This window comes from Aureimonas jatrophae, assembly GCF_900104035.1.
GTDB lineage: Bacteria > Pseudomonadota > Alphaproteobacteria > Rhizobiales > Rhizobiaceae > Aureimonas > Aureimonas jatrophae.
On record NZ_FNIT01000003.1, the window covers coordinates 338944 to 454286 of the forward strand.

General features: G+C 60.9%; 111 protein-coding genes, 4 tRNA genes and 1 pseudogene (2 of these 116 only partly in view). 65 read left to right on the top strand and 51 right to left on the bottom strand.

Going from position 1 to position 115343, the window contains the following annotated elements:
• A protein-coding gene (gene nusB, locus BLQ76_RS09305; RefSeq protein ID WP_090672270.1) for a transcription antitermination factor NusB crosses the window boundary here: on the top strand, positions 1-363 show its 3' portion. It extends 138 nt beyond the left edge of the window; 363 of the gene's 501 nt are visible here — the last part of the coding sequence; its start codon lies beyond the left edge, outside the window; its stop codon occupies positions 361-363.
• Between the two features lie 53 nt (positions 364-416).
• On the opposite strand, the gene BLQ76_RS09310 is transcribed toward nusB, so the two are convergent.
• On the bottom strand, positions 417-917 hold the full coding sequence (locus BLQ76_RS09310) for an outer membrane protein assembly factor BamE (protein WP_090672273.1): 501 nt from the start codon (positions 915-917) through the stop codon (positions 417-419).
• A 160-nt stretch (positions 918-1077) separates the two neighbouring features.
• Between BLQ76_RS09310 and BLQ76_RS09315 the strand changes: the two genes are divergently transcribed.
• The 6 genes from BLQ76_RS09315 (at position 1078) to BLQ76_RS09340 (ending at position 5286) form a co-directional block, all read left to right on the top strand.
• Positions 1078-1620, top strand: coding sequence for a ubiquinol-cytochrome C chaperone family protein (locus BLQ76_RS09315; RefSeq protein WP_170842535.1), 543 nt, complete (start codon positions 1078-1080; stop codon positions 1618-1620).
• Entirely contained in the window at positions 1617-2189 is a 573-nt protein-coding gene (locus tag BLQ76_RS09320; protein WP_090672279.1) for a YceD family protein, read from the top strand. The genes BLQ76_RS09315 and BLQ76_RS09320 overlap by 4 nt, the downstream gene beginning before the upstream one ends.
• A gap of 63 nt (positions 2190-2252) precedes the next feature.
• Positions 2253-3338 carry a phosphate acyltransferase PlsX gene (gene plsX, locus BLQ76_RS09325; RefSeq protein WP_090672282.1) on the top strand — a complete coding sequence of 362 codons (1086 nt, stop codon included), beginning with the start codon at positions 2253-2255 and terminating at the stop codon, positions 3336-3338.
• A gap of 8 nt (positions 3339-3346) precedes the next feature.
• The gene (locus BLQ76_RS09330; protein WP_090672720.1) at positions 3347-4312 is read left to right on the top strand and encodes a beta-ketoacyl-ACP synthase III; all 966 of its coding nucleotides are present in this window, start codon (positions 3347-3349) and stop codon (positions 4310-4312) included.
• Positions 4313-4407: 95 nt separating this feature from the next.
• A complete protein-coding gene (locus BLQ76_RS09335) occupies positions 4408-4752 on the top strand; it encodes an integration host factor subunit alpha (protein WP_090672285.1) in 345 nt (114 codons plus the stop codon).
• 3 nt (positions 4753-4755) lie between these two features.
• Positions 4756-5286, top strand: a complete 531-nt coding sequence (locus tag BLQ76_RS09340; protein WP_090672288.1) for a MerR family transcriptional regulator — start codon at positions 4756-4758, stop codon at positions 5284-5286.
• Positions 5287-5365: 79 nt separating this feature from the next.
• On the opposite strand, the gene BLQ76_RS09345 is transcribed toward BLQ76_RS09340, so the two are convergent.
• Positions 5366-5442: transfer RNA gene (locus BLQ76_RS09345), tRNA-Pro, on the bottom strand.
• 142 nt (positions 5443-5584) lie between these two features.
• Between BLQ76_RS09345 and BLQ76_RS09350 the strand changes: the two genes are divergently transcribed.
• Entirely contained in the window at positions 5585-5929 is a 345-nt protein-coding gene (locus BLQ76_RS09350) for a RidA family protein (protein ID WP_090672291.1), read from the top strand.
• Between the two features lie 48 nt (positions 5930-5977).
• On the opposite strand, the gene BLQ76_RS09355 is transcribed toward BLQ76_RS09350, so the two are convergent.
• The gene (locus tag BLQ76_RS09355; RefSeq protein WP_090672293.1) at positions 5978-7504 is read right to left on the bottom strand and encodes an undecaprenyl-phosphate glucose phosphotransferase; all 1527 of its coding nucleotides are present in this window, start codon (positions 7502-7504) and stop codon (positions 5978-5980) included.
• Positions 7505-7643: 139 nt separating this feature from the next.
• Positions 7644-8207 carry a polysaccharide biosynthesis/export family protein gene (locus BLQ76_RS09360; protein WP_090672297.1) on the bottom strand — a complete coding sequence of 188 codons (564 nt, stop codon included), beginning with the start codon at positions 8205-8207 and terminating at the stop codon, positions 7644-7646.
• Between the two features lie 164 nt (positions 8208-8371).
• On the opposite strand from BLQ76_RS09360, the gene BLQ76_RS21685 reads away from it, so the two are divergent.
• Entirely contained in the window at positions 8372-10312 is a 1941-nt protein-coding gene (locus BLQ76_RS21685; RefSeq protein ID WP_139183972.1) for a GumC domain-containing protein, read from the top strand.
• Positions 10313-10317: 5 nt separating this feature from the next.
• Here BLQ76_RS21685 and BLQ76_RS09370 read toward each other — a convergent pair whose 3' ends face one another.
• Positions 10318-10530, bottom strand: coding sequence for a DUF2842 domain-containing protein (locus BLQ76_RS09370; protein WP_090672303.1), 213 nt, complete (start codon positions 10528-10530; stop codon positions 10318-10320).
• Between the two features lie 196 nt (positions 10531-10726).
• Here BLQ76_RS09370 and BLQ76_RS09375 point away from each other — a divergent pair, with 196 nt between their 5' ends.
• A complete protein-coding gene (locus BLQ76_RS09375) occupies positions 10727-11818 on the top strand; it encodes a COX15/CtaA family protein (protein ID WP_090672306.1) in 1092 nt (363 codons plus the stop codon).
• A 3-nt stretch (positions 11819-11821) separates the two neighbouring features.
• On the opposite strand, the gene argC is transcribed toward BLQ76_RS09375, so the two are convergent.
• The 4 genes from argC to rplM all read right to left on the bottom strand — a co-directional run bounded on the left by argC (position 11822) and on the right by rplM (position 14797).
• Complete coding sequence (gene argC / locus BLQ76_RS09380; RefSeq protein WP_090672309.1) at positions 11822-12757, bottom strand: N-acetyl-gamma-glutamyl-phosphate reductase; 936 nt, start codon at positions 12755-12757, stop codon at positions 11822-11824.
• Positions 12754-13746, bottom strand: a complete 993-nt coding sequence (speB, locus tag BLQ76_RS09385; protein WP_090672312.1) for an agmatinase — start codon at positions 13744-13746, stop codon at positions 12754-12756. Before speB ends, argC begins: the two co-directional genes overlap by 4 nt.
• Before the next feature lie 116 nt (positions 13747-13862).
• Positions 13863-14333: a 30S ribosomal protein S9 gene (gene rpsI / locus BLQ76_RS09390; protein ID WP_090672316.1), complete on the bottom strand. Its 471-nt coding sequence runs from the start codon at positions 14331-14333 to the stop codon at positions 13863-13865.
• Complete coding sequence (gene rplM / locus BLQ76_RS09395) at positions 14333-14797, bottom strand: 50S ribosomal protein L13 (protein ID WP_090672319.1); 465 nt, start codon at positions 14795-14797, stop codon at positions 14333-14335. Before rplM ends, rpsI begins: the two co-directional genes overlap by 1 nt.
• A 259-nt stretch (positions 14798-15056) precedes the next feature.
• On the opposite strand from rplM, the gene BLQ76_RS09400 reads away from it, so the two are divergent.
• Entirely contained in the window at positions 15057-15407 is a 351-nt protein-coding gene (locus BLQ76_RS09400; protein ID WP_090672322.1) for a cupin domain-containing protein, read from the top strand.
• Here BLQ76_RS09400 and BLQ76_RS09405 read toward each other — a convergent pair.
• The 3 genes from BLQ76_RS09405 to BLQ76_RS09415 form a co-directional block, all read right to left on the bottom strand.
• Positions 15394-16623, bottom strand: a complete 1230-nt coding sequence (locus BLQ76_RS09405; RefSeq protein ID WP_170842536.1) for a cytochrome P450 — start codon at positions 16621-16623, stop codon at positions 15394-15396. The genes BLQ76_RS09400 and BLQ76_RS09405 overlap by 14 nt on opposite strands.
• Positions 16624-16706: 83 nt before the next feature.
• A complete protein-coding gene (locus tag BLQ76_RS09410) occupies positions 16707-17723 on the bottom strand; it encodes an SOUL family heme-binding protein (RefSeq protein ID WP_090672331.1) in 1017 nt (338 codons plus the stop codon).
• Between the two features lie 262 nt (positions 17724-17985).
• Entirely contained in the window at positions 17986-21273 is a 3288-nt protein-coding gene (locus BLQ76_RS09415) for a transcription-repair coupling factor (RefSeq protein ID WP_090672334.1), read from the bottom strand.
• A 181-nt stretch (positions 21274-21454) separates the two neighbouring features.
• On the opposite strand from BLQ76_RS09415, the gene BLQ76_RS09420 reads away from it, so the two are divergent.
• Positions 21455-22270, top strand: a complete 816-nt coding sequence (locus BLQ76_RS09420) for a polyphosphate kinase 2 family protein (RefSeq protein ID WP_090672336.1) — start codon at positions 21455-21457, stop codon at positions 22268-22270.
• Here BLQ76_RS09420 and BLQ76_RS09425 read toward each other — a convergent pair.
• Positions 22267-22704: a DUF4174 domain-containing protein gene (locus BLQ76_RS09425; protein ID WP_139183973.1), complete on the bottom strand. Its 438-nt coding sequence runs from the start codon at positions 22702-22704 to the stop codon at positions 22267-22269. The genes BLQ76_RS09420 and BLQ76_RS09425 overlap by 4 nt on opposite strands.
• Positions 22705-22778: 74 nt before the next feature.
• On the opposite strand from BLQ76_RS09425, the gene pncA reads away from it, so the two are divergent.
• Positions 22779-23405, top strand: a complete 627-nt coding sequence (gene pncA / locus BLQ76_RS09430) for a bifunctional nicotinamidase/pyrazinamidase (protein ID WP_210184159.1) — start codon at positions 22779-22781, stop codon at positions 23403-23405.
• Between the two features lie 6 nt (positions 23406-23411).
• Here the strand turns inward: pncA and BLQ76_RS09435 are convergent, their stop codons facing one another.
• On the bottom strand, positions 23412-23990 hold the full coding sequence (locus tag BLQ76_RS09435) for an NADPH-dependent FMN reductase (RefSeq protein ID WP_090672342.1): 579 nt from the start codon (positions 23988-23990) through the stop codon (positions 23412-23414).
• Positions 23991-24093: 103 nt separating this feature from the next.
• A complete protein-coding gene (locus BLQ76_RS09440; protein WP_090672345.1) occupies positions 24094-25725 on the bottom strand; it encodes a peptide chain release factor 3 in 1632 nt (543 codons plus the stop codon).
• A gap of 129 nt (positions 25726-25854) precedes the next feature.
• Between BLQ76_RS09440 and BLQ76_RS22525 the strand changes: the two are divergent.
• Positions 25855-26057, top strand: a pseudogene (locus tag BLQ76_RS22525) (TOBE domain-containing protein).
• A 455-nt stretch (positions 26058-26512) separates the two neighbouring features.
• On the opposite strand, the gene BLQ76_RS09450 reads toward BLQ76_RS22525, so the two are convergent.
• The 3 genes from BLQ76_RS09450 to BLQ76_RS09460 form a co-directional block, all read right to left on the bottom strand.
• The gene (locus tag BLQ76_RS09450; RefSeq protein WP_090672348.1) at positions 26513-30325 is read right to left on the bottom strand and encodes a vitamin B12-dependent ribonucleotide reductase; all 3813 of its coding nucleotides are present in this window, start codon (positions 30323-30325) and stop codon (positions 26513-26515) included.
• A 378-nt stretch (positions 30326-30703) separates the two neighbouring features.
• Positions 30704-31201: a xanthine phosphoribosyltransferase gene (gene gpt / locus BLQ76_RS09455; RefSeq protein WP_090672351.1), complete on the bottom strand. Its 498-nt coding sequence runs from the start codon at positions 31199-31201 to the stop codon at positions 30704-30706.
• A 110-nt stretch (positions 31202-31311) separates the two neighbouring features.
• Positions 31312-32073: a competence/damage-inducible protein A gene (locus tag BLQ76_RS09460; RefSeq protein ID WP_244519552.1), complete on the bottom strand. Its 762-nt coding sequence runs from the start codon at positions 32071-32073 to the stop codon at positions 31312-31314.
• 173 nt (positions 32074-32246) lie between these two features.
• On the opposite strand from BLQ76_RS09460, the gene wrbA reads away from it, so the two are divergent.
• On the top strand, positions 32247-32846 hold the full coding sequence (wrbA, locus tag BLQ76_RS09465; RefSeq protein ID WP_090672354.1) for an NAD(P)H:quinone oxidoreductase: 600 nt from the start codon (positions 32247-32249) through the stop codon (positions 32844-32846).
• Between the two features lie 77 nt (positions 32847-32923).
• Here the strand turns inward: wrbA and BLQ76_RS09470 are convergent, their stop codons facing one another.
• On the bottom strand, positions 32924-33121 hold the full coding sequence (locus BLQ76_RS09470) for a hypothetical protein (protein ID WP_139183974.1): 198 nt from the start codon (positions 33119-33121) through the stop codon (positions 32924-32926).
• A gap of 220 nt (positions 33122-33341) precedes the next feature.
• Positions 33342-33426: transfer RNA gene (locus BLQ76_RS09475), tRNA-Leu, on the bottom strand.
• A 148-nt stretch (positions 33427-33574) separates the two neighbouring features.
• Between BLQ76_RS09475 and ade the strand changes: the two genes are divergently transcribed.
• Together ade and ilvA are read left to right on the top strand one after the other, a co-directional pair.
• Complete coding sequence (gene ade, locus BLQ76_RS09480; RefSeq protein WP_090672359.1) at positions 33575-35362, top strand: adenine deaminase; 1788 nt, start codon at positions 33575-33577, stop codon at positions 35360-35362.
• Between the two features lie 272 nt (positions 35363-35634).
• Positions 35635-36888 carry a threonine ammonia-lyase IlvA gene (ilvA, locus tag BLQ76_RS09485; protein ID WP_090672361.1) on the top strand — a complete coding sequence of 418 codons (1254 nt, stop codon included), beginning with the start codon at positions 35635-35637 and terminating at the stop codon, positions 36886-36888.
• Between the two features lie 12 nt (positions 36889-36900).
• On the opposite strand, the gene BLQ76_RS09490 is transcribed toward ilvA, so the two are convergent.
• The 10 genes from BLQ76_RS09490 to BLQ76_RS22345 form a co-directional block, all read right to left on the bottom strand.
• Entirely contained in the window at positions 36901-37917 is a 1017-nt protein-coding gene (locus BLQ76_RS09490; RefSeq protein ID WP_244519553.1) for an alpha/beta hydrolase, read from the bottom strand.
• 18 nt (positions 37918-37935) lie between these two features.
• Entirely contained in the window at positions 37936-39903 is a 1968-nt protein-coding gene (locus BLQ76_RS09495; RefSeq protein ID WP_090672364.1) for a bifunctional 2',3'-cyclic-nucleotide 2'-phosphodiesterase/3'-nucleotidase, read from the bottom strand.
• A gap of 23 nt (positions 39904-39926) precedes the next feature.
• Complete coding sequence (locus BLQ76_RS09500) at positions 39927-40448, bottom strand: GNAT family N-acetyltransferase (RefSeq protein WP_090672732.1); 522 nt, start codon at positions 40446-40448, stop codon at positions 39927-39929.
• A 17-nt stretch (positions 40449-40465) separates the two neighbouring features.
• Positions 40466-41356, bottom strand: coding sequence for a 3-mercaptopyruvate sulfurtransferase (gene sseA, locus BLQ76_RS09505; protein ID WP_090672367.1), 891 nt, complete (start codon positions 41354-41356; stop codon positions 40466-40468).
• Positions 41357-41396: 40 nt separating this feature from the next.
• On the bottom strand, positions 41397-42134 hold the full coding sequence (locus BLQ76_RS09510; protein ID WP_090672370.1) for an alanyl-tRNA editing protein: 738 nt from the start codon (positions 42132-42134) through the stop codon (positions 41397-41399).
• Complete coding sequence (locus BLQ76_RS09515; RefSeq protein ID WP_090672373.1) at positions 42131-43174, bottom strand: cysteine synthase A; 1044 nt, start codon at positions 43172-43174, stop codon at positions 42131-42133. The genes BLQ76_RS09510 and BLQ76_RS09515 overlap by 4 nt, the downstream gene beginning before the upstream one ends.
• A 74-nt stretch (positions 43175-43248) precedes the next feature.
• Positions 43249-44718 carry a cryptochrome/photolyase family protein gene (locus BLQ76_RS09520; protein WP_090672376.1) on the bottom strand — a complete coding sequence of 490 codons (1470 nt, stop codon included), beginning with the start codon at positions 44716-44718 and terminating at the stop codon, positions 43249-43251.
• Between the two features lie 78 nt (positions 44719-44796).
• Positions 44797-45114: a hypothetical protein gene (locus BLQ76_RS09525; protein ID WP_090672378.1), complete on the bottom strand. Its 318-nt coding sequence runs from the start codon at positions 45112-45114 to the stop codon at positions 44797-44799.
• Between the two features lie 119 nt (positions 45115-45233).
• Positions 45234-45307, bottom strand: a tRNA-Cys gene (locus BLQ76_RS09530).
• Between the two features lie 153 nt (positions 45308-45460).
• Positions 45461-45808, bottom strand: a complete 348-nt coding sequence (locus tag BLQ76_RS22345; RefSeq protein WP_210184160.1) for a hypothetical protein — start codon at positions 45806-45808, stop codon at positions 45461-45463.
• Between the two features lie 187 nt (positions 45809-45995).
• Here BLQ76_RS22345 and BLQ76_RS09540 point away from each other — a divergent pair.
• From BLQ76_RS09540 to BLQ76_RS09550, 3 genes are all read left to right on the top strand, one after another.
• Positions 45996-46070: transfer RNA gene (locus BLQ76_RS09540), tRNA-Asn, on the top strand.
• Positions 46071-46204: 134 nt separating this feature from the next.
• Positions 46205-47593 carry a magnesium transporter gene (gene mgtE, locus BLQ76_RS09545; RefSeq protein WP_090672381.1) on the top strand — a complete coding sequence of 463 codons (1389 nt, stop codon included), beginning with the start codon at positions 46205-46207 and terminating at the stop codon, positions 47591-47593.
• Between the two features lie 73 nt (positions 47594-47666).
• A complete protein-coding gene (locus BLQ76_RS09550) occupies positions 47667-48059 on the top strand; it encodes a MerR family transcriptional regulator (RefSeq protein ID WP_090672383.1) in 393 nt (130 codons plus the stop codon).
• Positions 48060-48071: 12 nt separating this feature from the next.
• Here the strand turns inward: BLQ76_RS09550 and BLQ76_RS09555 are convergent, their stop codons facing one another.
• The gene (locus BLQ76_RS09555) at positions 48072-48980 is read right to left on the bottom strand and encodes an acetyltransferase domain-containing protein (protein ID WP_244519555.1); all 909 of its coding nucleotides are present in this window, start codon (positions 48978-48980) and stop codon (positions 48072-48074) included.
• 145 nt (positions 48981-49125) lie between these two features.
• On the opposite strand from BLQ76_RS09555, the gene BLQ76_RS09560 reads away from it, so the two are divergent.
• Entirely contained in the window at positions 49126-49956 is an 831-nt protein-coding gene (locus BLQ76_RS09560; protein WP_090672388.1) for an aldo/keto reductase, read from the top strand.
• 162 nt (positions 49957-50118) lie between these two features.
• Positions 50119-50775: a YdcF family protein gene (locus tag BLQ76_RS09565; protein ID WP_244519556.1), complete on the top strand. Its 657-nt coding sequence runs from the start codon at positions 50119-50121 to the stop codon at positions 50773-50775.
• On the opposite strand, the gene BLQ76_RS22790 is transcribed toward BLQ76_RS09565, so the two are convergent.
• Positions 50706-50999, bottom strand: a complete 294-nt coding sequence (locus BLQ76_RS22790) for a DUF3253 domain-containing protein (protein ID WP_090672394.1) — start codon at positions 50997-50999, stop codon at positions 50706-50708. The genes BLQ76_RS09565 and BLQ76_RS22790 overlap by 70 nt on opposite strands.
• On the bottom strand, positions 50996-51709 hold the full coding sequence (locus BLQ76_RS09575) for a DUF599 domain-containing protein (protein ID WP_090672397.1): 714 nt from the start codon (positions 51707-51709) through the stop codon (positions 50996-50998). Before BLQ76_RS09575 ends, BLQ76_RS22790 begins: the two co-directional genes overlap by 4 nt.
• A gap of 81 nt (positions 51710-51790) precedes the next feature.
• On the opposite strand from BLQ76_RS09575, the gene BLQ76_RS09580 reads away from it, so the two are divergent.
• Complete coding sequence (locus BLQ76_RS09580) at positions 51791-52249, top strand: DUF1489 family protein (RefSeq protein ID WP_342028251.1); 459 nt, start codon at positions 51791-51793, stop codon at positions 52247-52249.
• 381 nt (positions 52250-52630) lie between these two features.
• Here the strand turns inward: BLQ76_RS09580 and BLQ76_RS09590 are convergent, their stop codons facing one another.
• Positions 52631-54136, bottom strand: coding sequence for a D-alanyl-D-alanine carboxypeptidase (locus BLQ76_RS09590; RefSeq protein ID WP_090672400.1), 1506 nt, complete (start codon positions 54134-54136; stop codon positions 52631-52633).
• Between the two features lie 319 nt (positions 54137-54455).
• Here BLQ76_RS09590 and BLQ76_RS09595 point away from each other — a divergent pair, with 319 nt between their 5' ends.
• From BLQ76_RS09595 to BLQ76_RS09615, 5 genes are all read left to right on the top strand, one after another.
• Entirely contained in the window at positions 54456-54836 is a 381-nt protein-coding gene (locus tag BLQ76_RS09595) for a phasin family protein (protein ID WP_090672403.1), read from the top strand.
• A gap of 247 nt (positions 54837-55083) precedes the next feature.
• Positions 55084-55413 (top strand): ATP-dependent Clp protease adapter ClpS, encoded by a 330-nt coding sequence (gene clpS, locus BLQ76_RS09600; RefSeq protein WP_090672406.1) that lies wholly within the window; start codon positions 55084-55086, stop codon positions 55411-55413.
• A gap of 8 nt (positions 55414-55421) precedes the next feature.
• Positions 55422-57917 (top strand): ATP-dependent Clp protease ATP-binding subunit ClpA, encoded by a 2496-nt coding sequence (gene clpA, locus BLQ76_RS09605; RefSeq protein WP_090672409.1) that lies wholly within the window; start codon positions 55422-55424, stop codon positions 57915-57917.
• 77 nt (positions 57918-57994) lie between these two features.
• Positions 57995-58741: an AzlC family ABC transporter permease gene (locus BLQ76_RS09610; protein WP_090672412.1), complete on the top strand. Its 747-nt coding sequence runs from the start codon at positions 57995-57997 to the stop codon at positions 58739-58741.
• Positions 58738-59103 (top strand): AzlD domain-containing protein, encoded by a 366-nt coding sequence (locus BLQ76_RS09615; protein ID WP_090672415.1) that lies wholly within the window; start codon positions 58738-58740, stop codon positions 59101-59103. The genes BLQ76_RS09610 and BLQ76_RS09615 overlap by 4 nt, the downstream gene beginning before the upstream one ends.
• Here BLQ76_RS09615 and BLQ76_RS09620 read toward each other — a convergent pair.
• From BLQ76_RS09620 to BLQ76_RS09635, 4 genes are read right to left on the bottom strand one after another with little or no spacing between them, the layout of a single operon-like run.
• The gene (locus BLQ76_RS09620; protein ID WP_090672417.1) at positions 59100-59534 is read right to left on the bottom strand and encodes an HIT family protein; all 435 of its coding nucleotides are present in this window, start codon (positions 59532-59534) and stop codon (positions 59100-59102) included. The genes BLQ76_RS09615 and BLQ76_RS09620 overlap by 4 nt on opposite strands.
• Positions 59535-59565: 31 nt before the next feature.
• The gene (locus BLQ76_RS09625) at positions 59566-60768 is read right to left on the bottom strand and encodes a GNAT family N-acetyltransferase (protein WP_244519557.1); all 1203 of its coding nucleotides are present in this window, start codon (positions 60766-60768) and stop codon (positions 59566-59568) included.
• A gap of 25 nt (positions 60769-60793) precedes the next feature.
• Positions 60794-61522: a glycerophosphodiester phosphodiesterase family protein gene (locus tag BLQ76_RS09630; protein WP_244519558.1), complete on the bottom strand. Its 729-nt coding sequence runs from the start codon at positions 61520-61522 to the stop codon at positions 60794-60796.
• Entirely contained in the window at positions 61519-61986 is a 468-nt protein-coding gene (locus BLQ76_RS09635) for a RidA family protein (protein WP_090672747.1), read from the bottom strand. Before BLQ76_RS09635 ends, BLQ76_RS09630 begins: the two co-directional genes overlap by 4 nt.
• A gap of 117 nt (positions 61987-62103) precedes the next feature.
• On the opposite strand from BLQ76_RS09635, the gene BLQ76_RS09640 reads away from it, so the two are divergent.
• The 14 genes from BLQ76_RS09640 (at position 62104) to lpxB (ending at position 76219) form a co-directional block, all read left to right on the top strand.
• Positions 62104-62898 carry an EipB family protein gene (locus tag BLQ76_RS09640; protein ID WP_170842537.1) on the top strand — a complete coding sequence of 265 codons (795 nt, stop codon included), beginning with the start codon at positions 62104-62106 and terminating at the stop codon, positions 62896-62898.
• 195 nt (positions 62899-63093) lie between these two features.
• Positions 63094-63891: a 30S ribosomal protein S2 gene (gene rpsB, locus BLQ76_RS09645; RefSeq protein WP_090672425.1), complete on the top strand. Its 798-nt coding sequence runs from the start codon at positions 63094-63096 to the stop codon at positions 63889-63891.
• A gap of 107 nt (positions 63892-63998) precedes the next feature.
• The gene (tsf, locus tag BLQ76_RS09650) at positions 63999-64925 is read left to right on the top strand and encodes a translation elongation factor Ts (protein WP_090672428.1); all 927 of its coding nucleotides are present in this window, start codon (positions 63999-64001) and stop codon (positions 64923-64925) included.
• Between the two features lie 102 nt (positions 64926-65027).
• A complete protein-coding gene (pyrH, locus tag BLQ76_RS09655; protein ID WP_090672750.1) occupies positions 65028-65741 on the top strand; it encodes a UMP kinase in 714 nt (237 codons plus the stop codon).
• A gap of 59 nt (positions 65742-65800) precedes the next feature.
• Entirely contained in the window at positions 65801-66358 is a 558-nt protein-coding gene (frr, locus tag BLQ76_RS09660) for a ribosome recycling factor (RefSeq protein WP_090672431.1), read from the top strand.
• Positions 66359-66378: 20 nt separating this feature from the next.
• Positions 66379-67137 (top strand): isoprenyl transferase, encoded by a 759-nt coding sequence (locus tag BLQ76_RS09665; RefSeq protein ID WP_280140060.1) that lies wholly within the window; start codon positions 66379-66381, stop codon positions 67135-67137.
• Between the two features lie 2 nt (positions 67138-67139).
• The gene (locus BLQ76_RS09670) at positions 67140-67991 is read left to right on the top strand and encodes a phosphatidate cytidylyltransferase (RefSeq protein ID WP_090672434.1); all 852 of its coding nucleotides are present in this window, start codon (positions 67140-67142) and stop codon (positions 67989-67991) included.
• A 63-nt stretch (positions 67992-68054) separates the two neighbouring features.
• Positions 68055-69194, top strand: a complete 1140-nt coding sequence (gene rseP / locus BLQ76_RS09675) for an RIP metalloprotease RseP (RefSeq protein ID WP_090672437.1) — start codon at positions 68055-68057, stop codon at positions 69192-69194.
• 215 nt (positions 69195-69409) lie between these two features.
• Positions 69410-71824: an outer membrane protein assembly factor BamA gene (bamA, locus tag BLQ76_RS09680; protein ID WP_090672440.1), complete on the top strand. Its 2415-nt coding sequence runs from the start codon at positions 69410-69412 to the stop codon at positions 71822-71824.
• A gap of 26 nt (positions 71825-71850) precedes the next feature.
• Positions 71851-72918, top strand: coding sequence for a UDP-3-O-(3-hydroxymyristoyl)glucosamine N-acyltransferase (gene lpxD, locus BLQ76_RS09685; protein WP_090672443.1), 1068 nt, complete (start codon positions 71851-71853; stop codon positions 72916-72918).
• Positions 72890-73360, top strand: coding sequence for a 3-hydroxyacyl-ACP dehydratase FabZ (gene fabZ, locus BLQ76_RS09690; RefSeq protein ID WP_170842538.1), 471 nt, complete (start codon positions 72890-72892; stop codon positions 73358-73360). The genes lpxD and fabZ overlap by 29 nt, the downstream gene beginning before the upstream one ends.
• Before the next feature lie 4 nt (positions 73361-73364).
• A complete protein-coding gene (gene lpxA, locus BLQ76_RS09695) occupies positions 73365-74171 on the top strand; it encodes an acyl-ACP--UDP-N-acetylglucosamine O-acyltransferase (protein WP_090672755.1) in 807 nt (268 codons plus the stop codon).
• A 15-nt stretch (positions 74172-74186) separates the two neighbouring features.
• A complete protein-coding gene (locus BLQ76_RS09700; RefSeq protein WP_090672448.1) occupies positions 74187-75038 on the top strand; it encodes an LpxI family protein in 852 nt (283 codons plus the stop codon).
• Complete coding sequence (gene lpxB / locus BLQ76_RS09705) at positions 75035-76219, top strand: lipid-A-disaccharide synthase (protein WP_090672451.1); 1185 nt, start codon at positions 75035-75037, stop codon at positions 76217-76219. The genes BLQ76_RS09700 and lpxB overlap by 4 nt, the downstream gene beginning before the upstream one ends.
• Positions 76220-76237: 18 nt before the next feature.
• Here lpxB and gltA read toward each other — a convergent pair whose 3' ends face one another.
• Entirely contained in the window at positions 76238-77527 is a 1290-nt protein-coding gene (gene gltA, locus BLQ76_RS09710; protein WP_090672454.1) for a citrate synthase, read from the bottom strand.
• A gap of 145 nt (positions 77528-77672) precedes the next feature.
• A complete protein-coding gene (gene gltX / locus BLQ76_RS09715) occupies positions 77673-79094 on the bottom strand; it encodes a glutamate--tRNA ligase (protein WP_090672457.1) in 1422 nt (473 codons plus the stop codon).
• Between the two features lie 132 nt (positions 79095-79226).
• Here gltX and BLQ76_RS09720 point away from each other — a divergent pair, with 132 nt between their 5' ends.
• Positions 79227-81461: a ComEC/Rec2 family competence protein gene (locus BLQ76_RS09720; protein WP_139183975.1), complete on the top strand. Its 2235-nt coding sequence runs from the start codon at positions 79227-79229 to the stop codon at positions 81459-81461.
• Here the strand turns inward: BLQ76_RS09720 and lexA are convergent.
• From lexA to BLQ76_RS09750, 6 genes are all read right to left on the bottom strand, one after another.
• Positions 81415-82122: a transcriptional repressor LexA gene (gene lexA, locus BLQ76_RS09725; RefSeq protein ID WP_090672462.1), complete on the bottom strand. Its 708-nt coding sequence runs from the start codon at positions 82120-82122 to the stop codon at positions 81415-81417. The genes BLQ76_RS09720 and lexA overlap by 47 nt on opposite strands.
• A gap of 67 nt (positions 82123-82189) precedes the next feature.
• The gene (locus BLQ76_RS09730; RefSeq protein ID WP_090672465.1) at positions 82190-83386 is read right to left on the bottom strand and encodes a molybdopterin molybdotransferase MoeA; all 1197 of its coding nucleotides are present in this window, start codon (positions 83384-83386) and stop codon (positions 82190-82192) included.
• Entirely contained in the window at positions 83386-83865 is a 480-nt protein-coding gene (gene moaC / locus BLQ76_RS09735) for a cyclic pyranopterin monophosphate synthase MoaC (RefSeq protein ID WP_090672468.1), read from the bottom strand. The genes BLQ76_RS09730 and moaC overlap by 1 nt, the downstream gene beginning before the upstream one ends.
• A complete protein-coding gene (gene trpC / locus BLQ76_RS09740; protein WP_090672471.1) occupies positions 83862-84668 on the bottom strand; it encodes an indole-3-glycerol phosphate synthase TrpC in 807 nt (268 codons plus the stop codon). Before trpC ends, moaC begins: the two co-directional genes overlap by 4 nt.
• A complete protein-coding gene (gene trpD / locus BLQ76_RS09745) occupies positions 84665-85696 on the bottom strand; it encodes an anthranilate phosphoribosyltransferase (protein WP_090672473.1) in 1032 nt (343 codons plus the stop codon). Before trpD ends, trpC begins: the two co-directional genes overlap by 4 nt.
• Positions 85693-87579 carry a SurA N-terminal domain-containing protein gene (locus tag BLQ76_RS09750; RefSeq protein ID WP_170842539.1) on the bottom strand — a complete coding sequence of 629 codons (1887 nt, stop codon included), beginning with the start codon at positions 87577-87579 and terminating at the stop codon, positions 85693-85695. The genes trpD and BLQ76_RS09750 overlap by 4 nt, the downstream gene beginning before the upstream one ends.
• A gap of 150 nt (positions 87580-87729) precedes the next feature.
• On the opposite strand from BLQ76_RS09750, the gene tpiA reads away from it, so the two are divergent.
• The 15 genes from tpiA (at position 87730) to BLQ76_RS09825 (ending at position 102169) form a co-directional block, all read left to right on the top strand.
• A complete protein-coding gene (tpiA, locus tag BLQ76_RS09755; RefSeq protein ID WP_090672478.1) occupies positions 87730-88488 on the top strand; it encodes a triose-phosphate isomerase in 759 nt (252 codons plus the stop codon).
• A gap of 84 nt (positions 88489-88572) precedes the next feature.
• Positions 88573-89157: a preprotein translocase subunit SecG gene (gene secG, locus BLQ76_RS09760; RefSeq protein ID WP_090672480.1), complete on the top strand. Its 585-nt coding sequence runs from the start codon at positions 88573-88575 to the stop codon at positions 89155-89157.
• A 110-nt stretch (positions 89158-89267) separates the two neighbouring features.
• Positions 89268-90896, top strand: a complete 1629-nt coding sequence (locus BLQ76_RS09765; protein WP_090672483.1) for a CTP synthase — start codon at positions 89268-89270, stop codon at positions 90894-90896.
• Positions 90897-90901: 5 nt separating this feature from the next.
• Positions 90902-91735, top strand: coding sequence for a 3-deoxy-8-phosphooctulonate synthase (kdsA, locus tag BLQ76_RS09770; protein ID WP_090672486.1), 834 nt, complete (start codon positions 90902-90904; stop codon positions 91733-91735).
• Between the two features lie 54 nt (positions 91736-91789).
• Positions 91790-93067 carry a phosphopyruvate hydratase gene (eno, locus tag BLQ76_RS09775; RefSeq protein WP_090672489.1) on the top strand — a complete coding sequence of 426 codons (1278 nt, stop codon included), beginning with the start codon at positions 91790-91792 and terminating at the stop codon, positions 93065-93067.
• Positions 93068-93196: 129 nt separating this feature from the next.
• Entirely contained in the window at positions 93197-93529 is a 333-nt protein-coding gene (locus BLQ76_RS09780; RefSeq protein WP_170842540.1) for an FtsB family cell division protein, read from the top strand.
• Positions 93530-93672: 143 nt separating this feature from the next.
• On the top strand, positions 93673-94764 hold the full coding sequence (gene pdhA, locus BLQ76_RS09785) for a pyruvate dehydrogenase (acetyl-transferring) E1 component subunit alpha (RefSeq protein WP_090672495.1): 1092 nt from the start codon (positions 93673-93675) through the stop codon (positions 94762-94764).
• Between the two features lie 9 nt (positions 94765-94773).
• Positions 94774-96201 carry a pyruvate dehydrogenase complex E1 component subunit beta gene (locus tag BLQ76_RS09790; RefSeq protein WP_090672498.1) on the top strand — a complete coding sequence of 476 codons (1428 nt, stop codon included), beginning with the start codon at positions 94774-94776 and terminating at the stop codon, positions 96199-96201.
• Positions 96201-96683, top strand: coding sequence for an SRPBCC family protein (locus BLQ76_RS09795; protein WP_090672501.1), 483 nt, complete (start codon positions 96201-96203; stop codon positions 96681-96683). Before BLQ76_RS09790 ends, BLQ76_RS09795 begins: the two co-directional genes overlap by 1 nt.
• Positions 96684-96697: 14 nt before the next feature.
• The gene (locus tag BLQ76_RS09800) at positions 96698-98146 is read left to right on the top strand and encodes a pyruvate dehydrogenase complex dihydrolipoamide acetyltransferase (RefSeq protein WP_090672504.1); all 1449 of its coding nucleotides are present in this window, start codon (positions 96698-96700) and stop codon (positions 98144-98146) included.
• 19 nt (positions 98147-98165) lie between these two features.
• Positions 98166-98804 (top strand): SGNH/GDSL hydrolase family protein, encoded by a 639-nt coding sequence (locus BLQ76_RS09805; RefSeq protein WP_090672507.1) that lies wholly within the window; start codon positions 98166-98168, stop codon positions 98802-98804.
• A 50-nt stretch (positions 98805-98854) separates the two neighbouring features.
• The gene (gene lpdA, locus BLQ76_RS09810; RefSeq protein WP_090672510.1) at positions 98855-100306 is read left to right on the top strand and encodes a dihydrolipoyl dehydrogenase; all 1452 of its coding nucleotides are present in this window, start codon (positions 98855-98857) and stop codon (positions 100304-100306) included.
• Between the two features lie 120 nt (positions 100307-100426).
• Positions 100427-100681, top strand: coding sequence for a GlsB/YeaQ/YmgE family stress response membrane protein (locus BLQ76_RS09815; protein ID WP_062010863.1), 255 nt, complete (start codon positions 100427-100429; stop codon positions 100679-100681).
• A gap of 42 nt (positions 100682-100723) precedes the next feature.
• The gene (gene lipA / locus BLQ76_RS09820) at positions 100724-101692 is read left to right on the top strand and encodes a lipoyl synthase (RefSeq protein WP_090672513.1); all 969 of its coding nucleotides are present in this window, start codon (positions 100724-100726) and stop codon (positions 101690-101692) included.
• Between the two features lie 6 nt (positions 101693-101698).
• On the top strand, positions 101699-102169 hold the full coding sequence (locus BLQ76_RS09825) for a type II toxin-antitoxin system RatA family toxin (protein ID WP_090672516.1): 471 nt from the start codon (positions 101699-101701) through the stop codon (positions 102167-102169).
• Here BLQ76_RS09825 and BLQ76_RS09830 read toward each other — a convergent pair.
• Positions 102166-102663 (bottom strand): CinA family protein, encoded by a 498-nt coding sequence (locus BLQ76_RS09830; RefSeq protein WP_090672519.1) that lies wholly within the window; start codon positions 102661-102663, stop codon positions 102166-102168. The genes BLQ76_RS09825 and BLQ76_RS09830 overlap by 4 nt on opposite strands.
• Positions 102656-103825: a bifunctional 2-C-methyl-D-erythritol 4-phosphate cytidylyltransferase/2-C-methyl-D-erythritol 2,4-cyclodiphosphate synthase gene (locus tag BLQ76_RS09835; RefSeq protein WP_090672522.1), complete on the bottom strand. Its 1170-nt coding sequence runs from the start codon at positions 103823-103825 to the stop codon at positions 102656-102658. The genes BLQ76_RS09830 and BLQ76_RS09835 overlap by 8 nt, the downstream gene beginning before the upstream one ends.
• A gap of 150 nt (positions 103826-103975) precedes the next feature.
• On the opposite strand from BLQ76_RS09835, the gene BLQ76_RS09840 reads away from it, so the two are divergent.
• The 7 genes from BLQ76_RS09840 to hflX all read left to right on the top strand — a co-directional run bounded on the left by BLQ76_RS09840 (position 103976) and on the right by hflX (position 113053).
• Positions 103976-105034: a tRNA dihydrouridine synthase gene (locus BLQ76_RS09840; RefSeq protein WP_170842541.1), complete on the top strand. Its 1059-nt coding sequence runs from the start codon at positions 103976-103978 to the stop codon at positions 105032-105034.
• Between the two features lie 5 nt (positions 105035-105039).
• Positions 105040-106170: a two-component system sensor histidine kinase NtrB gene (locus BLQ76_RS09845; RefSeq protein WP_090672528.1), complete on the top strand. Its 1131-nt coding sequence runs from the start codon at positions 105040-105042 to the stop codon at positions 106168-106170.
• Positions 106170-107618 (top strand): nitrogen regulation protein NR(I), encoded by a 1449-nt coding sequence (ntrC, locus tag BLQ76_RS09850; protein WP_090672532.1) that lies wholly within the window; start codon positions 106170-106172, stop codon positions 107616-107618. Before BLQ76_RS09845 ends, ntrC begins: the two co-directional genes overlap by 1 nt.
• A gap of 74 nt (positions 107619-107692) precedes the next feature.
• A complete protein-coding gene (locus BLQ76_RS09855; RefSeq protein ID WP_090672756.1) occupies positions 107693-109927 on the top strand; it encodes a sensor histidine kinase NtrY-like in 2235 nt (744 codons plus the stop codon).
• A complete protein-coding gene (gene ntrX, locus BLQ76_RS09860) occupies positions 109927-111288 on the top strand; it encodes a nitrogen assimilation response regulator NtrX (protein WP_090672535.1) in 1362 nt (453 codons plus the stop codon). Before BLQ76_RS09855 ends, ntrX begins: the two co-directional genes overlap by 1 nt.
• Before the next feature lie 140 nt (positions 111289-111428).
• Entirely contained in the window at positions 111429-111683 is a 255-nt protein-coding gene (hfq, locus tag BLQ76_RS09865; protein WP_090672538.1) for an RNA chaperone Hfq, read from the top strand.
• Between the two features lie 35 nt (positions 111684-111718).
• A complete protein-coding gene (gene hflX, locus BLQ76_RS09870) occupies positions 111719-113053 on the top strand; it encodes a GTPase HflX (protein WP_425285157.1) in 1335 nt (444 codons plus the stop codon).
• Here hflX and mazG read toward each other — a convergent pair.
• The 3 genes from mazG to BLQ76_RS09885 all read right to left on the bottom strand — a co-directional run.
• Entirely contained in the window at positions 113046-113921 is an 876-nt protein-coding gene (gene mazG / locus BLQ76_RS09875) for a nucleoside triphosphate pyrophosphohydrolase (protein WP_090672544.1), read from the bottom strand. The two genes, hflX and mazG, sit on opposite strands and share 8 nt — an antisense overlap.
• Positions 113922-114245: 324 nt before the next feature.
• A complete protein-coding gene (locus tag BLQ76_RS09880; protein WP_090672546.1) occupies positions 114246-115073 on the bottom strand; it encodes an MBL fold metallo-hydrolase in 828 nt (275 codons plus the stop codon).
• Positions 115070-115343, bottom strand: partial view of a TatD family hydrolase gene (locus tag BLQ76_RS09885; protein ID WP_090672549.1) — the end only. Its footprint extends 536 nt past the window's final position; only the last 274 of its 810 coding nucleotides appear in the window; its start codon lies off the right edge, out of view — the gene reads right to left on this strand; it ends in the stop codon at positions 115070-115072. Before BLQ76_RS09885 ends, BLQ76_RS09880 begins: the two co-directional genes overlap by 4 nt.

A 115343-nucleotide genomic window follows, 5' to 3' on the forward strand; every position in this document is an offset into this window, starting at 1 on the left:
CGCCTTGGCCAGGAAGTCGATGGATTGGTGTACCGCGAAGCGGATGCCGCTTGGTTTCGAGATATCGTCTCAGGCGTCGTTCGCGGGCAGACCTTCATCGATCCGATGATCCATTCGTCGCTTTCGGCGGATTGGCCGCTCTCGCGCCTCGATACGACGCTGCGTGCGATTTTGCGTGCGGGAACCTACGAAGTGACGGGACGAAAGGATGTCCCCATCGCCGTGATCGTCAGCGAGTACGTCGACATCGCGAAAGCATTCTATGGCGACGATGAGACGCGCCTCGTCAACGCTGTCCTGGATCGGGTGGCACGGCGTTCGCGCGGCGAGGGGCGGGGCCAGGACGTTCCTTCAAACGCCTAAGAGGCGTGTTCGAACAGAAGGCGTCGCCGGTGCGGCGCCTTCCGTTCAAGCTATCACCGGCCAGGAGAGACGCCACCTCCACCACGCGCGCCGCGGCTCACTGCATCAACGATGCTCTGCCCATCCGGTGCGGTCGCAGCGAGAATCGAGCCAAGGAAGCTTTGGTCACGCCCGCCGGTCGGTGTCGTGCGGGAAATGAAGTCGAAGACGCGACCGTTCTGCAGGCCGTAGTTCGCGATCCGCTCGACGGTATTGTTGGAGCCGAAGTAGACAGCCAAAACGCGTTGATCGACGAGACGGGGCTGCATGAAGGCGACCGGACGCACGCGCTTCTGCGAGATATAGTAGAAAACCTCGTTGCCGAACGTAGCCTTCGTGGACGGCGAACCGAGCGCCAAGAGAACCTGCTCCCGGCTCGAGCCAACCGGCACGAGCGACAGCGACTGCTCGTCGATAATGTACCCTTGATTGTAGACCTGAGCCGTCTGGCAACCGGACAGCACGACGAGCGCGCCGAGGCCGGCAGCGAGAGACAGATTGGATCGCAACTTCATGGACACGCGGCTTCATTCCCTTGGAACGAAGCGGGACATAAAGAACCGGGCCGGGTCTTCGCTTCCCGCAGGGTTGCGACTTGGTAAAGCAGTCGGCAAAACGTTGCAATCAGCCAGCGCACATGCGAACCCCACGCGGAAGTTGGGCACAGGAACAGATATGCTCGAGGCCTTTCGCAGGCGGCGGCGAAATCGTGAAGTCGTGGAACGGCTCTGGGACGACATCGTCCTCCGTGCGCGGCAGCCGGAGCGGTTCGAACAGGGCGGTCTGCCCGACACGGTTCTGGGGCGGTTTGAGTCACTCGGCTTGGAAACGTTCCTGTTTCTGCGACGCTGCTCCAACGATCCCCGCCTCACAGAGCTTTCACAGGATGTCGTCGACCGCTTCATGACGGATCTCGATCACTCGATGCGTGAGCTCGGGGTAGGCTACCTCGCGGTGCCCAAGCGGATGCGGAAGTTGGCGGGTCGCTTCTACGCCCGCGTTCAAGCGCTCGAGGCTCCTCTCGCCCTGCGAGATAGAAACGCGCTGGCTCATGCGCTTTGCGATACGGTTTTCCGCGACGCGGAAGGTGGCGATCCCAGCAAAGCGCCGCAATTGGCCGATCAGCTGGTAGCCGGATCGGACTGGTTCGACCGCCTTCCGGTCGACAGCATTCTTACAGGTCAAATTTCCCCATCAACCAAAGGTTTTGGTCGATGACGACCTCTGCTCCCGCGGCCGATGTGATGCCGATCTCGTTCGACGTCAGCGTCACCAAGCTTCCACAAAATGGTATGCCGGTTCGCTTCGCTCCGGATGCAACCGAACGAGAGGCATTGGCTCGTTTCCTCGGCATTGTCGACGTGCCCAATCTGACTGCCGAACTCGTCGTGAAGAAGTGGAAGCGTGATGGCGTCGAGGTGACCGGCCATCTTCGTGGTCGTATCGTCCAAGAAAGTGTGGTGACGCTCGAACCGGTCGAGCAAGACATCGACGAGGCCGTCGACGCCATCTTCGTACCGGAGGGTTCAAAGCTGGCGCGAATCTCTCCCACGAGCGACGGTGAACTGCATCTCGATCCCAACGGTGACGACATACCGGAGACGTTTCGCGGTGACCGCATCGACCTCGGCGCCTATCTCTGCGAGGCTGTCGCCTTGGCGCTAGAACCGTATCCGCGCGAAAGCGACGCAGCCTTCGAGGAATACGATACGGATCCAAACCCCGAAGACGGTAAGGTGTCGCCCTTCGCTGCTCTCGCAAAACTCAAGGGAGCGTCCTCGTCATAGCGAGGTTCACGATCCTATCTGACGACCAGCACCTCGTCCTTCCCGTATGAAAGTGAGCATGTCTTGGACTCGAAGACAGCGATCAGAATAGCCCTCGACGTGATGGGGGGCGATCATGGCCCCGACGTCATTCTCGCAGGCGCCGACATCGCCCTTGAGCGCCATCCCGACATACAGTTCTCGCTCTTCGGCCGCGAAGCGGATGTTCGCCCCATACTGGAGCGCTTTCCACGTGTCGCGGAGCGCTCGACCTTCCGTCACTGCGATGTCGCGATCCGGATGGACGACAAGCCGTCGCAAGCTTTGCGCCAAGGTCGCAACAAGTCTTCGATGTGGCTGGCTATTGAAGCGGTGAAGACCGGCGAAGCCCAAGTTGCGGTTTCGGCGGGAAATACCGGTGCGCTGATGGCGATGGCGAAGTTCTGCCTGAGGACGATGGCCAATATCGAGCGCCCGGCTATCGCTGCGATATGGCCGACGATCCGAGGTGAGAGCATCGTCCTCGACGTCGGTGCAACGATCGGAGCCGACGCACAACAGCTCCTCGATCTGTCCGTCATGGGCGCTGCCATGGCGCGCGCCCTCTTCCACATCGAACGTCCAACTGTTGGTCTACTGAATATCGGCGTCGAGGAAATCAAAGGGCAGGACGAGATTCGCGAAGCTGGCCGCCTCCTCAAGGAGGGCGAGATCCCAAATCTCGACTACCGAGGATTCGTGGAAGGTACAGACCTCGGCAAGGGAACCGTCGACGTCGTTGTGACCGAAGGGTTCACCGGAAACATCGCTTTGAAGACGGCAGAGGGAACCGCACGACAGATCGCATCCTACCTCCGAGCGGCGATGACACGGACCTGGCTCGCGCGTCTGGGTTACATCCTTGCGAAGAGCGCTTTCGACAGGCTTCGCGACAAGATGGATCCGCGGAAAGTGAATGGTGGCGTGTTTCTTGGCCTCAATGGTGTCGTGATCAAAAGTCACGGAAGTTCCGATGCAGAAGGGACCGCCGCTGCAATCGACGTTGCCTACGCAATGGCGGCCAATGGACTGCTAACGAAGATCGAGACCGATCTGAGCGAAGTCTACGCGCGAATGGCGGTCTCGTCCGCGAATGTGCCCCCCCAGGCGCAAGATGAGGCCGTGTCGTGACCGGAAATCTGCGCTCGGTCGTTCGGGGGACCGGATCCTGCCTACCGGAGCAGGTGCTGACAAATCTGGATCTCGAAAGCCGCGTCGAGACATCCGACGAATGGATCCAGCAGCGAACCGGCATTCGCCAGCGGCACATCGCCGGAGAAGGCGAGACGACCGTCACATTGGGCGTGATGGCGGCCCGCAACGCACTCACGCAAGCCGGTCTGACGCCAGATGACATCGACCTGATCATCGTTGCGACTGCGACGCCCGACAAAACCTTCCCGGCATCTGCCGTTCATATCCAGCAACGCCTGGGCATCACCCGCGGCTTCGCATTCGACATGCAGGCGGTCTGCAGCGGTTTCGTCTACGCGTTGACGACCGCCGACCTCTACCTACGCTCCGGAATGGCTCGTCGCGCCCTCGTCATCGGTGCTGAAACCTTTAGCCGTCTCGTCGACTGGTCGGATCGGACAACGTGCGTTCTCTTCGGTGACGGGGCTGGCGCGCTGGTGTTGGAGGCGCAGTCCGACGGGGACGCGACGGGTAGGGGCGTGCTCGTGTCGAAATTGCGCTCGGACGGCGTTCACAGCGAGAAGCTCTACGTCGACGGCGGCCCGTCATCGACAGGGACGGTCGGTCACTTGAGGATGGAAGGTCGCGAGGTTTTCAAGCATGCGGTGGGTATGATCACGGACGTGGTCTATGACTCGCTGGACGCCCTGTCTCTGACGTCAAACGACATCGACTGGTTCGTCCCCCATCAAGCGAATCGCCGCATCATCGATGCGTCAGCGAAGAAGCTTGGTATCGAGCCAGAGAAAGTCGTTATCACCGTCGATCGGCATGGCAATACCTCGGCCGCATCCATCCCCCTGGCCTTGGACTTTGCCGTCCGGGACGGGCGCATCAAGGCCGGCGACCTCGTTCTGCTGGAGGCGATGGGTGGCGGCTTCACGTGGGGTGCCGTCATCGTGCGTTGGTAAGGCGCGCGGTTGATCTGACAGACCTTTTCGGTATTTTCAGCGAACCGTTCGCGTCGGCCGAGCGGATGGCACCCAAGTGGCAGCAGGGGAATCACATGGGAGACAGAACGGTGACGCGGGCCGATCTGGCCGAGGCGGTGTTCCGCAAGATCGGCCTCTCGCGGACCGAGTCGGCGGAACTGGTGGAATCGATCCTTGAAGAGATCTGCATGACGATCGCCCGCGGTGAGGCCGTGAAGATTTCGTCCTTCGGCTCCTTCCTGGTGCGTGAAAAGAATGAGCGTGTCGGGCGCAACCCTAAAACAGGCGAGGAGGTACCGATCTCGCCGCGACGTGTGACGGTGTTCAAGCCGTCCAACGTCATGAAGGATCGGATCCTCGCCGCTCACGGCATCCTGCCCGGACGCGAGGATGTTACGGCGCTCAAGGCCGCGGAATAAGACATGGCAACGGAGAAGGCGGCGGACGCTTTTCGGACGATTAGCGAGGTCGCAGAAGAACTCGACCTGCCGCAGCATGTCTTGCGTTTTTGGGAGACCAGATTCCCCCAGATCAAACCGATGAAACGCGGCGGGGGACGACGCTACTATCGGCCGGATGACGTCGAGCTTCTGCGCGGAGTTCGTTACCTCCTCTACGTTCGCGGCTTCACGATCCGCGGCGTTCAGCGCATCCTAAAAGAAAGCGGCAACAAGGCCGTGATGGCGATCGGCGGCGGCGACCTGCGGAGCCTCGATACACTCGCAGTCAGCCAAGCTGTGATGAGTTCAAATGGAACGCCTCAGGTCGACGCTGACCATGGGGTAGATGGCACTGGCGCCACCTCCCGTGCCGGGTTGTCGAACCTGTTGAGGCGCGAGAGGGGTGAGTTCGGTCGTCCCGGTTCGAACATGGATTCCGGTGACGCCGCGAGCCTCAACAGCGTCATTCTCGAGCTGCTTGAATTGAAGCGGCTTCTCGATCAGGTCCGGTAAACGGCGAACGCACGAGCGAAAGTCGAGTGGCCCAGCTCGATGCTATGGGTGCAAGCTGCGATGCGAGACCTTGTCGTATTGGTCGGAGCGAGAGGATTCGAACCTCCGACCCCCTGAACCCCATTCAGGTGCGCTACCAGGCTGCGCTACGCTCCGATGCGTTCCCCTTTAGAAGAGTCGGTAGCGAAGCGCAAGTCATGGGTCGCCTCGTTAGGCGACATGGCAGCACGGAAGGGTACACACGGGACGGCAAACGAGTTACGAGCGATGTCGTTTTCGGATATCCAAGGGTACCAGCATGAGCATTCAACGCCTCGAGGCCGGCCGTCGCATGAGCGGCGCCGTGGTGCATGGCGACACCGTCTATTTGTCGGGTCAGGTAGGCAACGCGGGGGACGACGTCACGCAGCAGACCGTAACGGTGCTGGAGCGTGTCGATGCCCTTCTTGCCGCTGCCGGAACGGACAAGTCCAAGCTTCTGCAGGCGACCATCTGGCTTGCGGACATGAACGACTTTGGCGCGATGAATGCCGTGTGGGATGCGTGGGTCGATCCGGCGAATACGCCGGCTCGCGCAACGGGGGAATCGAAGCTCGCGGCTCCGGATTATCTTGTGGAGATCATCGTCGTCGCGGCACGCTAGGCGCTCGCAACATCGGCTTGCCTGCGTCACCGTGGGCAAGCTTTCGGATCAGTAGGCACCTTGGGGACGAACAAGGCTGATCGGGGTGACGGCCAGAATGTAGACGTCGAGCAGAAGCGACCAGTTCTCGATGTAGTACAAGTCGTGCTCGAAGCGCCTCTGCAGCTTTTCCCCCCGATCGATCTCGCCGCGCCATCCTTTCACCTGCGCCCAGCCGGTGACCCCTGGCTTGACCTTGTGACGCCCGAGATAGCCGTCCACGATTTCCAAGAACGTTTCGTTCTCGCTGGAAACGGCGTGGACTGCATGCGGACGAGGTCCGACCAACGATAGCTCGCCCGTCAGCACGTTGAAGAGCTGCGGCAACTCGTCGATCGAGCTGCGGCGTATGAAACGACCGACACGTGTCACGCGCGGATCATTGCGGGTCACGAGTTTCTTAGCGGTCGGATCCGCCATGTCATGACGCAACGACCGAAACTTCCAGACGTTGATGGTTTCGTTATTGAAACCATGCCGCTTCTGGCGAAAGAACACTGGACCGGGCGTGTCGAGTTTGATCGCGATAGCCGTGCCGACGAGGATGGGCGACAAGACGACAAGGGCGACGGACCCTACAACCACGTCGAAGAGGCGCTTCACGATCGCGTCCCAGTCCGTCATCGGACGGTCGACGACATCCAGCATCTCGACGCCGCCAACCCGGGAGCGCCGCGCACGGAAATTCATCGTGGCGGACGATGCGGCCAGCCGTATGTCGATGGGAAGGATCCACAGCGTCTTCAAGATCGACAGGATTCGGCGCTCTGCTTTCAGCGGTAGCGTCACGACCAACATATCAATCTTGGCGAGTTGCACGAACTCGGCCAACTCTCCGATACTACCGAGTTTCGGGTAACCGGCGACGATCGGTGGCGAGCGTCGATCGTCACGGTCATCGAAGATACCGCAGATACGGATGTCGCTGTCGGGCTCCCGCTCCAACTGACGAATGAACGTCTCGGCTGCTCCGCCGCCGCCAACCAAAACCACACGGCGTTCGATGACTCCGTTTCGAGTCCATCGGCGGATGGATGCGCCAACGAGCGCCCGGAAGGGAAGCGCTGTTGAAAGAGCGAGGGGAAGGTAGGACGCCACCCAGAACCATGGATCTACAAACCCGAGTACGCTCCACACCAACGCCAGCAAGCAGGTCGAGAGAACGATCGCTGTGCCGATCCGGCCGAGCTGCTGCCACCTCGAGCGAAGCTTCGGCGGATCGTAGGAATGGAGAATGTCGGCTACTGCAACCGTCAGGAATGCTAATGCCGCCAGCCCTAACACAAGGCTGACTGGGGTTCTGGGAAGTCCAGTCCAGGCAATGGCGAACCCACCGATGAGCAGGAATTGAACGAACTCTGCGCCGCGATACAAACCGCCCACAAGGCGTGACGACAGGATCGGTTTGCCGAACTGTCGCAAGGCACGGCGAGCTGATGGGCTCAGACTTGTCGGGTTTTGGACGCGGATTTCGGCTTGGAACGTCCGGATCGTCTCGCGATCAAATATCCGCACGTCAGCAGGATCAACCGTCACGTTACCATTCCCGACGCCAGGAGCTTCAAGACAGATCAGGCCATGGAAGACCGATCTTCGTGAGCCGGGATGGTACGGACGAAGGGCTAAATCTTCCTCACGACGTCAGCCGTCATTTGAAGGAATGCCCATGATGGCGTCAAAACAGGCGTTCCCGGACGGTCACGGTATCGCCCGGAAGCACCGGATCGGAAACTAGAACCCGACCCGTCACGACCTGTCCGTTGACCTGGCGCGTGATGTCGACGGTGCGGTGATCGGCTCGCGGCGAGAAGCCGCCGGCTATGGCGACGGCATTCTGCGCCGTCATACCTGGCACGTAGGAGTATTGTCCGCCTGTCGTTACCTCACCCATAACGAAGAACGGGCGGTACTGGTCGACCTGCACGGAGACGTCAGGATTGCGCAGAAAGCCGTTGGCAAGCGCTGTCGTGATCGCATTCTGCACGTCACTTGTCGTGCGACCCCGTGCAGCGACCGATCCGACTAGCGGCAACGCAAGGTAACCCGCCTTATCGACAGCATAGGTATTCGTGAGGCTTTCTTGCTCGAAGACCGTCACCCGGACTCGATCTCCAGCGTCAAGGCGATATGGCTGATTGAGAACGGCATGGAAGGCAGGAGAGGGTGGTTTGGCCGTCGTGCAACCGCCAAGGATTAGCGCCAGAAGCCCGATCGCCAACGCATATCCCGACCGGACCATTTCTATCTCCACACAGCCAGGGACTTTCCGGTCAGAGACCGTTGCGTCACATTTACGGCGGTTAGGGTTAATGCTTGGTAAAACAATCGCCGCCTTGTGGTGATACCCGCCGATCCTATCCTGCGGCAGACATTCTCGGCCGAGTCTTATCGAATGGAACAAGGGTGACGAAGCAGCCGAACGATCTTGACGGGAGTGTCGAGCGACATGGTCCAGCCGAAGTGGCCCGGCGGTCGATGATTGTTTTGGGATCCACCGCAGCCTTCGGCTTGGCCGGTTATCTGGCCACTCTGCTTGTGCCGATCGGCTACACCGCGAAATTAGGTCTCGATAGTTCCAAACCTTTGCTATCGCGTGATCATCTGGCGCAAGCCATCGCAACTGAACCTCTGGCCGCCGTGTCGGGTGACGGGACGCAACTTCGCGTAGCGGCGAGTGCTGCGACCGAAGCGGAAGCTAGGTCGATCGCCGAGCAGGCGGCCGCACGGATTGAAGCGCGTTTGGCGGAAGTCTCACGGGCGTCTGCCATAGCCACTAGGCAACCGACCATCGAACTGCCGACCGTACCCCAGGAAACCGCAAGCGCGACCGGAAAGGAAGAGATCGCCAACGCATCGGCTTCGTCGAAAAGCGCCGCGGATTTACGGGCATCTGCGAAGTCCGCTCGCGAGGAAGCCGCGGGCTTGGAAAAACGCATCGCAACGCTGGAAGTCGACCTCGGACCAAACGCGGATCAACTCGCGTCTGCCATAGCCGCGGAAACGAAGGCGCGAGCCGCCCAATCGAGTATCGATCGCCTGCGTGCAGCCATATCATCGTCGCGGGCCGGGCAGACCCTAGCAGCAGTCAGCCCACCTCCGAACGGTTGGGCAGAGTGGGTCCGATTGTCGGATGATCGCGCCAGATTGCAAAACCAGGTGTCAGTCCTGTCAAAGACGCTACTGGATGGGCATCCTCGAATGGCGATGGCACGACTGCGACTTGCAGACCTCGATACCCAGGTCCGCACGAAACAGCAGGAGGTGATGCGATCGCTCGACATCCAGCAACGCAACGCCCAGGCCCGCGTTGCGGAAGCCGGTCGCCGCTTGGATGCACTACGAGCAGCCGCGCTAGACGCGGAGAAAGCCCAGCAGAAGCGACGCGAGTATCAACAACAACGCGACGTGGCTCTTCGCTTGGCAGAGCGTTTGGAAGCGTCGGCGGATGCCATCCAAGCTGCGCTTACACAGCCGGCGGGTGCCCCTCCGACCGCTGAAGCCAAAGCTACACGAACCGCACCTTCTGCACCGTTGGCACCAAACCCGCCTGCGTCCCTACCGCCAGAGTTCACTCGCACGTGGATGCCGTCTACGCCGCAGCATGCCGATCCCATTCCAGTCTCGGCCGCGTCGGCGCTGTTTGGCTTCCTCTTCTCCGCCGTCGGTCTGTTCCTGATCGGCAACCGGCGACATGGCGGGAAACAGTCCGCTGTCTTGCCGACAATGCCGCACGTCGCTCCGAATGCATTCGTGCCCGACGCACCGCGATCGAAGCCGTTCGACGTGACTCCTATCGACGACGTGATCGATGCGGCCATATCGAGCAACGTCTCGAGGATTATGCTGGCCGGAGAGACGGGCACGACATCGACTCCGCCGCTAGCGGTGAACATCGCTCGTAGATTATCGCTACGTGGCCAGTCAGTCGCACTTGTCGACATGTCTGATAGCCAAGCCGCTGCGCGGACGATGGGCGTTGGCGCGAACGCTCCGACCATCACCGATCTCATAGAAGGTCGTGCCAGCTTCGCGTCCGTGGCAGCGAGAGATTTTGCAACCCAAGCCGAGATCGTTCCCGGCGGAACGTCGGCGAATGGATCACCGCTCGATGCGTCATTTGAGCGCCGCAACGTGCTCGACTTCGTCGAGAAAAGTTATGAGGCGATCATAGTCGACTGCACCGGTATTACGCCGGACCGGCTCGCTTCCATGATGGATGCCGATGCCGCCCTACTCGTCGCGGTCGATGCGTCCTCTGTCGAACGTGTTCAACAGCGTATCGATGCCCTCAAGCAAGTCGGCCTAGGCGACATGATCCTCGTCAGCGAGAACAAAAACGGCTGACCGTGCTACCGACGGCGCGGTTCCCGCTCCATCCAACGGATCAAGAAGATGGCGGGTACGATCCACAATAGGCCGGTCACGAGGAAATATAAAAGGTGAACGTAACCAGGCGCCTCGCCCAGGTATAGAGATGCGTACGCCGTTGCGAATACGGCATAGATAATGACGAGAGCGAGAAGCACGAACGTGCCGATCAGTTTCTTGAGACGTACGGGCATACGCCGTTCCTGCCTTCTAGTCGGTCATGGGTCCATGCGACCCATTCGCGCTTGCCAAACGGAACCGTATGGTTTGAAACCCGGATCCGAGAGGGGGAGCGGATCGCCTACGGCATAGCGATCCGTAGGCGCGATTGCTGGCGAAAGAAAGGGTAGGGCCAAGAAGCGCACGCAAGTGTCGCAAGGTCCGTCTACGATGAGCACACTCGCACTCCCTGCATTCGATCACCGAACCCTTGCAGATCCGCGGATCGCGAGAAACCGGCAACATGTCCGCCGTTGGCTCTATGCCGTCGCGCTTCTGATTGTGGCGCTGGTCGTAGTGGGTGGAGCGACGCGTCTCACAGAATCCGGGTTGTCCATCACGGAATGGAAGCCGATTCACGGCGTCGTTCCGCCGCTCTCGGCCGCGGAATGGCAGGAGGAGTTCGACCTTTACAAACAGATCCCGCAATACCAGGTGATCAACCGAGGCATGAGCCTCGGCGAGTTCAAGACGATCTACTGGTGGGAGTGGGCGCACCGCTTCCTTGCCCGAAGCGTTGGCTTCGCGTTCGCGGTTCCGTTGGCGTTATTCTGGCTCACCGGTCGATTGGAGAGGTGGCTGAAGCCGCGCCTCGTCTTTCTCCTGGCGCTGGGCGGGATCCAGGGAGGCATCGGCTGGTGGATGGTCGCGTCCGGCCTCGTCAACCGGACGGATGTCAGCCAATACCGACTGGCCGTTCACCTCACGATGGCCTGCATCATCTTCGCATCGACCCTTTGGATCGCGCGAGGTTTGCAAGCGAAACCCTTGGCGTCACCGGCGCCGCCAAGCTCCCTGTACGTCGGTATCCTGCTCACGCTTCTAGCTCTGACCCAGATCTATCTCGGCGGCCTGGTCGCCGGACTGAATGCCGGGCTCAGCTTCAACACTTGGCCGCTGATGGATGGACAACTCATCCCAGCGAACCTGTTCGTGATGTCGCCAGCTTGGCGGAACATGTTCGAGAACGTGATGACGGTGCAATTCGTCCATCGCGCGGGCGCCTATCTCCTGTTCATGGTCGCCGCCATTCATGCCGTCGCCGCGTGGATGCGCATGCGTGGATCGCATCATGCCAAGGGAGCTGCTCACTTGGCGGGTCTCGTGACGATCCAGGCAAGCTTGGGGATCACGACGCTTCTTCTGCACGTGCCGATCGGCTGGGCGCTCCTGCATCAAGCAGGTGCGCTGGCGGTCCTAGCAGCTGCCGTTTTCCACGCACGGGACATGCGCGGCGCTTATCCGGTACGCGCAATGCCTTGATAGCTAGCGAGCGGCAAGCATCAGATCCATGTTCTGAACCGCGGCGCCGCTGGCTCCCTTACCGAGATTGTCCAGCAGGGCGACGAGATTGAATCTGGCGCCGTCCTTCGACGCGAACACATGCAGACGCATACGATCCGTTCCAGCCAACTCGGTCGGATCGAGACGTGATAAGGCGGCGGTTTGGGAGCGATCGGCCACTTCAACGAGGTTCGACCCGTCATAATGGGTCGTGAGTGCGTCACGGACGGTTTGCTCGCTCGCACCTGCCAGCCACTGGCTATGGAGCGGCACCTGGACGATCATTCCCTGCGCAAATCGCCCTACGGACGGCGCGAAGATCGGATCGGCGTCAAGTTTAGCAAAGACGCGCATCTCCGGAAGATGCTTGTGGTTGAGATCGAGGCCATAGAGGAAATGGGGCGCCACGATATGGTCGGCTCGGGTCGCGTCCTCCATCTGAGCGATGAGCTGTTTGCCACCGCCTGAATAACCCGAAACAGCATTCACCGTGACCGGGGTCTCCCCCGATAGCAGACCCGCATCACGGAGCGGCCTCAGCAATGCAATGGCGCCCGTCGGGTAACAGCCCGGGTTGCCGACATAGCGTGCGGCACGAATGCGTGCTGCTTGATCCCGATCGAGTTCGGCAAATCCATAAACCCAATTCGGATCGACACGATGGGCGGTACTCGTATCGATGATGCGAGTGGACGGTTCGTTTTCCAGCATTGCGACGGCTTCGCGCGCCGCATCGTCCGGTAGGCACAGGATAGCAATATCGGCCCGCCGCAGCATCTCCTCGCGTAGTGCCGGATTCCGCCGCTCGGCTTCGGGAACCGACAGCAACTCGACGTCCTGCCGCTGCGACATGCGCGCACGGATCTGCAGACCGGTCGTACCGTGCTCACCATCGATGAAAACGCGTGGGGTCGTCATGACGTCGCCTCCGCTGAACGGATTCCAGCTCGAAACCCCTGCGATGCAAGAATGCCGAGAATGTACATGGCGACGGCCGAGCCAGCCACCGCAGTGATGTCGGCGTGATCGTAGGCCGGTGCAACTTCGACGACATCGGCTCCTGCTAGAGGCAGGGCGCGAAGGCGGCTAAGAACCGAGAGCATTTTCGCGCTCGACGGTCCACCGGAAACGGGCGTTCCCGTACCCGGAGCGTACGCCGGATCGAGACAGTCGATGTCGAAGGTAAGATAGACTTTTCGACCGTTCGTTTTTTCGGCGATGCGCTGCGCGACGACGTTCGCAGACATATCCTCGAGTTCGAGTCCGAAAAGGATCTCGATGCCTTCGTCAGTCGGTGCGTGGGTTCGTATGCCGACCTGCAAGGACGCCGCTGGATCAATGAGACCATCCCCCACCGCTGCCGATACGAACGACCCGTGATCGACCCGCAGGCTGCCGTCCGGACCCATGGCCAATGGCCACGTATCTTGATGGGCATCGAAATGGACAAGAGCGAGAGGCCCGTGCCGGTCGGCATGCGCCTGAAGCAGAGGGTACGTGATGGAGTGATCGCCGCCAAGCGACAGCAGAAAGGCACCGGACGTCAGGATGTCCTTTGCTTGCTCCCGGATGCGGGCGTGAGCCATCTCAGGAAGTCGATAGTCGAGAAGGCAATCTCCGTAGTCGGTCACCGCCATCGCTTCGAACAGATCGCGCTCGAAAGGGTATTGCGGATCGTTGTCAAAGATAGCCGAAGCCCGTCTGAGCGCTTGCGGACCGAAGCGCGCGCCAGAACGGTTCGAAACCGCGGAATCAAATGGGACGCCCCAGACCACGACATCGGACGTGCCGAGATCCTTCGTGAAGCGCCGACGCAGGAATGACAGAGCCCCCGCATAGGTTGGATCGCCTGCGGGACCCAACGTCGACGTTGCGGTGAAGGCATGGTCAATCGAGCCGGACGGCATGGCATTCCCCAACAGCACGAAACGCTTCGACGACTTGCGAGATGGACCGATCGCGCGTCACAAAAAAGGGCCTCGGTTTCCCGAGGCCCCGATCAAATCCGAAAAGTTCGGATGGATTAACGCTTCGAGAACTGGAACGAACGACGGGCCTTCGCGCGGCCGTACTTCTTGCGCTCGACCGTACGGGAATCGCGCGTCAGGAAGCCACCCTTCTTCAGAACCGAGCGCAGACCCGGCTCATAGAACGTGAGGGCCCGGGAGATGCCATGACGCACGGCACCAGCCTGCCCGGAGAGACCGCCCCCGGCGACCGTGACGATGATGTCGAACTGACCGTCACGGCTCGCGGCGACGATCGGCTGACGCAGAACCATCTGCAGAACCGGCCGAGCGAAATAGGCCAGATAGTCCTTGTCGTTCACCGTGATCTTGCCGGTTCCCGGCTTGACCCATACACGAGCGACAGCGTCCTTACGCTTGCCGGTCGCATACGCGCGTCCATAGGCATCGAGCTTCTGGACATGGACGGGGGCCGCTTCCGCGACGTCTGCTTGGGCGAGGCCCTGGAGCGAGCTCAGATCGGCCATTATGCAGCCCTCGCGTTCTTGGAGTTCAGGGCCTTCACGTCGAGCGTCTCAGGCGACTGAGCGATATGGGGATGTTCGGCACCAGCGTAGACGCGCAAGTTGCCGAGCTGACGACGACCGAGCGGCCCGCGGGGGAGCATACGCTCCACCGCCTTCTCGAGCACGCGCTCCGGGAAACGGCCCTCGAGGATCTCTCGCGCCTTGCGCTCCTTGATGCCGCCCGCATACCCCGTGTGCCAGTAATAGGTCTTGTTCTGGCGCTTCTTGCCGGTGAACACGACCTTGTCGGCGTTGACGATGATGACGTTGTCTCCGTCGTCCACATGCGGTGTGAACGAAGGCTTGTGCTTGCCGCGAAGGCGAAGAGCGACGAGCGATGCGAGGCGGCCGACCACAAGGCCGTCAGCATCGATCACGATCCACTTCTTCTCCACCGTCTCGGTCTTCTGCGAGAAGGTCTTCATGAGGAACCTTTGGGTTGGTAGATCTCAGAGCCGCGGCACGCCGCAGCCGATTTTCGAGGTTAAGGCGAAGGCCTTGACCGATGCGCCTTCCATAACGAAGCGATCGCGGTATAGCAATACGATGCGGTGCCCATTTGAGACGGTAATTATGATGCCAAAACAACAGGTTGACCTTTGAGGTACCATGATACCTGTCAATGAGGGGCTGTTTGTATAACGGTTCTGAGTTTTCACAAACGGCGGCGAACGGGGACATGACATGAGCAACGTTTGGATGCTCGCCGTATCGAGCGACGACGTCTCACCGGAGCTCGGTTCACCAAGGCCGGAGCGTATCTTGGTTGGTGAACCGAAGCACCGCACATGGAACGTCGAGGATGACGGTGAGGGAACGTATGCGGGCCTCTGGGAGTCAACCCCGGGTGAGTGGCGTATCGAGTACGATGAGTGGGAGTTCTGTCACATCATTTCAGGCGAAGGGACCGTAACCCACGATGATGGGACGACATTGCGCTACGGACCAGGCGACGCCTTCGTGCTGAGGCCTGGTTTCCGTGGAACGTGGCGCGTCGATCTGACGACGCGCAAGCATTATGTCATCCGCACCTAACAGGCAGCCGCTCGACACCCCGGAAGTGGAAGCTGTCGCGAAAGAGCGGTGGCGCTGCGAGTCGGAGGCTCGGTACTTCCTCCCGGAGGACGCGGAAAGCGATTTGAAGTTCGAGCCGCGCTAATGGCGCCCCAATGCAAAAATGGGGACCGGCTCCGAACGACACGTGCGGCTTCTGCCGGCGTTGCGGATCAAACCGCTCGGGATCGTCGAAGACATTCGGATCGTGGTTCGCCGCCGCCAGCAGGAGCGCGATTTCCTGTCCCCGGCTGATGTGAACGCCATTTGCGATCTCGGCATCAACCAACGCGGTTCGCTTGAAAACATGAAGCGGCGTATCGTGCCGCAGCATCTCTTCAACGATCGCTTCGGCGTCGTGGGTGTCGTTCCATGCGTCCGCAAGCTGCGTTCCGTCGGATAGCAGGCTCGCCAAGCCGTTGCCGATTTGGTGGACGGTCGCCTCATGACCGGCATTCAAGAGCAGAACGACCAGCGATACGACCTCGTCTGAGGACAAAGGATCGTCACTTGATGCGGCAAGCGTCGCAAGAAGACCGGTGCGTTTGGTTGAGCGGGTCGCCGCGATCGCGTCATTGAGGAAGGTGGCGAACTCTCGGGACGACCGTTCCGCGGCCAGTTCCTCGACCTCGGTCCGGCCGAACCGGTACATCGCGACCATGTCATGGCTCCATTGCAGAAGGTCGGGAGCAGCCGCCCGTGGCACGCCAATGAGGTCCGCAATGATCGCAACGGGCAGGGGCTCCGCGAACAGTGTGACCAAGTCGCCGTCACCTTGCGAGCGAAGACGCCAAGCCAGGTCGCGTGCCGTATCTTCGATGGTCGGTGCCATGGACTCGATCGCCCGTGTGACGAAGGCTCGAGTCAGCCGCGAGCGCAGTCGGGCATGTCGCTCTCCGTCTAATTCGAGAAGAGAATGGCGTTCGAGCGAAGCGAAAGCCGGCATGTGTGGCGGGAAACGTTCGCTTTCCGGTCTGTCAGGCGCAACGCGGACGAAGCGGCGGTCCTTCAGAAGGGCCGACACGACAGGGTATGATGCGACGGCGACACAACCGGCGTCGTCCCAGAAGGCGATCGGAGCTCGGCGGTGGAGTTCCGCGTAAGTCGGGTACGGATTCTGAAAGAAGGTTGGGTCGCGTGGATCCAGCCGGAAGGATGACCGGTCGGCGGCGAGATGAAAAGTCGTGGGAAGGGCCATGCCCCTTGTGTGCGCAGGCATATGCCAGACGCAAGAAGGGCGACCCACTTGGGCCGCCCCACGCAGTGACGAATGTCAGACGCTCAGCGCTCGACTTCGATCAGGATCTCGTTGCGGCGCAGGAAGCCTGGCGTCCAAGGCGCATTATAGAAGGCGTAGATAGGATCGCCCTTCTGCTTCAGATTCTCGTCCGCAACGTAGTTGTAGAGCGACATCAGCTTCTTCGATGCGAGGGACGCGCTGAAGTTCCCGTTGAACCGTACGGCGACAAGGCGCCGGGCAGGAACGTCCTGTAGCGTGATGTCGTTCGCGTTCGGCGTAGGCAAGCTCGCCTTCGTGTATTTCTTCGGCATGACGAAACGAACGGCCCAACCCTTGGTGCGACCGGCGCTCTCGGAGAGCTGCTGCAGGACGGGCACAGTCATCGCGATCTTTTTGCCGGATCGATTATTGGCCGCGATGTAATCGTAGAGCGTCTCGAACCCCCGGCGCCGAGCCTTCTCATGATATCCGGTCTTCACCGTCTCCGCGACAACCATCGCATCGTAGTCCCGGATCTCGATGTCGCCGTCCTTTCGAACGACGTCGTAGTCCGGCTCTTCGGCATGATCGGCGATTTTCTTGGTCGCGTAAATGGCCGCACCGACCGCGAGGATAGCGCCACCAGCGATCAGAGCAGTCGAGACTTCCGAATGGTCGCGCAGGTAATCCTTGGACCGCTGGTAACCGCGCCCGGTGTTGAAACTCGCACGCTTCCCGAAGCTCGGCCAAAGTGACGTAGACGACGGGAGACTGTCACGAACATCCTTCACACCATCGCGGACCGAATGTTCGGCACCGTGCCAACGGGAGCGGAGGTCACCCGCCGTCGGAAACGCAATGCTGCCGAGGAAGCTGGGAAGATAACGGGCGTAACCACCTTCGGCATCGTGATGCAGGCGGTTCACCTCATGCTGTACCAGCCGACGCAGCCGTTCGGCCCGCGACGGCTTGGGATGGATTCTTTCGACGATCTGGGACTCCAGATCGGCGAGGCGCTCGCCGATATCGCCGATCGCGTCCGTCAGCCGGTCATAAGCCGAGGGCTTGTCGCGAAACATGTCGTTCTCCTTGTGTACAGGACGATCGACAACTCACGACCGCCACGCTCAACCCGCGACGAATGACCGCCGCCGCGGCGATAACGTGCGTTGGTGAGGTTGGTTGCCGGCTGCGAGAGGCCGAGAAGGGCACCACGTGAACGCAAGAATTCGCGTCGGGCCGGCAACCTTTCCATTGTGTTGCCGATTTACGAGCATCAGGTTTTTTATGGCCTGATACTCCAGCCAAACTTCGGGCGGCCCAAGGCCGCCCTTTTTTTGCCTAAGCGCAGGCTGCGTCGATCCGATCGAGCATCGCGACAACGGCTCTCAGCCGTTCGCTGGTGTTCTGGGTTGCGACGTTCAGCACAAGCTTCTGCCCCTTCAAGCTGAAGCCCTTCGGGTAATCGAACTCCCTTGCGACGTCAGCATCGGCCTTCGTACGGAAGATAGCGGCGATGCCCTTGGGACCCGCCGCAAGGCGCTGTATGCCGGCCTCGATGCAACGCAGGCGAATAGCCGCCATTTTCAAGAGGACGCTCGCGGCCTTCGGCAGCGGTCCGAAGCGGTCGTTCAGGTCATCGCGCAGCGCTTCGAGCGAGGCCGTGTCCTGTATGCGATCGATCTCCGCATAGAGATTGATCCGGGTCTCAGCTTCCGGAACGTAGTCGGGCGGAATGCGTCCAGCGATGCCGAGCGCCATTTCCGGCATCCAGTCGTCTCGAACATCACGTCCTTCGGCAACCGCCAACGCGCGCTCGAGCAGGTGCCGATACAGCGTGAGACCAACGAGTTGCAGATGACCAGCCTGCTCCTCGCCGACAAGGTCGCCTGCACCTCTAAGATCGAGATCGCGGGCGCTTACCTGGAAGCCGGCGCCCAATCGATTCATGGCCTCCAAAGTCTTCAAGCGCCGCTCCGTTTCCGGCGCGAGTGTCTTGCCGCTTTCCGTCATCAGATACGCCACGCCGCGTCGCGATCCTCGACCGACGCGCCCGCGGATCTGATGAAGCTGGGCCATGCCGAAGCGATCGGGATGCCAAACGATCATCGTATTGGCAGCCGGAACATCCAAGCCGCTCTCGATGATGTTGGTGGCAAGCAGTACGTCGCCATCCCCTTCGGTGAAACGCAGCATCGTCGCGTCGATTTCGTTTGCCGGTAATTTTCCGTGGGCGACCAGCACGCGCAGGTCCGGGACGATCTGTTGGAGGCGCTCCCGCATCGGCTCGATATCTTCCACCCGTGGGCAAACGACGAAGCTCTGACCTCCACGGCGCCGCTCCCTTTCCAAGGCATCGCGAACGCGTTCTTCGTCGAAAGGAAGGACGATCGTCTGGATCGGCTGGCGCAGGACGGGAGGCGTTGCAATCACGGACAGATCGTTGAGACCGACGAAACTGGCTTGGAGGGTCCTCGGGATCGGCGTTGCCGTCATCGAAAGGTAGTGCGCGTCCTGTGAAAGCTCGCGCAGCGCCTCCTTCTGGTTCGAGCCGAACCGCTGCTCTTCGTCAATGACAGCGAGACCAAGATCGTCGAAGCGGATATGTTTGCCGCAAAGCGCATGCGTGCCGACGACGACCTTGATCGTTCCATTCGCCAAGCCGTCGCGTATCTGTTTGACTTCGTTCGGCGACGTCAGCCGCGACAGGTGAGCGACTTCGACACCCAAGCCCGCAAAACGTTTCTCGAAGTTGCGCGCATGCTGCTGGGCCAAGACAGTGGTCGCAGCGATGATGGCAACCTGCCGACCAGCGAACACGGTTGCGGCAGCGGCACGCAGCGCAATCTCGGTTTTTCCGAAACCAACGTCACCGCAGATCAGTCTGTTCATCGGGTGCCCGCTGGCAAGATCCGAGAGCACGGCGTCCGTTGCGGATGCCTGATCGGGAGACAGCTCATACGGAAACCGCGCGCAAAAGCGTTCGTAGAGTTGCCGATCTGGCTTCAGGGGACGTGTGCGGATCGTCTTGCGACGACCAGCCAAATCGCTGAGCTTCACGGCTGTCTTCTGGACGTTGCCGAGGAGTTCGTTTCGGCGCTCGATCCAGCGTCCACCCTTAAGCTTGTCGAGGCTGATCCCGCTTGTTTCTCCGCTATAGCGCCACAACGCGCCGATCTCCTCGACCGGAACCATAAGCGTCGCGTCATCGGCATAACGCAGACGGAGAACTTCTCGCCGTCCCTTGTCGTGTTGAATCTCCTCAAGCGCTTCGAGGATACCGACTCCGTGCTCGATATGGACGACCGCGTCGCCAAGGGCGAACCCGTCAATCAAGCTCGTGAAAGCTGACGCTGCGGGCGATGCCGAACGTACGGCAGCCTGGCCGCCGATATCTTCCGCAGTGACGACCGTGATGGGTAGATCGCCGGTTCTGAAGCCCTGAGAACAGGGTAGAATAGAAGAGAAGCGACCGCCCGGCTTTGCATCGACGACGCTTTGCCATGTGTCGACCTTGGGAAAGGGCATTTTGAGGTGCCTTGCCGCCCGGCGAGCCCATTCCCGCCGCAAGCCTTCGGTCGGTGCTGCCAAGACCACGGTCCGATCTTGCTCGCTCGAAGCGAGGAAATCCGCTAATTCTTTCCAAGGATGGGCTTCCGCAGCGAAGCGCGGAACGAAGAAGTTCGTTTCCTCCGTCTGATCGACGCTGCCCTCCAGCCGCTGCCCAGCCAATCGCTCCCAATCATCCATCGGAAGGAATCCGGCATCTGGTTTCAAAGGACGTTTGCAGGGGCGCTGCGAGGCAAACTTGGCACCCTCTTCGATCGCGTCGCGGAACGCCTTCGCCCGACGTGTCACACCGTCCTCGATGATCATCGGGCAGTCGCCGAGATAGTCGAAGACGGACTCCAATGTCGGATAGAACGCCGCGAGCTGATGCTCGCGTCCATCGACGCCGGCCCGTCCGATGATCTCGTTTGCGGGATCGACGATCAGCATGTCGGACTCGGCGATCGTTCGTTGGGTCGCCGGGTCGTAGGATCGGATAGAGACGATACGGCTGCCGTCGTATTCCACACGGCAGGGGTTAGGTGCCGCGGCTGGGAAAAAGTCGATGACACGTCCTCGAATGGCGGCTTCGCCGGGCTCATCGACCCGGTCGTCGAACACGTACCCGATATGCCGGAGATGCGCTTCGAGCTCGGCAATCTTGATCTCGTCGCCGACCCGGAATTCGCGATGCAGCTGAGACCAAATCGATCGCGGCGGTACCAACCGGAGGAGAGCCTCGACGGTCGTGATGACGACATTCGGTCGGTTGTCGGCATTGGTCAGCCAACGCAGGACGCCCATACGTTGTCCCATAACGGCCCGGGACGGCGATGCACTGTCGAAGGGCAGGCAGTCCCATGGCGGGAAGTAGGCGACCGAACGCTCTGGATCGAAGGCGAGCAGCATATCGGCTAGATCTCGTGCTCGCCGTCCGGTCTGAGCGACGTACAGCAAGAGTTGCCCCTGACGTTTGGTCGCCTCGTTGTGGATGACGGCCGCTGTGGCGCCTATGGGCGATAGCGGGGCGAGTTTTTCCGCCTGGGCCGCTTGGGCCTCGACGGAGAGGGACTGCAACATGGATCGATCGTCTCCCGATTGCGCCGTCGCGCGGCGCTTGTCGTATCAACGTGCGTCGTAGGGCTTCGATCCGGCATTCGGCGCCCGCCCACAGGTTTCTCAGACGGTGCCTGCAAGGAGTGGAACGTTGCAATTTCTCGCCTAGGTGGCGTCGAGCAGATCACGGACGGAGCGAGTTCTCATGGCTCACAAGACGCATCAGCATGCCCCGCAAGGGCATCGTCCGCTCGACCGGCTCGATCTGTCAGCGAAAGCCGACCCGGACAGCTACGATCAGTCCCTCCAAGATCTGCAAACCCGCTTCATGGTCATCCAGCAAGCCTATCTGCACACCGGCAACAATGCGGTCATCGTGTTCGAGGGCTGGGATGCCGCGGGCAAGGGCGGCACGATACGTCGAATTGCGTCGGTTATGGACCCACGCGGGTTCAAGGTCTGGCCTATCGCGGCGCCGACACAGCAGGAGCAAGACCATCACTATCTGACCCGTTTCTGGCAACGCTTGCCGGGTCGCGGTGAGATCGCCGTCTTCGATCGCTCCTGGTATGGGCGACTTCTGGTGGAACGGGTCGAGGGTTTCGCCAAGCCGTCTCAGTGGGGCAGGGCCTTCGGGGAGATCAACGAGTTCGAACGTATGCTTGTGGACGACGGAACGCGTGTCATGAAGGTTTTCCTCTACATCACGCCTGACGAGCAGTTGAAACGCTTTCGCGATCGAATGGAGGATCCGCTCAAACGCTGGAAGCTTTCCTACGAGGACTTTCGCAATCGAGAGCGCTGGGATGACTATCAGGATGCCGCCAACGAAATGCTCGAGCGGACGTCGACCAGTGGCGCCCCGTGGCTTGTGCTCCCGGCGAACGACAAGAAGTATGCTCGGCTCGAAGCCATGAACGCGATTGCGGATACACTTTCCGATGGCGTCGACCTCCAGCCGCCGAAACCGGACGACAAACTCCGGGCACGCTTCGAGCGGCTGATCAAAGAAGAGAACTAGGGCTGCCGAGGTGGCTCGGACCCCGCCCGTCGCATCGGCATCGCGTCGATGACGGCGAAGATGGTCTCGGGCGCTGTGATCTCCGTCGATCTCCATTTCTCGCCGCCGTCGAGACCTACGAGAACGGCCGTATAGAAGCTATCCGCATCGACGCCGAACTGTCGGCGGAGGTCCGTTGCGGACGGCAGCATCGCCGGCGGTTGGCCGGCGAATGTCTCGACCGTCGCGTCGACCGATAACACCAGCAAGCGACGCTCGATCAGACCGTTCTCGTCGATCGCCAGCTTCCCCATCTGCTCCTGGATGGCCGGCTCACGTCCGAACAGCAGGAGGACACGCTGCTCCCAGCGAACGGCTGCAAGCGGATTGGCCATAGCGGATCCTCCCCAAATGCTCAGAATACCCAGAACAGCAATAAAAAGCGCTCTTCGCACGAACCAGTCTCCGGATGACAGCGACGGTCCTTCAGCGGTACCGTTTCCGAACCTGCCTTAGTAGAAGTAATCCGATGATGTTTGGTTCGAAGACTGCCCTGATCGTCGTCGACGTTCAAAAGGATTTCTGCCCTGGGGGCGCTCTAGCGGTTGCGGACGGCTCGGCTGTCATACCTGTCATCAACAGGCTGATGGGGCGGTTCGAGGTCGTCGTTGCGACGCAGGATTGGCATCCTGCCGACCACATCTCCTTCGCATCCCAACATGCCGCAAAACCTTTCACGACCATCGAGTTGCCATATGGCCATCAGGTCTTGTGGCCGGACCATTGCATACAAGGCACGACCGGTGCCGCGTTTCACGATGAACTCGACCTCAATCCCATCCAAGCCATCATCCGGAAAGGCTGGGGCCGGGGCATCGACAGCTATTCCGGCTTCCGCGAGGCGGATCGGCTGACGACGACCGGCCTCGCCGGATATCTACGCGAACGCAACGTTGGGTCGGTGGCCGTCTGCGGGTTGGCAACCGACTTCTGCGTGAGCTGGACGGCGCTGGACGCTCGCGATGTTGGTTTCGACGTCGCGGTCATCGACGAGGCGTGCCGCGCCATCGACCTTGAGGGTTCACTGACCCACGCGTGGGACCGAATGCAGAGCGTTGGTATCCAACGTCAAAGCATCGCAGACATTCTCGTCTGACGGCCGTCAACCGGCGTTGGCTTGCGCCTTGGTCTTGGGCTCCGATGTCCGCTCGATCCAGGCGACGAAGCGATCCGTCCAGCGTGTCAGCAACGCCTTCGCGGCATCGTCCTGAACCGACCCATCGGCCGCGAACTGGTCAGCCCGGTACGTGAAGTAGACTTCGGGCTGTCCCATGAGAACGACGTCAACCACATTCAGGACGCTCTTGAGGTGGTTCTGTCCGGCCGAGGTTCCGGTCGCGCCCGGACTCGTTCCGACGAGACCCCCCGGTTTCGCCGCGAACGAGTTCTGCCCGTAGGGACGGGTGCCCCAATCGATCGCATTCTTGAGAACGGCGGGAAAGGACCGGTTGTATTCGGGCGTGACGAATAGAACGGCGTCTGCGTCGGCGATGTCGCGCTTGAAGCGCAGGACCGACTCCGGCGGGTTCGGCCAGAGATCGTCGTTGTACATTGGGAGATCGCCGAGTTCGACGAAGCGAAACTCAAGCCGACCCGCTGCGAGTTTGGCGAGCGCTTCAGCGAACTTGCGGTTGATCGACTCGCGGCGCAGCGAGCCGACGAGAACGGCAACGGTCGGCATGTCGTGATTCCTAGGGCTCGTTAGAGACCGGACGGACATGGAACCGTTGCAGACGCAACGCAACCATCAAGACGCGGACGCACCGTCTCGCAACTGTGCCGTATCAGGTCGCGACGATCTCTCGTGTCTCTGCGAAGGTAAGGCCGGGATTGCGCTCGCGCGCGTATCGAAGTTCCCAGTCGTTCTTCGGTAGGAAGACCGGACGCTCGTCCCGGTCCATCGCGCAGCTCATCATGTTTTCCTGCATGAAGGTCTTCACGAAACGTTCTTCGTCGGCCGAGATCCAGCGTGCAGTTGCGTAGGGAACCGGCTCGAAGGTGATGTCGGTCTTGTACTCGTTGCGCACGCGCGAGGCGAGAACATCGAGCTGGAGCGGGCCCACGACGCCGACGATCCACTGCGATCCGATCGTCGGCTTGAAGACCTGCACGAGACCCTCCTCGGCCAAATCCTCGAGCGCACGGCGCAGTTGTTTCATCTTCATCGTGTCCTCGAGCCGGACGCGACGCATCACCTCAGGCGCGAACGATGGGAGGCCGGTGAAGCGGAAGGTCTCGCCCTCCGTCAGCGTATCGCCGACGCGTAGCGTTCCGTGATTCGGGATACCGATGACATCGCCCGCGAAGGCTTCCTCCGTCAGGGCACGCTCCTGCGCGAAGAAGTAGATGGGATTGTTGACGGCAAGCGGCTTTCCGCTGCGCACGTGGTTCAGCTTCATGCCGCGCTTGAAGTGGCCGGAGCAGAAGCGCACGAACGCGACGCGGTCGCGGTGGTTCGGGTCCATGTTGGCCTGCACCTTGAAGACGAAGGCGGAGACAGACTGCGTCAGCGGATCGACCGCACCCTTATCCGACGGCTGGGGCCGCGGCGGTGGCGCGAAGCGCGCGACGATCTTGAGAAGCTGATCCACCGAGAAGTCGCGCAGCGCGCTACCGAAGACGACGGGCGTGAGGTGCCCCTGCCGATAGGCTTCGGCATCGAAGGCGCTGTAGCCGGCCTGCGCGAGCTCGACCTCGCCCGCGAACTTCGCAGCGACATGTTCGGGCAGCACCGCGTGCAGGGCGGGATCGTCGGGGCCGTTGAATTGAGTCACGGAATTGAACGAACCGGCCGCCCGCGGACGCGAATGGAGAAACTCGTTCGTCTCCAGATCGAAGCAACCCTGGAAGTCGGAGCCCATTCCCACCGGCCAGACCTGGGGTGAGACCGACAGAGCAAGTCCCGCCTCAAGCTCGTCGAGGATCTCGAACGGATCGCGGCCCTCGCGGTCGACCTTGTTGACGAAGGTGATGATGGGGATGTCCCGCAGGCGGCAGATCTCGAAGAGCTTGCGCGTCTGCGACTCGATGCCCTTGGCGACGTCCACTACCATGATCGCGCTGTCGACGGCGGTCAGCGTCCGGTAGGTATCCTCCGAGAAGTCCGAGTGACCGGGCGTATCGAGAAGGTTGAACGTAATCCCCTCGCGCTCGAACGTCATGACCGAGGACGTGACCGAGATGCCACGCGACTGCTCGATCTCCATCCAGTCCGAACGGGCGCGACGGTTTTCGCCGCGCACCTTCACCGCGCCCGCCATGTTGATGGCGCCGCCGGCGAGCAGAAGCTTCTCCGTCAGCGTCGTCTTGCCGGCGTCGGGGTGGGAGATGATGGCAAAGGTGCGCCGCGACAGCGAGCCATCGGGTTTAGAGCGGACGGACGTGGGTGCGATCTGAGGTTCGGGCAGGGCGCTCATGGGCGGAACTCGACGGGCAAACGGTCGGGAAGACGGGATCGGATCCTTTTCGCGCCATCCATCCTTTGGCACAAGCACCTAATCCACCGGGCCAATCCGGTCCGGCGTCACCATTCGGGCGCGAACGGCCTGACGATCAGCGCGCGCAACACGCTCAAGGGCGAGAGCACGGAGATCCGCAAAGGCGCGACCACAGCCCATGTCCGCCTCGACGTGAACGGCACGACCGTTACCGCCATCACCAACGAGGCCGTGGGCGGGCTTGAGCTTGAGGTCGGCCAGGACGGTACGAGGTTGTGAAGGCGTCCGACGTGATGGTGACTGTGGATTAAAGCGCTGGGGCCGGTTGATTGTGACGAGCAACCGACCCCATTCTTACTCAGTCGAATCGATCCGGAGTTCGCTGTCCGTGATGCGGACTACCGTCTTCAAACGGTTCTAGCTGTGCCTGTCCATTCTCGTTACGCGAGCTGCGAAGTGGACGACCACTCGTATCGTAGAGAACAGGCTGCCTAGTTCGAGGCGAGCGCCACCAGCGGCGATCGGCATCTCGGAGGAGCCAGTTCTGGAACAGCCGTTCAGGGTTATGGTCTTCATATCCCATTGATATATCCCCTTTTCCCGGGTGGGTTTCATTGGGTTTGACGCCGCGTCGGTTGCAGCCGGCGCGGCGTTTTCCGTTCAACTTCACGGTCCTGCCGCGTTTCGTTTTCGCCATCCTGTCCTTGCATCGTGAATCAAAAAGGCCCCCGGAAGCTTTCGCCTCCGGGGGCCTTTCTCGTTGAGCTTAGCTGCAGCCGCTGGTGGAGCCGCAGGTGTCGCACTTCAGGCAGGTGCCGTTGCGCACCATGGTGAAGTTCGAGCACTCCGAGCAGCTGTCGCCCGTGTAGCCCTTCATCATCGCCTGCGCCCGGCGCTCGGCGCTGGTCGCCTTCGGCGCCGCCTCGACGCGGGCCATGTCCTTGTCGTTTGCGCCGAAGGCAAGTGGTGCCTCGAACAGGCCCTGAGCCGGGGAGACGTCGGCTGCACGCGAGCGCACGGCAAGCGGCTCGCTGTCCTCACGCAGCAGAGTCGCCGGCATCGACGCAACGGAGCGGGCCGCCGACCCGGCGGACGTCGCCATTGCCATGGGCCGCGGTGCGACCGGATTGGCGGAGGCGATCGTCTTGGTCGGCGACGCAGGTGCCGCGTCGGCCGACGAGACGAGGCGGAACTTCGCCGTCTGGCCACGCACCATACCGCTTGAGATCGGCAAGGGCGCCGGCTTGTCGCCCTCCACGCCGCGCCCGACGGTGGAGGCGTTGATCTCCTCCGGCTGGACGTGGGCGAGGTCGTGGCGACCGAGGTAGGAGACGGCCAACTCCCGGAACACGTAGTCGAGGATCGACGTCGCGTTCTTGATCGCCTCGTTGCCCTGCACCATGCCGGCCGGCTCGAAACGCGTGAAGGTGAAGGCCTCCACGTACTCGTCGAGCGGCACGCCGAACTGCAGGCCGAGCGAGATGGCGATGGCGAAGTTGTTCATCATCGCACGGAAGGCGGCGCCCTCCTTGTGCATGTCGATGAAGATCTCGCCCAGACGCCCGTCGTCGAACTCGCCGGTGCGCAGGTACACCTTGTGCCCGCCGACGATGGCCTTCTGCGTGTAGCCCTTGCGGCGGTTCGGCAGCTTCTCGCGGTCGCGCACGACCTTCTCGACCGTGCGCTCGACGATCCGCTCCACGATGCGCTCGGCGACCTCGGCCGCACGCGCCGGGATTGGCGCGGCGAGCAGCGCCTCGACCGCATCCTCCTCTTCGTCCTCGTCGGCAATCAGCGAGGCATTGAGGGGCTGGGAGAGCTTGGAGCCGTCGCGGTAAAGGGCGTTGGCCTTTAGCGCGAGCTTCCACGACAGCATGTAGGCCGCATTGCAGTCCTCGACGCTCGCGTCGTTCGGCATGTTGATGGTCTTGGAGATCGCGCCCGAGATGAAGGGCTGAGCAGCCGCCATCATGCGAATGTGGCTGTCGACCGAGAGCGAGCGCTTGCCAATACGGCCGCACGGCGTCGCGCAGTCGAACACCGGCAGATGCTCGTTCTTCAGGAAAGGCGCACCCTCGAGCGTCATCGCACCGCAGACGTGGACGTTCGCCGCCTCGATCTCCTTGCGGCTGAAGCCGAGGAAGGGAAGCATCTCGAACGACATGTCGTTCAGCTGCTCGTCCGAGATGCCGAGCGTCTCACGGCAGAAAGCCTCGCCGAGCGTCCACTTGTTGAAGGCGAACTTGATGTCGAAGGCGCTCTTGAGGCCAGCGTTCAGCGCCTCGATCTGCTCGTCGCCGAAGCCCTTCGAACGCAGCGAGCCGGGGTTGATGGCCGGGGCCTGGTTCATGTTGCCATGGCCGACGGCGTAGGCTTCGATCTCGGCGATCTGCGACTCCGAGTAGCCGAGCGTGCGAAGCGCTTCCGGCACCGCACGATTGATGATCTTGAAGTAGCCACCGCCGGCCAGCTTCTTGAACTTCACCAGCGCGAAGTCAGGCTCAATGCCGGTCGTGTCGCAGTCCATGACGAGGCCGATCGTGCCGGTCGGCGCGATGACGGTCGTCTGAGCGTTGCGATAGCCGTGCTTTTCACCGAGCTCCTGTGCCGTTGTCCAGGCCTGCTTGGCGCGCGCCGACAAGCGCTTGTCTTTCAGCGAGGCGTGGTCGAGCGGTACGGGATCGACCGCGAGGTCCTCGTAGCCGTTGGCAAGGCCATGGGCTGCGCGGGCATGGTTGCGGATGACGCGCTGCATGCCCTCGGCATTGCGGGCGTAGTCCGGGAAGGGTCCGAGCTCTCGCGCCATCTCGGCCGAGGTCGCGTAGCAGACGCCGGTCATGATCGCCGAGATCGCACCGCAGATCGCGCGGCCTTCGGCCGACGAGTACGGGATGCCGGCAGTCATCAGGAGGCCGCCGATGTTGGCGAACCCAAGACCGAGCGTGCGGTAGTCGTAGGAGCGCTGCGCAATCTCCTTGGACGGGAACTGCGCCATCAGGACGGAGATTTCGAGAACGACCGTCCACAGACGCGTCGCATGCTCGAAGGCATCGACGTCGAAGCGGCCCGACGGCTCACGGAACTGGAGGAGGTTCAACGACGCCAGGTTACAGGCCGTATCGTCGAGGAACATGTACTCTGAGCAGGGGTTCGACGCGTTGATCGCGCCGGCCGCCGCGCAGGTGTGCCAGTCGTTGATCGTCGTGTGGAACTGGATGCCGGGATCGGCCGACGCCCAAGCAGCGTAGCCGATCTTGTCCCAGAGCTCGCGCGCCTTGACGGTCTTGGTGATCTTGCCCGTTGTACGTCCGATCAGATTCCAGTCGCCATCATTCTCGACGAGGTGCAGGAACTCGTCGGTGACGCGTACCGAGTTGTTCGAGTTCTGGCCGGCGACCGTCAGGTAGGCCTCGGAGTCCCAGTCGGTGTCGTAGATCGGAAAATCGATCTGCGTGTAGCCCTGACGGGCGAACTGGATCACGCGTTTGACGTAGTTCTCGGGAACCTGTGCCTTCTTGGCGTCCCGCACCGCGCGCTTGAGCGCCGGGTTGATGTTCGGATCGAAGCACTCCTCGCCCGTGCCGCCCTCGCAGTTGACGCAGGCGGACAGGATCGCCTTGAGATGCTTCGAGACCGTCTTGGAACCGGTCACGAGCGCGGCGACCTTCTCCTCCTCGCGCACCTTCCAGTTGATGTACTGCTCGATGTCGGGATGGTCGATATCGACCACGACCATCTTGGCCGCGCGCCGCGTGGTGCCGCCCGACTTGATCGCGCCTGCCGCACGGTCGCCAATCTTCAGGAAACTCATGAGTCCGGACGAACGGCCGCCACCCGCCAGCTTCTCGCCTTCGCCGCGCAGTTGCGAGAAGTTGGAACCCGTGCCGGAACCGTACTTGAAGAGACGCGCTTCACGAACCCAAAGGTCCATGATGCCGCCCTCGTTCACGAGGTCGTCGGCGACGGACTGGATGAAGCAGGCGTGCGGCTGGGGATGCTCGTAAGACGAGGCGGAGCGCACGAGTTCGCCCGTCTTGTAGTCGACATAGAAGTGGCCCTGGCTCGGGCCGTCGATACCGTAGGCCCAATGCAGCCCGGTGTTGAACCACTGCGGCGAGTTCGGCGCGACCTTCTGCGTCGCAAGCATGAACGCTAGCTCGTCACGGAAGGCGAGGGCGTCGTCCTCGGACGCGAAGTAGCCGCCCTTCCAGCCCCAATAGGTCCACGTGCCGGCCAAGCGATCGAAGACCTGACGCGCATCGGTTTCCGATCCGCTCCGTTCGTTCTCCGGCAGGCTCGAGAGCGCTTCGTCGTCCGCAACCGAGCGCCAGAGCCAGGAGGGAACATCGTTCTCCTCGATGCGCTTCAACACCTTCGGCACGCCCGCCTTGCGGAAATACTTCTGCGCAAGGATGTCGGCTGCGACCTGGCTGAACTGTGCCGGAACGTCGATGTCCGCAAGCCGGAACACGACCGAACCATCCGGGTTACGGATCTCGCTGGTCGCCCTTCGGAACTCCACGGCGCGGTAAGCGTCTTGGCCCGGCCGCGTGTAGCGGCGCTCGATCTTCATGCCCATGGACAGTCTCCGAACGGCGATGCGAGTTCGCACGACAAGGCTTCGCCACCCGATATATAGGGGTGCGCGGGCTCATTCGCCGCAACTAATTCGCTGATTGGCGGAACGCAGACACCATATTTAGTGGCTACGTGGGTGCTCCATCACATCATCTAGATGGGGCAGCTGAGTGTCAAGGTAAGGCTGTGTGGTTATCCGCTGGTTAAGTGACACACGACAGTCACGAGGCAGAGACTCCCCGGACCCGAGCCGGGTTCCGCGAGAATCCGGTTCTCCACAACGAGTATTTAGCAGTTGATAATGGGGCGCTCATCTTGACCGAAGGGTCGGGGGAGAGTCCTGCAGACTCCAGCCCGATTCGGAGTTACTTACACATCGTTAACCGATAGAGCCTTTGCCGATCGGTGCCTGGAACGTTAAACCCAGATCCCATGGGAAGTAGATCCACGTATCCTGGCTGACCTCCGTGATGAACGTGTCCACCAGCGGACGCCCCTTCGGTTTGGCGTAGACAGTTGCGAAGTGTGCCTTCGGCAGCATCGCGCGGACGAGCGCAGCGGTCTTACCCGTATCGGTCAGATCGTCGACAATCAGGATCCCGTCGCCGTCGTCATCGCGGAGGTTGGGTGCAATGTCCTTGAGGACCTGCAACTCACCCTGCCGGTCGTAGTCATGATAGGAGGCGATGCAGACGGTCTCGATGAGACGCGTGCCCAGCTCTCGCGCAATGATCGCCGCAGGCACCAGTCCACCGCGCGTGATGCAGACGATCGCCTTCCAGTCATCCCGTTGACCGGCCAGCCGCCATGCAAGAGCGCGTGCATCGCGATGAAACTGTTCCCAGGAGACGGGGAAGGACTTCTCGGCGGTCGACATGGCGTAGCTCCTACACAATGAGGTCGCGATAGCCGGTCGTCCCGAAACCGACAAGGCCGACGATCGGGAGCGCTACTCTCGATCGATCGGGCCGTGACGGTTCGACCTCGCTATGAATGCGAGCCGGCGCCTTCCCGTACACCGATCATCTTTCGGATCGCGACGACCGCCTCATCGAGCGATGCACGGTCTCGTGCGCGTGCGACCAGATCGGTCGAGTATCGCTGACCGTCAGACTTCGGATACGATCCGATTGCGACGTTGGGGTGAGCCTTCTGCAGGGCGGCCAGCGCATCGCCGATGTCACCCTCGCCAAAATGGCAGGGCACGGTCTCGCTCAGGATAACGGCTCCGGTGCGCAGAGTGGGCAACACGTTGTCGACCATCGCGGCGAAGATGGACGGCACGCCTGCCATGACCATGACGTTCTCGACCCGAAAGCCTGGGGCTACCGAGATGGGGTTCGCAATCAGTTCCGAGCCCTCAGGCATGCGCGTCATGCGGCGCCGGGCGGGGGTGAACTCAAGCTCGCGAGTCGCATAGTACCGACCGAGTAGATCCAAGGCGCGCTCGTCCTCGTGAACAGGACGACCGAACGCAGCGCCGATGGCGTCGGCTGTGATGTCATCGTGCGTCGGTCCGATACCGCCTGAGGTGAAGACATAGTCGTACCGCTCACGCAGAGCGTTGACGGCCTCGACAATTGCCTTCTGTCGGTCCCCCACGATGCGGACCTCGACCAGATCGATACCCGCCACAGTCAGGACGCTGGCTAAATGACCGATGTTCCGATCCTTGGTACGACCCGAAAGCACCTCATCACCGATCGCGACCATGCCGGCCGAGACGGTTGCTTCCTCACGACCAGCCATCGGTCATCCTTTCGGGTTCGTCCACGCAACGATCTGGCGTGAGGCAGGACGTCGGCAAGACATGTGGCCCCGATGAAGAGACAGTGCGTCGCGGGTCCGCCGGCTTTATTCCGACGACGTCCGCGCTTTATGGCACGGACGCAATCATGAACTCCGACCGAAAGGAAACCGCGTTGGCCAAGGTTCTGGTACTCTATTATTCGAGCTACGGGCACATCGAAACAATGGCGCGCGCCGTTGCGGACGGCGCTCGCGAGGCCGGCGCAGATGTCGACGTGAAGCGTGTACCTGAGACCGCGCCACCGGAAGTCGTCGCTGCGGCGCATTTCAAGACGGACCATGATTTCCCGGAAGCGCAGCCGGACGACCTGACCCAATACGACGCCATCATTGTTGGCGTCCCGACGCGCTACGGTAACATGGCGTCTCAGATGGCCGCATTCTGGGATCGTACGGGCGGCTTGTGGGCGAAGGGTGCCCTTATCGGAAAAGTCGGTGGCGTCTTCGCGTCGTCGGCAACCCAGCATGGCGGCAACGAAGCCACGATCCTTTCCGTGCACAAGACCCTTCTCCACCATGGTCTCGTGATCGTTGGCCTGCCCTATGCCTTCCAAGGTCAGATGACGCTCGACGAGATCGCCGGCGGCTCCCCCTATGGAGCGACCACGATTGCTGCCGGCGATGGTTCGCGACAGCCAAGCCAAGTCGAACTGGATGGAGCGCGTTTCCAGGGACGCCATATCGCACAGATCGCGGGCAAGCTGGTCGCCTGAGCGGTCAAGAAACAAACGGGGCAGGGGGCATCCTCCTGCTCCGCAACGCTATGACGGTTGCAAACTGCATCCACTACTCAGTTAGACGGCGTCGGCCGTTCCAACTGGCTCAATTTGGCCGGGTCGACCGCATCCAGCGCCTGACGCAACTCGTCGAGTCCACGATTGGCGCGCTGCAGACAATCCAAGAGATTGCGAACTCTTGCATCATCCATCTCAAAACCCACGCTGGGTTCCTGAAAGAGATGACTGCTGGAACGACGATGCTGCGACATGATGAGGGTCTCCTCGATCGTCCGCATGATGCCGGCTGACATCTGAAGTGGAACACGCGCGGCCGACGAGCGCAATTCCAAGGCGTGTGAATTTGCAAGAATGTTAATGAAATATTGATGAAGGGCAAAGGAGCGATCTTTTGCACAGGATCAATTCGGAGCCGTGCGCTGCCCGTTCCTGCTGGTGAGCAAGACCTATTGTCTGATGGAACCGATGGCTTGGTGCGGGCTGCGGGACTCGAACCCGCACGAGACATGCTCGAGCGATTTTAAGTCGCTTGCGTCTACCATTTCGCCAAGCCCGCATGCCTCGATGCCCAGCATCGAGGCAGCCCGGCCGCTTACCTCTAGCCGGAAGCAACGATAGTCTCAATGCCGTTCACGGTGCCGCTGCGGATGCTATGCATGCTGCAACCCACTCGGCCTCAAGGACGAGCGGTAGGTGATGAGGGCATGATGCGCGCATATGCAGAAACGGCTAGATTGCTGGTCGACGTTGCCATGGGTCGAGCAGCGGCCGACCTCGTTGTACGAGGCGCGCGCTGGGTCAATGTGCATTCGGGTGAGGTCATCCCAGCGACCGACATTGCGGTGGCGGATGGCCGCTTCGCCTATTGCGGACCGGATGCGACCCATACGATCGGTCCGCGAACGGTCGTCGTCGAAGCAAGAAATCGCTACGTCGTACCGGGACTCTGCGACGCCCATATGCACGTCGAGAGCGGCATGGTGACGGTCACGGAGTTCTGCCGAGCCGTCATTCCACACGGAACCACGTCGATGTTCATCGACCCGCATGAGGTCGCGAACGTCCTTGGGCTAGCCGGCGTTCGTCTCATGCACGACGAGGCATTGGCGCAACCGGTCAATGTCTGGACCCAGATGCCGAGTTGCGTACCCTCGGCGCCCGACTTGGAGAACGCCGGCGCACGAATCGGCGTCGCCGAGGTCGAGGAGGCCATGCGTTGGCCGGGCATGATCGGTCTCGGTGAGGTGATGAACTTTCCCGGCGTGATCGCCAACGATCCCGTCATGGCCGGAGCCATCGCCGCGACCCGGCATGCTGGGAAGGTTGTTGGCGGACACTACGCGTCACCGAATCTGGGACGGGACTTCCACGGCTACGTGGCGGGTGGAGCGCAGGACGACCATGAAGGCACACGGGCGGACGACGCGATAGCGCGAGTGCGGCAGGGCATGAAGGCAATGCTCCGTTTGGGGTCGGCCTGGTACGACGTCGCCGAGCAGATCCGTGCCGTGACGGAGCAAGGGCTAGACCCGCGCAACTTCATTCTATGCACGGACGACTGCCATTCCGGCACCTTGATCGCCGAAGGCCATATGGATCGCGTGGTACGTCATGCGATCCGCCAAGGCCTCAAGCCCGTCACGGCCATTCAGATGGCGACCCTCAACACGGCTGAGCATTTCGGACTCGAACGGGAGATCGGCTCGATCACACCGGGACGACGGGCTGACTTTCTTATCGTGTCCCAACTCGCGGAGTTGCGCATCGATGAAGTCTACGGGCGTGGCGTTCGGCTCGCGCAGAACGGCCAACTGACAGCTGACATACCGGTGTATGCGTATCCCGATACGGCGATGCGAACGGTCCATCTGGGACGCAAGCTGACAGCTCAGGATTTCGAACTATCGGCGCCGGCCGGCAAAAACCACGTCGAGGCCCGTGTCATCGGCGTCATCGAGAACCAGGCGCCGACGGAACATTTGCAACGCCGGCTGCCCGTTATCGATGGAAAGGTACCGGGCGACCCGGAGCAGGACGTTTGCCGCATTGCGTTGGTCGAGCGCCACCGGGCGACCGGCGATGTCGTCAACGCCCTCGTCTCGGGTTTCGGCTACGATGTGCCCTGCGCCATGGCGTCCACTGTCGCGCATGACAGCCATCACATGATCGTCGTCGGTACGAGCGCGGACGATATGGCGGCGGCCGCCAACCGCTTGGGTGACGTAGGCGGGGGCGTTGTCTTCTTTCGCGACGGTGTGGAAGCGGCGATGGTCGAACTTCCCGTCGCAGGTCTTATGTCAACCGAACGGGCCGAGGTTGTTGCTGCCAAGGTTGATGCTCTTCTTGCCGCCATGCGCGCCGCCGGCTGCAAGCTGAACAACGCCTATATGCAGCATTCGCTACTCGCCCTGGTGGTGATACCCTCGCTTCGCCTATCGGATCGTGGCCTGGTGGACGTCGAGCGCTTCGAGCTCGTCGACGTTTTCGCATGAGACTTTACAACGTTACGGGAATGTCGGAAGTACCCAGCGGTACGCGCGGTTGACGCCATAGGAACCATGATGCTGCCGACGTTTCGCCGTCTCGGATCGATTAGTCGCGCCGGCGCCCTCTAGACCCCTAACGGGACTGAGCGCGACCGGAACGCGAGGCTCCTCTCGGCTCTGCACCGAGAGCCTTCGCCGCAGATCCGTAGACGGCTTGTCGAGCCGCATTCGTTTCCTCATCGACGCCCGCGAGCGTTGATCATCCGTGGCCTTTTCTCATGACATTGAATCCCTTTCGAGCCGACGTTGCTCGCGCCGAAGACGCGTTGCGAGCCCTGTTCCCAGCGACGCCTCTGCAACTGAATGAACATTTGTCGAAGCGCTACGACGCTCGGATCTTTCTCAAGCGCGAAGACCTGACACCCGTTCGCTCCTACAAGATACGGGGCGCGTTCAACTTCATGCGCAAGCGGATGGAAGAGGGCAGCAACACAGACCGCTTCACCTGCGCCTCGGCCGGCAATCACGCTCAAGGCTTTGCCTTCGCGTGCCAGCATTTCGGCCTGCGTGGACGTGTCTTCATGCCGGTCACCACGCCACAACAGAAGATCGACAAGACCCGAACCTTCGGTGGAGACGCTATCGAGATCGAACTCGTCGGCGACTTTTTCGACGACTGCTACGCCGCTGCCCGCGCCTATGCCGCAGCGACCGGCGCCGCCATGGTGCCGCCGTTCGACCACGCCGATATCGTGGAAGGGCAGGCGAGCGTCGGACTCGAGATCGAGAGGCAACTCGCTGGAGAACGGGCGGATATGCTCGTCCTACCCGTCGGTGGAGGAGGATTGGCCTCCGGCTTGGCGCGCTACCATGACGGCGAGGCGAGTCCTGTCTTTCGTCTCGTCGAACCGCTAGGGGCACCGAGCCTATCGACCAGTCTGCAGAAGGGCCGGCGGGTCAAGCTGCCGCAAATGGAAGGCTTCGTCGATGGTGCCGCAGTCGCCGAGATCGGCGCACTGCCGTTCGATATCCTGTCGCGGTTTCAGGTCGGGGACGTCATCCTGTCGCCGGAGGGTCGCCTTTGCCAAACGATGCTCGAGATGCTGACGGTCGAAGGTATCGTCCTCGAGCCAGCCGGAGCGCTTGCGATCGATGCACTCCGGTCGCTGCGAGACGATGTCAAAGGCAAGACGGTCGTCCTCGTCGTTTCGGGTGGCAACTTCGACTTCGAACGTCTGCCGGACGTCAAAGAGCGTGCGCTTCGCTTCGAGGGCCGGAAGAAATACTTCATCCTGCGCTTGGCGCAGCGCCCAGGAGCGTTGCGGGATTTCCTCGCGCTACTGGGTCCTGACGACGACATCTCGCGCTTTGAGTATCTGAAGAAATCTGCGCGCGATTTCGGTTCCATCCTTCTCGGCATCGAAACTAGTGAGCCTGATAACTTCGACGCGCTCCTGACGCGGTTTGCCAAGGAGGGCATTCGGTTCCAGGACATCACCGACAACCAGGTGATGACGGATCTCCTGGTTTAGGCCAGCATCTTATCAGGAGATCGGGGCAGGCAAGGCGGCGATCCATTCACTGATCGCCGTCGAAAGGCGCTCGGTCGTGTTGGGAGACGTCGCATCACCGACAATGACGTGTTGCGACGGATCCAAGCTATCGGTGACAACGATGCTTTCGCGAGGTCCGCCCCAACGCTGCGCGATACTCGCCGTGCGTCCTGCGTCCACCACTTTATCGCCGGGTGCATAGACGAACAGCACGGGCGTTCGAAGCATCGAAACATTAAGCTTCTGCGCCGCTTCCACCATGCGAGCCATCGGCAGGAGCGCTCGCGTCGGGTAGCGCTGCGTCCAGATACCGTTCGTCGTCATGTCCGCTTCGCTGGTCCCGAACTCCTCGGGGCCGAAATAGGGAATCAGGGACCGGGCGAATGGTATGGTCAGCATCCAGCTTCGGCCATCCGTCACACCGAAGTTCGGCGATATTTCCACGACGCCAGCAACATCTGTCATCAGCTCGGGTCTGCTGGCAGCCAGCGTCGTCAGAGTTGCTCCGGTCGATGTCGAGATGACGACGACGCGTTCGCCGATTTTTCGGCCGATTGCCATTGCTTCGGCAAAGTCATCGATCCAGTCGCCGACTTCGGGCTCGGCCATAGCGGCACTGTCCCGGCCATGACCTGCGAGACGCGTGAAGAAGAGATTCGCACCGAGCCGGCGCGCGACCTCGTCTGGCAACGGACGCGTTTCATCGCGCGACGCTGAAAAGCCGTGAATGTAAACGAGCGCGATCGGCGTCTTGGCTTTGGACGTCGGATACGCCCAAACAACCTCCTTTTGTGCGTTCGTTCGTAGGTTGGGTACGTCCGCTTCCGTCCTCGAAAGGTAGGCAGAAACGTCACGACCGATCGCTGAAGGATCGAAGCGCGTCTCGAGGCGCAGCGGCTCCCTCGGCCCGAACACCCAGAGGCCAAGGCCGAGCAGCAGCAACGCGACGAGCAGCGGCAGCACGATCTTCAATATCGAAAAGATGCGGGAGCGTTCGGTGTTGGACATTCGTGACGGCGTTCGGCTTCAGAGTTGCAGACGATAGATGGCGTAACCATCCTCGCTGCGGCCGGCTTCGATCAATTCCAGCGACGTCAGGTCCCCGAGGTGGGCTGCCGAACCGGGTCCGGTGCGGAAGGTGACCTCGGTCCCAGCCGTCTTGGCGAGTCTCCAGTTTCCGTCCGCAGCGGGATCGATACGCTTCTCTTCGATGATGTAACGGATCAGGACGTCTCGATTGGCATCAGGCGCCACGAAGACAATCTTGTCGCTCGCGATGCCAGGGAACTTCCCGCCGCCGCCCGCACGGTAATTGTTCGTCACAACGACGAAGTCCTGCGTCAGATCGATGGGTTTGCCATCGAACCGCAGATCGACGATGCGCGACGCATCCGGGTCGATCAGCTTGCCATCTCGGTCGAAGCGCGCCGGACGGGTCACGTCGATTTGGTACGACACGCCGTCGATGACGTCGAAATTGTAGGACGGAAACGTCTCCTCGATCAGGCTTTGTCCCGTACGGCCGGGTTCGATTCGTTGAAAGATGCCAGCTGACATCTCCAGCCAATCCTTCACCTGCGCGCCGGTGATTTTCACAGCCTGGACGGTGTTGGGATAGAGGTAGAGGTCAGCGACGTTGCGGATGGCGATCGGACCTGCCGGGATGTCAGTATAGTAGTCAGGACCGCTCCGCCCCCCGGACTTGAACGGGGCCGCCGCTGAGAGGAGCGGCAAGGTCGCGTAGGGTGTCTCCGCCAGAATCGTCCGCATGTAGCGCAGTTGCGCTTGGTTCACGATCTGCACGGACGGATCGTCGGCGATCAGCGCAAAATAGGAGTAGAGCGGCGCTGTGGTCTCGCCGACGGGTCGCCTGACGTAGGCCAACGTCGCCTCGTGCTCGACACGAGCGGCCTCGAGCACGTCGAGTTGGCTTTGGACCAACGCCCGTGGCTGCCGATCGACGCGCTCATAGATCGGACGGAGTTCCGACGTGGCGGAGACGATGCGCCAACGATCGTCCGCACGTTCGAGAAGCAGATCGACGAGACCCATATCGGAACCCCAGAACCCTGCCATGACCGCAGGCTTACCGTGGAGCGTTCCCTTGCCGATATCGACGCCATCGATCTCCTGGAAATCGTCCCCCGGAAACCGAAGATGCTGATGGCCGGACAGCACAACGTCGATCCCGTCGACCGTCGCCAACTGGAGCGCCGCATTCTCCAAGTTGGAGTCGTTGGGGTCGCCGGCCGCGATACCGGAATGACAGAGCGCAACGACGATATCGGCTCCTTCAGCGCGAACGCGCGGAACCATAGCCCGTGCCGCATCCACAATGCCGCGCGTGGTCGCACGGCCGTTGAGGTTCTGGGCGTCCCACACCACGATCTGTGGCGGAAGGAATCCGATCACGCCGATGCGAATTGGGTGGCTCGAACCATCGCCAGTGGAGATGCGTCGGTCCAACACGACGAAAGGCGGCACGAAGCGTTCATCCGCCGTCGGATCGGCGGCTCGTTCGCCTTTCACCAGATTGGCGCTGACGATCGGAAAGTTCGCCGGACCGATGACCTTCTGCAGGAAATCGAGACCGTAGTTGAACTCATGATTGCCGAGCGTCCCAGCATCGTAGCGCAGCGTGTTCATCGCCGCCACGATGGGATGGACGTTGCCTTCCTTCATGCCCCGCTCGAAGGCGATGTAATCGCCCAGCGGATTGCCTTGCAGGAAGTCGCCGTTGTCAAATAGTAGCGAGTTGGTGGCCTCGGATCGAATGGCATCGATCAGGCTCGCCGTACGTGCGAGCCCGACAGTCGGCGTCTCCCGATCCGCGTAGTAATCGTATGGAAAGACGTTCACATGGAGATCCGTCGTCTCCATGATGCGCAAGTGAGCCTGCTGAGCTTGGGCACGGGCGGAGTACGGATGCAGGCCGGCGACAACGGTTGTCGCAGCGCCGGCCGCAAGAAAGGCGCGACGGTTGATGGCGGTCATGGGAACGTCCTTTCGCGAGCGCGTCAGTCTTCGAACGCAGGTGTCGTGACCTCTCGCAGCGAGAGTGGCCTGAATCCCATCTTACGATACAGGGGAAGCGCCGCGGGATGATCAAGCGTGTTCGTCTCGACCGTCAACGCGCTCGGCATTTCTTCGAAGCCCGCGATGATCGCTTGCGATAACAGGTACCGCGACAGGCCCTGACCGCGAAACTCGGGCATGATGCCGAAATGAACGAGCCGGGTCTCGCGGGGTGCGCGCCCGGCATCGAGTTCGAACCACCCGGCTGGTACGCCATCGCAGTAGAGGATGCGCATGCGCATGTTGGGTGCGTGGATCTCGCGCTTCAATGCGTCGTCGCGCAGAAGCCTCGACGTCCAATGGTGCGGGCGACCGACCGCAACGTAGAGGTAACGGTAGTAGTCCAAGGGAATATGACGGGTACGCAGGACGACGTAGTGCCGACCGTTCTCCGGCGGCAATACCGGCGTCTCGGGCAGCTGGTGCATCACGAGTTGCGTCACAGTCGCGGTCAACAAACGCATGGGTCGCGGCGCATCCATCAGGTTGCGGGTCCGGTCTCGACCGGTGTATCCGCGAGTGAACCCCATTCAGTCCAAGAACCGTCGTAGAGCCGCGTATCGCTGACGCCAAGCCTCGCCAGGGCCAACGTCACGACAGCAGCCGTTACGCCCGAACCGCAACTCGTGACGATCGAACGATCCAAATCGACACCCGCGCGTTCGAAAGCGGCTCTGATCGCGTCCGGATCCATCAGACGTCCGTCGCGGACGAGATCCGTGAAGGGCAGGGACCGGGCCCCGGGCATGTGACCGGAGCGAACACCGGCTCGAGGCTCCGGGACGTCGCCGCGAAACCGCTCAGCCAACCGGGCATCAACAATCTGGCCGTCGTCAACCCCCGAAACGATAGCCTGAACGTCCGATAGCGAGGCGACAGCCGCAATGTCCAGACGGGCATCGAAGTGACCGCGGCGGCGCGGCGCAACGCTCGTCTCGATCGGGTAACCTCCCTCGCGCCAAGCAGGGAAACCGCCGTCGAGGATACGAACATCACGTGCGCCGAACGTCCGAAGCATCCACCAAAGGCGTGGCGCACTGAACAATCCAAGGCCGTCGTAGACGACGATGGTATCCAAGTCCGACACACCCAGTTCGGAGAGCGCGTTCCCGAACGTTGCAGCATCCGGGAGACTATGCGGGAGGTCGGAGTCTGCTGCAACAACCGTGTCATGATCGAAGAAAACGGCTCCGGGTATATGCCCCGCCTCATATTCGGGTCGTGCAAACCGCTTTTGCGCCGGTAGGTACCAAGAGCCGTCAACGACGGAGAGTCCTGGATGCCCGATCCGGGAAGCCAGTTCAGATGCCGACACGGCGAAGGGGTTGGAACTCAACTCGACCTCGTCACAAATGCTGCGCTCTGTCAGCATACGGGTATGTCTCAAAAGGCAAAATGCGGACTCGAAACCGTTACGGCAGGTCACCGAACCTGAGGCGGATCCGTCGGTTGGTGCGCCCCTTCTTTTCGACCTTCCCTACGTGCAGGGTACCGATCTCTCTCGTTTCGAGAACATGCGTTCCTCCGCACGGCTGGGAATCGATTGCGCCGTCTAGACCGATCGTCACGAGACGCACACGACCGGAACCTCGTGGCGGTTTGACGTTCGCAGATTTAACGAGACCCGGGTTTGCGTCGAGCTCGTCGTCTGTGATCCATCGGGTGCCGACCGCGTGGTTGGCGTCCACCAACCGCTGCAATCCCAGCGTCACGGCTTCCTTGTCGATATCGGCCTCGGGCCAGTCGAAGTCGATTCGTCCCTCGTCCTCTCCAACCGCGGCGCCCGTCACAGGATAGGGACACACGACCGTCAGAAGATGCAGCGCCGTATGCATGCGCATCAGCTTGTAGCGTCGCGCCCAATCAACGTGCAGGACAACCGTTTCCCCGATGCTCGGAAGCTCGCTTCCAGGTGCTGCGACGAGGACAATACGCAGGCGATCGTCCGAGCGACGCGTATCGACAATGGAGATTTGGCGACCGTCCTCCCGCTCGATGAACCCGGTATCGCCCGGCTGCCCGCCTCCGGCCGGATAGAAGTTGGATCGCGCGACTGCGATACCGGTCTCTCCATCGAGGCCGACCACCGCGCTTTCAAGCGTCGATAGGTAGGCATCGTCCAGATACGCCGCCTCGGTTGCCGTGCTCACGCCGGCGCTCCTTCGAACGGGATATCGTAGCGCGGTTCCCGCTCGAGCCATTCCGGAACCGGCAGGTTCTTCGAGCGGAGGAAGGCCGGATTGAAGAGCTTCGACTGATAGCGGTTTCCATAATCGCACAGGATCGTCACGATCGTATGTCCCGGACCCATTTCTCGGGCCATGCGGATCGCCCCGGCAATATTGATGCCGGACGATCCTCCCAGGCAAAGCCCTTCCTCTCCAATCAGATCGAAGACGATCGGCAAGGCTTCCTCGTCCGGGATCTGGTAGGAGAAGTCCGGCGCGAAACCCTCGAGGTTGGCCGTGATGCGACCCTGCCCGATGCCTTCCGTGATTGAACTGCCTTCCGCCTGTAGTTCACCGGCCGTGTAGTAGCGGAAAAGCGATGCGCCGAAGGGGTCAGCCAGACCGATCTTCACATGGCTCGAATGCCGTTTGAGCCCCATGGCCGTTCCCGCAAGGGTGCCACCAGTTCCCACGGCACAGATGAAGCCGTCGATCTGCCCGCCGGTCTGCTGCCAGATCTCCTCCGCTGTCGTCACGACATGTCCATCGCGATTGGCCGTGTTGTCGAACTGATTGGCCCAAATCGCTCCGGCAGAATGCGTCCGCGCAAGCTGCTCTGCCAGGCGGCCGGACAGCTTCACGTAGTTGTCGGGATGACGATAGGGGACCGCCGGCACCTCGATGAGGTCCGCGCCCATAAGACGCAACGCGTCCTTCTTTTCCTGACTTTGCGTCTCGGGGATGACGATCACAGTCTTATAGCCGAGCGCGTCAGCGACGAGGGCAAGGCCGATGCCCGTGTTGCCCGCGGTGCCCTCGACGATGATCCCGCCGGGCGCCAAGAGGCCTCTTTCCTCCGCATCGCGAATGATGAAAAGACCCGCACGGTCCTTTACGGACTGCCCAGGATTGAGGAACTCCGCCTTCCCATAGATCTCGCAACCCGTTTCCTCGGAGGCCCGGCGGAGGCGGATCAGTGGGGTATTACCGATGGCGTCGAGAACCGAATGGTGGCGTGACATGGATGCTGGTTCGCCCTGCGTCGACGGTTATCCGTGTGGGTTAAGACTTCGCCCGGACCGGAGCAAGGCAGAAGTCAGTTCTTCACCACCTCATAGGCTTTCAGCGCTCTCGCTCGTGCCTCGCCATGATCGACGATGGGTTTGGGATACGTCTTCCCAAGTTCGACGCCAGCCCTTGCCAATACCGTGTCACTGGCCAGCCAGGGCGCATGCAAGGCATCGTTCGGCAATTTTGCGAGTTCAGGAACGTATCGGCGGATGTAGCCGCCCTTCGGATCGAACTTCTCGCTTTGCGTCACCGGATTGAAGATGCGGAAGAACGGTTGGGCATCCGCTCCGGTGCCCGCGATCCATTGCCATTGAGCGGTATTGTTGGCGATATCCCCGTCGACCAACGTATCCCAGAACCACGCTTCCCCATCGCGCCAATCAATCAGGAGATCTCGCGTGAGGAAGGATGCAACGATCATACGCAACCGATTATGCAGCCATCCGGTCGTCCAAAGCTGTCGCATACCCGCGTCGATGATCGGGTAACCGGTCTTTCCGCGCTGCCAAGCCTTGAGTTCGGGCTTTGATTTACGCCACCGCATCTTGTCGAACTTCGGGTTCAGGTTCTCGGACGGCAAGTCGGGAACGTGAAACAGAACGTGATAGTTGAAATCGCGCCAGAGCAACTCGGATCGGAAGTTGGCGAGTTCGGTCTGCGGTATCGACGCGCGCCGCTTGGCGTACTTCGTTGCCGTGTGAAGAACGCGAAATGGCGACACTTCACCCCAACGCAGATGCGGCGACAGACGCGACGACGCATCCTCGGACGGGCGGTCGCGACCCGCCTTGTAGTCCTGCAAATAACGGTCGCAGAACTCCTCGAGTCGCTCCAACGCACCCTCTTCGCCTGGCTTCCAGTGTTCGCCGAACCCCTCAGCCCAATCCACGGTCTGCGGAAGAAGCTTCCAAGATGCGAGCTCATCTGATTTGGGCGATCGGTCCGGGGCCTTCAGTTTCTTCGGCGGATCCCAGGGCTCACGGGCTGGCGCGCCACCCTCTACCTTTTCGCGGAAAGGCTTGAAGACCTTATAGAACGTTCCGCTTCCCGTTAGGATTGCCGTGGGGTCGTGGAGAAAGTTCGCCACGAAACGAGCGATGCTCAAGTTCGGAAGTACTTTTTCGACCGCGTCGTCCTGGGCGACGGCTGGCGGTTCGAGCCTTCGATTGATGTAGAGGCTCGTGGCCTTCACCTCTTGCGCAAGCCGAACAAGGACCTCAGCGGACTGTCCTCGGCGGAGGATAAGCGGCGAGCCCAAGGTCTGCAGTCTGGGTGCCAGCGCTTCGAGAGAGCGATGCAGCCACCAGCGATGGGCCCCACCAAGGCGCCGCAGGTGCTCGCCCTCCTCATCGTGAATGACGACCGGCACGACAGGTCGACCCGTCTCGGCGGCATGGAACAACGCCGGATTGTCGTCGAGGCGGAGATCGTTGCGAAGCCAGACGATGATCGGACCATCACCTTCGTCCTTCGCTTCTCCGTCATCCGAAATCATCGCACCGACCCCTTCGCGTATCACTAGCCGGCGGCAGAGATAGGTGGATCGGTAGTCGGGACGATAGTTTGACCGAGGTTAAGCGACAACGTGAGGCAGGAAGGGCGCGCGTGGCACCGTAGTACCAACCTCTGGGGTCACGTTTCGCCCGCGTGCCGACCAGCGTTCCGCGATATCCGCAGCCTCGCCCACGGTCAGCGTGATCTCGTCGTTCCAGTTCAGACCGAAGAGCGGGCGGGACTGGCCGAACTCTCGCCACTCCATCAGCAGAAGGTCCCAAGCGGTCGGCGTTTCATGTGCGCGATCGAGCATCCAGAGCAACTTGCTCTTCTTCAAGCGAACCGAACCGTACGCCAGCAAATCAAGGAACAGCGAGTGCAACGCAATCGTCTTCAATCTAACCACCCAAACGTTGGAATTTCCTAACGTTTATATGGGGGTTAGCGGCTATGTTCGCAAGAAATGCGGGCTCGCATATCCGTTGGATCGCGCACTCAACGAATCCATGGATGGGTTGGAGGCCTCGGCCGGAATCGAACCGGCGTGCAAGGATTTGCAGTCCTCTGCGTAACCACTCCGCCACGAGGCCTCAACGAGCGTCTACCTACTGAGGTGACCGGCGTTCCGCAAGAGCCGTAAGGTCATTCTTCCCCGGCCATGAGCGAAGACGGAGAAGTGATGGGACCGGGGTCGGTCGGGCGCGCCAGTGTCGATCCCTGACCATTGTTCGATCGTGCATCCGTCAACGCGAAAGGAAGCGCGGCACCCGAAAACGGAGAAACTTCCGCGGACGGTGGGGCAGGGTCGCGGCCATCGCGCGCTGACGCTGCCGACGACGTCCCCATTTCACCTCGCTGCGACGTCGCATACGACGCACGGCCGGAATATCGATGGAGAGGATCACGAGACCGAGCGGAAGCATCCAGATGCCGAGAACCGGTAGGAAACTGAAGATGCCGCCCAGGACGAAGAGGACGCCCACCGCCATACGGGCGAGTCTGTTGGACGGCAGTCGAAACGTTCGGCCCATTACCTCGAGCGTGTGCCCGCGAACGCGGAAGAAGCCGCCCGTCTTCGTCGGTTCAGTCATGCGCTATCGCGGTCCTCAAAGACGGCACCAAGAGTTTCATAGCGGCACCACATGGCGATTGGGTTACGCCGAAACCACGCCGGAAACGAGGACGCCCGCATATTTTCTCGCAAAAGACCCGATCGCGACTTGGCAAACCGAAAAAGGCTGGGCTATAGCGACGCCATCCGCAGCCGCTGCGGATCGTTCCCCGGTAGCTCAGTGGTAGAGCAATCGACTGTTAATCGATCGGTCGCTGGTTCGAATCCGGCCCGGGGAGCCACAAGCACTTTCACCGCGCGCTTTGTATGGCTCACCGCCAAACCGGTGGGCTCCATAGGCTGTTGTGTCGGAAGACGTCTGACATCTTCGCGATAGATGCTATCGCCCGGGCATGGTGTGGGCTGGGAGAGTGGCATGTCGGAGCCGGTACAAGCCGTCGCGGAACGGGATGTGTTGGACGAAGACGACGGTATCTCGCCTCATCTTCTAGGCTCCGTCCGCGCGGCCCTGGCCGCCGAAGATCGTGATCGCCTGCTACGTGAACTCTCCGACCTGCATCAAAGCGAACTCGGGCGTCTGCTGGAACGACTCACGCCGTTCGAGCGGACGGCTCTCGTCGACTTTGTCGGCGCGGACTTCGACTATTCCGCGCTGACGGAAGTCGACGAGGCCATACGGCTCGACATTCTTCAGACCCTGTCGAGTGAACGTGTTGCCCAAGCCCTCGGCACGTTGGAGTCCGACGACGCGGTTTACATCCTCGAGGATCTTCCCGAAGACACCCGCAATGCCGTCCTGGAGCACATTCCCTTTGCGGAGCGGCTTCGTCTGCGGCGTGCGCTCGAGTACCCCGCGGAAACGGCGGGACGCCGGATGCAGACCGAGTACGTCGCGGCACCGCCATATTGGTCCGTTGCGCAAACGTTGGATTATCTCCGCAGCGATCCCAACCTGCCGGACCGGTTCTCGGAGATATTCGTCGTCGATCCGCGTTTCCGTCTGATGGGATCCGTCGCCCTTCCGAACCTCCTGCGTGCGTCGACACGGACCCTGATCGAGACGTTTGTCGACCCCGATCCGCAAGCCATCGCGGCGGAGATGGATCAGGAAGAAGCCGCTCGGCTTTTCGAGCGTTACGACCTTCTGTCCGCTGCCGTCGTCGACGAAGACGGCCGCTTGGTCGGCGTGCTCACGATCGACGACATCGTCGACGTGATCCAGTCCGAGGCCGACGAGGACATCAGGCTTCTGGGTGGCGTCGGCGATGAGGAACTGTCGGATACGGTCGCTCAGATCACGCGGTCGCGCTTCTCGTGGCTGTTGATCAACCTCGCCACGGCCATTCTCGCATCGCTTGTGATCGATATGTTCGACGCAACGATCCAACAGATGGTCGCACTAGCGGTGTTGATGCCGATCGTCGCGTCGATGGGTGGCAACGCCGGCACCCAGACGATGACGGTGGCTGTCCGCGCGTTGGCGACACGGGATCTGACGATTCACAACGCGTGGCGTGTCGTACGTCGCGAAACAACCGTGTCGTGTCTCAACGGGGCGCTTTTCGCGGTCCTCATCGGCCTCGTTGCGTCCGTCTGGTTCTCCAGCACGGCGTTGGGACTGGTGATCGCGGCCGCGATGATCATCAACATGTTGGCGGCTGGCCTTGCCGGTATCCTGATTCCGCTCTTGATCGATCGGGCTGGTGCGGATCCGGCGATCGCCTCTGGAACGTTCGTAACGACCGTCACGGACGTCGTCGGCTTCTTCGCCTTCCTCGGTCTGGCGACGTTGTTCTTTACCTAGCGAACGGTGCGCGTTTGACTTTTACGTAAGAACGGGACCATGCAGAGGCATCGTCCAGTGCGGCCGGAGTTCGATGCGCGAGTATTATACGATCACCGAGTTGACGCGGGAGTTCGACATCTCGACGCGCACGATCCGGTTCTATGAGGACGAAGGTCTCATCTCGCCGGTTCGCCGAGGCCGCACACGTCTCTTCCGACAGTCCGATCGCCATCTTCTCCGCATGATCCTGCGCGGTAAGCGACTTGGCTTCTCCATCGCGGAAATCCGGGAAATCATGGGGATGTATCGCAGTCCTCCAGGTGAGGCTGGGCAGCTACGGACCATCATTCGCAAGGTCAGCGACCGGCGTCGTGAACTCGAACAAAAGCGCCGTGACATCGACGACCTCTTGGGCGAATTGGACCAGGCTGAGGAAGCTTGCCTGACCCGCATGGCGGAGCTTGGGATTGCACCCAGCGCGTGATGCTGTCGGCCTCTAGGGTTCGACGGAACACGCCGCCACGCTGTCTCGGACTCGCGCCTCACGTGCCGCATCAAGGCGTCCCATCAACGTGTCGGCCAGAAGATTTTGGCGTGTCAGGTCATCGCGGACGCAAGCGCAGTAGCGCGTGCAGAAGGCCGCCTCCCGGTCCGGCAAACAGCCCCGTTCGCAGCTTTGCGTGAAATAGCGGGTCTGGTCGGGCGGAGCTACGAAGCTCAGTGCCGCGACGAGGGCGAGCGAAACGGGTTGGTGGATGAGGTAGAAGGCGAGCGACCTGCGACCGAGCCAAGCCAATGGGTGCAGGCGGCGCAGCCGAGCGTTCAATTGTCCCAACCACTCGATGAAGCGCGTGATGACGGCAAGCTGGCCGAGTGCGATACCGGCGACGACCACACCGAACCATGGGAATACCGGAACGAAGTCGTTCGAAATCGGCGCAGAAGCCGAAAACCCGATCCAGGCGAGCCAGCGTGTATCGGTCAGATGTGTCGTGATCGTATTGCCGGCCAACAGGATGGCTGCGGCCAGAGCGAGGTTCATCCAGAACGGCAGCGAAAGGAGGGACATTCCCGCAACGCTCGCAAACGCGATCAGATGGAGAATACCGAAGAAGACGAAGCTCTGCGGCGTCACGAATGCCGTGACGATCGAAATCGCGGCGGCTCCCGCCGCGATCATGAGGATTCGCTTGATCCGAGACCGCCGACGCGTTGCCGGATTCTGACCTAGAACGAGGCCGATCCCAACCAGAAGCAGGAACGTCGTGGCGATCGCTCGTGCATAGAGACGCCAGCCACCCTCCGTTGCATAGGCTGGGGGCAGGTAGCCGAAAAACTCCAGATCCCACGTGAAATGGTAGCTCGCCATCGCCAGCAATGCGACGCCACGCAGGACATCGAGCACCTCGATGCGCTGCCCGGGAAACTGACGTCCACTACTGGTCATTGCGTCGCTCCACTGGCAGCACGGTCGATCCGCCTATCTGAAACGGCGCGACGTGGCGACCGGAATGACGCGAAACCGCGTCCGCAACAGGCAGGGAACCTCCATGAAATTCATCGAAGCCTCCGGCGCACGCATTCCCGCTATCGGTCTGGGAACCTACCAACTGCGCGGTGAGGCTTGCACAAACCTCGTCGCGCGCGCGATCGAAGCGGGCTATCGGCACATCGATACGGCGCGTATGTACGGCAACGAGAGAGACGTCGGCCAGGGCATCCGCGCAAGCGGCATCGCACGCGACGAACTCTTCGTAACGACCAAGATTTGGCATGATCAGATCGGGTCGGCTGATCTGGTTGACTCGGCACGAGCCGCGGTCGACGCGATCGGTATCGGTACGGTCGACCTCCTTCTCATTCATTGGCCGAACGCTGACATCCCGTTGGAAGACTCGATACAAGCGCTGAACGAAGCGCGGAGCCTCGGCCTCTCCCATCATATTGGCGTTGCCAATTTCACGAGTGCCATGATGGATGACGCGAGCGCCATCTCGGAGGCGCCCCTGATCTGCAATCAGGTCGAATATCATCCGTTCATCTCGCAGGAAGCCATACTCGGAGCCTGCGAGCGACACGACATGGCTCTTGTTGCCTATTCACCGATCGGGCAGGGGAAGGATCTTTTGTCCCACCCGACAATCCAGGGTGTCGCACAGGCGCATCGTCGCTCTCCCGCTCAGATCGTCCTGCGCTGGGAAATCGAACAGCCCCGGGTCGCCGCGATACCCCGCACAGCAAACCCGGATCGACTAACCGAGAATCTGGATGTCTTCTCGTTCGAACTCACTCCCGAGGAACGTCGTGCGATCTCCGAACTCGGAAGCCGGCGGCAACGTCTCGTCGATCCGGGCTTCGCCCCGAACTGGGATCGAGTCTGACGCATGTTCTTCGCTGTCTCGAAGGTTGGATGGTACCTCGTCCAGCCGCTCGTCGTTATCCTTCTGCTGCTGGGCGCTGGTCTCCTCTTCTGGTTCCTCAGAATGCCCCGGACCGGGGGAACGCTGCTGACGGTCGGATGCCTCGCCCTGTTCGTCATCAGCGTGACGCCCCTCGGCATTCTCATGATGTCGATCTTGGAGAACCGGTTTCCTCGCCCGAATTTGCCTGCACGGGTCACCGGCATCGTCGTACTCGGTGGATCCTTCGATACGAAGATCGCGCGGACGCGAAACCTACCCGAACTCAACGAGGCGGCGGACCGCATCACGACGGCTTTGAGCTTGGCACGTCGCTTCCCCGAAGCACGGGTGCTGTTCACGGGTGGGTCGGCCGCGATGCTCGAAGAGGACATCGCGGAAACCGACCTCGCGAGACAAATGTTTCCCGATCTGGGTCTGGACCCGTCTCGGTTGGAACTGGAGGATCAAGCGCGGAATACGGAGGAAAACGCTCGTTACTCGCGCGCGCTTGCACGGCCAGCGCCCGGCGAAACCTGGCTACTCGTCACGTCCGCTTACCATATGCCGCGATCGGTCGGATGCTTCCGCCAAGCTGGATTCGAGGTTCTACCTTATCCGACGGACTACCAGACGCCTGGAGGTGCCGCCGCATATTCGCCGTCCACCGCGACGATCCGCAACGTCGAGAAGGTTCATTTCGCAATCCGCGAGTATCTTGGTCTCGCGGCTTACTGGTTGACCGGCAAGACCGATGCGCTCTTCCCCGCACCCGCTGCCGCGGCCGAGGAGATACGATAAACACCGCGAAGATCCGCCGGATCGATCTGACGACCCTTGCGTAACAGGACGACGCGCCCTTTCTCCGCCAACTTGATCGCCTCACGACGAATGGGCGTCATCAGAAGACGCCACTGCTTCTCGTCGCTACCAACAAGGGAGCGTGCGATCTCGGCCGGGTCGACGGGCCGCTCCGCTCGCTCCTCGACCATGCTGATGATGCGATCACGTATGTCCTTGCTCATGTTGCATCCCTTTCGGTCACGGCGAGACTGCGGTTCGCGTCGGACAGGAACTGGCGTCGCAACAGCGTGAGAACGACGATCAGCGTTGTCGCAGCCAGAACGACAGGGCCAACGAACCAGCCGAGATAGGCGAGGCCGAAGAATACCGCACGCAGACCCGCGTTGAAATTTCGTCCGGCAATCCGGTTCATCGACAGCGCGCGCTGAAGGGCTGCTTCGGCGAATTCGGGCCGCCGTTCCGCTTCCTGCCGCATGGGTACCGCACCGATCAGAATCGTGCAGTAGTTGAAGAGCCGATACGCCCAGCCGAACTTGAAGAACGCGTACACGAAGATCGTAACCAAGCCGAGCAGTTTCACCTCGACAAGACCACGCTCCAATGCTCCCACGAACGGGAGATCGGTCGTGACGGCGGCGATGCGTTCAGCCGATCCGATCAAGGCGAAACAGCCGCCGATCGCGAAGATGCAGGCGGACGCGAAGAAGCCGGTGCCCTGCTGGAGCCCCGACATGATCGCCGTGTCGATCATGCGTAACTCTCGCAACAGCATCGTGCGCATCCATGCCTCGCGCTGCTGGTTCATGCGGCGACTGAGACCGCCCTGCGACCAACGGCTGCGATCGACGATCAGGCTGTAGGTCCCCCAGCCGACCAGAAAGAAGGTGAGGGCGGCCAGGTCGCCAGAGCCCAAGAGTTGACTGAAAGGCATCGGACATTCCGTCGGACCACAACGATCCTGCGCGTCCTACCATTGCCTGCCCAGTTCGTCAGCGCGCTTGACGACGTCCTCATGTGGACGCAAACCGATCGCATGCCGCTACATATGATCAAGGTTTGCGTGGGCGTGGAGACCGTCGAGGATTTGGAGGCCTGGACCGATCAGCGACGTGCGGAACGGCGCGCGCGCGGCGAGCCCGACGAACAGTTTCATATCACCCGGGTCATGCCGAAGAGGGCCGATGAAATCCTGGATGGTGGATCGCTCTTTTGGGTGATCCGCGGTCACGTCCAGGTCCGACAGCCCGTGATCCGTTTTGAAACAATGCGAACGGAAGACGGTATCGACCGCTGCCGCATTGTGCTTGCCCCGGAGTTCCGGCGGACCTCATGGCTGGCAAGGCGGCCGTTTCAAGGCTGGCGGTACCTGATCGGAGAAGATGCGCCTGCCGACCTTGGTGCCGATGAACAGGATATTCTGACTTTGCCTCCCGCATTGCGGCGGGAGCTTGCCGATTTAGGTCTGATCTAACCCCGACGCATCCCGTCCAGGGACAGTCGAACGGCCCGATACCCCGGTTGCCCGGCCACCTGAAGCCGGACCTGCGCCTGCGGCTGAGCGGAGCGCCAAGCTCTTGCACCATGACACAGGAGGAGTCCGACCAGATCCTTGGCTCGAACGCGCGACCGACCGTCCCGGTAGTCGCCGAGGCGGACCGAGGCTTGCTGAAGCGGGTGCAGGCCAATTTCCGGACGACGCACGGCAGACGAGGGGGCTAGTTCGAGAGTATCGGTTTCGAAGGTCATGGCGATCTCGATCGACAAGCGGAGGTTGGGGCATGGTTCGGGCGTCCGTGGCGGCGACGGTCGCCACGTGGAGTCGTCAGAGGCAGGCAGAGAGCGATGCTGGACGTTAGTTGGCGATCGCGTAGCAGGCGTAGGATCTGCTCTTCAGCGCATCGCAAGCGGCGTTGGCTTCGGCCTTCGTATCGAAGCCGGCGAAGCGGGCCCGATACAGGGTCTGATTCCCCGACCCAACAGCTTGCGTGAACGGTTGAGCCTTCGCGAGGGCTTGCCCAACCCGGCGCTGTGCTTCCGACAGCATGTCGAGCGCCGTGGCTTGGGCAGGTGTCGCGGCGATCTGGACGACCCACGACGAAGCTGCGTCCGACGGCACGGATGCCGGTGTCTGCGTTGCCGCTTGTGCAGCGGACGCGATCCGGGGCATCGCAAGAGGTGCTTCGGCCTGCGATCGCCGGGAGCCGGTGGGCGCCAAGGCGTTGGCTACGGGCACGTCCATGCGCGGCATCGCTTGCTGACTGTCGAGTGCCGCGCGCAGAGCGTCGCGCCCGATGATCGTTCGCGGTTCGGATCGCGTGAGCGCATTCATCGCCCCCGCGGCATTCGAGCCGTAAGCTTCCGCTACCCGTGCGTTGATGCTCGACGAGCGACGCGTTGGTGTCGGCACGGTGTCGGGAACGAGCGAAGCCACCTCGGTCGCATGACGGGTGACGGCGGGGCCACGCTTCGACGGAGAATAGGCGGCGATCAGCGGTGCGCCATCCTGTCCGCTCGCCTTCGGCAGATACTCCTTCACCAACTCCGCCATGTGGTCGTCGCGCGACCGAGCTGTGCGACCGCCCATGACAGCTGCAACCAGCTTCTTGTTGCCGCGCACGACCGACGTCACGAGATTGAATCCCGAAGCATTGATGTAGCCGGTCTTGATACCGTCCACGCCCTGAACGCGGCCCAGGAGTCGATTGTGATTTCCGATTGTCTGACCGCGGAAATTAAAGGACCGGGTGCTGAAGTAGCGGTAGTACTGAGGGAAATGCTCACGCAGCGCGATGCCAAGCGTCGCCATATCGCGCGCGGTCGTATGCTGATCCGTGTTGGGCAGGCCGTTCGCATTACGGAACACCGTGCGCGACATTCCTAGCTGCCGAGCCTTGCTGGTCATCATCTGCGCGAACTGGGACTCCGTTCCGCCGAGATATTCCCCGATCACGACCGCTGCGTCGTTGGCGGAACGCGTCACCAGCGCGAAGATGCCTTCCTCGACCGAGAGCGTCGAGCCGACTTTCATCCCAAGCTTGGACGGTGGCCGTCCCGCCGCGTAGGCAGAGACTTTCATCGGCGTGGAAAGGGTTGCACGACCCGTCTCCAATGCCTCGAAGAGCATGTACAGCGTCATCATCTTGGTCAGCGACGCCGGATAGCGTTGCTCGTCGGCGCTCTTCGCGAACAGCACCTTTCCGTTGTTGGCATCGATTACGATGGCTGCGTATCGATCGTCAGCCGCCTGAGCATGCGTCGGAACTGCGTGAGCGACCACCACGCCACTGACCGCAAGCAGGCCGGCCGTGCGAGCCAACCGACGGACGAGAAGTTTGATCTTCGGAAACGCTATGGGCACCAGGCAGCTCTCTCGTTCGCGTTTCGAGACACTGCCATCCCCATCCGGCTGCACCGAAAGAGGAGCCACTACAATGGTTTCGATGTCTCACTTGAGGCAAAGCTACGCTGGGCGACCTTACCAATCGGTTTATGGTTGCCGGAACCTTGTGGTCTGATGGTGTCATTTGACGGATCTGTCACCGTTTCCCGAGCAATCACAGTCTTGGGATGTGCCGGAACAGTGCTGACACAACCGGCCCCTTGACCGTTTTTGTGCACTGCAATATGTATGTTGCAGCGCCGTCGCGCGTGACGGCATATCCGCGAGGGAGATGACTATGGACGGGTACGAAAACGCCAATCGAGCTTACGACAACGCCAACCGCGTTGGATCGGAAGCGATGAACAACGCCTTGAAGTCGATGTCTGCGATGACGAAGGGTTTCCAGCAGATTGCGACGGAGACTGGTGAGTTCACGAAGCGTTCGTTCGAGCAGTCCGCACAAATGTTCGAGAAGCTGTCGCAGGTGCGCACCCTCGATAAGGCGGTCGAGCTCCAGAGCGAGTTCGCCCGTACGGCCTACGACACCTGGATGAGCCAGGCCAACAAGATGGCCGGGCTCTACTCCGATATCGCGAGAGACGCCTACAAGCCGTTCGAGGCCACCGGCTTCGCTGCCGCGCAGGCGGCGAAGGACGAGGTTCGCCAGGCCGGCTGAGGCCGAGCGCCTTCCGCAGTGTTCGATGAGAAAAGGGGCCCGGTTTAGACCGGGCCTTTTTTCGTTCGGCATGGCGAGCCATCTATGGAAGCGGCCGAACGAACGGCCGGCTCGCCGGCGCAATTTTGCCGCAACCGGCGAGCGTCTTAAAATGCGTCACGGGGCGCATACATACCGAGGCATGATCAGGGTGACATCAGTGAAGAAGCTCGACGGGGATCGCCTTGGTGGACGCTGCGGCCCACGCATGCAGGCCGACAAGACCGACGGCAACGATACCGATCGTAACACCTCGGTCATCACACGCACAAAACCGAAGACGAAGCGCCCGAGCCTTTACAGGGTGCTCCTCCTGAACGACGATTACACCCCGATGGAGTTCGTGATCCACGTCCTGGAGCGGTTCTTCCAGAAGGACCGTGAGGCTGCGACCCGGATCATGTTGCATGTCCACAAGCATGGGGTCGGCGAATGCGGCGTCTACACATACGAGGTCGCCGAGACCAAGGTGACCCAGGTCATGGATTTCGCCCGTCAGCACCAACATCCGCTTCAATGCGTGATGGAAAAGAATTGAGGTGAAGCTTGCCTACATTCTCGCAAAGCCTGGAGAAGTCCCTCCATCAGGCTCTCACCTACGCCAATGAGCGACACCAGGAATTCGCGACCCTGGAACACCTTTTGCTGGCGCTGCTCGAGGACAAGGATGCAGCGGCAGTGATGAAGGGCTGCAGCGTGGATATCGACACGTTGCGCGCCTCGCTTACGGAGTACATCGACAACCAACTCGCGAACCTCGTCACACTGCAGGACGAGGACTCCAAGCCGACCGCAGGTTTCCATCGCGTCATTCAGCGTGCGGTCATTCACGTGCAGTCCTCAGGCCGCGAAGAGGTGACAGGCGCCAACGTCCTGGTCGCCATATTCGCCGAACGTGAGAGCCATGCGGCGTTCTTCCTGCAGGAGCAGGAGATGACCCGCTACGATGCCGTCAATTTCATATCTCACGGAATTTCCAAGCGTCCCGGGGCGTCGGAGAGCCGCACCGTTCGCGGAGCGGAGGACGAGCAGTCGACCATGGGTACCGAGGAGGAAGGGCGCCGCAAGAACGCCCAGGATGCGCTCACTGCCTACTGCGTGAATCTCAACGAGAAGGCCAAGGGCGGTCGCATTGATCCGCTGATCGGCCGTGCGAACGAGATCAACCGCACGATCCAGGTCCTGTGCCGGCGCTCGAAGAACAACCCGCTTTATGTGGGCGACCCCGGTGTCGGCAAGACCGCAATCGCCGAAGGTCTCGCCAAGCGCATCGTCGAGGGCGACGTTCCCGAGGTTCTGGCGGATGCCACGATCTTCTCGCTCGACATGGGAACGCTTCTGGCTGGAACGCGCTACCGCGGCGATTTCGAGGAGCGACTGAAGCAGGTCGTCAAGGAGCTTGAGGAATATCCGGGCGCCGTCCTCTTCATCGACGAGATTCATACCGTCATCGGTGCGGGCGCGACGTCCGGCGGTGCGATGGATGCCTCGAACCTCTTGAAGCCGGCGTTGTCGTCTGGGGCGATCCGTTGCATCGGCTCGACGACGTACAAGGAGTATCGACAGTTCTTCGAGAAGGATCGGGCGCTCGTCCGGCGCTTCCAGAAGATCGACGTCGCCGAGCCGACCGTCGAGGATGCGATCTCGATCCTCAAGGGGCTGAAGCCCTACTTCGAGGACTTCCACCACGTGAAGTTCTCGAATGATGCGATCCGCTCTGCGGTCGAGCTTTCGGCGCGCTACATCAACGACCGCAAGCTGCCGGACAAGGCGATCGATGTGATCGACGAAACGGGCGCGTCGCAGATGCTTCTGCCCGAAGCCAAGCGCAAGAAGAGTATCGGCGTAAAGGAGATCGAGGCGACCGTCGCCACGATGGCACGGATCCCGCCGAAGTCGGTCTCGAAGGACGACGAAGAGGTTCTGTCGAACCTGTCCGAGCAGTTGAAGCGGGTGGTCTACGGCCAGGACTCGGCGATCGAGAACCTGACGACCGCGATCAAACTGGCGAGGGCGGGCCTTCGGGAGCCGGAGAAGCCGATCGGTTCCTACCTGTTTTCGGGTCCGACGGGCGTCGGCAAGACGGAGGTCGCCAAGCAGTTGGCCTCTTCGCTCGGCATCGAGCTCCTGCGCTTCGACATGTCCGAATACATGGAGAGGCACACGGTCTCGCGCCTGATTGGAGCGCCTCCGGGCTATGTCGGCTTCGACCAGGGTGGCCTGCTGACCGACGGCGTCGATCAGCATCCGCACTGCGTGCTCTTGCTCGATGAGATCGAGAAGGCGCATCCGGATCTCTTCAACATTCTGCTGCAGGTCATGGATCACGGCCAGCTGACGGATCACAACGGCAAGAAGATCGACTTCCGCAACGTCATTCTCATCATGACGACGAACGCGGGCGCATCGGAGTCGCAGCGCGCGGCGATCGGGTTTGGTTCGACCCGCCGGACGGGCGACGACGTCGAGGCGATCAATCGCCTCTTCACGCCGGAGTTCCGCAACCGCCTGGATGCGATCATCCCGTTCGGCGCTCTGCCGACGCCCGTGATCCACGAGGTGGTCCAGAAGTTCATTCTGCAGCTCGAGGCTCAGCTCTCGGAGCGCGGCGTCACCTTCGAACTCGACGAGGCAGCGATCGCCTGGCTCGCTGACAAGGGGTACGACGAGCATATGGGCGCGCGGCCACTTGGACGCACGATTCAGGAATACGTCAAGAAACCGCTGGCGGATGAGGTCCTGTTCGGCAAGCTCAAGCGCGGCGGCACGGTCAAGGTGACGGTGGTCGACGACGAGAAGGGCGGCAAGAAGCTGCATCTCGAGGCTATCGCCGATGAGACGCCGATCAAGACGAAGCGTTCGGGCGACGGTCGGGTTCGCCGTGCCAAGGTCTCGCCGGACGGCGAGGAGATCGTCGACGAGGCGGACGACGACTTCGACGACGCTGAGGATGTCGACGACGAGTCAGAGATCGACCCGGAGCCGCCGACCGGAGGCAAGCGGGCAGGGACCGTTCCGAAAGTTCCCCGCAAGCTGAACTGATGTTCTAAGGGAAGGCCGCTCCGTTCGGAGCGGCCTTTTCTCTGCGACCCGTACGGGTCGGTGACGGAACGCACAGCATGGCAAACGGCGTGGCAGGCGACGTGTCGGATGCTTCCGACCGGACATGGATTTTGCGCGGAATGCGTCAGGTCCTGTCGCCGCCTGCGCTCATTCTTGTGACCGCGCACCTTGGCTTCGCGGGGCTTGCGCGTGACGCGGGCGTCGACTGGCTCGAAGCAAGCTTCATGGTCGGCGCGATTTGGGCGTTGCCAGCCAATCTGATCCTGTTAGGGGCGATCACCGCTGGTTCGTCGCTAGCGGCAACAGCGCTTGCGGTCGGGCTGTCGTCACTCCGCTTGATGCCGATGGTCCTTGCGCTTCTGCCCGAGATGCGGGCACCTCGCACGCGGACGTCCACGCTGTTCGTCCTCTCGCACTTTATCGCCATCACCGCCTGGGTCGTGGCGATGGAGAAGCTGTCGACGATCCCTCGCGATAAGCGCACGGCCTACTTCGGCGGATTTGCCGTCACGCTCTGCACAATCAACGTGATCGCAGTTGCCTTTGCATTCAATCTCATGGGTCAGCTACCGGCGATCGCGACCGGCGCGCTGGCCTTTTTTACGCCGGTTTACTTCCTGACGTCGCTGTTCGGGTCTGCTCGTGATTTATCGGGTCGCCTCGCGCTTCTCACCGGCATGCTAGCGGTTCCGCCCGCCAACTGGCTCGCACCCGAGTTCGATATCTTGATCGCCGGGATCGTCGGTGGCGCCGTCGCCTTCGGCATGGGCCGCTGGATCGGAAGAAGGCGCGACGTGCGATGAGCGCGTTTGGCTATGACGCCATCGACGCCGCCTGGTGGCCGTTCGTCTTCGTGTTGCTTGCCGGATGGTTGCCGACCGACGTCTGGCGCTGGCTCGGCGTCGCCTCGGCTGGACGCTTCGACGATGCGTCGCCCGCGCTCGCCGTCGCGCGCACGGTCGCCACCTCCCTCGTTGCGGCCGTGATCGCCCGCCTCGTTCTCTACCCGACGGGCTCGCTCGCGGACATCCCGACCTCAGTTCGCATCTCGGCGGTCGTTCTCGGCTTTGCTGCCTACTACTGGCTCGGGCGCCATACGCTCCTCGCCATCCTCGTCGCCGAGATCGTGCTTCTCGGCGTTCCTTGGGCGATGGGGTCGTTCTAGCCGCCGTCCTGGTCGAGCGACGCGCGGATACGGGCGGCCTGCTCGGCAAGCAAGTTCGGATCCGCCATCACGCCGGCATGGGATATCAGAGGCTCGCCCTCGTAGCGCGGAATGACGTGAACGTGGAGGTGGAACACGGTCTGTCCGGCGGGCGCCTCGTTGAATTGCGATATCGTCACGCCGTCGGCATCAAAAGCCCGCTTTGCAGCGCGCGCCAGCCGGGCAACCGCTGGGAGCAACGAAGACAGCGTCGCATCAGACGCGTCGAGAACGTTGCGTGACGGCGCCTTCGGCACGACGAGGCAATGTCCCTTCGACTGAGGCATGACGTCCATGAAGGCGACCACGTCGTCGGTCTCGAAGATGCGAGCGGACGGCAACTCGCCACGCAGGATTCGGGCGAAGATGTTGTTCTCGTCGTATGCGGTCATGGCGCGTCCTGGCTTCAAGCGGAAGGAAACTTCAATCGTCCTGCTGGAGCTCGCCGCGTCGGAAGGGCGTGTGCTCGGAGAGGATAGCCTGCGTGCGTTCGACGTCGCGCCGCTCCCGCGTGAGGTAGCGGTCGATTGCGTCTCGCAATCCGTCGTTCGCAATGTAATGGGCGGAGTGGGTCATGACGGGCTCATAGCCACGTGCCAGCTTGTGTTCGCCTTGCGCCCCCGCTTCGACGACCTCAAGGCCATGCTCGATCGCGTAATCAATCGCCTGATTGTAGCAGACCTCGAAATGCAGGAACGGATGCTCCTCGGTGCAGCCCCAGTAGCGTCCATAAATTCGGTTCGCACCGACCATGTTGAGTGCGCCCGCGATGTACCGCCCCTCGCGCTTGGCCATGACAAGCACGACAGCGTCGCCCATTCGTTCACCGAGAAGCGAGAAGAAGCGCCGATTAAGGTAAGGACGACCCCATTTTCGGCTTCCCGTATCCATATAGAAGGAGAAGAAGCTGTCCCAGACCGCCTCGGTGAGGTCTATGCCCGTCAGCTGCTCGATCGTTATGCCGTTGGCCAGCGCGTCGCGTCGCTCGCGGCGCAAGACCTTGCGCTTGCGCGATGCAAGCGTCTCTAGAAAATCGTCGTAGCTGCCGTATCCGCGGTTGACGAAATGGAACTGCTGGTCCGTGCGATGCAGGAAGTCATCGCCTTCCATCGCCGCGAGATCCGCCGCTTCCAGAAAGGTCGCGTGGGCTGACGAGACGCCCGTCTGCCCGATATACGCCTTGACCGCCTCGCAGAGCGCCAGACGCAGGCCGTCCCCTGCGCTACCGACCAGAAGACGCGGTCCGGTGGCCGGCGTGAATGGGACAGAGATCTGAAGTTTCGGATAGTACCGTCCGCCTGCCCGCTCGAAGGCATCGGCCCAACCGTGATCGAACACGTATTCGCCTTGGCTGTGACCCTTGAGGTAGGCCGGCACGAGACCTAGGATCGAGCCGACCGATGTCTCGAGGACGAGATGCTGCGGCAGCCAACCGGCCTTGCGACCAACGCTTCCAGAATCTTCCAGGCATGACAGGAAAGCGTGCCGGACGAACGGATTGAGAGTACGTCCAGGCACGGTTGCGGCCAGCCCGTCCCAGCGATCGGCATCGATGCCGCCGATCGATTCCGAGACCCGAAGCACAAGCGTGTCGCCATCGATCTCGTCAGGCATGGTCGTGGTCATGAAGCGAGCCTTTCCCGGGTCCGGCTCACGCGTCGGGCACGAACCCTTCGAACGTCATCTGGTCCGCGTGCCGTGTGCTACGCGTGACCTCGTCCGGGGTGCGAACCGTCCAGCTGATGACCGGCAACCCGAGCGATCCTCGAACATCGTCGGTGAACGCGTTCGGAAGATGGTGGACATTATAGGATGTGAAGCCGCATCGTCCTGCGAACAGGGCAGAATGCCGCTCCAGTTCCTCGGGACGAGTACCCTCGGCCGTCAGTCCAACCGGCAGCCGAGCACCAAAGGCCTCCACAGCCTTCCGCACGAGCCACTCGTCGAACGACATGAGAGCGAGGGGGCCGGAATAGGTCTCCACAAGCGGACGCAGCCGTTCGATGAAGTCCTGATCGCTATCTTCATCGGTTCCCTTCAATTCGGCGACGATTGGAACGGAACCGTTCACGACGGCAAGCATCTGCGAAAAACTCGGGATCGTTTCTGCTGAGCCGGCAAGAGGGAGGGTTGAGAGTTCCTCGGCCGACACCTCGACAACGTGCCGGAGGTCGCCGCACATGCGCTCAAGTGTGGCATCGTGAAAGACAACGGGCACTCGATCGCTCGACAGATGCAGATCGCATTCGATGGCAAACCCATGCTGGATGGCACGAGAGAAGGCTGCCAGCGAGTTCTCAGGCACCGAACGGTTGCCATCATGGAGTCCTCGGTGCGCAATCGGCTGGGCCGTCAGCCATGCGATGTCCAGCGTGCTCACTGCGCGATCTCGAACAGCGCCTCGATCTCGACGGCCGCATCAAGCGGAAGCGCGGGAACCCCGACCGCAGAGCGCGCGTGACGTCCGCGCTCGCCCAGAATCTCGACGAGAAAGTCCGAGGCGCCGTTGGCAACCTTATGCTGTTCGGTGAAGCTCGGCGCACTTGCGACGAAAACCGTCAGCTTGAGGAGACGCCCAATCTTTTCGAGGTCGCCGAGCGCACTCTTGGCCTGTGCGAGAATGTTGATCGCACAAAGGCGCGCCGCCTTCTGCCCGTCTTCCAGTGAGACGCCCTCGCCGAGCTTGCCGGATACGCCGATGGCACCGCCCTCGAGTGGGAGTTGCCCGGATGTTTGAAGCATCGAGCCAAAGAGAACGAAGGGAACGTAGTTGGCGGCCGGCGCAGCGGCGTTGGGAAGGTTCACGCCCTTGTCGGCGAGCCGACTATCGATCGTTGCGGTCATGCTGGGCCTTTTTGCCTTGTTCGTCGTCGTGCGCGACGTGCCCGCCATGATCGGCTAGACACCGTTCGCGCCTGTGGCAGACCACAGCTTCGACACGGGGTAAAGATGCACGCTCGAATGCTCCTCGCCGCAACCACGTTGGCCTCTTTCATGACACAACCGCTGCTCGCGGCCGAGTTGCGGACGCACGAAGCTGTCTACGACCTGAAGCTCGCCGAACCGACCGACCAGATTTCGGCGGTGGATGCGCGCATCGCCCTGCAACTGACTAAGAAGGAATGCGACTCGTTCGGCCTCGATTACCGCTTCGTCGCGCGCTTTCACCAGGACGACGAGGTCACCGTCACCGACCAAAGCACACGCACGCACGAGCGCACCGACGGCTCGCAAATGACGTTCACCACGCAAACCCTCGTCGACGGAACGGCGCAGGAGCGCGTCGAGGGCAAGGCCTCGACAGCGGGCGCGAGCACGACGGTCATCTACAGCGAGCCTGTACAGCGCGAGTCAACAATTCCATCTGCGAGCTTCCCGCTTCAGCACATCGCTCGCCTGATCGAGCGAGCCGAAGCCGGTGAGCGCATCGTCGAGGCCAAGCTCTTCGACGGCGATGCCGAGGCTGAAAAAGGCCTGACGACGACCTCGATCATCACATCAAGCGCTGAATCACCCACGGCAGCCATCGCTGATGCCGTGCGGGGACTGAAGTCCTGGCTCGTCACGGAATCGTACTATAACGCCGACAGCGACGACGACGGCCAGCCGATCTTCGAAACCCGCTATCGGCTCTTCGAAAACGGCGTGTCGGATGAACTCGTGATGAACTTCGGGGCCTATACCTTGGAGGGACGGCTCACCCGACTTTCCTACCTCGAGCCGGTGCCTTGTACCGCACCCGGGCGCCCGAATTGAAATGGTCCGCGGCGCTCGCCATATAAACGGCGCGAGCGCATCACTTGTCGGACACGGCGTTCTGGTGTATGCGCGCCGCTATTCCACACACGGATGTCGGGTTCAACGCGGGTCTCCGCTACGATCCCACCGGTGGCGTCTCGCCGAGGCGCTCTGATCCGTGGAGGCACTAACCGGTTCAAAGGAACGAACACGATGGCACTGCCCGATTATTCCATGCGTCAGCTTCTCGAGGCTGGCGTTCACTTCGGTCACCAGACGCATCGCTGGAACCCGAAGATGGAGCCGTACATCTTCGGCGCCCGCAACAACATCCATATCATCGACCTCGCGCAGACCGTGCCTCTGCTGCACCGTGCGCTGCAGGCCGTCTCCGACTCGGTGTCGCGCGGCGGCCGCGTGCTGTTCGTCGGCACGAAGCGCCAGGCGTCCGAGATCATTGCGGATGCGGCTGACCGCTCCGCCCAGTACTATGTCAACGCCCGCTGGCTCGGCGGTATGCTGACCAACTGGAAGACGATCTCGAATTCGATCCAGCGTCTGCGCAAGCTCGATGAGCTGCTCTCGGGCGAGGCCCATGGCTACTCCAAGAAGGAGCGCCTGACGCTTCAGCGCGAGCGCGACAAGCTCGACCGCGCGCTGGGTGGCATCAAGGACATGGGCGGCGTGCCGGACATGATCTTCATCATCGACACCAACAAGGAAGCGATCGCGATCGACGAGGCGAAGCGCCTCGGCATTCCGGTGGTGGCCGTGGTCGACACGAACTGCGATCCCTCGCGCATCGACTATCCAATTCCGGGCAACGACGACGCGGCTCGGGCGATCTCGCTCTACTGCGACCTGATCGCGCGCGCCGCGGTCGACGGTATCGGTCGTCAGCAGGGCTCGATGGGCGTCGACATCGGCGCGATGGAGGAAGCTCCGGTGGAGCCCGCCCTCGACGAGGCGGATGCCTCGAGCGAAGAGCAGGCGACCCCAGCCGCGGCCTGATCCGCACCCAAACCTTTGCAGCCGACGGTGCGTCATGGCGCCGTCACCTGTCCGGCGCACCTTTTCTTCCGGGGAACGGTGCGCCCTTTCTTTATAGAGGCCGACTGATGACGATTTCCGCTTCGATGGTGAAGGACCTGCGCGAGAAGACCGGCGCGGGCATGATGGACTGCAAGACGGCTCTCGCCGAGACCAACGGCGACATGGAGGCCGCAATCGACTGGCTGCGCGCCAAGGGCATCGCGAAGGCCGACAAGAAGTCGGGTCGCACCGCTGCCGAGGGTCTTGTCGGCGTCGCGTCGGAGGGCGCCAAGGCCGTCGTCGTCGAGGTCAACTCCGAGACCGACTTCGTTGCGCGCAACGATGCGTTCCAGCAGTTGGTGCGACAGACCGCCGAGGTCGCGCTGACCACCGATGGTTCGGTCGAGTCGGTCGGTGCCGCTACCAATCCGACCAGCGGCAAGTCCGTCACCGACACCATCAAGGACGCGGTCGCCACGATCGGCGAGAACATGAGCCTGCGGCGCGCTGCGATGCTCGAGGTCCCACAGGGCGTCGTCGCGACCTATATCCATAACGCGGCGGCGGACGGCCTCGGCAAGCTGGGCGTGCTAGTGGCCATCGAGTCGGCTGGCGACCCGGTGGCACTCAACGCTTTCGGCCGTCAGGTCGCGATGCACGTCGCCGCCACCAATCCGCTGGCGTTGACGGACGGTGAGATCGACCCAACCGTCGTCGAGCGCGAGAAGGCCGTCTTCTCCGAGCAGGCTCGTCAGTCCGGCAAGCCCGAGAACATCATCGAGAAGATGGTGGAAGGGCGGCTGCGCAAGTTCTACGAGGAGGTCGTCCTCCTGAAGCAGAACTTTGTCATCAACCCGGACCTCACGGTCGAGAAGGCGCTCGAAGCGGCAGCGAAGGACGCTGGAGCGCCTGCCAAGATCGTCGGATTCAAGCGTGTCGCCCTTGGTGAGGGCGTCGAGCGGGAAGAAAGCGATTTCGCGGCCGAGGTTGCTGCGGCAGCCGGCAAGAAGTAAGCGCGAATTCGGCTTCAGGGTCGGTGATGCATTGGGCCGTCCGCCTTGAGAAGCGGACGGCCTTCCTGTATCGGAACCCGGTTGCTCGAACAGGTGCATGATATGACAGTCCGATTCCGCCGCGTGCTTCTCAAGGTATCGGGCGAAGCGCTGATGGGCGGGCAGGGGTTCGGCATCGACGTCGCGGTTGCCGATCGCATCGCGATGGATATCCGTGACGCGCGCGCACTTGGCGTCGAGATCTCCGTCGTGATCGGCGGCGGTAATATCTTCCGAGGCGTGGCGGTCGCGTCGAAGGGCGGGGACCGTGTGACCGGCGATCACATGGGTATGTTGGCGACAGTCATCAACGCCTTGGCGCTTCGTACCTCACTGACGAAGATTGGCGTCGATGCCATCGTGCTGTCGGCCATTGCCATGCCCGAAATCTGCGAAAGCTTCTCGCAACGGGCTGCGCTGGCTCACGCAGCTGCCGGGCGTGTGGTGATCTTTGCCGGCGGAACAGGCAATCCCTTCTTCACGACGGACTCCGCAGCCGCCCTGCGCGCCGCCGAGATGGGAGCGAACGCCCTTTTCAAGGGCACGCAGGTCGACGGCATCTACAGTGCGGACCCGAAGCACCATCCCGACGCCGAACGCTACGATACGCTGACACACGATGAAGTGCTCAACCGTGGCTTGGCCGTCATGGACGTTACGGCAGTTGCGCTTGCTCGTGAGAACAGGATCCCGATCGTTGTGTTCTCGATCCATGAGGAAGGGGAGTTTTCCCGTATCCTGACCGGAGGCGGACGTTCGACGATTGTATCGGACTGACCGCGAGCGATCGGAAACCAAAACCTAGAATGCCGGCAACAACTTACGAAGGATACGCAATGGCCGCCCTAGACCTGAACGAACTGAAGCGCCGCATGGACGGAGCGATCACCTCGTTTCGGAGCGATCTTGCGGGCCTTCGTACCGGTCGCGCGTCCGCGAACCTGCTCGACCCAATTGTGGTGGAAGCCTACGGTTCGCAGATGCCGCTTAACCAGGTTGCGAACGTGACAGTGCCTGAGCCCCGGATGGTTGCGGTTTCCATCTGGGACAAGTCGATGGTGGGAGCGGTCGAGCGCGCGATCCGCGAGTCCAGCCTCGGCCTCAACCCGATCACCGACGGAACCACGCTGCGCATCCCGCTTCCGGAACTGAACGAACAGCGCCGCAAGGAACTGGTGAAGGTTGCGAACACCTATAGCGAGAACGCACGCGTCGCGGCCCGCCATGTGCGGCGAGACGGCATGGATATGCTGAAAAAGGCCGAGAAGGACGGGGACATCAGTCAGGACGACAGCCGCGTGATGGCGGACCGCGTTCAGAAGATGACGGATGAAACCATCTCCGAGATTGATAAGGCGCTTGCCGTCAAGGAAGCTGAAATCATGCAGGTATAAAGCTGCATCTTTCGGGCACGGTGAACCGTCGGTCGGAACCTCGCAGCCAAGTGGTGGAACAGATGCGGCATCCGCAACACGTCGCGATCATCATGGACGGCAATGGTCGCTGGGCGAAGGCCCGCGGCCTGCCGCGCACGATGGGGCATCGGCGCGGCGTGGAAGCCGTTCGAGAAGCGGTGCGAACGGCCCGTGAACTCAACATACGCTATCTCACCCTGTTCGCCTTTTCGTCCGAGAACTGGAAGAGGCCACCGGATGAGGTCACAGAACTCCTACGACTGCTGAAATTCTTCATCCGTCGCGATCTCGCGGAGCTGCATCGCGAGGGGGTACGCATTCGTGTGATCGGTTCCCGCAGCGATCTCGCACCCGAGATTCGAAACCTGCTGGAGGAAGCCGAGCAGCTGACGGCAGCCAACGATCGGAACACGCTGATCATCGCCTTTAACTACGGCGCACGTGACGAGATGGCTCGAGCGATGCGCCGCATTGCCGAGAAGCTTGTCGCCGGCGAGGTCACTGCGGAGCACGTGACACCGGACTACCTCGATGCGCATCTGGATACCGCTGGAATTCCGGATCCGGATCTGATCATTCGCACGAGCGGCGAACTGAGACTTTCGAACTTCCTTCTGTGGCAAGCGGCCTATTCCGAGTTCGCGTTCCTGCCATGCCTTTGGCCGGATTTCGATCGACGGGCCTTCGAGGAAGTCATCCAGAACTTCGGGCAGCGGGACCGCAGGTTTGGCGGTCTATCCCGGGAGATCGCGTCCTAGCGATGGGTCTTGGGCTTGCGCGTATCCTGAATGCTCCAACTTGGACGGATCTGCGCTCGCGATTGATTTCGGCGATCGTGCTTGGCGTTGCCGTTTTGGTTCTGACCATTATCGGCGGCGTGCCGTTCCGCATTCTCTGTTGTATGGCGAGCGTCATCGTCTTCGACGAATGGTCGCGCATGACGCGTGCGAAGAGGGCGGGCGATATCTACGCGTTCGCGCGGCGCACGCTCTTTGTATCTCTTGTCGCCTTCTTGTTTGAGTATCACGGCATCGCGCTGCTGATTGTGGCGCTTGCAACGGCCTTTATCGGCATTGTCGACCGGGGTGAACGCAAAGCGGATTGGGTGATGGGAGGCCTCGTCTATTCGGCGTTGGCCGGAATGGCGCCGGGCATTCTAAGAGACGGTGGTCCGGAAGGATTGGCGGTTTTGGGTCTCGTCATCTGCACCGTGTGGGCGACGGACGTGTTCGCATATTTCACCGGTCGGAGCGTCGGTGGACCCAAGCTCATGCCGCTCGTTTCACCAAAGAAGACGATTTCCGGGGCGGTTGGTGGCCTCATTGCGGGAACGGTCTGCGCGGCGGCGTTCTCATACTGGCTGACCGATGAGGTGACGTGGTTGGTCGTGCTCCTTGCCGCGGTGCTTTCGATTGTCGGCCAAGCTGGAGACCTTTTCGAGTCGTGGATCAAGCGCCGCTTTGGTGTGAAAGACTCCGGTCGCTTGATTCCAGGACATGGCGGACTCATGGATCGCATCGATGCGCTGATCGTCTCCGCCGCTGTCGCCCTCCTGTTCGGAATTGCCGTGGCAGGCCTCGATCATCCCGCGCGCGCCATTTTTGCCTTCTAGCCTATAGAATGCGGACAACACGGATCGCGTTGACGATCGGAACCCTCCCATGGAAAGAGACTGATGGACATCGCAGGCTGGTTGGGTGCGTTGTGGGATACGACGTTGATCAAAGTCGTACCCTTCCTGTTCGTTCTCACGGTCATCGTATTCTTCCATGAGCTCGGACACTATCTGGTCGGGCGCTTATCCGGCATCCGCGTGGATGCGTTCTCGGTAGGCTTTGGCCCTGAACTCGTAGGCTTCAACGACCGCAACGGTACGAGATGGAAGCTGAGCGCGATCCCGCTCGGGGGATATGTCAAGTTCTGGGGTGATGAGAACGCGGCGAGTGTTCCAGACGCTTCGGCGGTGGCGCGGATGTCGCCCGAAGAGCGACAGGGCGCCTTTCCGGCGGCTAGTGTCGGACGCCGCGCCGCTACGGTGGCAGCGGGTCCGATTGCGAACTTCATTCTGGCAATCGCAATCTTCGCAGGGACGGCCTACGCCAGCGGTATCGTGATTGGTGATCCGGTGGTGGCCGAGGTTCGCGGCGGATCGCCCGCGCAGGCCGCCGGTCTCGCGCCGGGAGATCGCATCCTGGCTGCCGATGGGAATGCCATCAATACATTCGCCGATCTGCAACGGTATGTCGCCTCACGAGCCGGAGTTCCGATCGCGCTAGAGGTCGAGCGATCCGGCGCTCGTACGCCTATAACCGTCACGCCGCGTGAAGAGACCCAGACCGACAATTTCGGCAACGAGTTCAAGGTGCCCGTGATCGGTATTGTCGCGAGCAATGAGAGCGCCTCGTTCCGGACAGTCGATCTGGGAGTTTGGGACGCGCTTGAGTATGGCGTTTCGCAGACCTGGTTCGTGACCGAGCGTACCGTCGCCTTCATCGGTGGGATCTTCGGAGGCAGTCAGGACAGCGAACAGATCGGCGGTCCGATTCGGATCGCGCAGATGTCGAGCCAGGTTGCAACGCTCGGCTTCGCGCCCCTGCTGAACCTCGCCGCGCTGCTCTCCGTATCGATCGGACTCTTGAACTTGCTACCGATCCCAATGCTGGATGGTGGACACCTGATGTTCTACGCGGCCGAGGCCGTTCGCGGACGTCCGTTGAGTGAACGGGTTCAGGATGTGGGATTCCGGATCGGGCTCGCTCTCGTCATGCTTCTTATGGTATTTGCGTTCTGGAACGATCTGACCAGCCTGACCTGATGAGTCGGTTGCACGATCGATCGGGGGTTTGATGGGGAAATTTGCAGCACGTTAACCATACGCCAGGGGCGGCGTGGCGGCTTCGCAACGGTTTTCCGTTTCCTAAACGGAATCCCGCCAGTTTGGTTGAACGTGTCTGCAAAGCCGATACAAACGGGTGCGACCACGCGTAGGTCGCGCCGATATTCGGCGGAATAGGAAAAGGTAGTGGTGGTATGAAGGCTGGGTCGAAGCTTATGAGCGCGCTGTCGGCAGCTGCTCTTTCGTCCACCGTGCTCGCAGCTTCCGCGATCAGCATTCAGCTGGCCACGTTGTCCGAAGCTGACGCCGCTGTCGTCAATCGCATCGAGGTTCGCGGCAATCAGCGCGTAGATGCCGATACGGTTCGAAACCTGACGCAGATCCGCACGGGTCAGAACATTACGGATGCGGACGTCGACGCAGCGGTGACGCGCCTGTTCGCGACCGGGCTTTTCTCCGATGTCCGCGCCAATCAGAGCGGCGGGACGCTGGTTGTCAACGTGGACGAGAATCAAATCGTCAGTGACGTCGTCTTCCAGGGCAATAGCCGCATCAAGAACGAGCAGCTGCAGTCTATCGTTCAAACGTCCTCTCGACAGCCCTACAATGCGTCGACCGCGCAGGCTGACGTCGACGCGATCAAGGCCGCCTATGTTCGTACCGGGCGGTCGGATGCGACTGTCACGGTGCGCACGCTTCCGGCCGAAGGAAACCGCGTCAACGTCGTCTTCGACATCAACGAAGGCGACCGCACCAAGATCGACACGATCAACTTCGTTGGCAACAACGCCTTCGGCGACGGGCGGCTGAAGGAAGTCATCTCGCTGCGCGAGTCTGGTCTCTTCTCGTTCTTGCAGAAGAATGACATCTATGATGAAGACCGTCTTCGCGCGGACGAGGAGACGCTTCGGCGCTTCTACTTCAACCGAGGGTATGCCGACTTCCGCATCGTCTCGTCGGTTGCCGAGCTGGATCCGACGAAGAACGCCTACTTCATCACCATCACGGTCGAGGAAGGGGAGCGTTACGTCTACGGCAACGTCAACATCGACTCGACGGTCCCCGGCATTGATGGTGAGACGCTGCGCGGCGAACTCAAGACCAAGTCCGGCGACACCTACAGTGCCGAGGACGTCGAAGAGTCGCTCGTCAACCTGACGAATGCGGTCGCCAATTCCGGCTACGCCTTTGCGCAGGTTACCCCGCGCGGGGATCGCGACTTCACCAATCATACGATCTCGATCAACTACGTCATCGATCAGGGGCCGCGCGCCTACGTCGAGCGGCTCGAGATCCGCGGCAATACCAAGACTCGCGATTACGTCATTCGGCGCGAGTTCGACGTTTCGGAAGGCGACGCCTTCAATCAGGTTCTCGTTCAGCGCGCGAAGAAGCGGTTGGAGGGACTGCGCTTCTTCAAGAGCGTCAACGTGTCGACGGCACCGGGGTCCGAACCCGACCGGGTGATCGTCATCGTCCAGGTCGAAGAGCAGTCTACGGGTGAGTTCTCGATCGGCGGCGGCTACACGACCGGCGGCGAGAGTTCGGGCCCGGTTGCGGAGATCGGCATCACGGAACGAAACTTCCTGGGCCGTGGGCAGTTCGTGAAAGTCTCCGCCGGGTTCGGCGAAGACACTCGTTCCTACAATCTGTCGTTCACCGAGCCCTATTTCCTCGGTCGTCGTCTGGCAGCTGGCTTCGACCTGTACCGCACCGAGAATTCGTCTTCGACCGCCTACGATATCGTGCGCAATGGTGGAGCACTTCGTCTCGCCGCGCCGATCACGGAAGACCTCACGGCGCAGGTCGCCTACAACTACAAGCAGGAAACGTTTGGAGACGACCAGGGCATTGCGTTACGGGATGCAACCGGCAACTTTATTCTGGGACCGACGGGTTATATCTTCACGACCTGCGCGGATCCGATCGCACCGCTCTACACCGCGTCGCCGATCATCAATCAGGCTATCTGTGATAGTCCGTACTCGACGTCGTCGGTATCCTACGCGCTGACCTACAACACGCTGGATAATCAGCAAGACCCGCGCAATGGTTTCTTCGCGCAGGCGGGCCAGGAGGTCGCAGGCCTTGGCGGAGACGCGCAGTTCATCCGTACGACGGGTCGCGCGTCCTACTTCAGCCTGTTGTCGGAAGAATACGACCTGATCGGTCAGCTGAGCGGTGGCGCCGGTAACGTGACGGCGCTTGGTGATGACCTCCGAGTGTTCGATAACTTCTTCAAAGGTCAGGACATCGTCCGTGGCTTCAAGTACCAGGGTCTCGGCCCCCGCCAGAACGGCGTGGCGATCGGTGGTACGAACTACGTGAACGCCTCGGCGGAGGTTACCTTCCCGCTACCGCTCGTCTCGCGCGACTTCGGCTTCCGAGGTGCGGCTTTCGCCGATGCTGGGTCGCTTTGGGGTCTCGACAACATCGAAAACGAGTTTGGCATTCAGGGCGAGGACTTCTCGCTCCGCGCGTCGGCAGGTATCGGCTTGATTTGGGCCTCTCCGTTCGGCCCGCTCCGGGTCAACTACGCCCAGCCTCTTGCCAAGGAAGATTTCGACCGGACGCAGGAGTTCTCGTTCGGTTTCTCGTCTCGCTTCTAAACCAGGAACGAGACGAGACGGTTCGAATGAGTGAAAGCTTCTTCAAGCGCGGTCAGCCGATGACGCTGGCGGCGCTTGCAGCGCTTTGCGGCGCCTCGCTTGAGAATGGTGACCCGGCTGATGTCGTGGTCGACGGTATCGCTGCATTGGATACGGCGGGACCACGCGACATCGCGTTCCTGGAAAATCCGAAATATGGCGGACTGCTCGCGGAGACGCGCGCTGGCGCCGTCATCACCAGCAGGCGACACCGGCACTTGGCTCGTGCGGGATTACCGTTGTTGATGACTGCCCATCCGTCCGCGGCGTTTGCGACGGTTGGGCGGACGCTCTTTCCAGATGCCCTCAAACCCCAACGCCTGACTTCGCCCGGCATATCTGCGCAAGCGCATGTGTCGTCATCTGCCGTCGTCGAAGACGACGTTACGATCGAACCATTCGTGGTGATTGCTGACGGAGTTCATGTTGGTTCGGGGACCGTCATCTCAGCAGGCGCCATGGTCGGGCCGGGTTGTCACATCGGGCGTGACTGTTCTATCGGTCCGGGCGTTTCGGTTCAGCACGCGCTGATCGGGAACCGTGTAATACTCCATCCCGGCGTTCGCATCGGCCAGGATGGCTTTGGTTACACGCCCGATCGCAATCAGCTAACGAAAATGGTCCAGATCGGGCGCGTGATCATCCAGGACGATGTCGAAATCGGCGCGAATTCGACGGTTGATCGTGGCGCGGTGCGCGACACGGTCATTGGCGAAGGCACGAAGATCGACAACCTTGTTCAAGTTGGGCACAACGTTGTCATCGGGCGGTCCTGCGTCATCGTCGGACAAGTGGGCATCGCTGGAAGTGTGACCCTTGGCAACGGGGTTTCAGTCGGCGGCCAAACCGGCTTCAAGGGTCACGTCACTGTCGGAGACGGTGCACAGATCGCAGCTGTGAGTGTTGTGGCAGGCGATGTTCCTGCTGGCGCACGATGGGGCGGCATGCCGGCGAGGCCGGTTCGGGAATGGATACGGGAGATGGCGACACTGACGGCCATCGCCAAAGATCGACGAGGGGCCGAACGTGACGACGGAAATGGCAACGACGCTTGAGAGCGCCGACATCCAGAAGATTTTGGAGTTGCTGCCGCATCGCTATCCGTTCTTGATGGTCGATCGTATCACGGCGATCGATAAGGATCGGAGTGCGATCGGACATAAGAACGTCACGGCAAACGAACCGCATTTTCAGGGCCATTTCCCGAACTACCCGGTCATGCCGGGCGTGTTGATCATCGAGGGGATGGCCCAGACGGCAGGCGCTATCTGCCAACTCGCGACAGGTGGCGATAATAGTTCTATCGTCTACTTCATGACGATTGACGCCGCAAAGTTCCGTAAGCCAGTCGTCCCAGGAGATCACCTCCAGTATCACGTCAAACAGTCAAAGAAGCGCGGTAATATCTGGAAGTTCGATTGCGTCGGTACCGTCGACGACGCTCGTGTCGCCGAGGCATCGATCAGTGCGATGCTCGTTGCGGCCGGCGCTCGTTGATCTGATGCTCGAGGCTGCAGTCCATCCGACCGCCATCATCGAGTCAGGCGCTGAGATCGGGCAGGGGAGTCACGTCGGCCCCTTCTGCGTTGTGGGCTCGCGGGTCCGATTGGGTGCGAACTCAATCCTACGTTCGCATGTCGTTCTTCAAGGACACACGACGATCGGCGATGGGGCCAATATCTTCCCGTTTGCGGCGATCGGCAACGATCCTCAACATCTCAAATATCAGGGTGAAGAAACGAGGCTCGTGATTGGGCGCAATTGCCTCATCCGAGAACATGTCACTATGAACCCGGGAACGGTGCAAGGTCGATCGGAGACCACGATCGGTGATAACTGCGCATTCTTCACCGGTTCGCACGTAGCCCATGATTGCCATCTCGGTTCCAACGTTACGTTGATCAACAACGTGATGCTGGCCGGACATTGCACGGTCGGCGACTACGCCACGATTGCCGGAGGTTCTGGGATCCATCAGTTTACGAGGATCGGGCATCACGCATACATCGGCGGCTTAGCTGCCGTCGAAGGCGACGTGATCCCGTTCGGGATGGTGCTCGGCAACCGCGCCTACCTGTCCGGTTTGAATGTGATTGGCATGAAGCGCGCTGGGTTCAATCGAGACGCGATCCGAAACGTGCGGAAGGCCTATCGAATGCTCTTTTCCGACGACTTGACCTTCCGCGAAAACATCGACGAGGTGGAAACCGAATTCCCGGATGATCCGCTAGTTCAGGATCTGCTCGGCTTCATTCGTGCGGGTGGCGATCGCGCGATATGTTTTCCCCGCAGCGTTCGTCCGGCGTAATGCGCAGCAAAAGCCATGGCCGCTGACGGTCGGATTGCGATCTTCGCTGGCGGTGGATCGCTTCCGAGAATCGTGGCGAGACGCGCATCGGAACAGGGTCTATCGCCGTTCATCATACCGATTGCCGACGGTTCATCAGAAGGTTGGTCGGACTATAGCCATCGGCACTTTCCTTGGTCCCGAACAGGCGACGTGTTCGGGTTTCTGAGGCGTCTGGGCATAGTCCAGGTTTTGTTCTGCGGTACGATCTCGGTTCGACCCGACTACCGCTCACTTTTGCCGAGCTTACGAACGCTGTTGATGCTTCCCGAGCTCTTCCGCATCGTTCGCGGCGGCGACGACAGCATGTTACGAGCCGTCGCCGGAGCGTTCGAGCGGCGTGGGTTTGAGGTGGTATCGGTCCAATCCATCGCACCGGAACTGGTAACTCCGAAAGGCGTGGCGACCTTCCGAGAACCCGACAACCGTGAGACGCTTGCAATCGGACGCGCCTACGAAGCAGCCCTACGACTCGGTTCTGTTGATGCAGGACAGGCTGTCGTTGCATCTGCCGATCGTATTATCGCGCTCGAAGGTATCGAAGGAACGCGTGAGATGCTCAACCGCGTTGCCGAGTTGCGTTTGAGAGGACGCATTGGCCGTGCAGAACCCTGTGTTCTCTTCAAAGCCTTCAAACCGCAGCAGGACGAGCGTTTCGATTTGCCAAGCATTGGCGTTGAGACTGTTCATGAGGCGACGGCAGCGGGACTGGCAGGTATCGCCCTGACAGCTGGCCAATCCCTAATCATCGGCCATGACGATGTCCTGGGAGCGATGAACCAAGCCGGCCTTTTCCTCGTCGGCGTCGATAGCGAACGGTTGGCGTGAAGGTCGCTTTCGTTCTTGGCGAAGAGTCGGCCGACCGTATCGGGGCTGATATCGCGGCAGCCCTCAAGGCACGGCTCGGAGAAAGCTTTCATCCCATCGGCCTAGGTGGGCGCGCTATGGGCGCACAGGGACTGAGCAGTCTATTCCCGATCGAAGAATTATCGATCGTTGGACTGGGTGCCATTCTGGCTCGCTTCCCACAGCTCCTCGCGCGCCTTCACCAAACCGTTCAGTTCCTGCTGAAGGAGCGACCGGACGTCATCGTGACGATCGACAGCTTCACTTTCACCAATCGGGTGGCACTTCGCGTCAAGAAGGCTTGGCCGACCGCGCGTATCGTCAACGTGGTACCACCAGCCGTGTGGGCGTATCGTCCTCACCGGGCGACGAAGCTCGCTCGTGCGGTTGAACACAGCGTGAGTCTCTTTCCGTTCGAACCCGAGGTTCTCGCTTCGCATGGCGGCCCACCAGCCACCTACGTTGGTCATCCCCTCCTATCTCATCCCCACCTTCAGCCAATCCTAGAACGAGATGCACTTGCGGGGATGAGATCTCCGCATTCCCCGCCGCGTTTGGTTGTCCTTCCAGGATCGCGGCGAAGCGAGGTCTCCCGCCTGATGAAGGATTTTGGTCGTACGGCCGAGATACTACGGAAGATGCATCCTGCCATTGAGATCTCGCTGCCGACGCTCCCGAGGGTACGATCAAACGTGGAGCGCGAACTCGAGTCGTGGGCAGTCCGCCCAAACCTGGTCACATCCGAAAGCGGTAAGTGGGACGCCTTTGCACAGGCCGATGCTGCGCTCGCCGCATCAGGTACCGTATCCCTTGAACTGGCTCTAGCCGGCGTCCCAATGGTACTCGCCTACAGGCTCGATCCGATTGGATACATGATGCGTCACCTTGTGACCGGGTGGACTGCCGCGCTGCCCAACTTCGCGGCCGGACATCCACTCGTGCCGGAGCATTTCCACGAGTTGATTCGCCCTGAAACCTTAGCACGGCGTCTTTCGAGGCTTATCAGCGACACTCCGGAGCGTGCCGCGCAACAAGCGGGCTTTGTGGAGATCCGTCGGCGCATGAACGTTGCACGGCCGCCTGCAGAAGCAACTGCGGACATCATATTGAGCGTCGCGACACAGAAAAGGGGCGCCGCAACGACGCCCCTGACCACAGTATAGATAGAATCTTGTATCAACTTACCCGCGTTGATCAATGCCGAGATAATCACGACGTGGCGCGCCGGTGTACAACTGCCGGGGTCGCCCGATGCGCTGCTGCGGGTCTTCGATCATTTCATTCCACTGCGCGATCCAACCGACCGTGCGTGCGACTGCGAAGAGGACCGTAAACATTTCGGTTGGGAAACCCAGAGCCTTCAGCGTGATGCCCGAGTAGAAGTCGACGTTCGGGTAGAGCTTCTTCTCGACGAAATACTCGTCGTTCAACGCGATATGCTCAAGCTCCATCGCGACCTCCAACAACGGGTCGTCCCTGATACCGAGCTCGTCGAGGACCTCATGACAGGTCTGCTGCATGATCTTCGCGCGCGGGTCATAGTTTTTGTAAACGCGATGACCGAAGCCCATCAGGCGGAAGGGATCGTTCTTGTCTTTCGCCCGCGCGATAAATTCGGGGATACGATCCTTCGTCCCGATCTCGCCCAGCATATTCAACGCGGCTTCGTTCGCCCCACCGTGGGCCGGTCCCCAAAGGCACGCGATGCCGGCGGCAATACAGGCGAAGGGGTTCGCGCCCGATGAACCCGCAAGACGAACCGTTGATGTGGATGCGTTCTGCTCGTGATCGGCATGTAGGATGAAGATGCGATCCATCGCCTTGGCGAGCGTCGCGTTAATATGGTACGGCTCGCAAGGAACTGCGAAGCACATATGCAAGAAATTTTCTGCATATGTCAGATCGTTGCGCGGATAAACGAATGGCTGACCGATGTGATACTTGTAGGCCATTGCAGCCAAGGTCGGAGTCTTGGCAATCATCCGTATCGAGGCAACCATACGTTGGTGAGGGTCGGTGATATCAGTCGAGTCGTGGTAGAAGGCCGACAATGCGCCGACGGAGCCAACCATGACCGCCATTGGATGGGCATCTCGCCGGAAGCCCGTGTAGAAGCGGGACATCTGCTCGTGAACCATTGTATGGCGGGTTACACGATAGACGAAGTCTTCCTTCTCGTGTGCCGTCGGCAGCTCACCGTAAAGCAAGAGGTAGCAAGTCTCGAGGAAATCGCCCCGCTCAGCCAACTGGTCAATCGAGTAGCCGCGATGCAGCAAGACACCCTCATCACCGTCGATGTAGGTGATCTTGGACTCGCACGATGCCGTCGACGTGAAGCCCGGGTCGTAAGTGAAGAGGCCGGTGTTCTTGTAGAGAGACGCGATATCGACGACGTCCGGACCGATCGTGCCATGACGGAGCTGAAGCTCCGCGTTCTTGTCGCCAAGGACGAACTTTGCAGCTTCCGTCATTGATGTCCCTTTCCGGTAGTATGCGTGACTGCGTCCGTGGACGACAGACGTTCATGGAGCTCGCCGGTGTCTAACAAATGAGCTCAGGCCGAGTGAGTTTTGATCATGGAAGATGCTGCACCGCAATGCCCTGGCAATGGAGATATCAGCGTGACTGATCACGCAAACGCGCGAGGGATTCGCCTCGCCCGAGGACGGCGAGGACATCGAAGACGCCCGGAGATGTCGACCGTCCCGTCAAAGCGGCACGTAGCGGCTGCGCGACCTTCCCGAGCTTGATGCCCTTTTCTTCGGCGAAGGTTGTAACGACAACCTGCAACTCGGCCGCGGTAAACGCTGTGTTCGCATCCAGGCGGGGTAGAAGATCGGCAAGAAGTGCACGGGCATCGCTGGAGAGGATGGCGGACGCTTTATCGTCGAGCTCAAGCGGCCGTTGGGCGAACAAAAAGGCAGCGCCATCAACCAGCTCCACCAAGGTTTTCGCTCGTTCTTTCAAGCCGGGCATTGCGGCGAGCAGTAGGCGTCGCGTGGTGGCGTCATCCGCGACACCCAGGATGGAGCCGTTGGGCAAGACATCGCGATCCAGCATCACCCGTTCCACGAGTTCCTCGTCCGAACTCGCGCGAATCCAGTGGCCATTGATGGCATCAAGCTTTGCGAAGTCGAGACGCGCCGCTCCCTTATTGATGTCCGATGCCTCGAACCAGGAAACCATTTGATCTGTGGTCATGATCTCATCGTCGCCATGGCTCCAGCCCAAGCGAACGAGATAGTTTCTAAGCGCAACGGGTAGATAACCGAGCGCGCGGTAGGCCTCTATGCCAAGCGCGCCATGCCGCTTGGAAAGCTTCGCCCCGTCAGCTCCATGAATGAGTGGGATATGAGCCATGATGGGCACGTCCCAACCCATGGCGTCATAGATCAACGTTTGGCGTCCGGCGTTGGTCAGGTGATCGTCACCACGTATGATATGCGTGACGCCCATATCGTGATCGTCGACGACGACGGCGTGCATGTAGGTCGGCGTCCCGTCCGAACGCAGAAGGACAAAGTCGTCGAGATCCTTGTTTGGAAAGCGGACATCGCCCTGGACGAGATCCCGTACCAACGTTTCGCCTTCAGTCGGACTGCGAAGGCGTATCACCGGCTTCACACCGACAGGGGCCTCGGAAGGGTCACGGTCGCGCCAGCGTCCATCGTATCGTGGCGGACGCTTCTCGGCGATGGCGCGCTCCCGCATCTCCGCCAACTCTTCGGGCGTCGCAAAGCAGAGGTAGGCTTTGCCAGCCTTGAGAAGTTCTGCGGCAACTTCACGATGGCGAGCGGCTCGCTCGAACTGCGAGATGGGTGGTTCATCAGCTTCTAGACCCAACCATGCAAGACCGTCGATGATGGCGTTGACCGCGGCATCGGTCGACCGCTCGCGATCGGTATCCTCGATACGCAGGAGCATGCGACCACCCGTGTGCCGAGCATAAAGCCAGTTGAACAGCGCCGTACGCGCACCGCCGATGTGAAGGTAGCCGGTCGGGGAGGGCGCGAAGCGCGTAACAACAGATGCAACCATGAAGCCTCGCTGCGTAACGGCCGACCAACGACGAATTTGCCGGTGGAAGACCTCAATCTCCTTCGCAGGAAGCGATCCCCGCGGTGCGCAGGTGTGTAGCATAGCGAAGGTCGGGGACAAGCGGAGCAGATCGTGTCGGCACCGCAACAGCATATGCAAGCCCGATCGATCCTCAATCCCTTCCTTGTCACCTATCGTCATCGCGTTGTGACGACAGCGAACGATCTGCTGGATTTAGAAGCGAAGGCCCGCTCGGCGTTCGCGTTATGGCCGATCTCGATGGGGTTCGGCATCGCCGCCTTCTACGCAGATCAGTTCATCGTACCCGTGTCTGTCTTGCTCTGCGGGCTCGTGTCGGCCGTGATCGCGATCGCTTGCTACCGCTCACGCCCCTCCATCCATCTCATGGGTATCGTCGTCCTTGGATTGCTTGCCGGCCAGGGCCTAGCGCACGTTGAAGTGTCGCGGACGAAAACCACGATCATATCCGGCGATGCAACGACTCGGATTGTGGGACGGGTTCTTGGTCGCGAGACCGATGACCGCGGCCGCCAGCGGTACAACCTCAGACTCATTTCGACCGATCGGCCGACACTTTCACGTCCACCGGAACGGGTTCGAATTCTTGTTTCAGCGCGCCATACGCCCTTGGCGATCGGCTCGCTCTACCATGGCCTCGTCCGGCTTCGGCCTCCGGCAGGTCCCGCCTACCCAGGCGGTCATGACTTCAGCTTTGCGCCCTACTTCGATGGCCTCGGAGCGTATGGTTTCGCCCTCGGCGTTCCGAATTCGTCGCTCACGACCACGCTGACCGTCTCGGACCATCTCACTCGTCTCCGCCTATCGATGGGCGAACGAATACGAGATGAACTTCCAGGAGCCGTCGGCGCTGTTGCGTCAGCGCTTATCACAGGAGAACGTGCCGGCATCCCGCAGGCCATTGAAGACGATCTTCGTGCGACGAGCCTCGCGCACATCCTATCGATCTCCGGTTTTCATATGTCGTTGGTCGCGGGTTTTTGCATGGTGGCGGTCCGCTGCCTACTCGCATGCTTCCCGTCCGTTGCACTTCGGTGGCCGATACGCAAGGTGGCAGCCTTCGCAGCACTGGTGGCGACAACATTTTACCTCCTGCTGAGCGGCGACAACGCTGCGACGGTGCGCTCATTCATCATGATCACCTTGATGCTCGGAGCTGTGCTGATCGATAGGCCGTCACTCACGTTACGCAACGTCGCACTTGCAGCGGTAATCGTCATGGTTCTCACACCGCATGCCGTACTGACCGCAACGTTCCAGATGTCGTTTGCTGCAACGGCAGCTTTGGTCGGCGCCTTCGGTGCTTACGCGCGTTGGCGATCGGGGGAGGAGGCGCAGGGCGCTCGAACAGAGCGCAGCGTGTTCCAGTCCATCTATCTCGCACTGGCTGCTGCCGCTCTTTCGGCCATCATCGCTGGCATGGCGACGGCACCGTATGGTGTCTACCAGTTCCAACGCGTCGCGCCGTTCGGCCTTGTGGCCAACCTAGTTGCAACGCCGATCTTCAGCTTCTGGGTCATGCCGTTGGCGCTTGTATCCGCGCTTGCCATGCCGTTCGGGCTCGAACGCATTCCGCTCACCGGCATGGGATATGGCCTCGAGCTATCTTTCGTGCTCGCTCGTCATTTGGCGACCTGGTTACCCGATCAGGCAACAGGACGCATCAGCACAGCGAGCCTGCTTCTCTTCACGCTCGCGATCCTAGCTTTGTCATTCTGCGCATCGCGCCTACGGTGGTCGTGCATTCCACTTGCACTAGCGGCAGTCATGTACCTGCCGCCAAAGGCCGAGCCGGAAGCCGTTCTATTCGAAGATGGTCGTCAACTCGCACTTCTGATGCCAAGCGGCATCTTGCAGACGCCCTCTAATCGGCCGAACCGTTTTGTTACGGAACAGTGGCTTCGGGTATTCTCGCTCGTTCCGGGTCGAAATACGTCGCCGAGCTTCTTGTGCAGCGGCGGCATCTGCCGAGCAGAAACGCGGTCGGGAGTTCGGATCAGTTGGACAGACGACTGGCGCAACTGGCCTGCAGTTTGCGAGGATGCCGATGTTGCGATCGTGGCTCGGGCTATCCGCTCGACGGAATGCCCTGATGGTGGGCTTCTCGTCACGCTGAGAAGCTTGCGACTCTCCGGTAGTCTCGCAATCTCCAAGAACTCCGCCGGAGTCACCATCGAACCATCGGTCGATCCAGATCGTCAGCCATGGAACGCCCATCGTAGAGAGCCATGGCCAGAGTTTTGGCGGCGTTCAGACGCGACGACCGCTCGCACGATAACCCTTAGTGATACCGTCGGATCAAGCCAACGAGACGCCCTTGAACCTTGACGCGGCTCGCTCGCAGTTCGCGGGTTTCGTAAGCCGGGTTGGCAGCTTCGAGAGAGATCATGTCACCTCGCCGACGAAACCGCTTGAGGGTCGCTTCCTCGTCATCGACGAGCGCAACGACGATCTCACCCGCCGAGGCATTGTCGGTCTTCTGAATCAGAACCGTGTCGCCATCGAGGATACCGGCGTCCACCATGGAATCACCCTTCACCTCAAGGGCGTAATGCTCACCGAGCCCAATCATCTCCGCTGGCAAGGCAATCGAATGCGTATTCTGCTGGATGGCGGAGATGGGGACGCCGGCCGCAATCCGTCCCATGACCGGTATAGCCATAGCCTCACTATCGGGCACGACGTCACGATGCGCTGACGCACGGGACGCGTCTTCACGCGAGCGACGGGCAGAAGAGAGATCGACGACCTGTGCGGCTTTGGTGGTCACACCAGCGTCCGGCGATTTAATCACCTCGAGAGCGCGAGCGCGGTTCGGCAGACGCCGGATGAATCCGCGTTCCTCAAGGGCCGTGATGAGGCGGTGAATGCCGGACTTGGACTTAAGATCCAATGCGTCCTTCATTTCGTCGAACGACGGCGGAACGCCGGCGGATTGCAGACGCTCCTGAATGAAGACCAGCAACTCATGCTGCTTTCGCGTGAGCATCGTATGATTCCCGACCAAAACAAACCCTGAACAAACGGTATCTGTTCCTCTTGTGTTCCGCAAGAGATCAGGCCAGGCGAATATACTCGCATCGATCGCCTGCTGATGCCTTTGGCGCGTTTGCTGGGCGGACCAAGAGGGCGTCCGCTTGAGCGAAGATCGACAGAAGCGAGGAGTCCTGTCGCGCCAGTGGTTCGATACGGGCTCCGTCGCCCGTCACATCCAGTCGGGCCCGCATGAATTCGGTCCGGTGATCGTTGGGCGGGAGGTCACAAGCAAGGCGACCACTCTCGCGACAGGATGTGTGTTCGTATCCCTGCATGCGGCGGATCAGCGGAACCAAGAACACGGTGGCTGTCACCAAAGAGGACGCTGGGTTGCCAGGAAGGCCGAGAACGCGCGTCCGCCCATAACGTCCTGCCATGAGCGGCTTGCCCGGACGCATGGCGACCTTCATGAAATCGAGCGTTACTCCGTGCATCTGGAGTCCCGATGCGACGAGATCGTGATCTCCAACCGACGCGCCGCCAATCGTGACCAAGATATCGATCTGGGCAGCAAAGGCTTCGTGGAGGCACCGATCGAGTTCCTCCATACGATCGCCGACGATGCCGAGGTCGATCACCGAGGCGCCCGCGCCTTCCGCCAGGGCAGCGATGCCGTAGACGTTCGACGCAACGATTTGATCGGGTCCGACCGGCTGACCCGGCCGGACGAGTTCGTCTCCGGTCGACAGGATCCCAACCTTTGGTTGCCGGCAAACGACGACGTCAGGATGTCCACCGCTTGCAACAAGGGCAACTGAGGCCGCTCGCAGGCGCGAACCAAGCGGAACGAGCAGGTCGCCGGACGTGAAGTCGTTTCCGCGTGGGCGGACATGCCTGCCGGTTTGGGTGCTACTGCGCAGCATGACCGAGTCGTCAGCACGGTCGACGTCTTCTTGCAGAACCACGGCATCAGCGCCAAACGGCATGGGCGCGCCGGTGAAGATGCGAACACATTCGCCGAAACCGACAACTCCATCGAAGCGCCGACCGGCGGCTGACTCACCGATCAGGCGAAGCGTCCGCTGCGTTTGCGTGTCGGTCGCGCGCACCGCGTAGCCGTCCATGGCTGACGCGTCGAAATCCGGTTGGGTACGGATGGCCCGGATATCCGCGCCTGTGACGCGGCCGGCTCCCTCTCGAAGGCGGACGACCTCATTCTCCCGCACCGGCTGCACACCGGCCAGCACCCTGTCGATCGCCTCTTCTATAGGAAGCATCAGGCGGTCCAGTCTCCTGATCGGCCGCCACCTTTCTGAACCACCCGCACGGCCGTCATCGACATCGTGCGGTCGACCGCCTTCGCCATGTCATAGATCGTCAACGCACCGACCGTAACAGCGGTCAGGGCTTCCATTTCCACGCCCGTCTTACCAGAGAGACGGACCTCTGATCGAAGCCGAATGCCGGGCAGCGCCGGCTCGAAATCGAACTCCAGCGCAACCTTCTCAAGCATCAAAGGATGACAAAGCGGAATGAGTTCGGAGGCTCGCTTGGCGGCCATGATGCCGGCGACACGTGCGGTCGCCAGAACATCCCCCTTCTTCAGGTTGCCCTGCCGGATAAGCTCTAACGTTTCGGGCTGCATGACGACCAAAGCTTCCGCCTTGGCGAAGCGCACGGTGACGTCCTTGTCGCCGACGTCCACCATCACGGCTGCTCCCGTCGCGTCCAGATGGGTCAGACGGTCCTCGCTCATACAGAGGTTCCCACCGTCCCGAGAAGCGCCCGTGTCGCGCTTTCGACATCTGCCTCGCGCATGAGGCTTTCTCCGACCAGGAACGCATGCATTCCGCGGCGTTCCAGACGACGACAGTCGCTGTGGGTCGCGATGCCACTTTCACCGACGAGAATGCGGTCGGACGGTATGAGCCTCGCCAGGCGTTCACTCACGGCGAGATCGGTCACGAATGTCCGTAGGTTGCGGTTGTTGACGCCGATAAGCGGCGAGCGGAGCTTGAGAGCGCGCTCGGCCTCCGCTTCATCATGCACCTCGATGAGAACGTCGAGTTGCCATTCATCCGCGGCAGCCTCCAACTCCTGAGCGAGAACGTCATCGACGGCAGCCATGATAACGAGAATGGCATCCGCGCCCCACGCCCGCGCTTCCACGACCTGATAGGGGTCGAACAGGAAATCCTTACGTAAGACAGGGAGTTGCGTGGCCTCGCGCGCCTCGACCAGATACTTCGGATGACCCTGAAATGACGGCGCGTCGGTCAGAACGCTGAGACAGGCAGCCCCGCCTTTTTCGTAGGCGCGAGCGAGCTCTGCCGGCGCGAACTCCTGACGTATCAAACCTCGCGATGGACTTGCCTTTTTGATCTCGGCAATCAGTCCGAAAGCCCCACGTTGTCTCTGCCTTCGAAGAGCAGCGGCGAAGCCGCGAACTGGGGTCGCATGGCGCGCTTGTTCTTCGATTTCAGGAAACGGAACTGCAGAACGAGCGGCGGCGATTTCCGCTCGCTTGTAGATTTCGATCTGCGCTAGGATGTCGGTCAATGCAGCCGCTCCTTTTGGGCGCGTGAAACCTCGATGAGCCGTTCAAGGGAGGCGAGCGCTCGTCCATCGTCGATGGCTTCGCTAGCAGATGCCAGTCCCTCCCTCAGCCCGCCGACACGACCGGCGACCATCAGAGCACCCGCGGCATTCAAGAGAACGATGTCTCGATAAGCTCCTCTCGCGCCATCCAAAACGGCACGTAAAGCGGCAGCGTTGTGAACTGCATCGCCTCCAACGATGTCCTGCAAGGGACGAGGCTCCAAACCATATTCGTCCGGAGTGATCGTGCGCTCGGTAATCCCACCGTGCTCCAGATGGGCGATGCGCGTCGGTCCGCAGACCGTGATTTCATCGAGCCCGTCACCGTGAGCTACGATCGCGTTCTCCGCGCCAAGGGCTTGCAGTGCATCGGCGACAGGCCGAACCCATTGTGGTGCGTACACGCCGACGAGGAGCCGCCGCACGCCAGCCGGATTGGCAAGGGGACCCAGCATGTTGAAAATCGTTCGAGTCCCCAGTTCAACGCGACTGGGGCCTACGAACCGCATCGCCGCGTGATGGTTGGGTGCGAACATGAAGCCGATACCGGCCTCGGAGATCGTACGCGAGATGGCGTCCGGGGTGAGATCAACCTCCACGCCGAGAGCCTGGAGGACATCGGCGGATCCCGATCGCGACGACAAAGCGCGATTGCCGTGCTTGGCGACTGTCACGCCACATCCCGCTACGACAAAGGCTGCACAGGTCGAGACATTGAGCGTGCCGGCGTGATCGCCTCCCGTTCCGACGATGTCGACCGCACCATCGGGAGCCTGAACCGCCGTCATGTTGCCGCGCAGAACATCGACGGCTCCGGCGATCTCCTCGACGGTTTCGCCACGGACGCGAAGCGCCATGAGGAATCCACCGATCTGAGCGGGGGTCGCCTCGCCCGACATCAGGATCGCGAACGCGGCGCGCGCTTGTTCGCGATCGAGCGACCTGCCTTCGGCAACCTGCGAAAGAAGAGGCTTCAAGCCCTGACTCATCGCACGTTCAGCCGTGCTTGATCGATCGTTGCTGGATGCAGCTCAATCGGGATTTGTCGGCGCAGAGTTTCGACGTAACCCTGCTGCAAGTCGTTTCGCAGGGTCGCCGAAAGTGTCTCTCGCGTTTGACTGCTGACCTGCGCTGCCGGATCTGCGACAGGGACAACGGCATCGACCCGCAGAACGATGGCGTCGCCGGATTCAAGCGCAGGGGTTTGTGCCACGATGCCTTCGGGACCCGAAAACGCGGCACGCGTTCCAGCTTCGCCGAGAACGGCTGGCCCACTCGTCCGGGTGATTGCCGGAGCCGTTTGCACGGCGATACCCTCGGTCCCAGCGATGCTGGCAAGCGTTTCGCCCTTGCGGACTCGCGTGGCAAGCGCCTCGGCCCGATCGATCAAAAGGCGTTGCGCTTCATCGTCCTGCCAGGCGGCGACCACGCGGTCTCGCACCTCGTCGAGGCTTCGGTCACGCGCCGGAGTCACACTTGTGACGGTATAGAAAACGTAATTACTGCCACCGTAGTTGATCGGCGTCGTCGCAGCATTCGGCTCTGCTTGAAAGGCCGCCTGGAGAAACTGGGCTCGATCGGGGATGCCGGGAACTTCGTTGCCATCCATCGCGCGACCCTGACCATCGATATTCTCGATCGTCCGAACCGCTAGGCCTGCCTGCGATGCAGCCTCCGGAAGGGGAGCCCCGCTGCCCAAAGAGTCGCTGATGGAATTATACGCCTCGGTCAGCCGCGCGTTTGCCCGTTGCCGTGCCAACTCGGTGCGGATCTCGTTCGATACGTCCTCGAGTGGACGTGTTTCAGACGGCCGAACGTCTGTGACGTTGATGATGGTCGGCCCAAATGGACCGGCGATGACCGGGGTCGGTTTGTTGGGTTCCGCTGAAAACGCCGCGTCCGCAAGTGCACCAACAGGGAGAGCCGACTTTGCAACGAGGCCCAGGTCCGTAATGTCAGTCCCGCGAGCCTTCGCCGCGTCAGAAAGACTGCGACCGCTTGCCATATCCGCTACCGCACTGTCAGCAGCAGCTTGGTCCGCGAAAACGACTTGTTGAACCTGGCGCCGCTCCGGTGTGGTGAAACGTGACTTCTCGCTCTCGTAGAAGGTCGAGACGTCTGCCTCACCGATCTCGACCGGTTTCGAGAAGGCATCGGTTGATAGATCGACGAACGAGATTGTCCTGTATTCCGGCGCCCGATAGCTCTCGAGGTGCTCGGTGAAATAATCATCCAACTCATCGGCGTTCGGCTGAGCGATGGCTTCTCGAGTCTGCGGCTGAAGCTGGACGAACGAAACGTCGCGTCGTTCGCCACCATAAGCACCCAACGCGTCGACGAATGCCGTCGGGACGGACGCTCCACCGGAGACGCTGTCGAGGAGTTGCCCCCGCTCTGCCTCGTTTCGCAACTCGGCGAGGTATGCCGCTTCAGAGAAGCCTGCATTTGCCAGGACACTCCGCATCTGCTGTCGCGAAAACTGCCCGGCCTGATCCTGGAACGCCGGCTGCTGTTGGATGAGACCGACGAGTCCCTCATCGCCGACGCCAATCCCCAATCGGCGCGCTTCTTCCGTGAGAACAGCTGTCGACGACAAGATCGACAAGGTTTGCTGGTCGACACCGTAGATCTCAGCTTCCTCGGCGCTGGGGCGACGACCGATCTGGTTGGCGAGCGTCTGCAGCCCCTGTTGGTAAGCTGTTTGGTATTGTGCTGCGGAAACATGCGTCGATCCGGCGGTCAGGACATCGCGTCCCGCGCCCTGCGGTCGCAGAAAATCAGCGATACCCCATCCGACAAAGCTGACGGCGAGTCCTCCCAGGAAAACCTTTGCTACCCAACCGGAGGCGCCTCGACGCAGCTGCTTCATCATCGGTGGCGCTCTCCTGCCTCTCCGGTTTGACCTTGCGTGACGGCAATAGGCATTTCGTCTTGCGAAGGAAAGCGTGTCCACCGGATGGCGCGCTTTGAATTCATCCTCCAGCCTGATAGCCATGCCCCAGTTTCCAAGCGGAGAACATGTATGGGTCGGCGCCTCCTGATCGCAGGTAACTGGAAGATGAACGGTTTACGGGCGGAGCTGGCGGAACTCGACGCTATCGCCGCGGCCGTTGCGTCCCAAGATACCGGACCGGGAGAGCTTCTAGTCGCGCCGCCAGCAACACTTCTGGCCGCCGCTCGAGAGCATCTACCTAGCGACGTCAGTGTCGCGGCCCAAACCTGCCATCACAACACAAGGGGCCCCCATACCGGCGACCTGTCGGCGCATATGCTGCAGGAGGCAGGCGCTGACTCGGTCATACTCGGCCATTCCGAACGCAGAACGGATCATCGGGAAAGTGATGAGGACGTATGCGCTCGCGCGCAAGCCGCTCTAGCGGCGGGACTGAGAACGATCGTCTGCGTTGGTGAAAGCGAGGCGGAGCGCCGGGCGAACGAAACCTTGACCATCCTTGGTCGTCAGCTAGACGGGTCTGTTCCCGGTGAGGTTACAGCGGAGAAACTGGTGATTGCCTACGAGCCCATCTGGGCCATTGGTACGGGCCTTACCCCAACGCCGCACGATATCGCCGAGCTGCATGCTTTCCTTCGGAACCGGCTTGCGTTGCGCTTCGGCCATGCGTTCGCATCGTGTGTTCGGATTCTTTATGGTGGCTCGGTTAAACCCTCAAACGCCGCAGAGTTTTTCGCTCTCGATGACGTCGATGGCGCTTTGATCGGCGGCGCGAGTTTGAAGGCGACGGACTTTCTTGCGATCGCTCGCTCAGCACCGGAGCGGTAAGGACCGCCGACAGGACCGGGTTGGCGTTCGATAAGCCGTCATGTAGAAGGCGCCCAACTTGTCCAGCGATTGCGCGTTCTTTCCATGCAAACTGTCCTGATCGTTATCCACCTCCTCATCGTTCTGGCGCTGGTCGTTGTGGTTCTTCTGCAGCGTTCAGAAGGCGGCGCCCTCGGAATGGGAGGCGGTGGTGGCGGCTTGATGACGGCGCGTGGTGCGGCCAACGTCCTCACGAGGACGACTGCGATCCTAGCGACGCTTTTCTTCATCACGTCCATGGCCCTCGGGATCCTGGCCCGCTACGGCGGCGATAACCCGCTCGATATTCTCGACCGTATCCCGGCGCAGCAAAACGGTGCGGCGCCTGCCGGAGCCGATCAGGGTAACCTGCTTGACCAGCTTGGTCCGTTGCCGGATGCGACGCCGGCTACGCCTCAAGTGCCGACGGGCACGGGCGGCACCCAGCCTTCTGTGGCGCCCTCGACGCCGGTCGCCCCGCCTGTGAGCACCGGAGTTCCAACCGGTGCGGCGGCTCCGAATGGGTCGTCTTCCAATGTTATTCCAGCTAACCCCGCCCCGGAGGCATCGAATTCAAATGACGTTCCGACGGTTCCTCCAGTCGAGGCACCCGCTGCCGGTACGACCACGACCGGACCGACGAATCCGTAAGCACGTCCGACTCTGACGTTATTCGACGGGGCGCCTCGGCGCCCCGTTTTCGTTCGCAGTCCGTTTTTTCGGCTGGCCGAATCCAGCCCAAGCGAGTATCGGGAAGGCCCATGGCGCGATACATCTTCATCACCGGCGGCGTGGTCTCCTCACTCGGGAAGGGCATCGCTTCAGCGGCCCTCGGTGCGCTTCTGCAGGCGCGGGGCTATCGGGTCCGTCTGCGCAAGCTTGACCCTTATCTGAACGTCGATCCGGGCACGATGAGCCCAACGCAGCACGGCGAAGTCTTCGTGACTGACGACGGTGCTGAAACGGACCTCGACCTCGGACATTACGAGCGTTTCACCGGTCGGTCCGCTAATCGGATGGACAACATAACGACCGGGCGGATCTATCAGGAGATCATCGCGAAGGAGCGGCGGGGCGACTATCTCGGTGCGACTGTCCAGGTCATTCCGCACGTCACGGACGCGATCAAGAACTTCGTTCTCGAGGGCAACGAGGAGTACGATTTCGTTCTGTGCGAGATCGGTGGGACAGCGGGTGACATCGAGGCGATGCCCTTCATGGAGGCGATCCGCCAACTCGGAAACGATCTACCTCGTGGCGGTGCGGTCTATATCCATCTGACGCTGATGCCTTACATCGCATCTGCGGGCGAGCTGAAGACGAAACCCACCCAGCATTCCGTCAAGGAGCTGCGCTCCATCGGGATACAGCCGGATATCCTGCTGGTACGCGCCGACCGGCCGATCCCCGAGGTGGAACGGCGTAAGATGAGCTTGTTTTGCAACGTGCGTGAATCGGCTGTCATCCAGGCTCTGGATGTCGCAACGATCTATGACGTGCCCGTCGCGTACCACAAGGAAGGTCTCGATACCGAAGTTCTGGCTGCCTTTGGCATCGATCCGGCTCCCAAACCGAAGCTCGACCGGTGGCATCAGGTCGTCGACGCGGTCGCCAATCCGGAAGGCGAGGTCACGATCGCGGTGGTCGGCAAATACACGGGTCTGAAGGACGCCTATAAGTCCCTGATGGAGGCGCTTCAGCACGGGGGCATTGCCAACCGTGTCCGCGTCAAGTTGGACTGGATCGAGTCCGAAGTCTTCGAGAAAGAGGATCCAACCCCGTATCTCGAGCGCGTGAACGGCATACTCGTGCCTGGCGGCTTCGGCGAGCGTGGATCGGAGGGCAAGATCCTGGCGGCGCGCTTCGCTCGTGAGCGTAACGTCCCATACTTCGGGATCTGCTTCGGCATGCAGATGGCGGTCATCGAGGCAGCGCGTTCTCTCGCAGGCGTCGAGAACGCAGGCTCGACTGAGTTCGGTCCCACCGACGAGCCGGTCGTCGGCATCATGACCGAATGGATGAAGGGCAACGAACTCGAGCAACGTGCCGCCGAGGGGGACCTGGGCGGCACGATGCGGCTCGGGTCTTATGACGCCAAGCTCGCAGGTGGGTCGCGCATCGCATCGATCTACGGTGACACGGCGATCCGTGAGCGCCATCGACATCGCTACGAGGTCAACCGATCCTACCGTGATCGGCTCGAGGCGGCTGGCATGCGGTTTGCCGGTATGTCGCCGGACGGACTTCTGCCTGAGACGGTGGAACTGCCGGATCATCCCTGGTTCATCGGCGTCCAGTATCATCCGGAGCTCAAGTCTCGTCCGTTCGAGCCGCACCCGCTTTTCGCTTCCTTCATCGCGGCGGCTGTCGAGCAGTCGCGACTGGTTTGAGCCCAATGACTGAGCCACGTTCCCATATCACCTTGCGCGGCGTCGACTTCGCGCAGAACCAACCCTTCGCCTTGATCGCCGGTCCCTGCCAAATGGAAAGTCGGGACCACGCGCTGATGATTGCGGAGCGCATGAAACGCATCACCGGCGATCTTGGTATCGGTTATGTCTTCAAGGCGAGTTTCGATAAGGCGAACCGTACCAGCATGAAGGGGCGACGTGGCATCGGTCTTGACAGCGCCTTGCCCGTCTTCGACGAGATACAGCGCGAATTCGATCTGCCGGTCCTCACCGACGTTCACACGGCCGAGCAATGCGCCGAAGTGGGTGAAGTTTGCGATGTTCTGCAGATCCCCGCTTTTCTATGCCGCCAGACCGACCTCCTCATTGCCGCCGCGCGGACCGGCCGGGTCGTCAACGTCAAAAAGGGTCAGTTCCTTGCGCCGTGGGACATGACCAATGTCCTTGGAAAACTTATTGATGCCGGTAACAACACCGTTCTTCTGACGGAACGAGGCGCTTCGTTCGGCTACAACACGCTCGTCTCGGACTTTCGTGCGCTTCCGATCATGGCGGAGACCGGGGCGCCGGTCGTGTTCGATGCGACACATTCCGTGCAACAGCCCGGCGGGCAGGGCGGTTCTTCGGGTGGCGAACGTCGTTTCGTGGAAACGCTCTCACGGGCCGCCGTGGCGGTCGGTGTGGCCGGCCTCTTCATCGAGACCCACGAGGATCCGGATACCGCTCCCTCGGACGGACCGAATATGGTGCCGCTTGACGCCATGCGGACGCTTCTCGAACGGCTTCAGGCACTGGACGCCGTGGCTAAGGGTTTTTAACCACCCATTCGGCCAATCGGCCATCGGGCAAAACCTCCAAACGGGTAAAATACCATGACAGCGATCATCGACATCATCGGCCGAGAGATCCTTGACAGCCGGGGTAATCCGACGGTCGAGGTCGATGTCGTCCTGGAGGACGGATCCATGGGCCGCGCGGCGGTCCCGTCGGGTGCATCGACGGGTGCGCACGAGGCCGTCGAACTTCGCGACAAGGACGAGCGCTACGGCGGCAAGGGCGTGCAACAGGCCGTTCAGGCGGTCAACAACGACATCCTGGAAGCGGTGGTGGGTTTCGAAGCGGAGAACCAGATCCGCATCGATGCGGTGATGCGTTCGCTCGACGGAACTGCAAACAAGAGCCGTCTGGGCGCCAATGCGATCCTAGGTGTGTCGCTGGCAGTCGCCAAGGCAGCTGCCGAGTCCGCAGGCCTGCCGCTCTACCGCTACGTGGGTGGCGCCGGCGCCCATGTCCTGCCGGTACCGATGATGAACATCATCAACGGTGGTGCGCATGCCGACAATCCGATCGACTTCCAAGAATTCATGATCATGCCGGTCGGCGCTGAGACGTTCGCCGAGGGTCTGCGCATGGGCGCCGAGATCTTCCATACGCTCAAGAAGGCTCTGAAGGACGCCGGCCTCAACACCAACGTAGGTGACGAAGGCGGCTTTGCACCCAACCTCGGCTCCGCTCGCGACGGGCTTGACTTCGTTATGCGTTCGATCGAGCGCGCCGGCTACAAGCCTGGCGAGGACATCTATCTCGCATTGGACTGTGCCTCGACCGAGTTCTTCAAGAACGGCGTCTATGATCTCGAAGGGGAGAAGCGGAAACTGTCTGCCGACGAGATGGCTGGATATCTCGCCGAGCTCGCCGGTTCCTATCCCATCATCTCGATCGAAGATGGCATGGCCGAGGATGACTGGGCCGGCTGGAAGAGCCTGACAGACCGCATCGGTTCCACGACGCAGCTCGTCGGCGACGATCTGTTTGTCACGAACTCGCAGCGGCTGCGCGAGGGTATCCAGAAGGGGGTTGCCAACTCGATCCTCGTAAAGGTCAACCAAATTGGTACACTGACAGAGACGCTGGATGCCGTGAGCGTTGCAAACCGTGCAGGCTACACGGCCGTCATGTCCCACCGCTCGGGAGAAACCGAGGACTCGACAATCGCAGACCTAGCGGTTGCTACGAACTGCGGTCAGATCAAGACGGGTTCGCTGGCTCGCTCTGACCGGCTCGCCAAGTACAATCAGCTCTTGCGCATCGAAGAGGAGCTCGGCGATCAGGCGGTCTACGCGGGTCGGTCGATCCTGCGCGGTCGCTGAACCTCAAACCAGCTGGATCTCGACGGGGCGCTTCGGCGCCCCGTTTGCGTTCGGAATGGCAGAAGTTCCAGTAGCAGCTGTCGCGGCTGGCTTAGGGTTTTGCTAAGGATGTTTTGGGAGGATATGCGCATGACGCTCCCGACCCAAACACGCCAGTATCGTCGCTCCCCGCTTCGGCTGCTTGTGGTTCCGGCCATTACGCTGCCGTGTCTCGGCTATTTCATTACGCACGCCGAAAGTGGACGTTACGGCACCGAGGCCGGTATCCAACTCCGCGTGGAATTGGGCGCGAAGCAAGCGACCCTGAACTCGCTTCTCAAGCAACGGAGCGGCATCGAGAAGCGAGTGCAGCTCCTCAGCGACGGCACGCTTGAACGCGATATGATCGACGAACGCGCAAGACGGACGCTGAATACGGCGAATGCCGATGAAATTGTCATCCTGTTCGAGCCAAGAGAGTAACTGATTATCGGTTATCGAAATTCACGTACGCTCTTGTTGACCAAAATACGGTTCAGGCCGATCATTCTCTTGTTGCTTCGGCGCCGAAGCTGATAGTGTCCTTCGCAATGTCCGCCTCGCGGACGCGTGAAGACGGATACGTCATGGCCGCCAGCAAGCCGAAGACCAGTCCTAAAGTCGCAGCCGAAAAGGCTCGCGCCGCGGGTGCGATCGTCGATACCCTTCGGGCTTTTGAGCCGCCAGCGCCCGTTCAGTTCAGCAAGGACGAGGAGCTGCGCGCGTATCGCGACATGCTTCTGATTCGTCGTTTCGAAGAGAAAGCTGGGCAACTCTACGGCATGGGGTTCATCGGTGGCTTCTGCCACCTCTACATCGGCCAGGAGGCCGTCGTCATCGGCATGCAGATGGCGATGAAAGAGGGCGACGAGGTCATCACCGGTTACCGCGATCATGGGCACATGCTCGCGACGGGTATGGAGTCCCGTGGCGTCATGGCCGAACTGACGGGTCGCCGCTCTGGCTACTCGAAGGGCAAAGGCGGCTCTATGCACATGTTCTCGAAAGAGAAGCATTTCTATGGAGGACACGGCATCGTCGGAGCCCAGGTCTCGCTTGGGACAGGCCTCGCGTTCGCCAACCGCTACAAGGGCAACGACGCGGTTTCGATCACCTACTTCGGTGACGGCGCGGCGAACCAAGGCCAAGTCTACGAGAGCTTCAACATGGCCTCGTTGTGGAAGCTTCCGGTCATCTACGTGATCGAGAACAACCGCTATGCGATGGGTACGGCCGTCAATCGCGCCTCTGCCGAAACGAATTTCGCCCACCGCGGTATTTCGTTCAAAATCCCCGGCATCCAAGTGGATGGCATGGACGTGCGCGCTGTGAAGGCGGCAGGCGACATGGCTTTGGCACACTGTCGCTCGGGCGAGGGCCCGATCATCCTTGAGATGCTGACCTATCGTTACCGCGGCCACTCGATGTCGGACCCGGCGAAGTACCGGACACGCGACGAGGTGCAGAAGATGCGCTCGGAGTCCGATCCGATCGAGCAGGTGCGGGCTCGTCTCGTCAATGCTCATGCCATGAGCGAAGACGAACTGAAGACCGTCGACAAGGAGGTTCGCGAGATCGTCGCGGACGCTGCGGAGTTTGCGCAGAACGATCCGGAACCGGACGTGGCGGAGCTCTGGACCGACATCTATGCTGACGACATCCCGCAGGCCGCGGAGTAAGGGCGAACCATGCCGACCGAAATCCTGATGCCTGCTCTCTCGCCCACGATGGAGGAGGGAACGCTTTCCAAATGGGTCAAGAATGAAGGTGATACGGTCGCCCCGGGTGATGTGATCGCCGAAATCGAGACCGATAAGGCGACCATGGAGGTCGAGGCCATCGATGAGGGTACGATCGGGAAGATCCTCGTGCAGGCCGGCACCGAAAACGTGAAGGTCAACACGCCGATCGCGGTGCTCCTCGCCGATGGCGAAAGTGCGGATGATGCCAAGACGGCTGCGGCTCCAACGCCGTTGCAGTCGGCGAAGCAGGAGGCTCCGCAGGAGGCCAAGCCCGACGCTAGCGAAGCCGATAAGTCGAAGGCTGCATCTGTCCCTGCCGCCGGCATGTCCCATCCCGAAGTCGGCGATGCCGATGGCGATTACGCCGAAGAGGTTCCTGCAGACGCCAAGCTTGCCAGCCAGACTGTCCGTGAAGCGCTCCGCGACGCGATGGCGGAGGAAATGCGCCGCGACGAGCGGGTTTTCCTCATGGGTGAGGAGGTTGCCGAGTACCAAGGCGCCTACAAGATCAGCCAGGGTTTGCTGGAAGAGTTCGGCGCACGGCGCGTCGTGGATACGCCGATCACCGAGCACGGCTTTGCGGGTATGGGCGTCGGGGCAGCCTTCGGCGGACTGAAGCCGATCGTCGAGTTCATGACCTTCAACTTCGCCATGCAGGCGATCGATCAGATCATCAACTCCGCGGCGAAGACCCTCTATATGGCTGGCGGGCAGATGGGTTGCCCGATCGTTTTCCGCGGACCCAACGGTGCGGCTGCACGAGTGGCCGCACAACACAGCCAGGATTATGCGGCATGGTACAGCCACATCCCAGGGCTCAAGGTGGTTCAGCCCTATACGGCGGCCGACGCGAAGGGTCTCCTGAAGTCTGCGATCCGCGACCCTAACCCGGTCGTCTTCCTAGAGAACGAGATTCTCTACGGCCATTCCTTCGATGTGCCGCAGGTCGACGACTGGACGGTGCCGATCGGTAAAGCGCGTGTCCACCGCAGAGGCAAGGACGTGACTATCGTCTCGTTCGGAATCGGTATGACCTATGCGGTTGCGGCCGCCGAGCAACTCGAGAAGGAGGGCATCGACGCCGAGGTCATCGACCTACGTACGATCCGTCCGATGGATGTCGATGCTATCGTGCGCTCGGTGCGCAAGACCAACCGCTGCGTGACCGTCGAAGAGGGCTGGCCACAGAACTCCGTTGGATCCGAGATCGCCTCGCAGTTGATGGTCCGCGCCTTCGACGATCTCGACGCGCCGGTTTTGAAGGTCTGCGGCAAGGATGTGCCGATGCCCTATGCCGCAAACCTTGAGAAGTTGGCTCTGCCTTCGGTCAAGGACGTCATAGAGGCCGTCCGCGCCGTTTGTTATCGCGATTGATGGACAAGCCCGAAGTTTCGCCGTCCGTCGATGACGGTGAGGGGACGCTTCGAATACTCAGACACGTTTCGGCACCGCCGAAGCGCGTCTGGGCGTGTCTGACCGACCCGACCTGCTTCCGCAAATGGTGGCGGACACATGTCGAATTTGACGCCAAGACTGGCGGAATGTTCACAGCTCCCTGGATCGATCCGGAGGGACGCGGACGGACCGTGCGGGCGCAAGTCACGGCTTTCCATCCGCCGAACGGCCTTGTCATGGTTTGGGCGGACGATGATTGGGGCTTCGACACAGTCGTGTCGATCTGGATTGAAGCGAGCGACCAAGGTTCGCTCGTTACCATTGAACATCAAGGTTGGATGGCGGCTCCCGAACGCGAGCGCCTCGCCTACATGCACAGCCATCAAGACGATTGGACGCGCCACCTGAGCAATTGGGCTGCGCATGCCGAAGACATCGATGCCCACGCCAAGGGCGAGTGAGAGGACCGTCCACCATGCCGATCAACGTAACGATGCCAGCCCTTTCCCCGACGATGGAGGAAGGCAACCTGGCGAAGTGGCTGGTCAAGGAAGGTGATAAGGTCTCGTCCGGTGACGTGATCGCGGAGATCGAGACCGACAAGGCGACCATGGAAGTCGAGGCGGTCGATGAAGGCACGGTCGCCAAGATCGTCGTTCCCGCAGGGACCGAGGGCGTGAAGGTCAATGCGGTCATCGCAATCCTGGCGGCCGACGGTGAGGAAGCGAGCGTCGCATCGTCCGGGGCGGAACAAGCGACCCCGTCGACGGGTGCAGGCGATGCAAAGCCGCAGGGCGGAGCCTCAGGCGATAACGCGGTCGTGGTCGACCAGGAAGCGGCGAAGGATCTGTCGCAGCGTTCCTATGAGCGCCCGGCGGAAACCGCTTCGGGCGGGCCACGCATGGCAAGCGGTGAGGCTTCGTCCACCGCGACCAAGTCAGACGGTCGCACAATCGCGTCTCCGCTCGCCCGACGCCTGGCAAGAGAACAGGGCGTTGACCTTGCCGCCGTGTCGGGATCCGGTCCGCGCGGGCGCATCGTGAAGGCCGACGTCGAGGCAGCTGCAAAGAATGGTGCAACCGGCAAGCGCTCGGCGCAGCCTGCGAGCGCGGCCCAACCGACCGCGGCGTCCTCTTCTCCTCCCGCACAGGCAGCTCCCGCTTCGGCACGGCCCTCTGCGGACGATGCGATCCTCAAGCTGTTTGGCGAAGGGTCCTACGAGAAGATCCCGCACGACGGCATGCGCAAGACGATCGCGAAACGCCTCGTCGAGTCGAAGCAGACCGTTCCGCATTTCTATCTCAGTTTGGACTGCGAACTCGACGCGCTTTTGGCGCTTCGCAAGCAACTCAACGCTGCCGCGCCGATGATCCGCACCGAGGCGGGTGATAAGCCGGCCTATAAGCTTTCCGTCAACGACATGGTCATCAAGGCCATGGCCTGTGCCCTACAGGCGGTCCCGGATGCCAATGTCTCGTGGACCGATCAGGCAATGCTTAAACATCGACACGCCGATGTCGGCGTTGCCGTCTCGATCGAAGGCGGCTTGATTACCCCGATTGTCCGCAGGGCCGAGGAAAAGACCCTCTCGGCTATCTCGAACGAGATGAAGGACCTCGCCAAGCGTGCTCGCTCGCGCAAGTTGAAGCCCGAGGAGTATCAAGGCGGGACAACCGCCGTATCCAACCTCGGCATGTTCGGCATTCGCGACTTTGCGGCGGTCATCAACCCGCCACACGCGACGATTCTGGCGGTCGGTGCCGGCGAGGAACGAGCCGTCGTCCGTAACGGTGCTGTCACAATTGCCAATCTGATGACCGTGACGCTTTCGACGGATCACCGCGCAGTGGATGGCGCTTTGGGAGCTGAACTCTTGTCCGCCTTCCGTCGATTCATTGAAAACCCCATGAGCATGCTCGTTTGAGTTTGGGGAAAGCAGTCGCATGACCTCAACGATTGTCTGCTACGGCGACTCGCTGACGTGGGGCTTCGATGCCGACGGGGAAGGACGCCACCGGTACGAAGACCGTTGGCCGAGCGTCGTGCAGGAGACACTGGGACGCCGAGCGCACGTCATCGCGGAAGGCCTGAATGGCCGCACGACGGCCTACGATGACCATCTAGCCGCGGGCGATCGCAATGGTGCGCGTGTCCTACCGACCATCCTTGCCACACACGCGCCCATCGACGTCTTGGTCTTGGCGCTTGGATCGAATGATCTGAAGCGTCATACCGGTGGTGGCCGGGCGCGCGAGGCGGCCTGGGGGATGGAGCGGCTGGTAGAGATAGCGCGCAACTTTCCCTATGGCTTCGACTACGATGCTCCCGAGGTTGTCATCGTGTCCCCACCGGCACTTGTCGAAACAACCGATGATAACTTTGACGCGATGTTCGGTTTCGCGCGAGCGGAGTCCTTGCAGTTTGCCGAGCTCTTCGAGGCCCTTGCGCGTCGGCTAGGCTGCGTCCATGTCGCTGCATCGGAGATCTGTACGGCGACACCGACCGACGGGATCCATCTGGATGCGGAGAACACTCGGAAGCTGGGTGCCGCGATCGCCTCAACACTCGGCACGCTCACTTGAGCGCTACGCTCGAGGCCGCCTTTCAAACCAAACTCTCAGGACGCTGACCGATGGCTGCACCCTACGACATCCTCATCATCGGCGGTGGACCCGGTGGCTATGTCGCCGCCATTCGTGCCGCGCAGTTGGGCTTCCGTACCGCGGTGGTGGAGCGTGAACACTTGGGCGGCATCTGCCTGAATTGGGGATGCATCCCGACCAAGGCCTTGTTGCGGTCGGCCGAAATCTACCATTACGCTCAACACGGTGAGAGCTACGGTCTCAAGCTCGCCCAGCCTGGCTTCGATATCGGCGCCGTCGTGAAGCGGTCGCGCGGTGTATCGGCGCAACTCAACGGCGGCGTTGCGATGTTGTTGAAGAAGAACAAGGTCGACGTCATCTGGGGCGAAGCGAAAATCACGAAGGTCGGGAAGGGCGGTCCGGTCGAGGTACAGGTCGGGCCGGCGTCGAAGCCTGCCGTCGAGCCGCAAAATCCGGTTCCGAAAGCGGTTCTACCGCACGGTACCTACAGTGCTCAGCACGTCATCGTGGCGACAGGCGCACGGCCGCGGGTACTTCCCGGCATGGAACCGGACGGCGATCGCATCTGGACCTACTTCGAGGCCATGAAGCCGGCCGCCTTACCGAAATCATTGATCGTCATGGGTTCGGGTGCCATCGGCATCGAGTTCGCATCCTTCTACCGCGCGATGGGCGCGGAAGTGACGGTGGTGGAACTGCTTCCCCAAATCCTCCCCGTCGAGGATGCAGAGATCGCCGCTGTCGCTCGCAAGCAGTTCGAAAAGCAGGGCATGAAGATCCTTTCGAACGCGAAGGTTGCAAAGGTCGCGAAATCGGGACCGGGCGTGGAAGTCACCATCGAACAGGACGGCAAGTCGCAAACGCTTCGGGCGGAGCGGTTGATCTCGGCCGTCGGCGTTCAGGGCAATGTTGACGATCTGAACCTCGAAGCACTCGGCGTCGAGATGGAGCGCGGGATCATCAAGGTAGACGGCGCCGGGCGTACCAATGTGCAGGGTATATATGCGATCGGAGACGTCGCCGGCGCGCCGATGCTGGCGCACAAGGCGGAGCACGAAGGCACGATCTGTGTCGAGGCGATCAAAGGCATGGACACGCATCCCATGAAGCGGACGCAGATCCCCGGGTGCACATATTGCCAGCCGCAGATTGCGTCCGTCGGCCTGACAGAGGAGCGGGCGAAGGAAGACGGGCGGACAGTGAAGGTCGGGCGTTTCCGCTTCATCGGCAACGGCAAGGCCATCGCGCTCGGCGAGCCGGAGGGTATGGTCAAAACCATCTTCGATGCCAAGACCGGCGAACTGCTTGGCGCCCATATGGTCGGCGCCGAGGTGACGGAGCTGATTCAGGGTTTCGTCATCGCCATGGGATTGGAGACGACCGAAGAAGAGTTGATGCATACGGTCTTCCCGCATCCAACGCTCTCCGAGATGATGCACGAGAGCGTTCTCGACGCCTACGGCAAGGTCATCCACATGTAACTGGCGAGTTGATGTGATCGTTGGGTCTTTTCCCCGGTCACCAGTTCTTGACCACCCAATTTTCGGCCCATTTATGCTTCTGGGCGTGCAGTTTTGCCGCAGCTCGAAAAGGAGTGTCGCATGGACGGACAGGGTATCATTATGTCGATCATTCTCGGCGGGCTCGCCGGATGGGTCGCAGAGAAGATCATGAAGGCGAATATCGGCCTTCTGACGAACATCATCCTGGGCATCGTCGGCGCCCTGTTCCTCAACTTCATCCTGAACCTTCTCGGGGTCTACACAACGCCGATTTGGTACGTTCAGTTCATCGTCGCGATCATTGGCGCGTGCATCCTCATCTTCCTGTGGCGTGCCATTCGCGGACGCGCATAAGTCGCGTTGCGTTCGGTGGTGGCCCTGCTTAATTAGTGTGTCATGGTCACCATCCTCGATAAGCGTTCGTCGGCCGAGGTTCCGCCTCGGCCGCGTCATCCGGAAAAGGCCCGTAGACCGGATACGCCGGTGCTGCCGAAACCGGACTGGATTCGCGTCAAGGCGCCCGTTTCGAAGGGTTATGCCGAGACGCGCGAGATCGTCCAATCCAACAAACTCGTGACCGTGTGCGAAGAGGCAGGCTGCCCGAACATCGGCGGTTGCTGGGAGAAGAAGCACGCAACCTTCATGATCATGGGGGGCATTTGCACGAGGGCGTGTGCCTTCTGCAATGTCGCGACAGGTATGCCGCATGCGCTGGATCCTCATGAACCAGCAAGTGTTGCTCGTGCCGTCGCCAGCATGGGCCTTAGCCACGTCGTCATCACGTCAGTGGATAGAGATGACCTTCTCGATGGCGGGGCGCAGCATTTCGTTGAGACCATTCGAGCGATCCGCGCTTCGGCTCCCGCTACGACGATCGAGATCTTAACGCCGGATTTCCTGCGCAAGCCTGGTGCGCTAGAGGCGGTCGTCGCGGCACGGCCCGACGTCTTTAACCATAACCTTGAAACCGTGCCGTCCAACTATCTGACGGTGCGGCCAGGTGCTCGCTACTTCCACTCGATTCGACTGCTGCAGCGGGTGAAGGAGCTGGACCCAACCATCTTCACCAAGTCGGGCATCATGGTAGGGCTCGGTGAGGAGCGACACGAAGTTCTTCAGTTGATGGACGACCTGCGAACCGCCGATGTCGATTTCATGACGATCGGGCAGTATCTCCAGCCCACTCGGAAACACCATGAGGTCAAGCGCTACGTCACGCCGGAGGAGTTCAAGTCCTTCGAGACGGTTGGATACACCAAGGGTTTTCTTGTGATGGCTTCCAGCCCCCTGACGCGATCATCTCATCACGCCGGCGCGGATTTCGAGCGTCTTAGAGCGGCGCGTATCGCTCGTCAGGCCGCTTGATCAAGTATGCCGAAATTCGAGACCGCTCGGCTAGTTCCCCATACGCCTGACCAGATGTTTGATCTGGTCGCAGATATCGAACAGTACCCACGCTTCCTTCCGCTGTGTCAGAATATCGGGGTCCGCTCACGGCGTGAGCGAGAGGGGAAGACGCTTCTCGTCGCCGACATGACGGTCGCCTATAAGTTGGTTCGAGAGACTTTCACATCGCAAGTGCTTCTGCGGCCAGACGATCGCGAGATCGACGTTTCCTATATCGATGGCCCTTTTCGCTACCTTGAGAACCGTTGGACCTTTCGGCCGGTCGGCGAGGGCTGCGAAGTGCGCTTCTACATCGACTACGAGTTCAAGAGCAGAGCCCTCGGACTGCTGATGGGTTCCATGTTTGATTACGCCTTCCGGCGCTTTGCAAACGCCTTCGAGGACCGTGCAAACGTCGTGTATGGCCAACCTCGCGCTACGGGCGCCCGTAGCTAAAGCCTGCCATGTGCATGCCCGGTTGCGATCTCGAGAGCGAATAGGACACTGGCTCTGCGGACGCCCATGCGATCTATTCCCTCGAAGTGTTGTTCAAATGCTTCGGCCCGCTCCGATGTCGCGAGCGCAAAGTAGACCAAACCTACCGGCTTGGTATCCGAGCCACCTCCCGGGCCTGCAATACCTGTCACGGATATGGTGCAGTCGGATTGCGTCCTCGCTCGCAATCCCACGGCCATCGCCGTTGCGACCTCCGGTGAAACGGCACCGAACATACCGAGCAGTTCGGACGGGACATCCAGATAGCGCCGTTTCGCATCATTCGAATAGGTGACGACCCCTTCGGCGAAGATCGACGACGATCCAGGAACCGATGTAATCGCTCCCGCTAACAGGCCACCCGTGCAGGACTCTGCGGTCGCTATGACCCAACTGCGCTTCGACAACGCGTCGACCAAGGCCTCGGCTGCGGCGATCGTCTCTCGATCAAGCATAAGCGACACTCGCGGTTGCGATCGCTGCGATGCCTTCGCGGCGTCCAACAAAGCCGATCGTCTCATTTGTGGTGGCCTTGACCGAGACGCGCTCCGTATCGATCCCAAGCACATGGCCGATCACTTCGAGCATTAGTTCGCGAAAAGGCGCTATCTTCGGCGCCTCGCAGATAAGCGTCACATCGACATTGCAGATGCGTCCGCCCTTGGCAGCAACAAGGTCAGCAGCATGGCGTAGGAAGCGGTCGGACGACGCACCGCGCCACTGCGGATCGCTCGGGGGGAAGTGGTGTCCAATATCACCACCAGCGCAGGTCGCGAGCAGCGCGTCGGTGAGGGCATGCAGGCCAACATCCGCATCGGAATGACCGAGAAGCGTCTGACTATGGGGAATGCGCACACCGCAGAGCGTTACGCCCTCACCATCAACGAGTTGATGGACATCGTACCCATTTCCAGTCCGGATGTCCGGCAATTGTTGATACCCCTTCAAACGCTCGTCTGCGATTTGGATATCCCGTGCCGTCGTCAGCTTGATGTTGTCGACGCTGCCCAGGATCGTGCGCACTGCGATTCCATGCCACTCCGCAATCGACGAATCGTCAGTGAATACGATGTCGGGACGGCCAGCTGCAGCATAATGTGCCGCGAGAATTTCCTGAAATTGGAAGCCTTGAGGGGTCTGCGCTCCGAAGAGCCCCGCACGTGGAACCGTTGCGGTCACATGTCCAAGGGTATCGACGGACTTCAACGTATCCGTAACCGGTAGAACAGGAAGCGCGGCGCCGGCCTCCGCAGCGTTACAGACGACGTCGTCGATCAGGTCCGCCTGAATGAATGGCCTCACGGCGTCATGGATCAAAACGAGGTCTGGAGCATGCTGTCTGAGTGCCAGAAGGCCTTCGAGCACGGATGCTTGTCGTGTTGGACCACCGGTCACGACGATGCAGTCGGCCACCTCGCTGACCGACCGCAGCCGTTCAATATCGTCCGGATGCACAACGACGACGATCCGATTGATCGATGTTGATTGGCGAAAGGCATCCAACGTGTGCGCAATCACCGCCCGACCGCCGACCGAACGATATTGTTTCGGTCCATCCGCGGACGGTCCTGCGCGCTCGCCACGCCCAGCCGCTACAAGTATGGCCGCAACTTCCATCAAATCAGCCTTCTAGGGTCTCTTGGACTCTGAAACAGCAAATCGTAGCCGGTTTCGCAATGACCTCGTTGCATAGCACATAAGCGAGTAGCTATTGCAGCGCACACGTTTGGTGCTTGCGATTTAAGCATGCCTCGATATGGTACAGCGATGCTGACTAACACTGCGCCATCGACGCCGAGCACCCCGTCTCAGACGATCTCGTCTCTACCGATCATTCCGGAAGCCTTCGACGTCGTTCTTGCGCCTTTGTCCGGTATCACGGATGTTCCCTTTCGCCGTTTGGTACGGTCGTTTGGTTGCCCGATCGTCTACAGCGAGATGGTGGCGAGCGGTGAACTCCTTCGTGGCGTGACCGAGAGTTTCCTGCGGGCCCAGCACGCCGGTGACGGCCTGCACGCGGTCCAACTCGCTGGCCGAGACCCCAGTATCATGCAGTCGGCAGCCCATCGCCTGGCAGACGAGGGGGCCGATCTCATTGATGTCAACATGGGCTGTCCCGCCAAGAAGGTCGTTGGGGGCGCGTCCGGTGCCGCTCTGATGCGCGATCTGGATTTGGCAAAACGTCTGATCGCCGCCACTCTCGAAGGCGCAAAGAACGTACCTGTCTCGGTAAAGATGAGGCTCGGCTGGGATCGCCTGCACCTCAACGCATCCGAGCTCGCTGAGGTCGCTTACCAAGAAGGAGCGGCGCGACTTACCATCCACGGCCGCACCCGTGATCAGTTCTATGATGGCACGGCAGATTGGTCTGCCATTTTCGCTGTCAACGAAAGCACTCCGCTGCCGGTAACGGCTAACGGCGATCTGACCGACGCTACGCAAGTCTCACTCATGCGAGAACGTAGCGGGTGCAAGAGTCTGATGATGGGGCGAGGGGCATGCGGACGTCCATGGGCTCCCGCGTTGCTCGCTGGACGTATCAGGAGAAGCACACTCGCAGGATACGATATGGGTACAGTCGTTATCGAGCATTACGAAGCTATGCTTGCACACTATGGTCAGACGATCGGCCTTCGTCATGCTCGCAAGCACTTGGGCTGGTATCTCGACGGTCTTTCTCATGTCATCGGTGTGCTTCCGATTGACAGTTCGAAAGTCATGCTCGAACCCCAACCAACTGCTGTCATCAAACTGCTACGCCAACTGTTCTCAGGCATATCCGTTCTCGACATCGAGAACGCACAGGCTCAGCTGAAGGCGGCGTGAGAACGATGGAACAATCTACGCTACAACCTGAGGAAGCCGCGATCCTAAACGCGCTTCCTCATCCCGTTCTGGTGTGCGACGAAAACAATCGCTTCGTGTTCGTGAACTCGGACGCGGAGCAATTCTTCTCGTCGAGTGCTGTGAGCCTTGCAAAGCGCAAGTTGCAGCATTTCATTCCAGCTGACAGTCCGATTTTTCGTTTGATCGAGCAAGTTCGAGACAGCCAATCCCGGATCAGCGAGTATCGCGTCGATGTTTCTTCGCCACGACTTGGTGGCGAGCGTCTTGTCGATGTCTATGTTTCAGCACTTGCGGATCGCAGTGATCATATCGTCATCATGATCCAGCAGCGGTCGATGGCTGACAAGATGGATCGTCAGATGACTCATCGCTCAGCCGCCCGTACCGTTACGGGACTTGCTGCGATGCTGGCGCACGAAATCCGTAATCCCCTGTCCGGTATCAAAGGGGCAGCTCAACTTCTTGAGACTGCGGCGACGGACGAAGATCGCATCCTGACGCGTTTGATCCAGGAAGAAAGCGATCGTATCGTCAAACTCGTCGATCGCATGGAAGTCTTCTCGGATCAGAGACCGATCGAGCGTTCGGCAGTCAATATTCATTCCGTGCTCGAGCACGTCAAAACGCTCGCCAAGAGCGGTTTCGCAAGAGGCATCCGCATACAGGAGGTTTACGACCCGTCGCTGCCGCCTGTGTTCGCAAACCGCGACCAGTTGGTGCAGGTTTTCCTCAACCTCCTGAAAAATGCGAGCGAAGCCGTCAGAGATCGGCCGGACGGTGAGATCCGACTGTCGACAGCTTTTCGCCCCGGGGTTCGCTTGTCTGTTCCAGGGACGAGATCGCGCGTCACCCTTCCCCTCGAATTCATTGTTGAGGACAACGGTGTCGGTGTGCCGGACGATATCCGCGAGCATATCTTCGATCCGTTCGTCACGACGAAGCCGAGCGGCACAGGTTTGGGGCTTGCACTTGTCGCAAAGATCGTCGGCGACCATGGCGGTGTCATTGAGTGCGACTCACACCCAGGTCAGACCGCTTTTCGAGTGCTCATGCCTGCGTGGACTGAAGATGAGCGGCAGGATGCACCCAATCCGCCTGGACGACGGAGGCACTGATGGCCAGTTCGCAGATCCTCGTTGCTGACGACGATGCCGCTATCAGGACGGTTATCAGCCAGGCGTTGATGCGGGCTGGATTCGAGGTGCGGGTGACGTCGAATATTGCCACACTTTGGCGATGGATTAGTTCGGGCGATGGCGATTTGGCCATAACGGACGTGCTCATGCCGGATGGCAACGTTTTCGATACATTGCCGAAAATCAAAAACACACGACCTGATCTACCGATCATTGTCATGAGCGCGCAGAACACGTTCATGACTGCTATCAAGGCGTCCGAGAAAGGCGCCTACGACTATATTCCGAAGCCTTTTGATCTCTCGGAACTCGTCGGGATTGTTCGCCGGGCTTTGGCGGAACCAAAAGCTTCACCGCGGTTGGGCGGGGCGGATGACGGCAGCGAAGCCATTCCGTTGGTCGGGCGGTCGCCGGCCATGCAGGATATCTACCGCGCCTTGGCGCGAATGATGCAAACCGACCTGACCGTTACCATCACGGGCGAATCTGGTACCGGCAAAGAACTGGTCGCGCGTGCGCTCCACGATTACGGTCGACGCCGGAAGGGGCCCTTCGTTGCCATCAATATGGCGGCGATCCCACGTGACCTCATCGAGTCGGAGTTGTTCGGTCACGAGAAGGGGGCATTCACCGGAGCGCAGACCCGCACGAGCGGCCGCTTCGAGCAAGCCGAGGGCGGGACGCTATTTCTCGACGAAATCGGTGACATGCCGATGGAGGCGCAGACGAGGCTACTCCGTGTTTTGCAGCAGGGAGAGTATACTGTTGTCGGCGGACGCACACCGATCGCCACCGACGTTCGCATCGTTTCAGCCACTAACAAGGACCTGCGACAGCTTATCCAACGCGGCCTGTTTCGCGAAGATCTCTTCTACCGCTTGAACGTGGTCCCGCTTCGCCTACCGCCATTAAGAGAGCGCGTTGAAGATCTTGGTGATCTCACGAACCATTTCTTTTCGATCGTTCAAAAAGAAGGGCTCTCCCGCAAGACGCTGACGTCTGGCGCGCTAGATGTCATGCGCCGGTACTCGTGGCCAGGGAACGTGCGAGAGTTGGAGAACCTCGTCCGACGTCTATGCGCTCTCTATCCGCAGGACGAAATCACCGCCGAGCTTGTGGAGCACGAACTAACGGCAGATCAGACCCGACCCGCCGGAAACGATGGGGACGGCAGCAAGACCATCGACTTGTCAGCTTCGGTCGAACGCTATCTGGCAGACTATTTCACCTCCTACGGCAATGATCTTCCCCCGCCGGGTCTGCATGGGCGTATCCTGCGCGAGGTGGAGTACCCGCTCATTGCCGCCGCGCTGGCTGCGACCCGCGGCAATCAGGTCAAAGCGGCAGACCTGCTCGGCGTGAACCGGAACACCTTACGTAAAAAAATCCGCGATCTCGACATCTCAATCGTGCGCTCGATACGTTAGGTCCCTTAATTGCTCGTTGCAATTTAAACACATTGCGTTGCAATCATGCCACGTGATTCACGGTAGGCATGCTTATGACAGCGCATACCATTTCCACAGCGGACGATCTCGCACCGTTGGGTGAGCGGCGGCGGTTCATGCTGGTACCCGGCATTCTCGCAGTCGTTGGAGCCCTAGTAACAGGCGCGATCTCGTTCGTGGTTCTGATGGGTCTGACGCCGATCGCACCCACGGACTTGGTCGTGAAGATCGCGTCCATCGTGAACGGGTCGTTCGTCCTGTTGCTCTGCGCGTTGATCGGTCGTGAGGTGGCCCGTATGACTTTGGCTCGGCGTCGCGGCAAAGCGGCGTCACGACTGCATGTTCGCATCGTCATATTATTTTCGATCGTCGCTGCGCTGCCCGCGTTGCTCGTCGCGATCGTAGCCGGCATCACTCTCGACTTGGGTCTTGATCGTTGGTTTGAAATCAGAACGCGTGCGATTGTCGAGTCCTCGACCAGCGTCGCGCATGCATATGTCAACGAGAATGCGCGCAATCTGCAGGGCTCGACCATGTCGATGGCCTACGATCTTGGCGCACAACGACAACTGTTCGACCTGGACCGCACGGGTTTCCAACAGTTGATGACGGAACAGGCCAAGGGTCGCTCCCTCTTGGGAGCACAGCTTCTTCGGGAAGATGGGACGCCGTTCCTGCGCGCGGACGTACCCGTCGAGCGCCCACTTCCGGTGCCGCCTACCGACGCCCTCGATCAGGCCGCACAAGGCAACCTTGTCTTCATACCGCCTGGCGTGACGAACCTTGTCGGTGCCGTCACGCGGCTACGTGGTTATGGCGACATCTATCTCTACACGGTGCGCGCCGTTGACCCCGAGGTGATTGCCGCGCTCCGCATGATGGAAGAACGCTCGGCCGAATATTCGAGCCTAGAGAGCAACCGGTTCAATCTTCAGATTGCCTTCGCGTTGCTGTATCTGGGCATCACGTTGATTGTACTTCTTTCGGCCATCTGGACCGGTATCGGTGTCGCGGATCGCTTGGTACGTCCTATTCGACTACTGATCGGCGCGGCTGACGAGGTCAGTGAGGGTAACCTCAACGTTTCCGTCCCCGTGCGCGTTTCCGACGGCGACGTTGGGTCCTTGTCCAACACGTTCAACAACATGATCGGTCAGTTGCGCAGTCAACGCCACGAACTGGTCCACGCCAAGGATCTGATCGATGAAAGGCGTCGGTTCACGGAGACCGTTCTGTCGGGCGTCACCGCCGGCGTCATTGGCATGAGTCATGACGGTAGGGTGAGCATGCTCAACCCATCGGCGGAACGTATCCTCGGCGTGCGATCAAGCAACGTCGTCGGCGGCCTCCTAGCTGATCCATTTCCGGCAATTGACGCGATCTATCGCGCGGCCGGATCGTCACGTCACTCCGAGTATCAGGAACAGATCAAGCTACGCGTTCGTGAACGAGAGCGGACGCTGACGATACGGGTGACGTCCGAAGAGAGCGGAACGGGCCTGCGGCCAAGCGTGATCACGATCGATGATATAACGGATCTAGTCGACGCTCAGAGGTCCTCGGCATGGGCAGATGTCGCGCGGCGCATCGCTCACGAGATCAAGAACCCGCTGACGCCGATCCAACTCTCGGCCGAACGTATTCGCCGCCGCTACGGCAAGCTGATCGAAAACGATCGGGAAATCTTCGATCGCTGCGTCGATACGATCATCCGGCAGGTGTCCGACATCGGACGCATGGTCGATGAGTTTTCCACGTTCGCCCGAATGCCCAAACCGCGCCTCGAAGATCGAGATCTTCGCGAAGCCCTACGCGAAGCGGTGTTCATGCGCGAAATGGGAGATCACGGTATCACGTTCGAAACGCAGATCGGAGACGAGCCTCTCCTTGGATCCTTCGACATCCGACTCCTGAGTCAAGCGTTCGGTAACGTCGTGAAGAACGCCGTCGAAGCCATGGAAACCCTCGAACACCATGCCGGTCGCATCAGTATGACGGCGCGACGGGACGGGACGGAGTACGTCGTCGAAATTCGCGACAACGGTCGTGGATTCCCGAGCGAGGGTCGCGACCGTCTGCTTGAGCCCTATATGACGACGCGTGAAAAGGGGACGGGACTCGGCTTAGCGATCGTTCGAAAGATCGTCGAGGAGCATGGGGGCAGTATCGAGCTCGATGATGCACCCGGTGGTTCCGGCGGTGCTCTTGTGCGCATCCGCCTTCCTGCGTCGGTAGCGGACGCGACACGAACGTATGAAGACAGACCGAACACGTATGGTGAGCACTGATGGCATCGGACATCCTGATCGTCGATGACGAGGCCGACATCCGCGACCTTGTCGCCGGTCTTTTGGAAGATGAAGGGCACGAGACGCGGACTGCAAGCAACTCGGATCAAGCGTTGCAGTCCATAGCGGATCGCGTTCCTCGGCTCATTTTCCTGGACATTTGGCTGCAGGGTAGCCGCCTCGACGGTCTCGATGTGCTGGACGCCATCCGCGTTCAACACCCGGAGGTTCCCGTGGTCATGATCTCCGGCCACGGGAATATCGAGACGGCGGTGTCGGCTATCCGTCGCGGGGCCTACGATTACATCGAAAAGCCTTTCAAGGCTGATCGTTTGGTTCACGTGGCCGAACGCGCACTCGAGATCTCGAAGCTCAAGCGTGAGGTTAGCGAGCTACGACGTCGGTCATCCGACTCGGCTGAACTACTCGGCAAGTCACACCCAATGAATCAGCTACGCGCAACGATCGACCGCGTCGCACCCACCAATAGCCGTGTCATGATTCTTGGGCCGTCAGGGTCGGGCAAGGAGATGGTGGCCCGCGCCATTCACGCGACGTCAACTCGCGCGAAAGGGCCGTTCGTCGCTCTGAACGCAGCAGCCATAACGCCCGAGCGTATGGAAATTGAGCTGTTCGGAACCGAGACGCCGCCAGGCGTGGAACGGAAGGTCGGGGCGCTGGAAGAGGCGCACGGTGGCATACTCTACCTCGACGAAGTCGGAGACATGCCACGCGAGACGCAGAACAAGATCCTGCGTGTGCTGACCGAGCAGACTTTCGAGCGAGTGGGCGGAGCCAAGAAGGTTAAGGTCGACGTCAGGATCATCTCTTCAACGGCTCAGAATCTCGAATCGTTGATCGCTGACGGATCGTTCCGGGAAGACCTCTTCCATCGGTTGGCTGTTGTTCCAATTCCGGTCCCGCCCTTAGCCGACCGGCGATCCGATATACCGATCCTGATCGATGCGTTCATGCGGCAAATCGCGGATCAGACCGGCATCCGAGCTAAGTCGCTCAGCCCGGAGGCTCTTGCCGTTTTGCAGTCGAGCGATTGGCCCGGCAACATCCGGCAGCTACGTAACAATATCGAACGCTTGATGATCCTGTCTCGACAGGACGATGCGGAGGCGATTTCGGCAGATATGCTGCCGCATGAGGTGAGCGACATGCTTCCGCGTACGCCGAGTCAGTCTGACGGCCGCATTCTCGCGCTGCCACTGCGCGATGCACGCGAGGTTTTCGAAAAGGAGTACCTCGTCGCTCAGATCAATCGGTTTGGCGGAAACATCTCTCGAACGGCCGAGTTCGTAGGCATGGAGCGATCCGCGCTGCATCGAAAGCTCAAGTCACTCGGCATATAAGGCAGCGAGACCGGCATCGCACTGGCGTCGGGGCTCGCCTCAACCTATCTTCCCTGCAACGACACCGCATTCCCGACGGGTCGAATCACAAGCGATGACCGACCGCACGAATTGGTCGGCAAGCCAAGAATAGGACGCCGATGCCGGAGCGTGCACAGAATTTGCAGGATCTGTTTCTCAACACAGTCCGAAAGCAGAAGATATCTCTCACGATTTTTTTGGTGAACGGCGTCAAATTGACGGGTGTTGTAACATCGTTCGATAATTTCTGCGTCTTGTTGCGTCGGGATGGGCATTCTCAACTTGTCTACAAGCACGCGATATCAACAATTATGCCATCGCAGCCAGTGAACATGTACGATGGCGACGAGGCTGCGACCGGGAAGCCCGATTGACTGAGTGGACGAACGAACGGGAGCAGCGGGCACCTATCGAGCACCAGAGCCAGGCAACGCGGGCAGGGGTCTTCGTACCTCTTTTGAAGTTACGCGGGACTGGTGACGTCGAAGCACCGCGGCGGGCGGACGAAGATCGATTGCTCGAAGCGGAGGGCTTGGCGGCGGCGATCGATCTGGAGATCGTAGCGTGCGGTTTGATACCGGTTGCCAAGGTTCAGCCTGCGACTCTTCTCGGTAGCGGGAAGGTCGAGGAGCTGAAAGGACTCGTTGCGGCAGAGCACATCGGGTTGGTGATCATCGATCACCCGTTGACACCCGTTCAGCAGCGCAACCTCGAAAAAGAGCTGAATGCTAAGGTTCTCGATCGAACAGGTTTGATTCTCGAAATTTTCGGTCGGCGGGCACGGACGAAGGAAGGGCGGCTCCAGGTCGAGCTTGCCCACCTTAACTATCAACGCGGTCGTCTGGTGCGCTCCTGGACACATTTGGAGCGGCAGCGCGGTGGTGCAGGATTTCTCGGCGGCCCGGGGGAGACGCAGATCGAGGCTGATCGGCGGCAACTGCAGGAGAAGATCAAGCGCCTCGAAAAGGAACTCGAACAGGTCCGTCGAACGCGCTCGCTGCATCGCTCCAAGCGCAAGAAAGCACCGCATCCCGTCATCGCGCTTGTCGGGTACACCAATGCAGGCAAGTCGACGCTCTTCAACCGCATCACCGGCGCAAACGTGCTCGCGAAAGACCTTCTGTTCGCGACGCTCGATCCGACGTTGCGACGCCTGACGCTTCCGCTCGGAACCGAAGTCATCTTCTCGGATACGGTCGGTTTCATTTCCGAATTGCCGACCCATCTTGTCGCCGCCTTCCGCGCAACCCTTGAGGAGGTTATCGAGGCTGACCTGGTTCTGCACGTACGCGATATGTCCGATCCCGATGCGTTGGCGCAGGCCTCGGACGTCCGAAAAATCCTGGCCGATCTCGAAATCGATGCAGATGACGCGGAACATGTGATCGAGGTCTGGAACAAGATCGATCGGTTGGACGAGGCGGGCCTTGCCCATCTAGAAGCAACAGCGGGATCGCACGGGCAAGGGCAGGCCGTTCATCTCGTATCGGCGATCACCGGCGATGGCGTTGAGACGCTTCTCGAAGACATTGAACACCGTATCGCCGGACGCGCTGACGCGTTGTACCTAGAAGTTCCTGCTGACAGCCTTCAGCTCCTGCCTTGGATCTACGAGAACGCCATAGTCCGCGAACGTATCGACCAAGAGGACGGAGGCGTCGGCCTGACGTTGAATGTCACACAGCAAGCCCATCGTGAGCTGTTACGGCTTGGAGGCCGTTATCCAAATGTGCGCATCACCTGAGCCCGTCAGAGTGTTTTGTCGTCTTCGCTTGCTGCCAAAGTGTTTCCTGCTCGGTTAAGCTGAGGGCTGACAGTGTCGTACCGCTTCGCGTTGCGCTATCTTCCATAGCAGCGAAGCGTCGCCGGAATTTCTGGACCGTTCCGCGCAAAGCTCCATCCGGGTCAAGCTCCAACCGGCGCGCAACATTCACTACGGTGAAGAGAACATCGCCCAACTCATCACGACATGCGGCTACGTCTGCTGACGCCGCGGCCGATACGAGTTCGTCGGTTTCCTCACGGAGTTTTTCGATGATCGGCGGTAGCTCCGTCCAATCGAAGCCAACTTTTGCCGCTTTGGCTTGAACCCTTTGGGCGAGCATAAGGGACGGCATTGCGCCAGGGACGTCATCGAGGAGGTGACGGGTGGTCGCTGACGGTCGATGCCATTCACTTCCGCTCTCTAAGTCCGCAATGGACTCCGCTCGTGTCCGGGCCATTTGGCGTTCCTGCTTTTCGACGGCTTTGATGCGCTTCCATTGAACCTTCGCGGAGCGCGCGGAACGCGCGTCGGCATCGCCGAATACGTGAGGGTGGCGGCGGATCATTTTGCGCGTGATGGCCAAGACGACATCATCAAACGTGAACAGTTCAAGCTCGGTCGCGAGTTGCGCGTGATAGACGACTTGGAGGAGCAAATCACCGAGTTCCTCGCATAGATCGATAGGGTCGCGACGCTCGATGGCGTCAGCGACCTCGTAAGCTTCCTCCAACGTGTACGGCACAATGGTGTCGAAGCTCTGCTCGAGATCCCACGGGCAACCACCATCCGGCGCCCGTAAGGCACGCATGATTTCCACCAAGCGCGTGATATCGTTCGATGGCTGCATGTGAGCGTCCTTTCGATTGGTGAAGCGATGCCGATCGTTCGCTTGTCAACTTTTCGACTGTCAGTCCAAGTCGCGCAATCGGAACAGCATGCCCACGCGCGGCCACTTTGCTCTCGATCACATGCACCGGCAGGGGGGCTCGAGAGTTCAGTCCCAACCACCAACATCTTTACCTTTTTTTGGCATAATATGCATTATGGAACATGATGTGAGGTGTCTGGTGGGTGTGGGCTAACTCGGCTGGTAGGCTATGCCGAAGCCGCAGCGGAAATGTCCCCTGCCGAGTCTGAGATCGCCGTAACTGGGCGTACAGCGGACACGCCATCAGGCTGCGTGAACTGACTCTATCGGAAAATCGACAATGAGGCCGTCATACGCTGGCCGAATATGCATCGGTAGATCACGACACAAGGTATCGTAGTCCAAAGGCGTGTGCATATGCGTGAGCAATGCTCGTGGGATTGCCAGTCGATCGATCCAATCCAGCGCTTCGTTCAGCGAGAAGTGACTGGGATGCGGTCTATACTGAAGCGCGTCGACGACGATCAGCTCAGCGCCCGTGATCGAGTTCTGCGCTGGCACCGGGAAGTCGCTGACGTCGCTACAATATGCGATCGGGCCGATCCGGAAGCCGAGGGAATGGATCGCTCCATGAACCTGCTGAAATGGCACCCAATCGATAGGCCCACCGGGCCCTTGGATGCGAAACGATGTGCCGGGACTGATTGCGCGATGACGCACGATCGGCGGATATGAGCTGCCGGCAGGCGTACGGAAACAATAGGCGAACGCGTCGAACATGCGATCGAACGTCGCATGATCGGCATACAGGTCTATGAGGCTGCGCTGCTCGAGAACGTATCCTCGAAGATCATCAAGACCGTGGATATGATCTGCGTGTGGATGCGTCACGACGACACCGTCGAGCCGCGTCACGTCTGCGGCAAGCATCTGCTCCCGGAAATCGGGACCACAGTCGATTGATACGCTCGTAGTCGCACCATCGGCTCGAATTCGTTGAACGAGCGCCGAGCACCGAAGCCGACGGTTCCGTGGCTGGCTTGGATCGCAGTTGCCCCAGTCTCCAGTGATGCGCGGAACACCTGGCGACGACCCACATCCCGATATCGTGAGACGGAGTCGGTCCGTCACGACGAGGAACCTGTACGCGGATCCGGTACCTTTCGGAAAAGGCGGAAGAAGTTGTCGCTTGTAATCTTCCCGAGCTCATCGAGGCTCAAGCCAAGGGCGTCTGCCAGCCGGGTTGCCGTATGCACCACATGAGCCGGCTCGTTGCGCTTACCGCGATATGGCGGCGGCGCGAGGTAAGGCGCATCGGTTTCAATCAGAAGGCGATCGCGAGGCACCTCTGCTGCGATCTTTCTCAGTTCGTCGGACTTCGGAAACGCGGCAATACCCGAG

Coding starts and splice junctions, on each gene's coding strand:
- BLQ76_RS09420 (WP_090672336.1), top strand. CDS start 21,455: ATGGCTCACAAGACGCATCAGCATGCCCCGCAAGGGCATCGTCCGCTC.
- lpdA (WP_090672510.1), top strand. CDS start 98,855: ATGGCTGCACCCTACGACATCCTCATCATCGGCGGTGGACCCGGTGGC.
- ntrC (WP_090672532.1), top strand. CDS start 106,170: ATGGCCAGTTCGCAGATCCTCGTTGCTGACGACGATGCCGCTATCAGG.
- BLQ76_RS22790 (WP_090672394.1), bottom strand. CDS start 50,999: ATGAGCAAGGACATACGTGATCGCATCATCAGCATGGTCGAGGAGCGA.
- rseP (WP_090672437.1), top strand. CDS start 68,055: ATGGACATCGCAGGCTGGTTGGGTGCGTTGTGGGATACGACGTTGATC.
- BLQ76_RS09550 (WP_090672383.1), top strand. CDS start 47,667: ATGCGCGAGTATTATACGATCACCGAGTTGACGCGGGAGTTCGACATC.
- ilvA (WP_090672361.1), top strand. CDS start 35,635: ATGACATTGAATCCCTTTCGAGCCGACGTTGCTCGCGCCGAAGACGCG.
- lipA (WP_090672513.1), top strand. CDS start 100,724: ATGGTCACCATCCTCGATAAGCGTTCGTCGGCCGAGGTTCCGCCTCGG.
- BLQ76_RS22345 (WP_210184160.1), bottom strand. CDS start 45,808: ATGACTGAACCGACGAAGACGGGCGGCTTCTTCCGCGTTCGCGGGCAC.
- BLQ76_RS09495 (WP_090672364.1), bottom strand. CDS start 39,903: ATGACCGCCATCAACCGTCGCGCCTTTCTTGCGGCCGGCGCTGCGACA.
- BLQ76_RS09840 (WP_170842541.1), top strand. CDS start 103,976: ATGCTGACTAACACTGCGCCATCGACGCCGAGCACCCCGTCTCAGACG.
- BLQ76_RS09360 (WP_090672297.1), bottom strand. CDS start 8,207: ATGGTCCGGTCGGGATATGCGTTGGCGATCGGGCTTCTGGCGCTAATC.
- BLQ76_RS09405 (WP_170842536.1), bottom strand. CDS start 16,623: ATGGCCCTTCCCACGACTTTTCATCTCGCCGCCGACCGGTCATCCTTC.
- secG (WP_090672480.1), top strand. CDS start 88,573: ATGCAAACTGTCCTGATCGTTATCCACCTCCTCATCGTTCTGGCGCTG.
- BLQ76_RS09805 (WP_090672507.1), top strand. CDS start 98,166: ATGACCTCAACGATTGTCTGCTACGGCGACTCGCTGACGTGGGGCTTC.
- BLQ76_RS09490 (WP_244519553.1), bottom strand. CDS start 37,917: ATGTCCAACACCGAACGCTCCCGCATCTTTTCGATATTGAAGATCGTG.
- speB (WP_090672312.1), bottom strand. CDS start 13,746: ATGCCGTCCGGCTCGATTGACCATGCCTTCACCGCAACGTCGACGTTG.
- BLQ76_RS09730 (WP_090672465.1), bottom strand. CDS start 83,386: ATGCTTCCTATAGAAGAGGCGATCGACAGGGTGCTGGCCGGTGTGCAG.
- BLQ76_RS09855 (WP_090672756.1), top strand. CDS start 107,693: ATGACAGCGCATACCATTTCCACAGCGGACGATCTCGCACCGTTGGGT.
- rpsI (WP_090672316.1), bottom strand. CDS start 14,333: ATGGCCGATCTGAGCTCGCTCCAGGGCCTCGCCCAAGCAGACGTCGCG.
- BLQ76_RS09625 (WP_244519557.1), bottom strand. CDS start 60,768: ATGACCACGACCATGCCTGACGAGATCGATGGCGACACGCTTGTGCTT.
- BLQ76_RS09830 (WP_090672519.1), bottom strand. CDS start 102,663: ATGCTTGATCGAGAGACGATCGCCGCAGCCGAGGCCTTGGTCGACGCG.
- gltX (WP_090672457.1), bottom strand. CDS start 79,094: ATGGTTGCATCTGTTGTTACGCGCTTCGCGCCCTCCCCGACCGGCTAC.
- BLQ76_RS09435 (WP_090672342.1), bottom strand. CDS start 23,990: ATGCCGACCGTTGCCGTTCTCGTCGGCTCGCTGCGCCGCGAGTCGATC.
- pyrH (WP_090672750.1), top strand. CDS start 65,028: ATGACAGTCCGATTCCGCCGCGTGCTTCTCAAGGTATCGGGCGAAGCG.
- bamA (WP_090672440.1), top strand. CDS start 69,410: ATGAAGGCTGGGTCGAAGCTTATGAGCGCGCTGTCGGCAGCTGCTCTT.
- BLQ76_RS09520 (WP_090672376.1), bottom strand. CDS start 44,718: ATGATTTCGGATGACGGAGAAGCGAAGGACGAAGGTGATGGTCCGATC.
- BLQ76_RS09335 (WP_090672285.1), top strand. CDS start 4,408: ATGGGAGACAGAACGGTGACGCGGGCCGATCTGGCCGAGGCGGTGTTC.
- mgtE (WP_090672381.1), top strand. CDS start 46,205: ATGTCGGAGCCGGTACAAGCCGTCGCGGAACGGGATGTGTTGGACGAA.
- eno (WP_090672489.1), top strand. CDS start 91,790: ATGACAGCGATCATCGACATCATCGGCCGAGAGATCCTTGACAGCCGG.
- gltA (WP_090672454.1), bottom strand. CDS start 77,527: ATGACGGAAGCTGCAAAGTTCGTCCTTGGCGACAAGAACGCGGAGCTT.
- BLQ76_RS09400 (WP_090672322.1), top strand. CDS start 15,057: ATGAGCAACGTTTGGATGCTCGCCGTATCGAGCGACGACGTCTCACCG.
- clpS (WP_090672406.1), top strand. CDS start 55,084: ATGCAGGCCGACAAGACCGACGGCAACGATACCGATCGTAACACCTCG.
- tpiA (WP_090672478.1), top strand. CDS start 87,730: ATGGGTCGGCGCCTCCTGATCGCAGGTAACTGGAAGATGAACGGTTTA.
- BLQ76_RS09500 (WP_090672732.1), bottom strand. CDS start 40,448: ATGCGTTTGTTGACCGCGACTGTGACGCAACTCGTGATGCACCAGCTG.
- BLQ76_RS09700 (WP_090672448.1), top strand. CDS start 74,187: ATGGCCGCTGACGGTCGGATTGCGATCTTCGCTGGCGGTGGATCGCTT.
- BLQ76_RS09795 (WP_090672501.1), top strand. CDS start 96,201: ATGGACAAGCCCGAAGTTTCGCCGTCCGTCGATGACGGTGAGGGGACG.
- mazG (WP_090672544.1), bottom strand. CDS start 113,921: ATGCAGCCATCGAACGATATCACGCGCTTGGTGGAAATCATGCGTGCC.
- kdsA (WP_090672486.1), top strand. CDS start 90,902: ATGACTGAGCCACGTTCCCATATCACCTTGCGCGGCGTCGACTTCGCG.
- BLQ76_RS09800 (WP_090672504.1), top strand. CDS start 96,698: ATGCCGATCAACGTAACGATGCCAGCCCTTTCCCCGACGATGGAGGAA.
- BLQ76_RS09415 (WP_090672334.1), bottom strand. CDS start 21,273: ATGTTGCAGTCCCTCTCCGTCGAGGCCCAAGCGGCCCAGGCGGAAAAA.
- BLQ76_RS09815 (WP_062010863.1), top strand. CDS start 100,427: ATGGACGGACAGGGTATCATTATGTCGATCATTCTCGGCGGGCTCGCC.
- BLQ76_RS09845 (WP_090672528.1), top strand. CDS start 105,040: ATGGAACAATCTACGCTACAACCTGAGGAAGCCGCGATCCTAAACGCG.
- BLQ76_RS09410 (WP_090672331.1), bottom strand. CDS start 17,723: ATGTTTCGCGACAAGCCCTCGGCTTATGACCGGCTGACGGACGCGATC.
- BLQ76_RS09560 (WP_090672388.1), top strand. CDS start 49,126: ATGAAATTCATCGAAGCCTCCGGCGCACGCATTCCCGCTATCGGTCTG.
- sseA (WP_090672367.1), bottom strand. CDS start 41,356: ATGCTGACAGAGCGCAGCATTTGTGACGAGGTCGAGTTGAGTTCCAAC.
- BLQ76_RS09440 (WP_090672345.1), bottom strand. CDS start 25,725: ATGAGCGCCCTGCCCGAACCTCAGATCGCACCCACGTCCGTCCGCTCT.
- BLQ76_RS09765 (WP_090672483.1), top strand. CDS start 89,268: ATGGCGCGATACATCTTCATCACCGGCGGCGTGGTCTCCTCACTCGGG.
- frr (WP_090672431.1), top strand. CDS start 65,801: ATGGCCGCCCTAGACCTGAACGAACTGAAGCGCCGCATGGACGGAGCG.
- argC (WP_090672309.1), bottom strand. CDS start 12,757: ATGACGACCCCACGCGTTTTCATCGATGGTGAGCACGGTACGACCGGT.
- BLQ76_RS09375 (WP_090672306.1), top strand. CDS start 10,727: ATGAGCACACTCGCACTCCCTGCATTCGATCACCGAACCCTTGCAGAT.
- BLQ76_RS09790 (WP_090672498.1), top strand. CDS start 94,774: ATGCCGACCGAAATCCTGATGCCTGCTCTCTCGCCCACGATGGAGGAG.
- BLQ76_RS09610 (WP_090672412.1), top strand. CDS start 57,995: ATGGCAAACGGCGTGGCAGGCGACGTGTCGGATGCTTCCGACCGGACA.
- trpD (WP_090672473.1), bottom strand. CDS start 85,696: ATGAGTCAGGGCTTGAAGCCTCTTCTTTCGCAGGTTGCCGAAGGCAGG.
- moaC (WP_090672468.1), bottom strand. CDS start 83,865: ATGAGCGAGGACCGTCTGACCCATCTGGACGCGACGGGAGCAGCCGTG.
- gpt (WP_090672351.1), bottom strand. CDS start 31,201: ATGTCGACCGCCGAGAAGTCCTTCCCCGTCTCCTGGGAACAGTTTCAT.
- BLQ76_RS09620 (WP_090672417.1), bottom strand. CDS start 59,534: ATGACCGCATACGACGAGAACAACATCTTCGCCCGAATCCTGCGTGGC.
- rplM (WP_090672319.1), bottom strand. CDS start 14,797: ATGAAGACCTTCTCGCAGAAGACCGAGACGGTGGAGAAGAAGTGGATC.
- lexA (WP_090672462.1), bottom strand. CDS start 82,122: ATGCTCACGCGAAAGCAGCATGAGTTGCTGGTCTTCATTCAGGAGCGT.
- BLQ76_RS09340 (WP_090672288.1), top strand. CDS start 4,756: ATGGCAACGGAGAAGGCGGCGGACGCTTTTCGGACGATTAGCGAGGTC.
- BLQ76_RS09370 (WP_090672303.1), bottom strand. CDS start 10,530: ATGCCCGTACGTCTCAAGAAACTGATCGGCACGTTCGTGCTTCTCGCT.
- BLQ76_RS09750 (WP_170842539.1), bottom strand. CDS start 87,579: ATGATGAAGCAGCTGCGTCGAGGCGCCTCCGGTTGGGTAGCAAAGGTT.
- BLQ76_RS09350 (WP_090672291.1), top strand. CDS start 5,585: ATGAGCATTCAACGCCTCGAGGCCGGCCGTCGCATGAGCGGCGCCGTG.
- BLQ76_RS09315 (WP_170842535.1), top strand. CDS start 1,078: ATGCTCGAGGCCTTTCGCAGGCGGCGGCGAAATCGTGAAGTCGTGGAA.
- BLQ76_RS09640 (WP_170842537.1), top strand. CDS start 62,104: ATGCTCCTCGCCGCAACCACGTTGGCCTCTTTCATGACACAACCGCTG.
- BLQ76_RS09470 (WP_139183974.1), bottom strand. CDS start 33,121: ATGTCGCAGCATCGTCGTTCCAGCAGTCATCTCTTTCAGGAACCCAGC.
- BLQ76_RS09515 (WP_090672373.1), bottom strand. CDS start 43,174: ATGTCACGCCACCATTCGGTTCTCGACGCCATCGGTAATACCCCACTG.
- rpsB (WP_090672425.1), top strand. CDS start 63,094: ATGGCACTGCCCGATTATTCCATGCGTCAGCTTCTCGAGGCTGGCGTT.
- BLQ76_RS09310 (WP_090672273.1), bottom strand. CDS start 917: ATGAAGTTGCGATCCAATCTGTCTCTCGCTGCCGGCCTCGGCGCGCTC.
- BLQ76_RS09615 (WP_090672415.1), top strand. CDS start 58,738: ATGAGCGCGTTTGGCTATGACGCCATCGACGCCGCCTGGTGGCCGTTC.
- BLQ76_RS09635 (WP_090672747.1), bottom strand. CDS start 61,986: ATGACCGCAACGATCGATAGTCGGCTCGCCGACAAGGGCGTGAACCTT.
- lpxA (WP_090672755.1), top strand. CDS start 73,365: ATGCTCGAGGCTGCAGTCCATCCGACCGCCATCATCGAGTCAGGCGCT.
- BLQ76_RS09670 (WP_090672434.1), top strand. CDS start 67,140: ATGGGTCTTGGGCTTGCGCGTATCCTGAATGCTCCAACTTGGACGGAT.
- BLQ76_RS09780 (WP_170842540.1), top strand. CDS start 93,197: ATGACGCTCCCGACCCAAACACGCCAGTATCGTCGCTCCCCGCTTCGG.
- BLQ76_RS09595 (WP_090672403.1), top strand. CDS start 54,456: ATGGACGGGTACGAAAACGCCAATCGAGCTTACGACAACGCCAACCGC.
- pdhA (WP_090672495.1), top strand. CDS start 93,673: ATGGCCGCCAGCAAGCCGAAGACCAGTCCTAAAGTCGCAGCCGAAAAG.
- tsf (WP_090672428.1), top strand. CDS start 63,999: ATGACGATTTCCGCTTCGATGGTGAAGGACCTGCGCGAGAAGACCGGC.
- ntrX (WP_090672535.1), top strand. CDS start 109,927: ATGGCATCGGACATCCTGATCGTCGATGACGAGGCCGACATCCGCGAC.
- hfq (WP_090672538.1), top strand. CDS start 111,429: ATGCCGGAGCGTGCACAGAATTTGCAGGATCTGTTTCTCAACACAGTC.
- BLQ76_RS09580 (WP_342028251.1), top strand. CDS start 51,791: ATGTGGACGCAAACCGATCGCATGCCGCTACATATGATCAAGGTTTGC.
- BLQ76_RS09575 (WP_090672397.1), bottom strand. CDS start 51,709: ATGCCTTTCAGTCAACTCTTGGGCTCTGGCGACCTGGCCGCCCTCACC.
- pncA (WP_210184159.1), top strand. CDS start 22,779: ATGATGTTTGGTTCGAAGACTGCCCTGATCGTCGTCGACGTTCAAAAG.
- BLQ76_RS09450 (WP_090672348.1), bottom strand. CDS start 30,325: ATGGGCATGAAGATCGAGCGCCGCTACACGCGGCCGGGCCAAGACGCT.
- BLQ76_RS09460 (WP_244519552.1), bottom strand. CDS start 32,073: ATGGCTGGTCGTGAGGAAGCAACCGTCTCGGCCGGCATGGTCGCGATC.
- BLQ76_RS09320 (WP_090672279.1), top strand. CDS start 1,617: ATGACGACCTCTGCTCCCGCGGCCGATGTGATGCCGATCTCGTTCGAC.
- lpxD (WP_090672443.1), top strand. CDS start 71,851: ATGAGTGAAAGCTTCTTCAAGCGCGGTCAGCCGATGACGCTGGCGGCG.
- BLQ76_RS09835 (WP_090672522.1), bottom strand. CDS start 103,825: ATGGAAGTTGCGGCCATACTTGTAGCGGCTGGGCGTGGCGAGCGCGCA.
- BLQ76_RS09825 (WP_090672516.1), top strand. CDS start 101,699: ATGCCGAAATTCGAGACCGCTCGGCTAGTTCCCCATACGCCTGACCAG.
- ade (WP_090672359.1), top strand. CDS start 33,575: ATGATGCGCGCATATGCAGAAACGGCTAGATTGCTGGTCGACGTTGCC.